This is a genomic window from Sphingobacterium sp. UBA2610, from assembly GCF_002339225.1.
Lineage (GTDB): Bacteria > Bacteroidota > Bacteroidia > Sphingobacteriales > Sphingobacteriaceae > Sphingobacterium > Sphingobacterium multivorum.
The window spans coordinates 587408-702750 of the sequence record NZ_DDKA01000023.1; the positions used below are offsets into that span (position 1 = coordinate 587408).

The window sequence follows — 115343 nt, forward strand, 5'->3', positions numbered from 1 at the left end:
TTTCCGGGGCGCTGTATTTATTGAAGCATTCCTATCACTTCATCTGTATTCCCAATTGGAATAAAACTTTTATGACTTCGCATACACGAACAGCAATGAAAGCAAACTGAAGGTTCTTTCTAACCAATAAGATCGGACACTGTCAGAAAAACAGGCGTTAGGCCTACCTTATAGGATCATTATCCTATTGAAAAGATCAATACTGATTCCAGGCAGGCGGGTCTACGCCAAGTAGATGTTTGACAAAATAGTCCCTTCTTTTTCGTTCACCATAATCTCCCCCAGAGGAATGTCCCATCCCGGGAACCATAATAAAATCATGGTTCTTACGTGCTTTGATTAAGGCATCAACCAATTGGAAAGTGGATGAAGGATCCACATTATCATCCAATTCACCTACAATCAATAAAAGATTTCCTTCCAGTTTAGCGGCATTTTCAATATTGGAGCTCGCTGCATATTCAGGTCCTACAGGCCAACCCATCCATTGCTCGTTCCACCATATTTTATCCATTCGATTATCGTGACAGCCACAGGAGGAAACGCCAACTTTGTAAAACTCCGGATGGAATAACAGCGCGCCCGTCGAGCTTTGACCGCCAGCCGACGTACCATAGATCCCTACCCTACCGATATCCATGTATTTGTATTGTTTTGAAGCAGCCTGCATCCAGGCTATCCGATCGGGAAAACCCGCATCTTTCAGATTTTTCCAACAGATATCATGAAAAGCCTTTGAACGATTTGACGTCCCCATTCCATCGATCTGCACCACGATAAAGCCCAATTCTGCTAATTCATACATCCCGCTCGGGTTGCTGTAGAATGATTTGGGCACGAAAGAGCTATGCGGGCCCGCGTAAATATATTCGATGACAGGATAACTTTTCGCTGGATCAAAATTGGTCGGTCGAATAATAATACCCCAGATATCCGTTGCACCATCACGTCCCTTGGCTTTAAAGACTTCCGGAGCACGCCAGCCTACCGTTTCTAATTGACTACTGTTTGTTTTCTCCAGTTCCATCATAAGACGACCAGTGTTGTCGCGCAATACTGAAATTGGCGGCTGATCGACTCGGGAATATGTATCCACAAATTGGGAATAGTCTTTATTGAAAAAAGCTTGATGATTTGCATTTTCTTCTGTCAGCAGTTTTAAGCCCTTTCCATCTAAACCGATTGAATAATAATGGATCAAATAGGGATCTTCCACAGCATTCATGCCACTACCCTCAAAAATGACGGTTCGTTTATCAGCGTCGACATGTACAACTTTCCGGACAACCCAATTTCCTTTCGTTATTTGATTTTTCACTTTTCCGGTAGATCCATCATAAAGATACAGGTGGTTCCATCCATCGCGTTCAGAAGCCCACACAATTTCCTTTCCATCGGCTAGATCCTCCCGATATTTCTTACCGCTATAATCGATAAAGGTCTTATTTTGTTCTCGGATCAAATAACTGGACATACCGCTATTGGCATCCATTTGCATGACGCCATAGACTTGATGCCCGCGTTTGTTATACTCAAAAGTAAATGCCCTACTGTCATCTCGCCAGGATAAATCCGAAACATAAAATTGATTCGGTATAAGCTCTGCATCAAATACCCACAGTTTATCTTTTTCGAGATCATATAAAACGGGTAGTTTTTGCGCTAATTCATCACCAGGTTTGACATAATCGCGTGTCTGAATCTTTGGCTGCAATTGATCTTTAGGGGAAGATTCGATCAGCGTCAGTTGTCTGATCTCTATTTTTTGTGTTTTTACTGTAGCCAATTTCCGGCTATCCGGTGCCCATTGAATATCATTACTATAATAGTTTGCTGTATTGCCATCAAACGTAATTTGTCGCGCCTGATTTAAATTACCCTTCTTTGCTAGGAAGACATTGTTGTTTCGGATAAAAGCAACATGTATTTTATCTGGAGATTCAACTTCCCTATACGTATTTCCTTGTTCACGTTGTCCCCAATATCGCGGATTACGATCTCTATTTCCACTTGCAGCGCCCTGGCTCAATTGCGCGGAACGGCGGTTCCAAATCCAAAAGTATCCCGCGATATCGAGCGAAACCTGATCCTGGTCCATCAATTTTATCTGATCATTGGAAATAACACGATTTTCGACTTTTCGTCCCAGCTTTTCATCCACCAAGGAAAATACCTTCGTCAGATCAAACAGCTGTTCTTTTGTTTTTGCCTGGGGATTGACCAAAATGTACTCTTTTCCCTGCGCCGTATTTCGATCATACCAAAACAGATCCCCCCGATCATTCCAATAAAACTGACCCGGCAGATTTTCGATTTTGTTGGTCAATTGTTTTTTTAAGTTTTGTGCACGTGTATAATCTACCAAAGTTCCTTGACCAAACAGAAACTGCGCAGACAACAACAAAACCACTGTACTAAGAAGCTTCATACTTTCTTCGCTTAGGATTAATTAAATAATAGATAGGGATACCCAAGAGTGCAATGATAATTCCTGGCCAGGTATAATTTGGCTTAAAAATAACCATCAAGCCGATAAAGGCAAGCCCCATGAGAATATAAAGAATGGGGAGAAAAGGATATCCAAATGCTTTATAGGGTCTGTTCAAATCCGGACGCGTGATACGGAGGCGAATAATACCGGCAATTGCGAGGACATAAAATATAACCACCACACAGGTAATCATATCCAATAAGTCACCATATTTTCCGCTTAAACACCATATTGACGCAGCGACACATTGTATCCAGAGTGCCCAAGCTGGTACCGCATGTGCATTTAGCTTTCCCGCCCTTTTAAAAAACAAACCATCTTTGGCCATGGAGTAATATACCCTCGCTCCTGCTAGGATAATTCCATTATTGCAACCGAAGGTACTAATCATGATCATAATCGCTATAATAGTGATTCCAAAGGGGCCAAAAACCTCTTGAGCGACACTCATCGCTACCCGATCTTTTGGCGCATTGACCATAGCCTCCAGAGGCAATATACCGGTATACATTAAATTGGTTAAGAGATAAATGACGGTGACCAGCAAAGTCCCCAATGCCAGACTCAATCCGATATTGCGTTGCGGATTCTTAATTTCGCCCGCTACAGCTGAGGATGAGTGCCAAGAATCGCTACTGAAGAGGGCTCCGACCATAGCCGCAGAAAAAGCACCCATTGCTGAAAACCCATCATAAGATGTGTAGGTTCCATCCACATTTAAGCGGCGCATGGACCAAAGCGAAATATTGTCCCAGTTCAAAGCCCAAACTTCATGTTTCAAAGCCAGGAAGCCAAAGAGCAACAAAAGCAACAGGCTCCCAATTTTGATCAATGTAATGGATGTCTGCACACGCTTTCCGCTATTTACACCCCTTGAATTAATGTAGGTTAATACCATAATGACCGCAATGGCCAGCACCTGTGCTGCCGAGACGCGGTAATCTGACCATTCAAGCAGATAGACATCTTCGTCCATAAAGGGGAAAAGGTAGGCAGTGAATTTAGCAAACGCAACGCCGACGGCGGCGATTGTCGCGGTTTGTATCACAGCAAAAAATGTCCAGCCAAATACAAAACTCAATACGGGACCATAAGCCTCCCGAAGATAAATATATTGGCCACCGGCCTTGGGAAACATCGCGCTGAGTTCACCATAACTCAATGCTGCTGTTAAAGTCATAAATCCACAGATTAGCCAGACAACCATCATCCAACCCGCAGAACCGGTATTGCGTGCGATATCTGCAGAAACGATGAAAATTCCAGAACCAATCATACTTCCAACAACAAGCATCGTTGCATCGAGCAATCCCAGCGACTTTTGAAAAGTTTGTTTTGACTCACTCATAAACACCTAGTTGTTAAAATGATAGAATTTCCAATTTGTCTCATGGTCTGGTTTTAATTGCTCGCCTTTGATAATCGCTCTTAGCATTTCCATGGGCAGGTAATTTTCTTTAATCACACGATCATGAAAATCAGCAAATGACATTTTACCCTGATCAACCACCTCCTCTTTGATCCGCATCAGTTGTAATCCGCCGACCAGATAAGCCAACTGGTATAAGGGATCATATGAACCTTCAAAAGACCTCTTTACTTCACCATGGGCATTAGCAGACTCAAATCCCACCCTGTTTACCAAGTAATCTATGCATTGCTGCGGCGTCCATTCACCCAAATGAAATTTAATACTAAAGGTTATTCGCGCACAGCGGTGCATACGCCAAAATAACATTCCTATACGCTCTTCGGGAGTTTTGGCAAATCCTTTACTATACAATAATAATTCCCAATAAAGTGTCCATCCTTCTGTCCAAAAGGGTGTATTAAACGCTTCCTCGCGATAAGGCTTGTAGCGCCTATTCATAAAATATTGCAAATGATGACCGGGGACCAATTCATGCTGCACAGTACCGCGGGAGAAATAAGGATTATTACCACGCATACTCATCAATTTTGCCTGTTGATCCATCGTGTTGGTTGGATATGATATACTAATTTCCCGACCACCCGTAAAAAAAGGGTTGACACGCTGACGTTCTGGGGTCATCATGATCATTCCCCAAGTTTCATCTGCCAGTTCAGGAATATCCATGAGTTTATTTTTTTGAATAAACTGCTGTGCATCGTTATACAATTTCAGGATGAGTTCCGGCTGTTTCCCAATGGGAACGTAGGAGTTTTTAACCTGCTCCTGTGCTGCCCGCCAGTCGTCTCCAAACCCCATTTCACGACTCGCTTTCAATAACTCTGCTTCACACCATTTAAACTCTTGATCAGCCAATTTTAGCAGATCGGCAGCTGTATAACTGATCATTTCAGCTTTGAGTCTTCGGTTTATTTCTTTTTCGCCAATCGGCACACCCGCAATCTGGCTACCATCATCAAAAACTTTCCGGTCGCTTTTTGCGGCTAATTTCTCCTTATAATCCGACAATTTACTTTTCACCTGTTGAAATATGACGGGTACCCACCAGGTAAATTCAGGGTCGTATCCATTATAGAAATCGAAGGTGCTTGTTATCCTTAAATCCAAAGAATTTAATAGGCCAACCAAAAAGTTCACATCTGCATCAGGAATATTGGTCTTTTCTTGCAAAGCGGTTATCGATCGATCGATTTCATCGACAACCCGCGTCAGCTCTTTCGCGACATCTTCTCCCGCCAAACGTTTTCCTCGACGACGTTCCTTTTCGAGTTTAAATATTCGTTGTGCAAAAGGTAAATACAGGGATAACCTGTTGTAATTCGACTCATGTTCTTTCAGTGCAAGGAGATCACTTTTTAGTTTGCGCTTCAGTAAGATAAAATCCACCTGCCCAGATGTTTCAAGTTCTTCATAGGGAAATTTGTCCAATTTGTTCAAATATTCGTTATCCAAACGTTGAAGACGAGCCAGCTGTTCGGGCGATGCTGCAGCCTGTTGATTGCCCCAGCCTTTGGGCATCGGACCATAGAAATAGTTGATTGCCTCAACATCGTGCCCGTATTGCACGATATAAGGTTCTAAAGGAGTTGTATGGTCGTATAATTTCATCTTTTGTGCATGTGTGGATACCGGGAATAGAAAGAGTAGTCCATAAAACAATGTTTTGGGGGCTTTAAAAGAAAAAGAACGATTCATAATTTAGGTGTTGGTTTATATCATAATTTTATCAGTCGAAACGATCCGGCCTAAAACCAGCGATTTCAGACTCTATTTTCTGTCCTGCCAATAAATCTGCAACAACTTTCCCATAAGCTGGGCCCAGGCTCAAGCCCATCATCCCACCGCCACCGGCAACAATAGCATTATCAAATTTTTTCAAGCGTCCCAGATAAGGCAATCCATCAGGTGAGCAGGGTCTGTAACCGTACCATATTTTTTCGCTTGGGTAATCGACCTTCAATTCTGGATAATATTTAGGAATAGATTCTACAATTCCACGGACGCGGTTTTCATAAATCCGGTCATTTGCAGGTCCCAATTCCATCGTACCACTGAATCTGATCTGGCCATTCATGGGGGTTACAGCAACACGAGCTTCCAGTAATAATGCCGCATGATTCAAGGTCTGCTCGCCCTGGGGCTGATACATAAAAGAATATCCTTTTCCAGGCATAAGCGGTGTATTTAAATGCAACTTTGAAGTCAGCTGCGGCAAATAAGCACCGCCAGTCAAGACAAAAGCGTCTGCCTGAAAACTTCCTTTATTGCTGATTGCCTCTTTAATCTTATTTCCGGCCGTCATAAATTTATGGACTTCAGTTTCTTCGAAAAAAGCAACACCTGCGGCTTTCAGGTATTGAATCAATTGCTGCATTAACTTGGGTGGATATAGTTTTCCATCGCAGCGATAAAGTATAGCACCCAATACATCTAGCTTCAGATTAGGTTCCAGTTCTTGAACGGTATTTCCTTCGAGGATATCGACATCGAGTCCGAGGTCCTGTGCACGATGCGCCAGCTCAATCTCCTCATGTTGCATTTCTTTCGATTTATACATCATCAGGATACCATTCTGCTTCAGTTCAAAATCAAAATTATCTTCTTGGGCCAGTTCGTCATACAAGCGGCTGCTATAGAGATTCAGGTCACGTATGGCGGAAGCATGTTGCTCCACATGCGTGCGGTTGGCATGTTTTAGGAATTTCAGACCCCAATTGATCAACCGCGGATTGAGCGAAGGCCGTACATAAAAGGGGCTTTTACTATTGAACATCCACTTTATTCCTTGCGCGACTATCCCGGGGGCTGCCAAGGGCGTAAAATGACTGGGGACGATCATGCCTGCATTGCCATAAGAACAATTATTGTCCAAAGTATTTTTTTCCAGGATTTTCACATCCCAACCATCTCTCACCAGGTAATAGGCCGAAGCAAGACCAGCAATTCCAGCACCTATTACAACAACTGTACCTCTATTATTTTCTTTCACGTTGCTCTTTTCTTATTAATGTATTAAATCACCTGAAAACCGCCAAAATAAGGATCTTCATCATCCAAAAAAATGGTATTATATCCTGTTATCCGTGCCCAGCCTTCGATGGACGGCACAATAGCAGGCTTACCATCCACGGTTGTTTCCGCTTCAATTTTGCCGGTAAATTGTGAACCAATATAACTTTCATGTATAAATTCCGTTCCTTTTTTAAGCTTCCCTTTCGCGTACCACTGTGCCATACGCGCCGAAGTACCTGTACCACAAGGAGAACGATCCAAGGCATTATCGCCAACCAGTACGGCGTTGCGTCCGGACGAGTTGGGAAGCGTTGGATTACCTGTCCATTGGATATGTGTCAACCCATGAATATTCGCATCTTCGGGATGAACAAAAGCATATTTTTCGTTGAGCAGTTGACGAATTATTTTCCCATAATGGATCAATTGGCTCGCAGAATAAGAACTGATATCGTCAAAATTAGCCTGGGGATCAATAATACCATAGAAATTGCCACCGTAGGCAACATCTACGCTGATAATTCCTAAATCTGGACAGTCTACCGTTAGCCCTTCAGCATATAAAAAAGACTTGACGTTAGTAAGCTTTACGCTTTTCACCTTAGGACCCTCTTGAACATAATCGATATGTACAAGTCCTGCCGGAGTTTCCAACCTTAATTTTCCGGGAATTTTAGGTTGAACGAGCCCCTCCTCGATGGCAATCGTTACGGTACCGATCGTTCCGTGTCCGCACATAGGCAGACAACCACTGGTCTCAATATAAAGAACGCCGATATCGTTTTGCGGATCAAATGGTGGATAAAGCATACTTCCACTCATCATGTCATGTCCCCTTGGTTCAAACATCAATCCTTTGCGAATCCAGTCGTACTCACGTATAAAATGCAATCTGCGCTCCATCATGGAATTACCCGCTAGCAATGGGGTTCCCCCTGCAACCAATCGTACGGGACAACCACAGGTATGCGAATCAATACAAAAAAAAGTCTTCTTCATTTCTGAGTCCTTGTTGTTTATATGGTCATTTATCTATATTATGCTTTCGTCCATTGTTGATTGACCAGACGATCAATTTGTAATGGGTTTCCGTCTTGTAGCTCTTTAGGTAAAAACTCATTCGGCCAATTCTGGAAGCTAAAAGGTCGGACGAACCGTTTTACCGCATCTGGCCCTACTGAAGTAAAACGAGCATCTGTGGTTGCTGGATAAGGTCCGCCATGCTGCATGGCATACTGAACCTCTACGCCTGTTGGCATACCTTGGAACAGCAGTCTTCCGCATTTGTCCTGAGCCATTGCAAAAAGAGCCGGGCATTCATGTATGTCCTGCGCCGTGGCAGCGAAAGTCAGGGTAATCTGCCCATCAAGCTGTTGCATGACAAGATTCATCTCATTTTGGTCGTTACAGGATACAATCAGCCCAAAAGGTCCAAAAACCTCTTCCAGCAAGTTGGGATTGTTTAATACCTGACTGGCTTCAGTTTCGACAAGTACAGCCCGGGCAAAATCATGTGGTGTATTACCTTCGCCTTCCCCCAATACGCTGATCCCTTCCGATTGAACCATTTCGCCTTTTAGGCGATTGTAGCTATCCAGAATACCCGCATGTAACATTTTCCCTGTAGCAGCAGATTTTAGTTCGCTCTTTAGGGCCAGTTTGAGCCGATCGAACGGTTCGCCCGCCAAGCCTACCAATACACCCGGATTAGTACAAAACTGCCCTACACCGAGGAGTAATGATCCAATATACTGCTTTGCAAATGCTTCCAGATGATTAGCGAGGTAGTCTTGCAAAATAAAAACCGGATTTACGCTTCCCATTTCAGCAAATACCGGAATAGGTTCAGGTCTCGACTGCCCTAAATCAAACAAGGCTTTTCCGCCACGAAATGAACCTGTGAATGCCACAGCCTTTACCTGTTTATGGCTAACCAACTGTTGCCCAACAGCAAATGAATCTGACAGCACATGATTAAAAACACCAGTCGGAACGCCCTGTTTTGAAACCGCACGATCAATGGCGTCAGCCATTAATTGGGAGGTTTTAAGATGCGCAGGATGAGCCTTTACGATGACTGAACAGCCGGCACCAATGGCACTTGCAGTATCTCCGCCAGCAGTTGAAAAGGCGAAAGGAAAATTACTCGCGCCAAAGACGACCACTGGACCAAGTCCTTTATTATATTTCCTTAAATCAAATTGGCCATTTGGATCCCGATCTATCCGAGCTTCACTGTATAAACCAGTACGAACGGCATCGGCATATCGACGCCATTGATTGACTGTTCTCGCCTTTTCACCCTGCAGTCTTCCCAAAGGTAGTGCCGTTTCCAGATGAGCCGTTTCAATCAATATTTCGCCCAATTCCTCAATTTCAGCGGCAATGGCATACATCAATTCCGCTCGTTCGATGACATCCGTTTGTTGAAGAAACTGAAATCCAGCCTCCGCCTGTTTTACGACGTAATCAATCTCATTTTCGTTTCTATCCATTCCTTTTGTTTTTATGGTAACTAGTATCTTCAAAAATCAATAAAAACCTTCCCTATATTTTCATTCCTTGCGGTTACTCAATATAATAAGAAGGTCCTTTTCGCGTATTTTTACTTGGTTCTAAAAAGAAAATTTCCTGAACTCTCATCCAGAGAGTTCAGAAGCATTCCTATAATTGTGGTCTCGTTGCGATTGAATCTGCAATAATTTTTTTCACACGTTGTTCTTCCTCACCGATCAACGGTAATCTCGGCGCGCGTGTATAAGGTGTTGAAATTCCTTCAGCTGTAGCGGCCAATTTAATGTATTGGACCAATTTAGGATGAATATCCAATTCCAACAAAGGCATAAACCAACGGTATATTTCTACCGCTTTTTTATATTCACCAGCTTTCACAAGATCATACATAACCACTGTTTCTCTTGGGAATGCGTCCACCAATCCAGCGACTAACCCATCAGCCCCTAACATTAAAGACTCGAGCCCCAAGGTATCTACACCGGCCATAATCTTTAATCGATCACCAAAACGATTTTTCAAACGCGTGATATTGGTTAAATCTCGTGTAGATTCTTTCACTGCCTGGATATTTGGTTCCAACAATAGTTCTTCAAACATATCCAACGATACATAAGTACTATAGTCAACTGGGTTATTATAGATTAAAATTGGCAGTTTGGTACTTTGTGCAACAGCACGAAAATAAGCGACAGCTTCTCTATCATCGGCTCTATAGCGCATTGGTGGCAATAACATCAAACCATCGGCTCCCAATTCCTCACTGGTCTGCGCCACTTTGATCGCAGCAGCAGTTGTATTTTCTGCAATATTTAGCAATACGGGTACACGACCACCAACAAGTTTCAACGCATAGGTCAATAAATCATACTTTTCTTCTGTAGTCAAAACACTTGCTTCCCCCAATGATCCAGCGATAATCAAACCGTGAACACCTCCATCCAATTGTGCTTCAATGTTTTTACCAAACATATCAAAATCCAAATTTCCATTTTCATCAAATGGTGATAACATTGCAGGATATATTCCTTCCCATTTAAATTGTGCCATAGCGTATTATTTTAATATTTCTTTATCACAAATCTATCTGGAATAGTACGTTCAGTCTTCTTATGAATTAATCAACACTGACCTAATATTGACCTTTTCTCGTAAATACAACTCACGAGGATTCAAAAGAATGTTTTTTCTAATTTTAAATACAGCTTTATAAATTATCTCGGCAAAACTTCAACGAAGTGCTTTTTATGTTGAGGCTTAATTTAAGGAACTTAAATGTAAATTCAACATTTATAACAAGATTTACACAAAATAGCATGTAAACGATATATCGCTATTCGCTTCAACTTTGGATCGCTATTACGAAACGTACAGCTGCATGTTAAAAATAACAAAGGTTGCACTGTCGGATAGGCAACCTTTGTATCGTATATAATAATTAAAAATGGGTAACTAATCGCGGTTCTCCTTCTTATAAGCGAAGTAAAAAACAATAGGTAGTACTGAAAACGAGAGAATCATACAAATAATCAATCCACCAACAATCATAATCGCCAGGGGTTTTTGAATTTCAGACCCCATACCGTTTGAAAGTGCAGCTGGCAATAAGCCCATCGCCCCCATTAATGCAATCATTAAGATGGGTCTGATCCGGCTTTTGACAGCTTCATAAATAGCAGGTTTCAAGCGCATTTTATTCAACAGATTTTCTTTCATAATCCCGATTAAGACAATACCATCAATCGTGGCTACGCCAAAGAGAATAATAAATCCGATACCGGCCGAAATTCCAAATGTCGTTCCAGTAATCCACAAGGAAATGAATCCACCAATAAAAGCAAAGGCGAGGGTCAGTGAAGAAATCAGCGTATCTTTGACATTACCAAAATTGGCATACAGCAAGAGTAAGATCAAAATCAACGAAATTGGCACAACATTCATCAGTTGTTTTGTTGCCCGTTCCTTGCTTTCGAATTCACCAGCCCAGACGACCTTATAGGATTTGGACAGTTTCACATCTCTTTCTATCTGTTTTTTCGCATCGGCAATTGTGCTTCCCAAATCTCGACCTTCAATATTGAAGCCAACACCAATATAGCGGGAATTCCCTTCTCTGTAAATAAATGCCGGCCCGGTATGATAATCTATTGTTGCGATCTCCCGTAGGGGTACTTTCTGATCATTCATCGTCGGAATAATGATATTTCCGATCTTCTCGGGGTTGTCGCGGTATGATTTTTGGAAGCGCAGGCGAACATCAAAGATCCGCTCATTTTCGTAGAAATGTGTCACAGATTGCCCCCCGATAGTCATTTCGATCACGGACTGCACATCTTTGGTTGAAACGCCATATTTAGCCATTTTTGAATCATGCAGTTGAATGCGGAGTTCTGGCAAACCTATATTTTTAAAAACATTGACATCCGTAATGCCATTGACCTTTTTTAGTGACTCTGCAAACTTATTGGCCTTATTCTCTAAATCTTGTAAGTTTTCACCAAAGATTTTGATAACTAGTGGACTTTTTACCCCGGCCACATACTCCTCCACATTATCCTGAATCGGCTGGCTAAAGCCAAAGTTGATTCCAGGAAAAGTCTGCAGGCTATCCCGCATCTGACTGATCAATTTCTCTTTGGAAAGTTTACGTTTCCACTCCCCCTCGGGCTTCAATTCAATATTAAATTCAATATTAAAAAAGCCTGTTGGATCCGTGCCATCATTGGGACGGCCTGTCTGTGTCATTATAAAGTCGATCTCGTCAAACTGCTTCATCAGTTTTGTTTTCATTGTTTTGGTCAGCTTCACCGATTCTTCCAGGTTGACACTATTGGGTAAGGTTGCGCGAACATAGATTGCACCCTCATTCAATTTTGGAAGAAACTCGGAACCATAATGGCTAAACCGGAACATACAGACGAACAAGACAACCATAAAAATAGACAATGTCCATTTTGGATGGTCAAAAGCCTTTTTAAAACCTTTAAAAATGGCATTACGGCTGACTTTAGTGATCTTATTTTCATCTTCTTTGATGTTCTTTTTTAATAAGTATTTACACATCGCAGGCACATAGGTCAAACTCAGGATCAAGGACCCCAACAAGGCGTAACCGAGCGTAAAGGCTAATGGTGAGAACATTTTTCCTTCCACCTTTTGAAAAGAGAAAATAGGAGTCAGTGCGACAATTAAAATCAATAGTGCAAAAAAGATATACCCTGCAACAGAACCTGCACTTTTTTTTATGATCCCTAGCTTGGAGATTTTATTAAAGCGTTCCGTCCCAAGCCGATGGGCCTCTTTTTCCAAAGAGACAAAAACAGTCTCGACGATTACCAATGTTCCTTCGAGCAAGAGTCCAAAGTCCAACGCCCCCATTGAAATCAGATTGGCCGGCAAACCTTGTATTTTCAATAATATAATCGCAAAGAGGAAAGCCAGTGGAATGACCGAGGCAACAATAAAGGTTGTCTTCCAGTTGTTCAAAAAGATAAAGACAATAATCGAAACCAGAATAACCCCTTCTATCAGGTTTTTGGAAACCGTATGCACGGTATTATTCACCAGTTTAGTACGATCTATAACGGGTTCGATCTTGACATTTTCGGGTAAAATACGTTGGTTTAGCTCTTCGATTTTTGCCTTTAGCCTTGTGACGACAGCCGAAGGATTTTCTCCCCGCAGCATAATGACTATTCCCTGTACAAGATCATCTTCCTGATTGAGTCCCACTTGGCCAAGTCGTGGCTTTGCGCCCAGTTCTATTTCGGCTACATGTTTGACTAGAATCGGTGTATTGCCGACCACCTTGATCAAAATATTACCAATATCGTCGATCTTATCCAATAAACCTACCCCACGAACGACATAGGCTTGATTTCCTTTCTGGATCACATCCCCACCGACGTTGATATTCGAACGCGATACGGCTTCATATACGTCCAGTGGCGACAAGTTATAATTCGCCAGCTCTGTTGGGTTGATCTTTATTTCATAGATCTTTTCCTCCCCCCCAAAACTCACGACGTCCGCCACACCTGGCACCCCCACAAGTTCCCTTTCGATCACCCAATCTTGAATGGCAGAAACTTCTTTAATCGGAAGATTGCTCTTCACCACATAGCGAAAAATTTCTCCGGTAGCACCCGAAGGTGGTTCGATGGAGCTTTCCGCGCCGTCCGGCAAATCGATGGAACGCATCTTATTACCCGCATACTGCTGGGCATAAAAGTCCTCTACACCATCCTCAAATTGGATCGTTACAACGGATAAGCCAAACAAGGAGATCGAACGAACATCCGTTTTCTTTGGGATGGTATTCATCTCTTTGGTTACCGGTAATGTGACGAACTTCTCGATTTCTTCAGCACTACGTCCCGGCCATTGTGTGATAATCCTGACCCGTGTATTGGTGACGTCGGGGAAAGCTTCAATCGGTGTATGCAGGTAGGCGTATATCCCGCCGAATAATAATGCCAACGTAAAAAATAGGACGACCAAGGAGTGTTTCAATGAAAACGAAACAATATTTTGTACAACTTTCTTCATCCTATCTATTTATCAATTCATCAAATACAATCAGCTCATTTTCTGTCAGCACCTGATCTCCCTCGGCTATTCCTGTTTTGACAAAAGCATAGGTTTCATTCTCAGCAACAATATCCACAGGCTTTACGGACAGATCACAGTCATTTTTGTACAGCACCACGAAATTCTGGTTATTATGCAGAATGATGGCATCTTTGGGAATAGCCAGCATCTGCTGTTCTTGTCCTGAAACAGCTTTTTCCACCAATACATCCACACTCATGCCCGGCTTTAACCTCAGGTCTTTGTTCAACAACTTTACACGCGCCTTGACGACACGTTCTTCAGGATCGAAGAAATTGGCTACCTGATCAATATAGCCATCAAAAGATTCCCCTTTATAGGCTAACGTGGTGATTTTGACAGGCGCACCATTTTTCACAAAAGGTAAATTATTTGCATAAATATTGACCGAAACCCATACTTCATTTAGTTTACTTACCGAGAGTAACTCGGCATCATCACCAACTGTCATACCGGGGCTCACCTTTTTATCGACTATATAACCCGCTTTGGGTGCACGAATGTAAAATAGACCATTTTCTGATGATCCATTGAGCAGGTTCATATTGGCCTTTACATGACGTATTCCGATTTGTGTGGCTTTCAATTCGCTTTCCATCTCTTCTAGTTCCCGTTGGGAAGCCAAACCATCTTTCAGTAGACTGCGAAGACTTGCCAATTTACTCTCCACCAAGCGCTTGCTATTCTCCAGCTCACGCAGCTCCTTTCCTAAATCATTAACCGAGGTCCCTTTAAGCGATACAAGAATCTGTCCCTTCTCCACATAATCACCCATCTTGACGGAGACAGACTGCACGATACCGGGTATCGGGCTCTTTAGTGCAGCAAGCTCATCCTGATCGTATTGAATGACCCCATTTAAAGCGATCTGTTCAAATACCGCCCGCTTCTGAATCGAATCAATTTTAATTTGGTTTTTGAAATCTGCGCTAAGGCAAAAACCTTTAGTTGGCGGCGTAACCTGCTCTTCATTTTTCGTTGATTGACAGCTCCACAATAAACATATGGACAGGAGTGTCAGTGGCATTAAAAAGTTCCCTTTCATTAGACAATGTCCTTTCCGATTAAATACGTCAATTCTTCCTTATACTGAAGGTATTTTGCCCTGCGCTCCAATATTGATTCTTTGTTTTCCATGTAATTATTGATAAAGTCTATAAATTCAACGATGGTCAACCGTCGTTCTTGAAAATTGCGGATATAGCGTTCAAGCGCGACATCCAGTTTACGATCAAAGCCTGTATCCATCGTTTTCAAGCTCGATTCGAGATTGCTCAAACGCGCCGAAAGGAACTCGATCTCTCGTTCAATATCGATACGAAATTGTGCGATTTCAACTTTGTTTTTCTCAAGTTCCAGTTGAGCAACTTTGATATTGCCCTGGTTTCGATTAAATAAAGGAAGATCCATAGCAACACCCAGGCCTATAAAATCGCGCATGATATTTCCGCCCCGGTCATAATTCATTGATACTTTGAGATCTGGTGTACGTTCTGCTTTTTCGATTTCCAACTGCGCATTACTTTTCTTCCAGGTATTGTGGATGATTTTATAGTCGCTACGGTTTTCCAGGGCCATCATTTTCCATTCCTGTTTCGTCCCCAGGAGAAAAAGTGGCATACCTATCGTATCCGAAATGTAAAGTGCAGTCCCCTTATCTCCTAGATAGCTCGCAACTGTATTCATTTTTGCAATTTTTTCCTGCTGGATTTCGTTGAGTTTATTCCCAAATGCAATCGACTCACTTTCAATCCTGAGATAGTCCATTTCACTCACATTGCCTTCTTTCCATTGATTTTGAAAGGACTTCGCTAGGGTCTGAAAAATATCGACCTGACTACTGTATAATTGTTCTTTTTCCTGTAAGATCTGTAGTTCGAGGCATTGGCTCCGGAGATCATATTTCAAATTCCGCAATAATTCTTCAAATTGAAGCCGGGCATTCTCTTTTTCCAAAAGCTGCAATTGCACCCTTTTTTTCCGTTTCCCGGCCATTTCGATCGTCTGTTCCAGCTCAACAGCCAGCTGCTGATATTTACCATAATGACCGATCAGCGCAGGAAAGGATTCGCTGCTGGAATTTTTCCAAAGATTGACCTCTGAGATTGAGATCGTTGGATTGGGCCAGAGCTTTGCCTGAAGTACTGCTGCATCAGCCTGTTGTATATGAAAACGTTGTGCCATTAAGCTCAGGTTATGCGCAAGGAACACCTGTTCAATCTCCGATTTTCGTAAACGGCTTTCAACCGCTTCCTGTGAAAATAGTTTGCTACTCAGGCCAAGAAGTAAAAATAATGTAATACGTAGCTTTCTCACTTAATTTTGAATTTCCACAAAACTAACGGACAGAGATTACAGGCAACTTTAGGTTAAATTAAAGTTTAATTAGAAGAGATTAGAAAAGGATTAGAATTTAGGGAATAGCAGTGATACGGTAGTTCCCAGATGGTTCGAGCGAATATCAAAGTCTACGCCCTGATCCTTAAAAACGATTTGCGCAAATGAGAGGCCTATGCCGCTGCCCTTCACCTGACCGACATTTGACCCACGATAAAAAGTCTGTTTCACAGACTCCAGTTCGGCCTTTGGGATACCGATGCCGTGATCTATAATTTGTAAAGACAGTCTGCCATCTGCACTGGTCATTCGGATAAGCACTTCTTGCCCATTTGCATATTTCAGTGCGTTTTCGATTAAATTAGAGATCGAAAGGGAGACGAGCATCTTGTTGCCCCGAAAATTAAAGTATTGTGGTTCGTCGACCTCTATATCGACTTTCAAGGGTACGGCAAATGATCTCGAAAATTTAGGTACAAGGTCCCACACGATCTCATCGATACGAAAGGTTTCCAGGGAACGTTTCAGGGCCTGATCTTCGGTCAGTAATAGAAAATTACCAATAAGCTGATTCAGAAAATTCACATGCTCGGTAATGGTTTCGGCCAGTTCACGGTATTCTTCCTCCGTTCTAACTTTTGCGCCGAAGACCTCCATTGAGCCCAGGATACCCGCTAAAGGCGTTCGGAACTCGTGGGAAACATAACTTACAAAGTTCTTTCTGATAATCATATTTTCACTGATCCGACGTAGGAGTGCATTATAACTTTCAATCAGATCCTGGAGTTCATCCTTGGTTTTTATGGCGGTCAAGGGCTCCTGAATGGTACTTAAATCTTTATGCTGAATTTCTTGGATCACTTTACGAATGGGCAGATAAGCATACTTACTCAGCCAGACCGACAACAAGGCAATACTAATCAATGCAATGAGAAAAACAAAGACAAGCGTAATGAGTAAACGGTTCAACTGATGATCAAAATCTGCGCTGGACTCTTTGACAAACACAAAGAAATCGCCCTGATTATCGGGATAATACAAACCAAAATAAAAGCTATCGGCTGTTTTAAAATAAACCGTTTTGTCTGTTTTCAGCTGGTTCAGCAAATCTGTATTAATTTGATTATCAAACCGCATACCACCATAACTCACCTTCCCCGCTGCGTTATAAACGGCTACCATCGCGCGCTTGACCAGACTTTCATATTGATTTTTGGATTCCATGTGCTTTAGCGGGCTCTGTTCGTCCGCTTCAAGGTAATAAATACCGGCTATCTTCGCATTTTTTTCCAGCGAGCTTATCAGATGTCGTTCAGAAGAATTATAAAATATCCAGTAGATGACTAGCGTTGCAAGCCCAAAAATGATGGTGAATACCAAGGTAGAAAAGAGTGTGAGTCGAATCTTTAAATTCATGGTCAGTCCGTTGTGAGCATATAACCTACCCCTTTCACCGTTTTGATAATGGAGGTATCACTCCCCGCATCAATCTTACCTCTTAAATAAGAAACGTATACATCGACAACATTGGTATTATTATCAAAATCAATTCCCCAGACGGCCTGTAAGATCGCTGTTCTTGAAAGGGTTTTATTGCGATTTTCGATCAGATACTTCAACAGTTTAAATTCTTTAGGTGATAGATCGATATTTTTACCATTCTTATGGACTTCATACCGTTCAAGATCCACTTTTAAATCATGAATTTCTACGCAGCTATCCTTTGGTACGTTTTTATAATTGTCGCGGCGTACCAAGGCTTTGATACGGCTAACCAATTCCTTAAAGGAAAAGGGTTTGACAAGAAAATCATCAGCACCACTTTCCAAGGCCTCGACTTTATCTTCAACTTCTCCTAAGGCACTTAAAATCAATATTGGAATATGATTTTTTCGATATCGGATCATCTTCGTAAATTGTATACCATCTATTCCGGGCAACATAATATCAAGTACGACAATGTCCAATGAATCCGCATTGATCCATTCACGTGCCGCTTCCGCAGATTCAACCAAAATGACCTTGTGGCCCATCTCTTCTAGACCTTTAACAACAAAGCTGCTAATACGGCGATCGTCTTCTACTAAAAGTATCTGCATATACTCAGTTTATTTTTATGCGGGATTATAAAAATTACGAATTTCTCTTAGAATTCTACAAGTATACGAATTTACAAATTAATCGTTCGGGTGATCAAGAGCAGTGTCGAGGATAAAAATCTTTGTCTATAACGTTGACGAGTCCATTATGCGGAATTCTCGATTATTCAGGTAAAAAATATTACGTCCAGTATTATTTGTTTATATTTAACCTAACAATTCGGAAAGGAATTAAAATGAACACAGCATTGCTCTCCAATAGAAAAAGAAGTGAAGAGATTACGATTCAATATTTTAACTTTTTAGATCGTCATTTAGCGGAATTGGTTCGTGGAGACAGCATAGATATGATGGAGCTTCAGGATATCGCCAACATACTCTGTGTTTCACAAAAGCATCTTATCAAGATTATACAGGAAACTTCCGGAAATCACCCCTGCTATTTTTATGTACAAAAAATATTAGCTTGTATCAAAGACCTACTCATTAATAGCGATCTGACCATTGCGAAAATTGCACAGATGCTGACATACGACCCGTCCAACTTCACCAAATTTTTTAAAAAATATGAAGGCATGTCGCCATCACAATTTCGTCAATTGAAAAAAGCGAAAAGTTCACCATAAGAGGTTCCTTAACATTTGTGAGATTTGCTATAATCAAAATTTAAATTATTATGGCAAGAAATGATGTAAAAGGAAAAGTTGTCCTTATCGCTGGTGGTGCAAAAAACCTTGGCGGATTATTAAGTCGGGATTTTGCGGCTCAAGGGGCAAAGCTGGTGATCCATTACAATAGTGAAAATACCAAAGCAGACGCTGAACAAACTCTGGAAGCTGTCAAATCCGCGGGGGCAGAAGCAATATTAGTGCAGGCGGACCTGACAAAAATTGAGCATATCACGAAACTTTTTGATGTTGCAATTGAGCAGTTTGGTGGCGTAGATATCGCCATTAATACGGTCGGTAAAGTATTGAAAAAGCCAATTGTGGATACCACGGTCGAAGAATATGACAGCATGAGTGACATCAATTCAAAAGTTGCTTATTTCTTTATTCGGGAGGCGGGTAAAAAACTGAATGCAAATGGCAAAATCTGTACGATTGTTACCTCATTATTGGCGGCCTATACGGGATTATACTCTACTTATGAAGGACTGAAAGCTCCAGTAGAGCATTTTACGCGAGCTGCTTCAAAAGAATTTGGAGAACGGGGAATTTCGGTTACTGCTGTAGCCCCGGGGCCAATGGATACGCCATTTTTCTATGGACAGGAAAGCGAAGACGCTGTTGCTTACCATAAATCTGCTTCAGCATTAGGTGGGCTAACCGATATAAAAGACATTGCGCCTTTGGTGGAATTCTTGGTCACCGATGGTTGGTGGATAACGGGGCAGACCATTTTTGCCAATGGTGGTTATACAACACGGTAAAACAACAAAGAGAAAGCATCTTGAGAAAGATGCTTTCTTGATAAGCCTATTTCTTTGGATTGATTCGTATATCACAAAAGCTAAGCAACAATAAACAAGCCCTGATATTTATTAACTAGAGTTGCTCCAAAAAACGGAGATAGCGCGTCACGCCCTCTTCTTCCCATGCGGTAGATGACTCTTTTTCAATTCCATAAAAGACGAAAAGTTTTTGATAATCCGCTTTAACATAATCAAAAGTAATTTCAAAAGGACTTGTTAATTGATCCATGCTATATTTATACTTTCCTGTCTCCCTATACTCCTGCTCGTCTATCCCAGCAGAAATTGCTAATGCAATTTTCTTTCCTTCCAATTTGTAGCCACTGTTCTTACCATAAGCCCATCCATAAGTAAGCACTTCATCCAGCCATTGCTTGAAAAACGGCGGACAATTAAACCAATAAAAGGGAAATTGAAAGACAATTTTATCATATTTCTCTATCATCTGCTGCTCGGCCAAGACATCAATTTTACCATCAGCATAGACTTGGTGCAATTGATGGATGTCATACAACTCAGGTTGATTTTCCAAGGCCTTAACCCAACTTTTATTTACGACGGAAGCAGCAAAATTGGGGTGAATAACGACTATTAATGTTTTCATTTTATTATGTATCTATATATGCACAAGTCACCACATTTAGCCGATTCGTAGCGGCAGTTTTAATAAACGACAGGACTATGATTTAAAAATAGCGACATAATTCCTATTTTGGCTTATCTGTAACCCAATGTTAGGTACTATAAAAAATGTGCGTATGACTAAAATCAAGACGAGCTCCACTAACTTTTCAAATAAAAAGCAACTTGAGCATAATTGCCCCGAAGTTTTTGCCGCTAATGTGATTGGTGGTCAATGGGCTCTAGCCATATGCTGCTATCTCATCAATGGCGCGCTACGTTATTCTGAAATCAAAAAATGTTTACCGGGTATCACTGAACGTATGCTCACCTTACAATTGCGCAAGCTAGAAGATGATAACATTATTAAACGTACTGTATATGCAGAAGTCCCGGCACGTGTACTTTATGAGCTGACTGCACTGGGATATGAACTCAAACCAATTATTCGAGAACTAGGGAAATGGGGAGAGAAGTTACAACAGGTTCAAAAATCTTAGACTTTAGCTGACAGAACGAAAGGTTGTTTTTAGTTCATACATCGTGCTGTTACCAGTAATTGGCCGACATGACGCTGTGCATGCTCTGCAGCGTGGAACAACAAACCAATCAACGTAGTAGGGATCCGTTTTCTACCCAAGAAACGTAGTTCCGTCAAGGTGTCCGGATCAATTAACGCCAGTTTTTGCAAAGATTGCTGAATCTGCCGATGTAAGTTTTCTACAAGCGATATCACGCTTAAAGCACTATTTTCTAGACCTTCCTGACGGAGGTCGTCAAATTGTTTATCCGTTAAGGATTTATTTTCGGCATAAGTAAACATGCGATCGATTACTCCACGAATATGTTGCAGGTGAAAACCTATACTGGCGTTGCCACCCGGTTTTGTCCAAAGCTGCGCTGAGGATATTTGTGCGGTATACTTCAAAACATCTTCTTCAACTTGCAAAAGTGCATGCGCAACAGGTTGGAGAAGAGCGGGAACCCCTTCAATAGGTCCACGCATCCATACTTCTAAATTTTCCATGCTTTTAAAATAGCTAAAAGTCTACGCGGATGCTTTTTAAAATCCATAAAGCTACAGCGTTTAAAAAGAATGCAGATAGCAGTCCGTTTCGTCAAAAATACAGTTTACTCCTATAAAAATAGCTACTTCCTATAGCTTGTTTAAAGTCGATTCAATTATTTTTTAAAATAAATTTGCATAGTGTAGTAAATACACTTACATTTGTGTCATCATAATTTAGGTTTATAATTGGTTATTTAAGGTTTTCATTCTCCCCGTTTGAAAACCTTTTTTTATAAATGACTGCAAAAATATAATCTTCCATCATCCTTTATCATATCACCGAATCGAGAAAAAGTACGTCCATCTTCCCATTAAAAGCAGGATAGGTTATAAAGGCTTTTCATTTCAAACATAAAAAGGGCAATGTTCACATTGCCCTTTCTTTTAGATACCCATTTAATGGCCTTTACATCTTATAATATTGCTCCCAACCTCTTGCTGGTGGAGGTCCGGCTAAGAGTGCGTTGGCAAACTTATCATTGGTCACTTCTTTTGTCTGCGTATTCAATATCAACTTACTGTTTAAGCGTTGTGCAATTACACCCAAGCAAAATACTTGGCTCAGAGGACCTGCAATTTCAAAAGCCGAGCGGGTTTTTTCTTCGCCTTTACAACCTTTCAAGAAATTAGCAAAGTGGTTTGACGGTGATTTTGGCACTTCCGGTAACCGAGACTCCATTTCCTTGGCTTTCGTTGCTGGAATAATCTGCAAGGTACTGGCATGGGAGCCACCTTTAAATATCAAATCCTTGCTGTAGATAATTTTCCCAGGATTTAGTTTGGCGGGTTCCAATTTCCCTGTACTAGGTGCAGGAATATTGGGATCCAATCCAGATACACCATAGCCTTCGGGTATAGGTGGCAAATTATCCAGTCCATCATACCAATTGATATCGACTGCTGGCATCTTTTTCCTTTTTGGGAAATGAAATTTCAAGGTTGAAGACATAGGGAAAAAATAGGAATTATACCCGTCGAGCTTCACAGCAGACACTTCTGTAGGCAGCCCCAAATCTAAAAATTCATGTGCTGTATCCAATATATGTGCCCCCCAATCGCCCAGAGCCCCCATTCCAAAATCATACCAACAGCGCCATTGACCATTCACAAAATCCTTATTATAATTATGGCCAATAGTCTGCATTTGCCAAAGATCCCAATCTAATGTTTCGGGGATCATTTCTGCGGCAGGAAAACCCTTTATATTTACATCCCAGCCATGCCATCTACGCGGCATATTCATGTGCGCATCGATGCGTGTCACATCCTTAATAATGCCGGCATCCTTCCAGGCTTTAAACTGAAAGTAATTTGCTTCGGAGTGCCCTTGATTTCCCATTTGCGTAGCAAGCTTAGGGTTTTTCCGAGCTTTATTTGCCATTAGTTCGACTTCAAGGAATGTTCTCGCCATTGGTTTTTCCACGTAGACATGTTTACCTAAATCCAGTGCAAGCATCGTTATGGCAAAATGCGAAAAATCAGGAGTTCCGACACTTACAGCATCAATCTGATTTCCCATTTTGTCAAACATTACCCTGAAATCCTTAAACTTCGGTGCATCGGGAAACAAACCCAAAATTTCCTGCGTATGTTTCGCACCAAGATCGACATCACATAGCGCAACAATATTACAGAGTCCTGTTTTATAGAGTTCTTTAATGATGTCGGCAGCCCTGTTTCCCAAGCCTACACAGGCTAAGTTGACACGTTCATTTGGTTTGGCCAAATTGACATTCCCCAATACACTTTTGGACAGCATAACCGCTCCTGCAGCGATAACGGACTGTTTAACAAAGCTTCTGCGCGATAAATAATGATTCATAAGAGATAGGCTTAATTCGGTGTATTAATTTTTATGCTGCGAAATGAAACACGATCACCATGGTCCTGGAGAAGAATAAAACCTTCCTTCGCTTCGCCAAAGTTTTCCCAATCTTTGTATTTACTGATCTGAACTAAATCTTTAAACGCTTTGGATCCCCGCTCATAAGACAACATCTTAATGCCATTTAAATAGTGTTCAACTTTGTTATCTGCTGTGACCACAACTCGACCTCTATTCCACTCGCCGATCGGTCTACGCGCGCGATCATCACGATTGGATGTAATGAGATCGTAAAGCGATGCCAAGGTACGATTTCCGTCACGTCCCAACTTCGCGTCAGGATGTAAAGCATCATCCAGCACTTGATATTCCAAACCAATAGCCGATCCTTTTGATTTTTCTTTTAAAGTCACAAAATACTTAACACCACTATTGGCTCCCGGACTAAGCTTAAATTCAAATGAAAGATCAAACACCGCGTATTTATCTTTTGTGACGATATCGCCACCATTGGTCGATTCACCACCGTCAGATTTTAGCACAGTCATTTGGCCATCCTTAACTTCCCAACCGCGTTCCGGAAATTTATCGCCATGTATACTCCGCCAGCCCTTATTGGTTTTACCGTCGAACAAAAGCTTAACACCTTTCTTCTTTTCAGCGTCAGCCAAGTCGTTTGGCTTCAAGTTCACGATATAAAGATCTTTTGGAAAACCTTTTGATTTGAGGTCGGTTGTTTTTATTTTAATATTCTTAAAGTACACTTTCTTTCCATCCAGTTTAGGTGGAATACCATGCACCTGCAACCCGATAAAGCCAGATCTATCGATCGTATCAACGACATAAGCAACAGGAATATCGTTGATCCAAGTGCGCAGCTCATCACCAATGGCTTCAATTCGAATATGATTGAATTCCTCTACTTTATAGGCTTTTTTAGCATTTTCATTTAAATCGAGTGGATAAATCCATCCACGACGCGCCTCATCATAGATTCCACCTGTCCAAGCACGGGCAGAGGGGTCTATTTCTACTTGCCTTCCATATACACGTCCGCGTCCATCATTAGCCTTTGGATCAAGATGGCTCCGTGTCTGAATACCTGAGTTTGTTTCATTGCCTTCAAGTTTAACATCCAGCTCCAATATGAAATCACCATATTCTTTTTCAGTGATCAAAAAAGAATTGGGTGTACCTTTTGTCATTCGACCTACGATAGCATCGCCCTCTATAGAATAAGGTGCTTTTCCGCCGACAGACTTCCAGCCATTTAGCGTTTTTCCATCAAAAAGGTTCGTCCAACCTTTCTCATTACTCTTATCTGTCTGGGCATACGACATAACAGCATTGCCGACCATAGCAGCCATCAAAACAGATTTAAATAGTGTATTTCTTTTCATTGTAAAATTTAATCTTGAGTCTATTGACCCGGTTTATTTATTCATCATTGGTTTGTAACTTACAACGTGTGTCTGGCCAATTTATTGAAAATTATCAATCCACAGCTTCTCCACATTCAAGCCTGATACATATCATTTACTAAGCAGTCATTAATCATTTGACTCAGCGAAACAATAATATCAATTAATATAAGTGAAATGAATCAAATGATCTGATTTATTTACGAAAACGTTTGAAAACACTTGTTACTTACCTTCAACCAATAGCGGCGTTTTATTTTTCTCTGCACCTGGGTAACCTATATTTTGATTGATAACACCTTTAATATTGGTATTAATCGCATTAGCGGGCACAGGCCATAATATATGGTGCACACTAATTTTATATTCGGCCCACTTATGTTTTACCCCTTTATTATAGAAATTACTTTTAGCAACCACTCTATCGTACCAGAAATTAACTCCAGTTTGTTTAATGTTCGCATTCGTTCCGCCTGGGCCGCTAATCTGTTTTAAATCATAGACACGACCACCAAAAATTTCGCATGGTTTTCGGGTCTTTGCATAGGTATAGGCAATCCTTACGAGCTCAATATGTCTGTTTTCTTCGTAATACAACTCACGTGCGCGCTCATCTAATAGCTCACCGATATTGATTTCATCTGCTGTTAGCTGTGATGCACCGGCGCGTTGACGGACTTCGTTAATGGCAATGGCAGCCTGACCAAGATCATTTTTCCAATAGTAACTTTCGGCCAACAATAAATAGACTTCTGCAGAACGGTAAATATACCACGGGGTCTCCCCGCCTTCCCATTGTGTCTGCAATGGATCCGGCACAAATAATTTGTAATGCGGCCAAGAGAACCATAGCCGAATGGAATCCTCCACACTCATTCCCACCGGTTTAACCAGATTTTTTCCATACCAGGGATTGCCCGTCTTTTTTAAGTTGGGCTCATTGTACTTCAAATCTTCCATCTTTCGCCAACTATCCCGGTTAAAGATCCCCCGCAAGTCATTATCCTCTTTGCCAGGCCTCCAAATCTGATTTGTAAAATACCAGGTTGGACGCAATCGTCCTATACCACGACCATAGTTCTTATTTAAGTCCAATGAAAGATCAGTTTCATCCGCTGCCAATGATAATCCTGCCCCCGTTTTCCCGTCTGGTGTTTTTATACCGCCGTTGTTCCAAAAAGGAACGCCATTACGCATTGTTCTGATACGATCAGAGCCATCAACTCCAGGATAAGAAACTACATACATTAAACCTTCGGTATTGGCACCATCTAATTTTGCTTCAACACTATGAAGGTCAAACATCAGATTGGTATTTGGTCTACTTTTATTCACCGTAAATCTACTTTTCATAAGTGGATGAATAGCAACAATTTCTTTGCCGATGGCGATTGCCCGATCAAAATCTGCCAAAGCCATACAGACCTTCATCAACAATACACCGCAGGCAGATTTGGAGGTACGTCCACGGTCTACTCTTTCGGGCACCCATTGATAGGCAAATTCCAGGTCTTTTCGCAATTTCTCGAGAATACTCCAACGATCGTAGCTATAGAAATCATATTTCGGTTCATTTATTTCTTTATCAATGAAGGGCACATCACCAAACTGATGCACTAATTTGAAATAACGGTAGGCACGTTGAAAATAAGCTGCTCCTAAAATCGCGTTTTTTTCATTTTCGTCTTTAAAAGTTCCGGCATCTATTCTTGAAATAATAAGATTGGCATATTTTATTCCCTTAAATCCTTCGTACCAATACCACCCCACTTTAGTTCTATCGTTGTGATTGAGATCTGCATCGGGGAGCAGTGCAATATCCATATCCATTTGTGGACCAGCTTTATCTGTTGTCCCCTCTACGGATACTTCAGATTGGATAATCTCGGTCAGAATGGGCGCAGCATCGCCAAAAAACTCATGCCGCATATTTCTTTCACAGGCCGTTAAAGCGGAGTACATCCCTTGCGCATCGGCTAGCGCAACATCTGGTTCATAGAAAGACAGGGGTTTCGGTTTAAGCCAATCCTTACTGCACGAAAATGTAAAAACAGCCATTGAACCAATACATAAACTATATAGTATATTTTTTTTGAATTTCATGATCTAGTGATTAAAGGGTAAAGTTTAAACTTAAATTATATGTGCGGGGGGCTGGGTCGCCAACATCTGCCAATGCATCGCTTTTCCAGCTTCTTTCGGGGTCTCCAAATTTAAAATCTTTTGTCAAGTATGCTACATTTCTAATCGAAGCTGAAATACGAAGCTGCTGAATTCTTAACGATTGCAAGATAAATTTTGGCAGACTGTAAGAAAGCACCATGTTGTCCAAACGCATAAAGGACATGTTGACGTAGTTTGTACCATTATTTTTTGATCCTATACGCGCGTAATCGTTGATCGGATTTTCTGGCGTCCAACGCTGTAGTGCATAGTCGGTACTCCGATCTGCAAAATTACTGTTGTTTGCAGCCTGATTAAAGTCTCCATAATGCCCCCAATTGGAATAAATTAAAAATGAAAAACTCAGCTCTTTATAACGCAATTCATTTCGAAACGACCACCTAAAACGCGGTGTTGTATACCCCTGAAATACACGGTCGGCATCCGTTAAGACCCCATCTCCATTTTGATCTACATATTTAAAATCGCCAGGTTGGTTACCATATTTTGCAGCCATTTCCTCTTCCCCTAGTTGCCAGATTCCATTTCGTTGGTAGGCCCATATCCGGTCGGGATCCTGTCCAATAAACCATCTATTTTTAACATCGTCCGCTTCCTTTTGGCCGACGACATTTCCTTCACTATCTTTTACATCCACCATATCGCCATACAACTTCACAATTTTTCTCCGATTCAACATAAAGATCGCCGTCGCATTCCAACTAAAATCGCCCCTATTCATGATGTTACTATTTAAGGTAATATCAAAACCTTTATTGGAGAGCTCACCAAGATTGGCAGCAACACTGCTAAATCCGATAATTTCTGGCAATGCGCGATCTACCAATAAATCCTGGGTTGTTGCCGTATAAAAATCCAGTGCACCACTGAGACGGCCATGGAAGACTGAAAAGTCCAAACCGGCATTATACGAACTTTTACTCTCCCATTTCAAGCCCAAATTGGCCATTCTATTTACGTATAACTGAGACGAAAGATAGAGGTTTCCACTCGCATCCATATAGAGATGTAATCCAGAGGTCATGTCGGAAAGCGCTTCGTAAAGCTCAATATCACGATTACCATTTCTTCCCCAAGAAAGTCGCAGCTTACCATAATCCAACCAAGATTTGGTATTTTTCATAAAACCTTCCGCTGTAAAATCCCAGGCAAAAGCCAGGGCTGGAAAGGTTGCCCTTGGATTTTGAGCGCCAAAGGCTGAATATCCGTCGCGTCGTACAGAAGCAGTCAGCATATAGCGATCTTTAAACGAATAAAACAAGCGAGCCATTAAGGCATCTCCGGTTTGATATTTGTCTTCGCTTTCGTTCAATGGAATTGTACCGGCCTGTAATCGATGCCAGCCCAGAATATCAGAAGGTACAAACTGAGAAGCTGTGGCCTTGGTTCGCCAAAACTGCCCTTTCTCTGCATTTTGAAGCAATGTTACTTCAAAATTATGTACATCAAAACGCCGCTTCCAACGCAATACATTATCTAACTGCCAATTGTATGTTTTTTCAAATGAGCGTTCGCTACTTCCACCTTTTGCCTTCCACTCGGGATTTTTTGAAGAATCGTGGTTATAATACTCGTGCCAGATAAATGAAGGGGTAAAATTGGATTGCAATTCTATCCCAAATGGCAAAGTAATCACACCGTACAAACTGGAATTCAATGTATTATAATTATTTTTTCGATCTCTAAATTGATTGTCAAAGAATGGGTTTACGGGAGTGACATCGCCTGTCGGCAGTCTTTGATAAATACTAGAAGGATCATCAAGATTATTAGATCCGAAGGGAGAAATCACTGCTGATTGTTTCCAATCGGATTTTAGAAAGCCCTCATTTCGAACGGCGAAATTTGTATTCGCCCCGACTTTTAGATAGGATGTAATTCTAGTTTCGAGATTTAGTCGTGTTCTGAAATTTTTAAACCGACTTCCAACCACTACTCCCTCCCGATCAACATGGTTTAAGGAAAAATAGTAGTTAGTGTTCTCATTACTATTCGATACAGCAACAGCATAATCCTGCTGGATCCCCTTTTGAAAAACCAAATCCTGCCAATCCGTAATCTTATTGTTCATGTAATTTTCAATCTCCGGCGTCTTAAGCTCTAATCGAGAAAGCCAAGACCTGATCAACTGATCCTCTGTTACATTTGTAACGGGGGGCTTTTGATCGTAATTATACCAGTCCAATTGATTGGTTCCATTGAGCAATCTTGGGTCCACGAACATTTCGGGGTGAGCTTTAAGATAGTCGGCTGTCCGACGACCTACTTCAAAGTCATAGCGATATTTCAAAAACTCACCAGCATTCATCACTGCAGGCATACCTGCACTTTCCACCATACCAAAATTTCCATTGAAAGTAATGGACGGTTTTCCTTTTTTACCTCTTTTTGTCGTAATTAAGATAACGCCGTTGGCAGCTTTTGCACCGTATACAGCAGTTGCACTGGCATCTTTTAAAATATCTATTGACTGAATATCATTGGGATTAATATCAGCAAATGTTCCGTCAAAAATAACACCATCCACAACATTTAAGGGGCTACTACCAGCTTTCAATGTTCCCTTTCCCCTTACCTGTAAGCTTGCATCCCCCTTTGCCGAATTTCCCTGTCCAATCACCAATCCCGCTGCATTTCCCCGCAGGAGATCCTGAACTGACCTGGGCGCCTCCTTCTCAAGCTTTTCGGTCTGAACAGAAACGATTGCGCCGGTCACATCTTTCCTCTTGGCGGTTCCGTAGCCAATAACGACAACTTCATCTAGATTCTCTGTAGATTCAGAAAGGGTGATCTCTATTTCCTTACCCACTTCTACCTCAAGTTCTTTGGACAAGTACCCTGTATGGGTAAAACTTAAAGTAACCTTAGCAGAATTATGCTGCAATTTTACACTAAAGCGACCGTAGCTATCTGTTACAGTACCTGTTGAAGTTCCCTTCACCAAAACGGTGACTTTTTCCAAAAAACGCCCATCATTAGTTTTGACGACGCCCGTTAATTCTTTTCCAGTTCCTTGTGAATGAACGGTTCCTGTCGACAGCAATAGCATACACAAAAAAGAAAAACTAACGAAAATTAAATGATTAAATTTTCTCATAGATTAAGATTTATTGGTTATTAATAAATAAAACTATAAAAAGGCTAACAACAAGACCTTTTAGTCGTTCATATCAATTGGTTATTATTTAATCAACACAAAACAATAGTATTAATTAATAAAATACAATCAAACCTTTTTAATTCATTTATTTACGAAAACGTTTGAATGCCTATAAAAATCAAATCACGGCATCCCAACAAAATAAAGAGGATAGTTCAGCCCTCTGGCTAAAAAACAATATATAGCAAACAAAAAGCCCTTCATAGGCTTTAAAACAAATAAAATTTAAAAATAAATTGAGACAAAAGAGCATAGTTTTGATAAAAAATGACATCTTTTTAAACTATAATTTCACTATATTTTAAATTAAAACAAATTTAAAATAAATTAAATTTAACGAAATAAATAATACAAACTTTACTAAATACAAAACCGACATGACCTAGAATTTTTTTTATGGTCAGGGAAACAAAAGTCACATACATTATTTACGTCAGGTCAAATGAAAGGATCGAAGTTTGGGACAAAACCATATCGTTGATGAGTTAGCCAAAACAGGTCTCCATCATTGGGCATTAGAAGTAATCAGATTAATCTCCAATTCTACATGCCCGCCCTTCTCATTAGCTTACTTTTAACATTGCCCCACCTAGGCCGTATAATCTAGGTAACTTCACAGTGAAAACAACTAAAAAAGTTAGCTTCAACATAGGCTCACGTTATTTGTAGGAGGAACTTGATGATACGATGGTCATAAAAAGGGCTCAACGACAGGGTCGTGTACGCAATTCGTATTATTTTAGAAAAGTAAATAAAAACAATCAGTAAAAAATTTGGAGAATACGAAAATTATATACAACTTTAAAGCACAAACACCTGCTCTAAACAGGCTACAAGTTAACAAAGGAAATTTTTTATTTTAAAACGAGGATTTTATCTTAGAATCGCTCATAGATAAAAGTCTAAATTAGTTTTTTTGCAGAAAAACTTACTTTTACTTAATGTACAAACAGTAGCATACAAAATATGACAACCAACCCCATTAAGGTATATACAGTAGTTTCAAAAGAAGTAAAAGAAGATCCAGATTTATTCACCAATCTGGAAGGTGTCTTCTCAACATATGAAAAAGCACAGGAATATATTGATCACTTCTTTGGTAATGCTAAATATGGTTATCGATCTATTGTTACGACCTATTTAGACCCCTTTCAGGAAGAAATCCAAAATAATGATTCTTATTATAGCATATCATCTCAATTAATAGGGCCGCATTTAGAAGTTGAGATCTGTAAAACTTCTTTTGCTGTTGTCCTCTCCGAAGTTGAACAATTGCGTATCGATCCGGCCACCTCAGAGAAACCCTTGGAATTAAACCTGCACTGTTTTGCTGCTTCTGAGGAAAAGGCAATGGAAAAATTCGAAAAATTAGCACAAGACTATGCAAAAGAACACAAGCTTCAATTTCAAATTAGCCCTTTTCGCATTGCAGATTCGGACCAATGCTATTAGCCTTCAATTGCAATGAAATTATAGCAAGAGATTCAGGGAAGTATTTTTTTACGGATTTCACTTAAATATTCTGGCGTAAATCCCAGATACGAAGCAATCAGGTATTGCGGAACACGTTGTACAAACTGCGGATATTTACGGAGCATATCATGGTAGAATTCTTCTTTAGATTTAGAGAATAGATATTTAACCCGCATTTGCGCAGCAGCATAAGCCCTTTGGTAGACAAATCGAAAATAACGCTCCATGATCGGAAATGCAGCTACCAATTTTTCTTGATTTTCTTGACTGATATAAACTAAATCTGAGGTCTCTACGGCCTGAATGTAAAATGACGTAACAAGCTTATGTTCGAAAGCCATATTGTCCGTAATCCACCAATTTTCTATGGCAAATTCAGTCGTTTGTTCGACTCCCTTTTCATTAACAAAGAATTTACGGAGAATACCTTTCAATACAAAAAAATGGTATCTACACACTTGGCCCTCCTCCAGTATATTTTCTTTTTTCGCGACCGTTTTGGTCTTAAAGTAATGCAATATTTCTTCTAATTCGACCGGATCGATAGCGACAAATTTCTTTATATGTTCTTTCAGTTTTTCCAACAGTCTGTCAATTTTTTGTACAGACAAAGCTACTCATTCATTTTATCATAAAAAATACATGCGGCACCATTTCAAATAAGCTCGAAGAGCAAGGCTGGGAAAATAAATTCAAGTAATGGATGTCATCGATATCAAAGAAAAGGACCTCATGTCCATGTTAACACCAAAATTGAAGGAATGACAGCACATTGTGACTAGTGTTCCTAAAAAGGATTCTAACAGAAAATCAGCCCGCCATTAAAATAGGCGGGCTGATTCGCATTTATGGTATCCAATACGGTTTATCAGAAAACAACCTTACTATACTAACGTAAAATTCGAACTTTTCGTACTTTATTTACTTAATCCGTAAAACCAATCTACAAAGCCGCAATCTCCTGCTAAAAAGCGCCATCTATTCCGTAATGTAGTGAACCTCATGCGCCTCTGTCAACTGCGGAACTTCCAAATTATGAAGCATTTTATCCAATACAACATCTGGCAGTGGATATTCCCGATCGTTATTCTGCGTGCGCCAAATCTTGTAGGGTTTTTCAACGTACAACAATTTCACGTAGGCTTGATAGCTGACAAAAAGATCGATCAATTGTTTTCGCATCTGGGAAGTTATATTAGTGGCATTCCAGATAAAATCCTGTCCGCAGCGTAAGTATTTTTTTGCCTGCTCTTTTGCTTCCTGTACAACCCATCCGTTTCTCTTTTTATCGGTCGGATCAATGCGATACTTGCGTCTGATGTCGTCCAGACTAATAACGGGGAGGTCGGTATTCATTGCTAAAATCTGATAATCTTTGCCCATTCCCGGCAAACCTGAAAGTACAGTCACCGTGGATTTGAATATATCAAAAGGCACATAACCAACATAACTATCGTTTCCATTAAAATATGTAAATCGTGCATTTTCAGACAAAAAAGAACGCGTGGCATCCCAGCAGCCAATCTCTTTACTATACAGTTCGAACATATCCAATGCATAGAGCAAATTATCCAAATCGCCACAATACCTTCCTTTAGCATCAGCTTCGGCCAACAACTTAAGTTGACTCATTTTGACACATAGTGACGCTTCCAAGGCGCTCTTCATCGGATCGGCTTTTTCCATCAACCATAATGGCAACCCATGATAGCGTACCAATGCGATAATTTCCTCCCGTAATGCAAAAGGGGTCTCCACATCACGAAATAAAATCTCCCGTGTGGTCTGTGCTCCTTTTTTGGCATGATTTGGTGAACTGATACGACCATCGGCAGCGACAACTGTCGTCGATCTCTTCTCGACATCATGCAATAAAGCGGAAGCCCAGAGGAGCTCCTGCTTTTGTTCATCCAGATTCCGATATTCAGGCAATGCTTCCAGCTGCTGTAATACCATTTGGGTATGAATCGCGACATTCCCTTCGGCATGATGTAAAGGATCCTGTTGTACCTGTTCCATATCCCTGACCCAAGAAAATTGTTTCGCTAAAGCCGACCAATCCTTATTTGTTGCTATTGTCCATTCCATGAATAATCCCTCCTTTCCCAAATCATTTTTGCTCTTCGCCATGATTTTGTCCAATGTTCGTCGGTCTGCACATGTCCTTTTCTAACGTATTTAAAAACATTGTGCTGAAATTCGCTGACGGCATATGCATCAGCATTCCTGCAGACTAACCCCTCCATCGTACATGCTTCTTCAGTTTTAGGATCAACCGATCCAAATATAGAAGACTGCATGGCCAAATTTTCGACTAAACGCCGAAGTTCTAACTCAGTCAAATCCTTTACCATGTCGAGTTTTAAAACAGGTACAGTAGGCAAATCAAATAAACTGGCATAAAAAGTAACTTCTTCCCATGAAAGCCACTGATCTTTAATTCGAGCAGCAAAAACATAATAATAGTGCTCAAGTTGCATATACTCGATCGAATGCACAGCATAAAGATTTTCACCAAAAAACTCCAAATCACCCAGATCGTTTTTTAATCTGGACCAATGCTCCCGAAGCTGGGCCGTCCATGGCGACGTGGTTGGAGCTGCATGAGATCGTGCAAATACTCCACGCCGTGAAAGGCAATTATTCTCGCCATCTAATTTTTCTGTAAATAACAGTTGATGGAAAGATTGCATATCCTTCCAATAATATTGATTAAAACGATCGTCGCTGCTTGTCCCTGGCGAAAATGGGAAATGATAGGTACGACCATATTTTGTTGATTCCATTTTTAAAATTTAAATCCATACTAAAAAATTGAAGACATAGGCATTGGGTAAACAAATCGGGTAAATCCTGTTGTTTACTTTCTTCCTAAATATCGACAATGCATTACATGACTTTAAATTTTAAAAATTGACAACACAAATGATCTGTTGCTACAAAAGTATACAATTTATTTTAAAAACATAAATACGCTCCCTTTGATTTTTGGACAACACACCGCCTTCCCTACTTTCTAATCAGCCTTGATTAGTCAAAAAACGCGTCAATTAATATAATTTCAATTCAGTGTATGTCGTTCCAATGGGAATAACCCTGTCTGCTACCCAAATTTGGGTTTTGTCGAACTTCATCATTTTACTTCGTGCGACGATAAATGCTCTGTGACAACGAACAAATTCGCCCTTCGGGAGCAGTTCCAGCAGCTCGCTAATGGTAATTCTAGAACTAACGCATTTATTATCGTTCAAATGTATTTGGGTGTAATTGCCTGATGCTTCAATATACAGGATACGGTCGAATTCAACTTTAACATGTTCATAACCATCTTTGACGAACAGATAGTCTTTGTTATGCTGTAGCTTTTTTGCCCGAAGGCTATACAATTCGCTCGCCTTGTTGCAGGCTTTCAAAAACCAGCTCATAGAAAATGGTTTAAGCAAGTAATCGATGGCGTCGAGCTCGAAACTCAATAGCGCATGCTCAGAATAAGCCGTCGTAAAAATCACCATTGGCGAAGTATTCAAACTGCGCAGAAACTCTATTCCTGAAATATCTGGCATTTTTATATCTAAAAAGATAAGGTCCACCTGCTCCTTCTGGAGATAATCAATCGCCATAAACGCATCCGTAAATGTACTTTTTAATTCAATAAAAGGGACTTTAGCTATATGGTGTTCAATAACCTGCAGTGCCACAGGTTCATCATCTATCGCGATGGCTATCATAACAATTATTGATTTAAAATCTGATCTATTTGGTCATACAGTTGTTTTCCATTACTTGGTCGAAGAGCCTTTTCCACAACTAATTTTCCTGTTTTATCAAATATAAAATATTGCGGATAATATTCGGCTTTGTCTTTTGCATTTAGCAGTAATTCCTTCCAAAAGGGCTCAATCTGTTTCCTATTTTTACGTAAATGGATTCCGGTTAAATTGTTGACGCGTATAAAGTCTTTCCAGTCCTGATCGCGATGGTCTTCATCCATATCCAAATAAACGAAGGCAATATCTTTATCCATGTATCTTTTCTTCAGTTCAGGTGTATACTTCAATTCAAACTTGCAGGGACCACACCAGGTTCCCCAAACATCCAAATAGACCACTTTTCCTTTCAATTCAGCAATCAGGTCGTCGATCGATGAGATAGGTTGATCATCTTCAATCAACCGAATGTGTTTGTTGTGTTTATTCGCCACCAAAAGAGCGTCAAGATCGGCAATATAGCTTTCAACAAGCGGCGTATGCTTATCTTTTGGAAATATCTTCCAATGTGCTCCTGCCAATGCTTTTAAATGCGTTAAGTCCTTGTCATGATATAGATTGACCAATTGTTGAAAATTGTATTTTTCTACGATAGGCTTGGAGAAATTATTTAAAGCACCGATAAACCGCCAATAATCTTTACTATAGATAGTCATTAATCTATTTGCACTGTCTAAGCTTATCCCGAAATAAGGGATTGGTTCACTAGACGGAATTTTCTCGGCCCGAATCTTAACAAATGCTTTCGTTTCCAAATAACGCAGGTAATTGTCAAGGAAAGAATAAAAAGAAGGGCCTCCAAAGTCGTCCTGTAAATTAATAAGTGCTTTTCCAAACAGCTCTAGAACCAAACTATCTGCGGTAGACTTTGGCAATTCAGCGACACGGGCAAAATCGTTCAGATGGTTCATTCGTTGCGCGTAAAACTCAGTACGTATATAGTTTTTTAGTGAGGAAGACAATGGACTAGTTTGGATCACTTTATTGATTTGATTGCAATCCGCTAAACAGGGAATTAACACTTGCTGTCTCAACTGAGCCAAAGAGCATTGAGCAAGATTATTTACGTTCGGGGCCTTCATAAAAAAAGGCACTTCATCGTGTTTTATTTGCTGTATAATTTTGTTTTCTGTCAAAGCACTACCGTCTGTAAATACGATCGTAGTGTCGGTTAAATTCAGGATAAGATCTTTACCGGGGCTTAATAACAAGGTTTGAAATACACTGCTGTAATTTAGAGTCGCGGATTTTCGAGCTGTTATTGGCAGTGCGACCTCAAATGTGCCATCGCTGGCAACGGTTATCCGTTGCGAATTTTCTTTATAAAAACCAAAAACAAGAGGAATATTAATTTCCAAGGCCTTGTTTGGATCATAATTCCAAATCTTACCGCTCAATTTAAATTGAGCATGACTGCTTAGACAATACAAGGTCATAAGCAAAAAAACAAGTATTTTTTTCATTGCTGTTAATTAAGGAACCAATAAATCAGGTGAATAATTGATTAAAAGATAATGGAACTAGTTAGATTTAAATAACACTAGCCATCTTTAAATATGTAAAGTTAAATGGATAAAAAATTCATTGGCATTTTCACGTATCATCAGTTCATGTCGATCTCGATATAGCAATGAAAGACGTTGGCGTACATTCTCCAAACCGACACCACTTTTTAGTTTTTCGGGATCACGATCACTTTTCGGATTAATGCTATTACTCACATCGAAAAACAAAACCTGGTCTCGCACTTGCAAAGATATTTTAATATAAGACGATTTCTGAAGGCTTATACCATGCTTAAATGCGTTCTCAACGAAAGGGATCAGCAACATAGGGGTAATTTGATAATTTTCAAACTGCTCTTCTATTTCCGTTATAATGGTAATTTTGTCTGACATCGAAGTCCGCAGGGTCTGTAAAGCGATGTAATTATTCAGGTATTCTATTTCACGCGTCAACGAGATTTTATCTTGCGTATTTTCATGGAGCATAAACCGCATCATATCGCCCAATCGCTGAATTCCCTCCCCTGTCCGTTCGGCTTTTTCCTGTAATGCCGTGCCATACAATGTGTTTAAGGCATTAAATAAAAAGTGTGGGTTTATTTGGGATTTCAGAAAAGTCAGATTTGCGTCCGACTGACCGAGCTCCGTACGTAAGGAGGCAATTTCGTTGTGACGCATTAGACGTTTTTTAAAGAGAAACCAGGAAAGCGGAACGCTAACCAATAATTGCGTGGGTAAATGAAACATGGCAACGATAAAGATCACTTCACCGTTCTGGTTAAAGAAGAATAGGGCCAATATGCTTAATGGTATAACTAAAACCAAACTCACCGCAGCGATAATCCAAAAGAAGTCGCGGAATTTCTTTTGTTTTTCATGTAATTTTGGCAACAAATAGTATAAGGAATAGATTACGATACCAACCGCAGACAACACGACCAAAGTCCATAACACCGAAAGTTGGTAATGCGAGTGAGATATGATCAAAAAAAACAATCCGATAAACCAAAAGCCAATTCCAAAGGCCAAATCCATTTTTAGCTGCTTTTGTATAGCCGGGTTTTCAACCCTGTTTTTAAGCAGATAGCTGATCAAAAATTGCATGCAGGTGTATAGAGAAATTACGATTGTCCATAGAACTGCTTGTGTTAAGGACTTAAAAAACATGCTATTATAGCCTCTTTGAATACTATCAAAATCCATAAGCTCATAGGTATGGCTATAAGTCCGGCATACACCTAAAATCAGTCCAGATATCAAGATCAGAGCAGCTAGTAATGAATAATTCAACAGCTCCCGTTTTCTGTTGATGAGCGCAGGAATAAGGGCAAAATTTAATGTGAGAAACATCAAATATAGAAGCAGATAATAGCTAAACTTGGGTACAAAAAAATTAAAAAAATAGGAGTAGTTTATTTTCTGACCAATGAAATAGTGATGCATACCACTATCATCCCGATTGTTTGTATCAACAAGCAAAGCATAAACAACAGCGACAAATACGACAGTTGCCATCCAGAACTCTATTTTTCTTACGTCTTTCAATTTCATGTTATTGGTTTTGATAAGACAATATTAACTGAAATGAAAACATAACACAGAAAAATGTGACGAATACCACCAAAAATGTGATGAATCAAATGTTTCTTCATCTTATAGCTGGGATTCTATTGTTGTTCTTATAAAATAGCATTTGATTTTACTATCTTTAAGCTGAAAAGTATCAAACCAGCTTTATTAACTTTATTCAAAAAAAGACTACATAATTAATCCACTGTTTCAAACATTCACGTCCGATTTTTGCGGCAACTGTTACGGCAAATAGCGAAGATTGCATATAGGCATTGGGCTGTCGAATGGTCATAAATACAGGTTTTAAAAAATAATTGATCAAATAGTTAACTATATCGTATTAAAAAGGTTTACTAGTTTAGAAGAAGCTCAGGAATGTCATCAGCTACTTTCGGATAGAGGTGTAAAAACGCGGTTGGCTGATAATCTACCCCCTGTGGATATTACATTTTCTGGAAATACGGTAGGACACCAATATGAGATTCAAATAGACCCCGCCAATTTCGCAAATGCAGAATCTATTTTAGAAGAGCAGGAAATGCAATCTCTCCCACTGGTTGGAGATGACCACTACCTGTATCAATTTTCAGACGAAGAGCTCTTCGAAATCCTGCAAAAACCCGATGAATGGAACAAATTGGACTATGCGCTTGCCAGAGAAATTTTATTAAAAAGAGGGAAAGATATTGATCAGGAAAAGCTTGATCTTTTGAAGCAGGAGCGGCTCATGCAGCTACGGGAACCGGAACCACAACAGAAGTATTGGATTATTTTTGGCTATATTTCAGCCCTTCTAGGTGGTCTTTTAGGAATTGCAATCGGGTATATGTTGTTTAGTTCCAAAAAGAGCCTACCGAATGGCGAACGGATATTTTCCTATTCTGATCATGACAGAAAACATGGGACAAATATATTCTATATCGGATTATTTGTATTCACAATATCCGTTCTCATCAGAATTCTCTGGGGCTAATAGTATAATATTAAATCCTTTTATTCTTTTAGCAAAATAGATCGGTTGAGCTTTGTCATTGTGGTCATTCTGTATCCTATCACGATCCAATTAGCGTTAACAGTAGTAAATTTTTAATACTAAAAAAAAATACCGATATTTAAGATGATATCTTTATTCTTGAATTGTTTTTTGTAAACCTACAGACAAATTAGCTTTATGAATAGTTTAAAGACCACAGCCACTCATTTCCGTTATAAGAAGCATCCGGGAGATCTATTTAGAAATACGTCGGTTCAATTATTACCTCATCCCTATAAAAATCAAGAAGACTTTTGGGTATGGTTTCACCCCTTCTACCACCGTAGTGAAGACATTTCAGATTTAGGCGACCTATACAAACAGCTTCACGATACGCCCTGCCAAGAAACGAGAGTAGCATCAAAAAATGAGCTTTGTTACCCTGCGGTCTCAAAAGAACGTCTCTTTGAGGAAATAAAATCATTGGAGCAAAAGATCTATCAGGATTGCTTTGAAAACTTTTATTTGCTGATTATTGAAGGCCACATCGAGCTGTTAGAAAGCCATCAAATTGAAAGTAAAGAATCTAGCTCTTAATATCTATTCTTTAAACCGTTATGCATTATTTGACTTGTGCGATTATAAGGGAGGACGATAAGGTACTCATCTGTCAGCGTCCGGCATCGGTGACGCATGCCTTAAAGTGGGAATTTCCTGGTCGCATTACCGAGTCCCACAAACCAATGAAAGCAAATTTGTCGCTCAAAATCAGGGAAGAGCTTAATATAGATATTCTTGTCGGAAGGCCGTTAAAGATGACGCAACAAGACTATACAAGTCCAGCACCTTGTCTCTATCCTGTTCTCTGCACCTTTTGTTCTGGCGAAGTTGCCTTTCAAAAATATGTTCAAGCATTATGGGTTTCCCCCGCAGAACTATTGCATTTTGACTGGACAGATACCGATCGACCAATTGTAGAAGAGTATACCAGATACCTTGAAGATTCAAATCCTCCATCTCGCATAAGGGGAGCTTTTTTAGAAATCCTGATTGGACTTATCGGCTTTACACTGGTCCATAAATTCTTCAATCTATATATAGCCTTATTGATAACATTGATCTTAATCACTGTTACCGGAATTTATACCTATTACACCCGAAAAAATATAAAGAAAAGAATCCCATAAAACTTCCTTACATTTATAAAACTAAGTAACCCATAATTTCATTTTAGCCATATTGAAGATTTAATCAAATGAAGGATTTCCCACAATTAGTCACAGAACGACTTATTCTCAACGCCATTGACACGACTGATATTCCACAGATTGTAAACTATCTGCAAGACAAGGTTTATTCGGACTTTACCTCAAATATTCCCTACCCATACCGAAAAGAAGATGCTGAATATTGGCTTAAATTAGCCGAAGAAGCGTTTGCCAATCGTAAAGGATTCACTTTTGCTATTCGAAATAAAGATAAAAAGCTGATCGGAGCTATTGGTCTGCACGATGAAGGCTCGGATAAGGCCGAGTTGGGATACTGGATTGCTATTCCTTACTGGAATAATGGTTATGTCACGGAAGCTGCAAAAGCAATCATTGAGTTTGGTTTTAAAGAACTAAACTTCAATAAAATCTTTGCGACCTACTTCCCACATAATCCAGCCTCTGGAAAAGTCATGGAAAAAATAGGCATGAAAAAAGAAGCCCTGTTAAAACAACATTTAAAGAAAGATGGCCGGTATTACGATATTCCATTATACTCTATTTTTAAAACGGATCTAGCTTTTTAATAAAAATCAATCATTTAATCCGCTAAAAAAATGAAAAACAAAATTGGATATATTGCCGTCGTTTTTTTATTTCTCACTGGACAAACCACCTATGGTCAAGAAACAAATCGGGAAAAAGCTTCTTCAAAAGGAAAGGAAGCCATCCAACTCATGGACGATGGAAAGGTGGATGAGAGTATCCTATTATTGAAAGAAGCTCAAAATCTCGATCCGCATAGTATCACGTACCCCTATGAGCTCGGCTACGCCTATTATTTAAAAAAAGACTATAAAAAGACGATTAAGTACTTAGAAAGTATTAAGAGTGAGAAGATTACCAATGACAGAGTATATCAATTATTGGGAAATGCATACGATATGCTTGGCGAAAGTGATAAAGCTGTAGGTACTTACGAAAGTGGATTAAAAATATTTCCCAAATCAGGTCATCTTTATTTGGAAATGGGAGCCATCCAACGTGTCAAAGGAAATTTAGAAGATGCATTAGGTTATTATGAAAAGGGCATAGAGGTGGATCCGGAATTTTCTTCAAATTATTATTGGGCATCAAAGATATTTTGTATTTCCGATGAAAAGGTTTGGGGAATGATTTACGGTGAGATCTTTATGAACTTAGAACGAAACACCAAAAGAACAGCTGAAATAAGCGAGCTTCTTTATGATCAATACAAAACGCAGATAAAATTGAAAAGTGACACAGCGCTTTCCGTTAGCTTTAGTAAAAACGCATTTGTCAATGCAAAAACAGCAGATTCCAGTCAAATAAAACTGCCTTTTGGTGTAGGAGTTTATGAAACAACACTCGCGATGTCAATACTCGGTTCAAAATCTATAGATATCAATACACTAGACCCTATAAGAACTAACTTCATAAACAACTACTTTAGCAGTAAACACAACAAAATATTTCCAAATGTCCTCTTCAGTTATCAGAAAAAGATCATCGATCTAGGTTACGGCGAGTCATACAATCATTGGATATTAATGAAAGGCGACGAAGATGCTTTCGAAAAATGGCTAGAAAACAATGAAGAGAAATGGACACTTTTTTCAAATTGGTTTTTGAAGAATCCCTTAAAAATAGACAGCACAAACAATTTTTTTCGCAAACAATATGATTAAATATTCAGTATAATAGATAGCCACATCGATATAGCGATCTATTCAAAAAAATGAAAATTTATTTTCGTGAAATTGACTAAATTTAAGCAACCGATAATCATAAAGGATAAAACATGAAAATATTTGCATTCGCTGGGAGTAATTCTTCCACATCAATTAACAAACAATTGGTCAAATTTGTACTTAAAAGCTTCGAGGGGCACGAGATTAATTTGATCGACCTGAATGACTATAACATGCCTGTCTTTTCTGTTGACCTAGAAAAGAATGGCTTCCCACAGGAAGCGCAGCTTTTTCTGGATCATATTGCCTCCAGTGACATAATCATTTGCTCCCTGGCAGAGAATAATCGTTCCTATAGCGTTGCATTTAAAAATGTATTCGACTGGGCATCTAGAATAAATGTTAAAGTTTTCCAAGATAAACCCATGTTGCTTATGACAACTTCACCCGGAGGTTACGGTGGTGGAAATGTAATGGCCGAAGCGCATAAATTCTTTCCGCAGTTTGGCGCTATCATTAAAGAAACATTCTCGCTTCCCAAATTTTACGAAAATTTTGATCAGGATAATGGCGTAATCAGTCCAGAACACCTCAATAGTCTGAGGGAAAAAATAGCGGGCTTTAAGGAACAGATTTCTTCCTAACGTCAAAATCCAGTGTCATTTTTCTGGGCTTTGTATTGATTACTTCGATGCAGTGAACCTGCTGGAAAAGCTTTTTAAGGTTATTTTGCAGGGCCAAGCTACATACTGGCTTGGCCTTTCTTTGCTTATTCTTACCCTTTTGCTTACTGTTTCTCTAGTATTTTGTTACTTCTTTAGCAAAGGAATACCAAAGAAACAGCAAAGAAATACCAAAGAAACAGCAAAGAAATACCAAAGAAACAGCAAAGGAATACCAAAGAAACAGCAAAGGAATACCAAAGAAACAGCGAAGAAATACCAAAGAAGAAGCGAGTCAATCCCCTAGCTGTCCCAAAGAAATAGTAACGGAATAGCAGAGAAATAGCGAAAAAGCTGCAAGCCCTTACCTTAGCACCCCAAAGAGCGGCGCTATAATAGAAAACGGTCCCCTAACGATAGCAGCTGTTAAAGGTTCATAATTAAGGAGGGGTGATTTACCCCTCCTTAAAATTTATTTAAGGAGCTCTTCGAGTTTCTCTATTAACTTTACTCCTTTTAAGTTGATTCCAACAATCTTACCTTCGGGAGAGATGAGGTAATTTTGCGGGATAGCCTGAATACCGTACAATTGAGCCGCTTGATTTTGCCAACCATTCAGATCAGACACCTGAGGCCAGGTTAACCCATCTTGTTCAATCGCTTTCATCCAGTTATCTTTCTTCCCGGGTTTATCGAGTGAAACACCCAGTATCTCAAATTTTGATCCTTTAAATTTTTGATAGGCTTTCACCAGATTAGGGTTCTCTGCACGACAGGGACCGCACCATGACGCCCAAAAATCCAAAAGCACGTATTTACCTTTAAAATCCGAAAGTTTTAACGCTTTACCTTCAGGAGTTTCCTGTTCAAAATCTAAAGCTGGCTGTCCAATTCCTAGTTTTTTTGCGAGTTGAATATCTGCATTCAATTTTTTTCCGATAGCTGTTTGCCTTAATCTCGATGACAAATTGAAAAACAAAGGTTCGGTGGTAACTACATTATCATCGTAGCTGGCAACTTCCTGCAAGGCCAACAAACTGAAGTAATTGTCTGGATTATTGACGATAAAATTTCGCTGCGCCTTCTTACGTTCTGTTTCGATCTTGTCTATTTCTTGCGCAATTTGGTTGAGCGCATTCTCGTCACGATTTTTTTACTGATACAAATCAGCTCTTTTAGACTGCTGAACCATAAGCTTTTTCTCATAGGAGTTTAAATAATCTTGATACTGCTTATAGGCTACCTGCAGTTTACCGCCTTTCACCAAGGAAGACTCGAAAGGACGTTGAACAGTGATTTGCGTATTGGGTTCCATAGGGTCTACGTAAAATGTAAGACGCTCCATCGGGCCACCTTTGCGGTTCCAGAAGGAAGCTCCATCTTTGGAATAAAATAACATGACTTGCGTTGGTTCCATAATTTCCCCCTTATAGATCACATCATTGGATCCAAAATTAATAGAGTCAATTGTCAATTTTCTGTCCACGATGTAGCGAACAAATGCTTTAGATTTTGCGGGAAATTGTTTTCCCTTTATTGTTAATTGAAAACGCTGACCTTGAGCCGATACTGTCCCAAGACAACTTAAAACCAAGAATATGGATGTAGCTATTTTTTTCATATTGACTATTACAGTGCTTTAGCACGTGCCACAAGAGCATCGGCCAGTTTAATAATTTTTGAAGTTTCCAGTTCCGCCAATCCACGCGCAGCTTCTGCAGCTTGAACAGCTTCTTTCTTTTTTTTCAATGCGATACAAATATCGGCCAATGTTCCTTGATTGGAATAACTTGAGGGATTCAATTCGACTGCCTGTTTGGCCAGCACATAGCATTGTTTTAGGATAACTGGATTTGCAATATTTCCTTTTGCATTGGCATTGCGGCGGGCAATAAAGCTCAATCTCTCGTCCTCATTTTTGAGCAGGCCTTTTCTTAAGACATTCGTGAGGGTAACAAACTCCTTATGGGTACCATGTGCAGCGGTCCATTCTACTTTATACAGTGCAGCTTCTATTTTTTGTTCTTGATCTTTTAGGCCTTCAAAATAGGCTAGGCCAGCATTAAACTCATCTACTTTATGATCTCTAATATAGCCATACATGGCATAACGTAGCAGCTGTGCCTCTTTTTTCGCAAAATCCGCCGGCACTGCTATGCTTTTAAAATAAGATTTGTTCGACTCAAAAAATTTTCCGTAACGATCATCCAGGCTTTGTGCCATCATTTTTATGGTCTCCCATCCGTTTGGGCTCCTCAAAAATTTATCGGTAGCCACGCTGTCCAATGCCTTTTTCGCTGCATTTGCTGCTTGACTATCGGTTTGCTCCATCACTTTAATATAGCGGATTAGAAAATTAGACTCCCGCATACCCAAATCGTACGATTTACGCAAGTTGGGGATTTGAAAATTGGGATCATTAGCTTGCTCTGCCTGTTTCAGGAACAAATCAGCTTCCATGCGAGACTGGGTTCTATAGATCAATGTCCCCTGCCCATCTAAAAATAAATACGTGGGAAAACTTCTGATTTGGTATAATTTAGCAATGTCTACACCCTCTCCTATCTCGCAGTCAAATTTAGTATTGATAAACCTGCTATTAAAATAACGAGCGACTTCAGGTTGTGAAAACACATTTCCTTCCATCCATTTACAGGGAGCGCACCAGGAGGTAAATCCATCCAGGAAAATCAGTTTATTTTCTTGCTTGGCCAATTCCTTTGCCTGGCCAAAAGTGATCTTCTGAAACTGTATATGTTCTTGTGCGAGCAATAGCATCGACTGTGTAAAAGCCAGTGCTGTCAATAGTATCTTTTTCATATTTTTTTATTAAGAACCTAATCAATTTCCATGTTGATAGAAATTGATTAGGAATGAGTGGTCTACATCTAATTTTTTAGCGTTCGTATTGGGGAATTCCCGGATTCAACGAAAGTACCTTTGGGGGAACCGGAAGTATCATCCGGGCATCCGTGGATTCCATTTCGAAAACTTTCCCTGCCAATGGATGTTGGATTGACTTCTTAAAATTGTCTGCTATAGCGAGTCGTTTCAAATCAATCAGCCTATCGGATGCCATAAAGGGCATTTCACGACGTCTTTCGTCAAGTACCGTCTGTAAAACAATTTTTGGATCCGTTGAGGTTAACGCTTTATTATTCTCTATTCGGCTATTTCTTAATGTATTCAAGAAGCTTAGTGCCTCCGCCGTATTACCCGTCCGAACAGCTGCTTCCGCAGCAATCAAAAACAATTCAGGCGTATTAAATCCTGTGCTAAATTCGACGTAGGGAGCAAAAAGAACCCGTCCTGGAAATTTTACAATAGTAGCACCTAAAGAAGCCTGATCGCGACAGAAAAATAATTCATAACGTTTGTCGGTTGCACCTGCTGGCAAATCTTTGGCGTATGTTTCTATCAGCTCTTTAGAGGCATAAAATTCGGCATTGGGGCTACCTAGGGAACTTGTTCCCAATCGAGACCATACAGCCTCCATATTCGTTCTGGAATCGGGAAATTGAACCGAATTATCTGTTTTAAGACAAACTCGTCCCCAAGTCGTCTTGTCTTTATTGGTATATAAACTATAATCAATGAGCGTTTTATTCACAGCAAGTGCTTGTTTTGCATTCTCAAGGGCCTCTTTGTATTTTCCCTGATAGAGATAAACCCGACTTAGAAAAGAGAAACCGACGGAACGTACTGCTTGAAATCTATTTGACTGCACTGTACTCAAATTTGGCAACGCGTCATTAAGATCGCTAACTACCTGATCATAGATCGCCTGAACAGATACACGTTCGTATTTTTGATTGATATCCTCTTTCAGCACCAAAGGTACCCCTAGATCTTTTGTTGCACTTGCAGGATTATAATGAGCGGCATAGATATTCACTAGACTAAGGTATTCAAATGCACGACCGACCTTAGCCTCAGCCCAAACCCTTTTCTTTTCGGCTTCCGATCCCTCTGTTGCTGCCAATACATTGTTAATAACAACATTGTAAGTGAATATGTGGCTATAAGCCGATTCCCAGTATGGATCATACTGGCCATCTTCAAATATCGCACCGTGAGCAAAGCTATAGAGTTGTTTTTTTACATAGTCATAATAGTCATAGCTTGCTGCCGATTGTACATCCTGAGGATCTCCGGACTGTAAATTATCTACTAAATAGTTCGGATAAACAGCGGAAGCCCTTACTAAAGATTGATCGTTTAGAAGCAATTTGTAATCATTCAGATTCTCTGGAATTGTAAAACCTTTTGGTTTAATATCCAAGTATTTGTTACAGCTATTCAATGTCAATAAACCGAATAGCAATCCTATATATATTTTTCTCATGATATTTTCTTATTAAAATCCTACAGATACACCTAAATTGTAAATTATTGGTGCTTGTATCCCTCTACTTGGACTCGTTACCGTACTATACCCAGCCCAAACCTCGGGATCAAGATTATCCTTGTTAGCGACCCAACGCCATGCATTCAATACCTGTCCTGTTAGACGCACATAAGAAAGTTTTGTCGGTGCAATCCATTGTGCAGGAAGGTTGTAGGATAATGAAATATCGCGCAATTTAATATAGTCAGCCTTCTGAACAAATTTATGTGCAGCATTGAAAATATCGGAAATATTGCCTGAAGCAGCAGAAACAAATGCGGGAGCAATATCAGGGTTACTTTCATCACCTGGGTTCTTCCAATAGTTCAACCATAATTTGTCGAAGTTATTATTGTAGTTAAGCTCCGCGTATTTACTCAAGAACTCTGGATGAACTCCCCGCATCACATGGCCACCATTGAAAATAAACATAAAGGAAAGCGTCAAATCTTTATACTTAAATCCATTTCTGAAAGAAACAGTGTAGGGAGGTACTGTCGTACCTTCATAGATTAAATCATCGACAGTCAATTTTTGCGTGGTCTCGACCAGACTACCATCAGCCTTTCGTGCCAAAGGTCGTCCCTTATCATTTAATCCCGCATAATCTATGCTATATAAACTACCCATTGGGATTCCAACCCGATTTTGGGGAGCATAATAGTAATAGTATGGGGTATTCTGTTCAACATATAGATTGGTAATCTTATTTTTGTTGTAACTAAAATTCACTGTGCTGTTCCAGCTGAAGTTTTCACGTTGAATCATCTTACCATTCAGCCCCAACTCGATCCCGCTATTCTGCATATCAGCATAATTAAGCAACACCATATCCCATCCCAAAGTTGGATCCAACGGCGTATTCCCCAATAAATCAGAAGTTTTCTTATTGTAGATATCAAGAGTAGCTGTAAGTCTATCTTTAAATAGTGAGAAATCAAAACCAACATTGAATACTTTTGTTCGCTCCCATCGCAACAATGGATTAGGCGGAGAATCAATGTAGGCTTGCATTTCACCGTTAAAGTAGTTCAGATTGTTATTCACCCTCGAAATCAAATATGGTCCATTATCCTTTGGGACATTTCCATTTACACCATAAGTCGCACGTACCGACCAACGATCTAATGGTTCCCAATCAATTCTTGGCAGATGATATAAAGCGCCTATGGACCAAAGAGGTTTGTATTGATTTTTGATATTTGTTCCAAACAAATTAGATTGATCCATCCGGATGCTTCCACTCAAAGTCAACTTACGATCATAGGTATAAGATCCATTGGCATAGAAGGAAACAAATCTATCGACTAGATCCTTAAATCCAGTCTCTTTTTTCGAAATAGTATAGCTATTAAAAAGCGCCTGTGTGTTTTGGATCTGAATACCAAAAAGCTCTTCATTAATTCCTTTGTAGACTAGGCTATTTTCATCGTAACCATACTTGTAAATATTCGTATATCGGTTATTGATCTGTCTACGTTCAGCACCGGCGATTGCGACAATTTCATGTTTTCCCTGAATATTATTTTGATAATTAAATTGGCCACGTAAGGTATAGCTATTGACATCATTACGTTGTTCAGCAAATTGTCCCCCTTGCGGAATATTGCGTTTGATTGCCCCGTCCTTTCCGATTTGGGTAGCGTCATTCACCATACCTACAACCGATTGGGCATTTTTCCTATTCAATGTGCCATTATACCCTTCGGTCCGTTCACTTTGATAGGACATATCGAAGTCCAGTCCTTTGATAATCTTAAAATTTGCAGCAAAATTTAAGTTAAGGTATTTATTATAGAACTTTTCGTGAATCGCGGCAACATGATTTAAAGGAATATAGGTCTCATCTTCCAGTCCCAGCGCATTCAAGCGATCAATCTCAAACTGAGATTTTGAACTATACCATTGCGCTGGAGAACCATCCTCATTTTCAAGCAGATAATAGGATGCTTTGCCTCCCATATAGTTATCGTAGAAATTGAAGCCAATATCACCCTCTCTATTTTGGTTTTTCCCCAATACATTTGCGCGTAAACTAAACCAGTCGGTAAACTTAAAATTATTTTTCAGACTAAATCCCAGCTCCTTGTTTGTCGCCCGTCCCTTATTGTAATCTCCCGGCTGCGTATAATTGAGGGAATAATGGTATGTATAACGATCGGATCCTCCCGAAATAGCGAGATTATGCTGCTGATCGAATCGGGTCGTATTCAGAAATTTATCCATTTGACTAAAGCGATCACGATTTCGATATACATCCAGCCGCTTTTCCATCTCTTCTTCCGAAATTACTCCACCTTTGCGATCGTACAAAATTCGATAAACGTCGTTCATCGCTTTTCTCGGGTCAATAACTGCATAATCTCCCGAACGGTAATTAAACATTTCCTTTTGAAAGTTGACCAGTTCAGCGCTACTCATCTGATTGAGGTAGCTACGGCTTGGAAGTCCTCTAAAAGAAAGCGTATTGCTATAATCAATCTTTGTTTTGCCTGCGGAGCCTATTTTTGTCGCAATAACAATAACACCGTTAGAGGAACGAACGCCATAAATGGAGGCTGCCGAAGCATCTTTCAAAACGGTTATGGAAGCAATATCATTGGGATTAATAGCTGTTAAGTCACCTTCAAAAGGCATACCGTCAACAACGATTAGCGGAGCAGCCTGTGCGTTGATGGTGGAGCGTCCACGAACCTCGATACCCAGGTTATTTTTCGAATTCTGTGGACTTGAAGTATTTCGCACCAAATTTAGCCCGGGCAACAATCCATCGATCCGGTCCAATAAATTAGGTTGAAGCCGTCCTTCCATGTCTTTGGCTGTCACCTGAGCAATTGAGCCTGCTACTCTTTCTTTGCTTATTTTTTGGTATCCTGTATTGACTGTAATGTTCACTTCCTGCAATTGCTCATCCAAGGCTCTTAAGGTAATCGTACCCAAATCGGACTTAGCTGCAATCGTAAGTGGAGCAAATCCGACCATGGTAATGTCCAAAAAGCTATTTAAACTAACGCCATTAATTTCAAAATGACCATGCTGATCTGTAACGGTTCCTTTTGGAACACCTTTTACACGAACCGTTGCACCTTGAAGTGGTCTGTTGTTATAATCGACAATAAAACCTTTTACCGTCATTAACTGATTAGTGATCGATCGTTGAGTCTGTTGAGATTTTTCGTGTACGACAATAATCTTCCCCTTGATCTCAAAATCGAGATCCAAATCGTCCAATAACTTCCCAAGAGCATTTCCCAACGATTCTTTTTTAACGGTTAAGTTAACCTTTGTATCTGGATCAATAGTTGTGGCCGCCCATACATAAGAATAGCCAGTCTGCTTATTGATCTCTGAAAAAACCTTTCTCAACGACACTGATTTCTCCTGTATCGATACGTCCTGTCCATACGTTTTAGCTCCAACATGAAGCAGACAACAAGACATTAGTATGGTTTTGTAAGCGATATGCGCATAATGTTTCCCCTCCATTGCGGCCTACCCCAAATATCTGGGCGATCGCTGTTTTTCATTTGTTGCGTTTGATCGTATAGGGCACGACCAAGTTGTGCATAATTTTTATAGTTTTGTTTTAGGTTAAGAATTAAAATTCTGTTACAGTTAGAATTACTTGATCTGAAGCCCTAAATGTTGCAAGCGTTTAGGGTTTCGTCTTTTCATTTAGGTTGTTTTGTCTACATAAATGGTCTTTCCTTTAAATTTAAACTTAATTTTCCCGGTACTCTCCAGTACGTTGATGATATCTTTCAGACTGCTGTTACGAGACAACATCGCTTCAAATTTTTCCGATTTTATTTGGTTATCGAGATAGACGACATCTACATTATACCAAGACGCTAACTCATCCATAATACCCCCTAAAGTCTCCGAATTGAACACGAAATATCCGTCTTTCAATGCATTGCGCGCGTCAAGATCAATTATTCGTCGTTCAATTTGACCGAGTTTGATATACGATTCTTCCCCTGGCAACAGTATAATCTGCCTGTCGCCCTGTCGAACCCTAACTTTACCTTCGTATAATGTCGTTTTAAAGTCTTCTATATTCTTGGTTGATTTCACATAAAAATGTGTCCCCAATACGGAGATATTGATCTTCCCTGCTTGTACCACGAAAGGTTTCAGTTTTGGAACCTCACCTTCCCATGGTAAATATTTTTTGGCAACTTCAAAATAAGCCTCCCCCACCAAACGAACCTCCCGCATACTATCTACTTCATAATAATCCAACTGCGTTTTGGCATTCATCCATACTTTGGTTCCATCAGGTAATAGCATGGTCATTTTCCCACCCTTGGGTGTCGCAGCGAATAAATTATTCACTCGTGCCGCTTTATTTTTAACGGGTGATACAAACGATAATAAAGTATCTCCTGGAGCCATCGAAATTGAATTTCCATTTCCTAGACGTACTACCCCTGTCATTTGAGCGGGTTGAATATCTTTATCCGGAGTCTCCTGATAGACCGTATCCGAAAGATTATGTATAAAAAACAACACGAGTAATCCAATCAACGCCGCGGCGATACCATAGGACAACATACGTTTATAAAAAGGTTAAGTGTATGAGGTATTGAGGTAATCTTGTTCAAAGAGGGCAAATGATTCCTCCCAATCATAACGGGCTATCCCGTCTAAATCCGCTTGCATTTGATCTTTGTTGTCAATCAGATCACATAGCCCCTTATTTGCATCAGTTTCGGACCGCCATAAGTCCAACTTTAATTTTTCGTCATCGCGCAATCCTTCCAGCTTGGATTTGCTCAGTAAATAAATGATATGTTGGGGTATTTGCTCCATATTGCTCTATATACTTAAAACAATATTTTGATTTCGTTTCTCTAAAGAGGTGGTAGACATTTTCACAAAAACCTATGTATCAGAAGTATAAATTTTCTAATAATAGAGTAAAAGCAAAAGTAGGCAAAAAAACCGGTCAGGCTTGAGTCTTAATCTCAAAAGTTCAATTCCCCTTTTCTTTTGATTGTAAATCGTACTAGTGGTTAGTCCTAAGGAGATCGCTGCTTCCTGTGGGCTTAAATCTTCAACAATCAACTTACGCATCACTTGCTTACATTGCTCAGGCAGGGTATCAATGGCATCATGGATCGTTCGAAGCGTCTCCAAATAGATCATTTGATGGCTGATCGGTAAATCGACCAGATCGACCTGTGACGTATAAAAATTGGTTTTTTGTTGAATTCTATTTTCTTGTTGGATCCTGTTTAAAGCGGCGTTTCTACAACTTGTGTAGAGAAAACCTCGGATTGATTCAACATGATCAAAATCTATCCGGCGCTCCCAAAGCTTTAAGAATACATCCTGCACGATTTCTTCGATGGTACCTTTATCAAGATTCATCTTTTCTAAAAAATAGCACATTGGACTATAGAAAGTTTTGTACAGAAACTGTAAACCATCCCTTCTGCCCTCCCGAAAAGATTTTAAAAAATCTTGCTTGCTAAATTCTTGGTTTACCTTGTTTTTCACAATTCAATATTACTTAAATTTTAAATAAATATGAAAATTTCATTTATTGTGATCAACAGTCCCGCGCTGGCAAGCAATAGAAAACGGACAGGCCAAACCGGTTGACACAATACTATTCCATTCGGCAGCGATAGCGTAAAAGCGAAGCAAGATCGATGTATTTAGATTATAATTTCTACACGATCAATTCTGGTGATACAGACTCTTCATAGTAGGCTTCATTCCATTTTGCCAATTGGCACATAATAGGTATTAAAGCCTTGCCCTTTTCTGTCAAAGAGTACTCTACGCGTGGTGGGAGCTCCTTGTACTCTTCTCTCAAAATAACGCCATCCTCTTCCAATTCTTTTAATGAACTGGTCAAAACCTTTCGAGAAATATGTTCGATGAGCGCATCCAATTGACCAAATCGGGCTTTTCGATCGCGCAAAGTATAGATAATCACAGGCTTCCACCGGGTACCTAAAATTGCCATGGAACGCTGCATGGCACAGGAACAACTTTTAAATTCAGTCCTTTTCATTTGAATATATTCAAAATAGTTACGCGAAGGTAACTAGTTTATACTAATAATAGTTACAAATATATACTATTTAAAATATATTTGTGAAGATTCACGATTTAAAACGAGAAAAATGAGCATACAAACACTTTTTAATCCATTTGAGTACAAAAATCTAACACTCAAAAACCGCTTTGTAATGGCACCAATGACGAGAGCATTTTCGACGGATGGAATTCCCGACAGCGCTGTAGCGGGATATTACGAGCGTCGTGCCGCGGGAGATGTCGGTTTAATTTTGACGGAAGGTACCGTTATCGAACGACCTTCATCAAAGAATTTAAAGGATATCCCAAACTTTTACGGTGACCAAGCACTGGCCGGCTGGAAAAATATCGTGGATGCAGTGCACGAAAAAGGCGGAAAAATAGCCCCTCAACTATGGCATGTTGGTTATACTCCTATGCAATGGACTCCGCCCGCTGCGTTTGAAAGCCCAGATACAATGACATTAGCGGATATAGAGGCCACGATACAAGCTTACGCTGACGCTGCTAAATCTGCAAAAGACCTCGGTTTTGATGCTTTTGAAATCCATGGCGCCCATGGCTATCTGATCGACCAATTTTTCTGGGAAGGAATGAACCACAGAACAGACGAATTTGGTGGAAAAACAATTAAGGAGCGCTCTAAATTTGCGGTTGAGGTAGTCAAAGCAATGCGAAAAGCGGTTGGACCTGATTTTGTAATCATTCTACGTCTATCACAATGGAAGCAGCAAGACTACACAGCCAAGCTTGCTCCCACCCCCGCAGCGATGGAAGACTGGATCCTACCATTGACAGATGCCGGTGTCGACATTTTTCATGGAAGCCAACGTCGTTATTGGGAGCCGGAATTTGAAGGTAGCGACTTAAATTTCGCTGGATGGCTCAAAAAAATTTCAGGACAACCCACAATCACGGTTGGATCCGTAGGTCTTGACAAAGATTTTGGCGATGTATTTACAAATTCGGAGTTCAAGTCCTCTCCCGCTTCACTGGATGAACTGGTTCGTCGTTACGAACGTGGCGATTTTGACCTTGTAGCTGTAGGCAGGGCGATCTTGCAAGATCCGAATTGGGTGAAAAAAGTGCAAGCCGAAAAATACAACGAATTATCGACTTTTGAAGCGAAGAGTTTGGCGAGCTTATCTTAGTAAGCTCGAGCGATTAGGTGGATTAAAATTACGTTATTTAATATTTACGTTATTTAATATTTACGTTATTCAATAGTATAAACAGGGGCAAAAATTCACTTTCGAAGCAATTTTTGCCCTGTTTTGTAACGATAATTCAGTACCTTGTCTCCGCAAATGGATACAGACACTTGATTAAATGAAAATCACCGCAACCAAAATATATGTCATCAGCGGATTGGGTGTAGATCAACGTGTATTCAGCAAAATAGACTTTGGCTCGCTTGATCTAACCTATCTAGATTGGATTACACCAAGCCCCAATGAACCACTGTCTATTTATGCAAAAAGAATATCGACTAAAATTACTGCAAAGAACCCCATCCTCGTTGGGCTTTCCTTTGGAGGAATGCTTGCAATAGAAATTGCCAAGATTATCGAAACAAAACAAATTATCCTGCTTGCTTCAGCCAAAGGACGGCATGAATTACCCAAACTGTATCGCTTAGCAGGCAGACTCAAAATCAACAAACTGGTTCCTAGTCCGTTACTAAAGTTCCATTGTTTTCTATCAGATTACTTTTTTGGCATACGTAACAAAGAAGATTCCCGCTTGCTAAAACAGATTTTATACGATACAGACCCCATCTTTATGAACTGGGCAATACATCAAATTCTGCAATGGAAAAACAATTCGGTTCCGGACAATTTAATTCATATACATGGTAGTAGAGATCATATTATCCCCATCAAAAATGTAAAGCCCAACTTTATCATTAGGGGTGCGGGACATTTTATGACAGTCACCCATGCCCAGGAGGTTGAAAAGCTCTTGCAAGAAATCTGCTTGTAAATCACCTCCTTTTAATCACCGAGACCAATCCCAACTTTTCTAGTCGCTCAGAAAATTAAATCCAAGCGGATTCGTATCGACATGAAACACACGATATGCTGAGCAGTGTAAAAAAGTATTATTTGAAGAAAAGGACAAACAATAATTGAGAATAGAAGGTTCTTCTATGAGAGCGCGGTCTCTTTACGTAACTAAAAAATCGCTGTTTATTGCTTAATGGGACCAGTCCAAAGTAATATAGTAAGGTTAAATTATAACAAGAATATGCGAACACGGCTCATATTAAGTTTTTTATTCTGTCACATCTTTTTTCTCACTATGCTGGCACAAGTTAATGATACTACAGCCCCGAAATTGGAGGTCGCAGCAGCTTTAGGCCCGTACCGTCCGATCGGTGTTAGCGCTAGCTCCAACAATCGATTATTTGTTTCCTTCCCAAAACAAGCTAAAAATTATCAGTATGCACTTACTGAAATCATCAATGGAAAACCTGTTCCTTATCCAAATGAAGAATGGAATTTAGAAGGAAAAGAGAATTCCCACTTTGTAAATGTTCAGGATATATTTGTCGATACCGAGGACAATCTCTGGGTATTGGATTCTAAACCATCTGCTGCTGGATCAATTTTTGGCAAAGATGAAAAATCAAATCAAGGCCAGTTTAAATTATTAAAAATCAATACAAATACAAATCAAATTGAACATATTTATCGTTTCGACGACCTTGATAAAACCAAATCAGGTCTAAATGATATGCGTATTGATCACAAGCGAAATTTAGCCTATCTCTCCGATCCCGGCCAAGCGGCCATCATTATTTTAGACCTTAAAACTGGACTGACTAGAAAGGCTTTAACTGGAAGCCGTTTTACGCTGGCTGATCCTGATGTATTATTAAGCTATAATGGTATTGAAATGCGTAGTGAAAATGGAAAGCCTTTTTCTTCCAACGTGAATGGCATAGCATTGAGTCACGACTTTAAATATTTATATTTCAAAGCCATCAATCAGACCCATTTGTACTGTATTGCAACAGAATTTTTAGCCGACGCAGGGCTGACGGATCAAGAATTGGAGGCAAAAGTGGAAGACAAAGGAGAAGTCGGAATCACGCATGGCTTACTAGCAGACATTGATGGAAATATTTATCTCACATCGTCAATAGATTATAGTATTAAATATTTAAATCCTGAGGGAAATGTGAATACCCTGGTAAGGGACTCCCGAATACTATGGCCCGATTCTATGGGTATCAGCGGAGATGGATACCTCTATTTCTCTTGTGCACAGCTCTTTAAAGACCCGCAATGGAATAAGGGAGCTGATAAGGTAGAGTTGCCATATTATGTCTTTAAGGTCAAATTACCGAAATTTTGAAAAAAATGTTACAACAAGTGAAATTCTTAAGCATAAAACTCGCGCTGACACATCTACTTTTCACCTAGCTATTATTCTATGCGCAGCCTTCACAAAATTCCCTTCGAATAGTTCCCCTTTATATTTGTCCATCTTTTCTACCCACAAGAAAAGGAACTGAAATTCAGATTCATAAAAACAATAAAATCGAAGTAAAAGCACAAATCACTAAGACATGCCTCCAACTATAAAAAAACAACAGCCTGTTAGATGAAGTATAAAATTTTTAGCAAAAACTTTTTTATACTAATATTTTTAGTATATTTGAATATCAGTTTTAGACAATGCTTTTATGGAACACAGCGCAGCATATGACAATAAGGATTTACACGTAGGTGACATCGTTCGCTTTCATACCCCCCATCCCGATGAGGATCCAAATACGATTTTCATTGTACTATGGTCATACTACGATCCGGCTGGAAAATCATCACGGGCTGAAGTGGTTAAATTTGACCAACGTTCCAAACAAACACCTGTCATTCAGAAGTGGTTTATACGAGATTTAGAAAGAGTCCCCGAAGTAAGTCCAGAATTGCTGAAACAAATTGAGTTATTTATGAAAAGTAAACTTGGCAATGCTATTATCAGTAAGCTAGTCATCTAACAAATTTTAGATCTTCAAATTCGACGTAAAATATGGAAAATAAATTCAAAGAGAAGCGAGGGATGGTGTCAGGTCCGATCTGGTCTGACTGGCGAGAACAACTCCGGGAAAGTGAATTAATCGGCTTACATCAGAGACTCGAGAATCTAGAAAGAGAAATACTCCTTGATTGGCTACAATGGCATGATCCAAAAGGAAACTATACCGATCGTAAATGTATTGAAAATGGCGTGCAGCAGCTTTCCAAATTAAAGGCTGTCGCGTATATCCATAAAGAAATCCTGCGCATCCACATGAAAAGAAGATACAATGCCTTTTCGAATACACACGCACAACTCATCTTTAACAACTAAAATTTCAGATTATGGAGTCTTTTATTAAACAGATCATAGCGCATCAGCTTCCAAAAATTCTAGCTATGGAGTCGCATCGCACAGATTGGCGTTATCAGCTCATGAACTTAAAAGATAAGACACTATTCGATAGATTAATGCTGATGAAAAGACAAGAATTACTTGCTTGGCTACAATGGCACGATAATGCTGGGACTTACGCTGATCACGACTGCATCCGGAGAGGTATTCCCTTATTTACGAAAACTCAAGCATTGACCAATGCTTATCAGCGGATTATGCGTGAACATGAAGGCTGGGACGGCTATATGGGAAATGAATATATCCGTGGCAGTGTACTTTAAAAAAAGACACCTTTTAAGCAGGAAATATTTTGTTCGCAGTGATATACGAGGCTAATGTCTTTAGATTAGGAAGTGCCGCTCCTATTGTATTATTAAAATAAGTATAGACTTCTTTTCCCGCTGCAATCCATTCGTTAATATAGGTACTGTATTCCAACAATAGGCTGTCCGAATAGCTTCCCTTATAGTCACCATTTGGGCCATGAAAGCGCATATAGATTATCTTTGCATCCGCATATTGAAGACGCATACCTTGCATATCCTTATCATGAATAACCAGATGCATTTCATAGGATTTTAAAAGTTCGAAAGTTTCTTCTCTATACCAGGAAAGGTCCCTAAATTCTACACATACCTGCCATTTTTCACTTCTCTTATCCTGGGCAATACAATCCAGCAGTTCAACAAGCATTCCAATAGAAGCAAATTTAAAAGATGGTGGTAATTGTATGAGCAAGCACCCTTTCTTTTGGCCGATAGCGTCAATAACAGATAGAAATCTAGCGACATCCTGTGGATCAAACTTAAGTTCTTTTTGATGCGTAATTCCCTTCCATAGTTTAAAGGTGAAACGAAAATCATCGGTCGTCTCTTCGGACCATCTTCTGACTGTTTCTTCTCTGGGAATTTTATAAAAAGAACTGTTTACTTCCAATGAGTTAAATAGTAAACTGTATACAGCCAATCGACTTTTATCCTGTAACTCCTCAGGATAATAACTTTTATTCTTGTAAGGTAAAAGGATACCGCTCGTTCCAGTAAAATATGATTTTTCCATACCCTTATAACAATCGAGCAGCATGCAATGGTTCATTTTTTCTTTCATAGACGAATTATCCTTTGTATTGGTCTGCAATTGAATTGCATATAAAAAACAATTTATCTAAGTTTGAGAAACAAGTAGTACAGCAACAGCTATTTTTAAGCAACTTGTTTTCTAGTTTATTAGTGGATAATTAATCAAGCACATTATATCAATGCAAAAAAAATCGTACCTCATTTGTTTCATTATTGGCGCCATTTTGGGCAGTTGTACCGGAAATAAAAGCAACAATACCAATACAACTTTAAGTTCCCAGTCCGAACATGCTGATGAAAATCCGACATTTACCTTTGACAATATTAAACAGCACTATACGCGGGGTGAGGATCTGATATTAAAGATGTATAGCAAAAACACATCCAAAATAGACTCTGTTATTTACGCTATAAACGATAAAAAGATTGGCCAGGTCGTCGGAAATGAGCCCTTCAATTATTCATTAAAACAGGAGAAATTTGGTAAGCAAATTATTAAAGCTGTCGTATTTAGTAATGGAAAGCGAGAAGAAAATTCGGTCAACATCGATCTATTCGCCTCTAACCCTCCGCTTTTGCTAAGTTATAGCATTGTGAATATTTATCCACATGATGCCAAAGCTTTCACACAAGGACTGGAGTTTTACGGTGATAATTTGATCGAAAGTACTGGGAATGGGGTTGGTCCAAGTGGAAATAAGGGGAAATCGAGTATCCGTATTGTTAATCCTAAAACGGGTCAGCCCATCAAAAAAAATGAATTGGATGATTCAATTTTTGGCGAAGGTGCTACCGTCCTAAATGGAAAATTATATCAATTAACCTATAAAAACAATCTAGCCTACCTCTACGATATAAACAGTCTTTCTGTTATTAAGACACTTCCTTACTTTCAGCCAATGGAAGGTTGGGGCTTAACTTCTGACGGTAAAAACTTATTCATGTCGAATGGTTCTGATTATATCTATACACTTAATCCAAATGATTTCTCAAAAGTGGATTATATCCGTGCAGCAACGAACACGGCCATCGTGGATCAAATCAATGAAATGGAATGGGTAAAAGGGAAAATCTATGCAAATTTCTTTATGGAGGATGTCATTGGACGAATAGACCCTAAAACAGGTACAGTGGAGGCTTTAGTCGATCTATCCAAATTACGTGAGCATGTAACACAGCATGTGGATTTAGATGTATTAAATGGTATCGCTTACAATAAAAGATCAAACACCTTCTTTGTTACCGGTAAAAACTGGGATAAAATGTTCGAGATAAAGCTAACAGAATAGCTTTATCTCCATCAAAAAAAACAACATGCTGTTCCGGAAAGAACCAAATCGCACTATTTTTGACTTTATGGTAATTCTTTCATTTTGTTAAAGCCCTCAGTTACCATCGGTATAATTTGTGGTGCAAATAACTGTGGTATAATCGTCCTTGTCCCCGTATCCTTATTGGCAATCCATTGCGCATATTTATTTGCTAAAAATTCCAATCGCTGTGCTGAAGATAATCCCGGTAAGGTATAATAGATACTTTTTTCGCCTTCTTTACCTTCCATCTGCACATACCGCCCTTTAGTTACTTTCAGGTGACTGCGGTGTTCAAAATCACGTAGGAAAAGCTCATCCTTGTCTGCATTATCCCATTTCGGGTCACGCGGGCAACAAACCGATCCGTAACTGTCTCTTCGATAAATTGTAAGCATGCCTTTAGCTGAAATTGGTTTAACAAAATCTAATCTAGGGTTATCAAGACCAGAAAGCCGGAGACTGTCGACTTTAACCATACCGTCCTCTCTTTTTATGGAATAATAAAAATTGGTTGTCGCAGGTTCTATACACATCCCATTTTTCGAAGCTTCTTCGGCGACTTCACCATAAAACTTCCAATCGGGAACAATCAGTACAAAATGTTGAAGATCGGGATAGAATTCATTGGATTTTTTTAGTAACTCCACTGGAATTTTAGTACTCAAAAAGAAAACGTAAGTGGAATCCGGAACGATCTGCAAAGGAAGATCTACTAAATAATTGCCATCTTTCTGCGTTACAAAATCATTGTCGATCATTACAACCCGACCATAGTATTCACGATACCAATCGGGTTTCACAGTATCAGCTAATGAATACGGGGGTATTGACTGATGCGCTGCTATTTTGCTCTTACAGGACAATGCCATCATAGGTAAAATGATAAGCAAATACCACATATTTTTTCGTATTAACATGGTTATAAAATTAAAATATATTTCAACTACTTTCCTGTTTGACTATCTACTTTTATTCCAGCTTGATTCATGAAGGCTATTTGATGTCCTAAACACGACTCAGCTAAGGCTTCAATTTTCTCTTTTTCATCAGTAATCTCCCGCAACAGACTTTTCCGAGTCCCTTTTTTCTGTTCATCAATATATTTAATTAATAAAATACCATATCCATCAACGATCTCTGTCATGTAACCAACTGAAGCGATGTGAAAACTTTCGGCAGTTTTACTGTATTTCAGTTGAGAGGCTTCGCATTTTAATCCTTTGATGTAACTACTCAAAGCGCGTGCCTCATTCAATTTCATGTGATAGGAATAGTCTGATTTATCGACATCATATTCCCCTTCTAGCAATTTTCCATAGCTCTCATCCATTTTTTCTCGACAGCTATGAAAGAGCTTAGCCATTTTCTCATTGTACCCCAAATCCAAATTACCCCTACAGGAACACATGGTAAATAGCATAAAGATTAAAGCTAGCATTCTCATTTCTTAATTTTTTTTACAAATAACAGTTTTTTAAACCAGCCTATCCGTCTCGTTTAATATTCGTGGTCGTTGTTTTAAGATTCGTTATTTTCCGTACAACCTGCTCGCTAAAAAGCAATACGCTTATCCTTACTTTGCACAAACTATTTATTTCTTTGAGAGATGAAAAGCCTACTCTTCTAAACAGGGAATCCATAAAAATCACCTTATACTGCATTATTGTAAAAAAGGTCCTTCGAAACCTACTATATTAGCCATTTAATTAATCATTTTTTAAAAAATCAGAAAAAAAAGCTATATTTATTTAAGAATCACACATCATTTAAGGCAAAATTCTTTGTTTCTTAAAAAAAATTACGGAACTTAGAGACTATAAACCACCGAAATATGAATAACAGACCTTTAAACGGAATGACTGACGAAGAGCTTCAAACCAACAAAAAAAATGCGCTGGTAATTACATGGATGCTCACCACCATGCTCTTTATTCTATTAGGCATGGGGATCTATACTTCAATTAACAAAGGATTCAGCGCACTAATGGCGATTCCCTTCGCCTTATCTCCTATTGTTATTCTCAATTTTAAAAGAATAAAAGAAATCAATGAAGAACTCAAAATAAGAGGAGCTCAATAAACCCATCATGAAACACCTCGCATTATTCATATTCTTTCTTTTCATCTCGGATATTGTATTTGGCCAAGAGATAAGTAAATCAACGACACAGACGATCACCCAATCGGGTATTGGGCTGGGTTCTGTCATTGCCGTTGTCACCTCATGGGATCGCAACAAATCCATACTATGGGCTTTAATTCATGGGATACTCGGTTGGTTATACGTCATCTATTATGCATTCACCCGCAACGAGTAACGATTTTTAACTATAATTCTCACCAGAAGAGCCAAGCCGATCATTAGCAGAATGTCTTTTCTTACATAACACAGCGATCAATTCCTTTTCTATATCTCATCCGCAATCAAACACATGAGTTCCTCACCTATTTCCAATACAGATTTGTCGTTGAAGAAGTCAACGAATCCAGCATTACCTTAATTTCTGAATTAGTAGACCTGACTTTTAATATTGTCCAAGGAGGTGCCTCTGTAGGCTTTATGGAAGATCTAACAGTTGAGCAGGCAAAAAGATTTTGGACTGAAGTACTGAACAAGGTCAAGCAGCAAAAAACAATATTGATTATTGCAAAAGATGCTTCTACGCATCGAATCGCAGGAACCGTTCAACTCCAAATCGACCTCCCCTCAAATCAAATACATCGTGCAGATGTAGCCAAAATGTTAGTCCATACTGACTTTCGAAGAATGGGCATTGCACAAAATTTACTTCAACACATTGAAAATATAGCTATTGATCTAAATAAGACACTATTGGTACTAGATACTGTAACCGATAGCCCGGCTTATATTATGTATCAAAAATGTGGCTGGACGAAAGTCGGCGATATCCCAAATTATGCGCTCTTCCCGAATGGAACATTGTGTAGCACGACATATTTCTACAAAAACTTAATTCTGCCAATAAAATAAAAGCCCCCAAATCGATTAATATTCATTTGGAGGCTTCTCTTAATTATTTGGGAGCTTCACATATGAATCTCCATATACTTATAGATCCTATTTATTTTTGTACCATATCGGTCCCGGTTTTTCGCCCATTTCTAACACCAATGTCGCTCCGGACATAATTTGTTCGTGTGTGATATAACTTGTTTCAAGAGGCTTACCATCAATCGTAATGGCTTGGATATAAATATTGGCTTTACTGACATGGTTAGCTTTCACGGTAAATTTCTTTCCATTGGACAACTTCAATTCAGCTTTTTCAAATAAAGGTGTACCGATTTCGTATTTTCCACTTATGGGATCTACAGGATAAAATCCCAATGCGCTGAATACATACCAAGCCGACATCTGCCCGCAGTCATCATTTCCACTTAATCCCGAAGGTGTATTCAAGTAAAGTTTGTTCATTACCTCGGCTGCATATTGCTGCGTTTTCCAAGGCTGTCCAACCGCATTAAATAAATAGAGTGCATGATGGCTCGGCTCGTTACCATGTGCATACTGCCCAATCATTCCTGTACTAAAAATTGGCAGCTTGCTGGTGTCGGAAGGATGAAATGTAAACATGCTATCTAGCTTCTGTCCAAAGCGCTCTTGCCCACCAACAAGTTTAATCAATCCAGGAATATCATGTTGTACAGACCAAAAATATTGCCATGCATTACTTTCACAGATATGTGCACTATATTCCTCCGCATCAAACGGGGTAATAAATTTACCATGGCTATCTCGAGGTTGCATAAATGAAGTAGCCGGATTATACACATTTTTATAATTTTGAGCTCTCGCAAAAAACGCTCCTGCAATATCTTTCCTTTCCATCTTATCGGCCATCATTGCGATACAATGATCGTCATAGGCATATTCAAGTGTTCGTGATAAGGACCAGTTTTCGGCATTGTATTCATCTTTTACGTCATAGGGCACATAGCCTAATTTTTTATAAAGACCTATACCCCGGTAATTATCAATATTAGCTGTGGCAACACAGGCTTCTAACGCTTTTATTGCATCAAAATCACCAATTCCTTTTAAATATGCATCTACAATGACAGGAATGGCATGATTGCCAATCATCATATCCGTTTCACTCCCATAAATATTCCATACCGGTAGTCGGCCATGCTGTTCATAAAAGGCAATGAAGGACTTAATCATATCATTTACTCGACTAGGGTCTATATAGGTAAATAATGGATGCGAAGCTCTATAGGTGTCCCAAAGTGAGAACGTGCTATAATTGGTCCAACCTTCAGCCTGATGTACCTTCCGGTCCGCCCCCATGTAAGCACCATCAACATCACTGAAAATTGTCGGTGCCAACATCGAATGGTATAGTGCTGTATAGAATTTAACCTGTTCCTCTTTGTCTTTGGTCTCGATTGCTACCCGCCCCAATTCATGGTTCCAATTTTGTTCGGCCTCTTTTAAATAATAATCAAAATCATCATTTGGAACTTCTGCTTTTAAGTTCTTTGAAGCGCCTTCCATACTTACTCCCGAAAGGGCCGTACTTAAAGTCACTTGTTCTCCAGCTGCTGTCTTGAAATCAAAACGTGCTTTGAATGCTGTACCAATACGTTTTGCACTTTTTGCCGTTGTATCAGCACTGGATAATATTGCTGAACTATCGATATGAACGGCCATAAAAGGCTTAGAAAACCGAGTTTCAAAATAAACGCGTTGGCCTCTTGCCCAGCCCTCCGAAAAACGGTAACCACGGATAGTAACAGAATCAACCACTTCGATGTGTGAATCTGTTGTAGCATCCCAATTCATTGCTTTCTTTAAGTCTAAAAATACTGCAGACTCGGCTTTTGGAAACGTATAACGTTGAATACCGCAGCGTGCCGTTGCTGTCAGCTCTACATTTATATCGTAATCAGTAAGTTTTACCTGATAGTATCCGGCGTGAGCCTTTTCGTCTTTATGCGAAAATTTGGAATGTATACCTAAGGGAGCCGGGGCTTCATGATAAGGTAAGGTAACCGGCATATAAGATATGTCGTACAAGTCGCCGGCTCCGGTTCCACTTAAATGTGTATGGCTAAAACCAGCAATCGTACTGTCAGGATAAAAGTATCCGGAAATACGGTCCCAGCCAGGCAGTCCATTATCTGGGCTAAGCTGTACCATTCCAAAAGGTGACTGTGCTCCAGGATATGTATTCCCCATAAAATCCGTTCCGATAAAAGGATTTACATACCCAGCATAAGAAGTCTCATCGGAGTTTTTTAGTGAAGCGCAACCCATTAAGGACAAAAGGCCTGCACAGACCGCGTAATTAATATATTTCATCGTGTAGATCAGTTTTTCAATTTAGTTTGCCTAATTATCTATTTCCAGTAACGATTAGAATATCCTTGCTATTGACCAAAGTCTGATGGTTGATTTTAAATCCATTGAATGGTTTTCCATCGATAAAGATCTTTTTTATATAATCTCCGGCACCCTCTTTTTGACGTCTTATTGTCACTTTGTCGCCATTTGGATAATATTTTTTATCGAGTTGAATGGTCACTTTGTCGAAAACAGGTGTTACAACAGTATAATCTGGTCTACCTGGACAAAAAGGATAGATGCCGATCATGTTCATTAAAGCCCATGTGGACATTGTTCCCGTATCGTCATTTCCCGGTATACCCCCAGGGCTATTCGTAAAATGTTTTTCTAAAATTTCCTTAACCAGCTTTTGGGTACGCCATTCTTCTCCTTTGATTTCCGAAAACACATGTGGATACAGCATATCTGGTTCGTTGGTAACATCAAAATACCCTTTATCAAACGTTGCCTGCAGTCTATCCACAAATTTTTGCTTTCCGCCCATCAACTTCACCAAACCAGGTATATCAAATGGTATGGCAAAGCTATAGTTCCAAGCGTTACCTTCATGGAAACCATGATTTGGTTCAAAATTGGCGCCCATCAATGGGCTAAATGGACTTAAAAACTCGCCGTTAGGAAGAATAGGCCTGAAAGTCCCATACTCCGAAGAATAATAGTGTTTATACCCCTGTGCTCGCTTAGCAAAAAGCTGAGCATCTTTAGTTTTCCCCAATGAGGCGGCCAGTTGGGCTAGGTTCCAATCGGCAACATAATATTCAATGGCATGAGATACCGAATTATCGAATGAATCGCGCAGTGGAACATACCCATACTTCACATAGTCCGCATTGTCTGGTCTAATTTTATTTGTCGAATCCGTAGTCGTAGCCGATTTCAGAAACGCTTTGTAAGCTGTATTAACGTCAAAATCCCGAATGCCTTTCATCCATGCATCAACGATCACTGGAACTGCCGGATCGCCATCCATGGTATAGCTTTCTCGACTATACAACTCCCATTTGGGCATCCAACCGCTTTCCTTATAAATATCGATCATGGAACGTATCATACCCACCTGCTTATCAGGATAAACCAGTGACATTAGAGGCTGAACATTTCGGTACGTATCCCATAGCGAAAACACGGTGTAACGATTGTGATCTGCAACGAGCGTCTTCCGGGTTTCCATTGCCGGATATTCTCCATTTACATCCTGCAAGATATTTGGATGAATCATAGCATGATATAATGCCGTATAGAACACTGTTTTTTGGTCCTCTGTACCACCTTCGACCTGTATCTTTGACAATGCATTATTCCAAAGTGAAGCTGCGTGCTTTTGCGTTTTTTCAAAGCTAAAGTCTGCTTGCTCAGCGTCTAGATTTTTACGCGCATTTTCAACACTCACAAATGATACGGCCAGCTGTACTTCTAAGCTTTCATTTTCTTTGACGTCAAAACTAAAATACGCACCAAGATCATCGCCTGAAAGCTGATCGGTATAGTCCGTAAAAATTTTATATTTTCCGGCATCTTTATTCCAATCGTTTTCCCATTTTTCTCCGGCACGCTGGAATTTCCAATATCCTCTTTTTGACGGTTTTTTATTGACACGCATAACAAAGAAGATGGGATAAACAGCCTGATTGTTCGTGTAACAGAAAGAGCCCAACAATTTAGATCCTTCTATTTCGGTGTCACTTACATAACGAACTGTTGCTCCCGTTTCATTTGTTAACCCTTCGCCTAGATTAAGTAGGATATTTGCCTGTCCTTTTGGAAAAGTAAATTTCGACACACCTACACGGGTTGTCGCTGAAACTTCTGTCTTGATACCGTATTTCTTTAATATATTGCTATAATATCCCGGATGGGCAACCTCTTGTGTATAGGTACTCCCATATTGATGATAATCAACCTCCAATTTCCCCGAAGTTGGCATCAACAACAGACTTCCCATATCTGGACATCCTACCCCACTTAAATTAACATGAGAAAAACCTGTAAAATAACTATTGCTATGTTCATAGGGAGTAGACCACCATCTTGCATCCTTATCAAATGCATTAAGTGATGATCCCATTACATTAAACGGAGAAACATTCATCAAGCCGTTGGGAACCTGAGCACCCGGATTAGTTGTTCCATAATTACTGGTACCAATAAACGGGTTGACATAGTCTGTAGGAAGCTTTTGGGCAGAAACGTTCTCCCAAAGAAATAATCCTAAAAGTAAAAAACGAATAGATTTGATCATATAATCTTGATAGACGACATTGTTAATTGCTTTCATTCAAGCAAACACCATAGGCCGCGCATTTTAGCGTGTACCTACAATACTACAGATAATCGCAAAGATTTACAAATCGTACTTGTCGTTATATCGATGATTTTACGTTTGTTAATAGGATTTAGCAAAACTATACATATTAAGCAAAGAGATTTATGATGGTCAATAACAACAAAAGCCTGAAGTGGGGAACTTCAGGCTTTTACTAACTAACCAATTATTAACCTAAATTATGAAACTACTGATATAACGTCATCAAAAACGAGTTTCTTATGTTAGGCCGAATGGTTTAACCAAATTTTAACAAATCGTTGTTATCATTCAATGCGCTTCAGGTTTGGTCCAGCAATAAATATATTTTATTGATACAGTCCCCATTGCTTATTCGGTGTAGCGCCCATTTCTAAAACAAGCTCACCTCCTTTCAGAAGTTCCGAAGCATCAAAATAAAACGTATTAAGCGGTTTTCCATTTAATGTAGCACGTTGTATATACATATTTTTCTTATTTGCATTTTTCGCTATGATAATAAATTGTTCACCTCTACCGTATTTACCGCCCAATTTAATCTTCACTTCCTCAAAGAGAGGGCTTCCAATTTCATAAATTGGCTTGACTCTTGTCCCGCCATCTATCTGAAATAAACCAATAGCATTCATAATATACCAAGCACTCATTTGCCCTTGGTCTTCATCTCCCAAATAAGCATTTGAAACCCCTTGGCCATAATAGCGTTCACCTATGGAGCGACTCCATTTTTGCGTCAACCAAGGCTTATTCAACCAATTAAAAATATAGGCAAAATGCATCGATTGCTGATTTCCCTGAACAACAGGATAATCCCAATATTGATCATTGGGACCATTGTAGCGCCATTTCTCACTTTCCGGAAATCCCCATTCCAATCGTTTTAAAAACACATCCTGTCCGATCATTTTAGCTAACCCAGGAATATCCTGTGGCACAAAAAAGGTCAGTTGCCATGCATTTCCTTCTACATAATGATGGTTAGCTCCCGATTTAAAAGGATCAAAATCTTTATACCATTCTCCTTTTGAATCCTTCATCCGGGCATAGCCACTACTGACATCTATCGCGTTTCTCCACCATTTTCCGCGATCATTGAAATAGTTGTACTCCTGCTCCTTTCCTAACGATTTTGCGAACTGCCCAACTGTCCAGTCGTCAAAACTATATTCCATTGAATTGGAAAACCGGCCCAAATCATAAGGAACGTACTTATATTTTAAATAGACATCCAAATCACGATTACCTGCAAAACCACCTTCAAATTTCAATGGACTTGTTGTCTGCATTTTTTTAACAGCTTCAAATGCCTTTTCAGTATCGTAGTCTCTAATCCCCATCTGGTATGCCCCAACAATTAACGGTATTTCATGTTCTGCAACCATGACGGGAATATACTCCATTCCAGCCGGTCCTTTCGCCAACCAGCCATTTGCGTCATACATCGCAAGTTGCGATCTGACCCATTTATTGGACCATTCCGGCGTAACCAAGTTCCAAAACTGATTTAAATTCCAAAAGGTATTCCAGAAAGCATCACAGCCTAAAGCGAGATCCCCTTTATGGGCTAAAGTTCGTATCACTTCATCCGAAGATCTCCATTGACCATTCACATCACTAAATGTGTTTCGGCTTGCCAAAGTGCGATACATATTTGTATAGAATTTCTCTTTTTCAAAATAGTCTGAAGACTTTATCGCCAATCTACTTAAAAGTTCATCCCAAACTTTATGTTGGTTTTCCACGACCCGATCAATCGACCATCCGAATGGCTCCGACAGTTCCGTTTTTAGATTCTCCTCCGCATTGGCTAAGCTCACATAAGAAATCCCTGTGCGCAGTTGTACAGCCTTATCTTTATGCACATCAAATTCCACGTACATTCCCGCAAATTGAGCGCTATCAGCAACCAAATCAGCCCGTTCAGTCAACCGATCGTTATGCCATGTGCCATAGTTTATGATAGGTTTGTCAAACTCCATCACAAAGTATACGACATAATCCTGTTTTGCATCCGTGGACCAAACGTTTTCAGATAATTGATTACTATATCCTACGACCTTATAGTCAGAAACCTTTTTTAGCGAGAAGACTTTAATTTTATAATCATATTCTCCGTTAACCTTAAGATCAATCATAATACGTCCTGTGTCCGACTTATGGTAGGTATATTGTTGAAAACTGGAACGTGTACCAGCCGTCAATTTCACATCGATATCGTGATCAAGCAGATGAACAGCATAATATCCCAATGGTGCCTTTTCACTGGTTTTATCTATCGCTGATCGATATCCTGAATTTTTACTGTACTGATCTCCGACCCGAGTCTTCAATTGACCTGCTGTCGGAAATGTACCCAATCCAGCCATTGTCCATTCATGGATATGGCTAAAAGTACCAATAGATTCGATAGAAGGTTCATAACCTGCCTGCCAGCCAATATTTTGGTTATCTGGACTTATCTTTACCATGCCAAAAGGCATCCATGGTCCCGGGGCTATCATCCATCTGGAATGTGCTGCCCCCATCATCGTGTTCACATAATCTGAAACTCCACCTAGTCTTTTTGGGCCCCGCTTGATTGTTGAAGACTGTATTAATTGCCCATTACTATAAATTTCATACTTACTCCATATATCCTTAGCGACATAAGGCATTGGTATTTCCAATTTCGCTGCACCTTTTTCAAGTGTTTTCTCATAAATTTTCTTTCCATCTAAGACTACTTTCAATTGTTCATCATCTTTCAATTTCAAGAGATCAACCAGCATATTTTGGACGGGTTTCCCTGCATTTAAGATCTCAAATTCAGCTTGCTGTACATTTTTAACAATTACAGAACGATTGGCTATTAGCTTTACTTGCTGTGGCCCCAGCAGTTTAAAGGAATCAAATTCTACCCATCCTCCCTTTATGACAGTCATTGTAATCTGATTTCCGCCTTTCTTAATGAGATCAGCTGGTAATGGTATATTTATCGTAGAATTTCCAGATTTTAAAGGATTCTCTAACGGCTCACCATTTCCTGCTCCCCCCTCCACCTCAAAATTATAGGGCTTGCCATTGATTACGATCTGTAGTGTAGGTTTATTTTTAGGGTCACTATTGGCCAATTTAACCTGAAGTGTACACTGACCATTTTTTATACTATTGTTTAACACATAGTATAAATTCAAAAAATGTGTTCTCAGACCAGAGGTTCCTCCAGTCCCGCCCCATTCATTGGCCGGACCGGGCAATACATAGGGTAAATCCCTTGTTAAAGAAGATTGGCCGATAATAAACGCATTGTCTTCATAACCGAAATCATGTTCCAAAAATTTCTTATATCCATTCGGGGACAAGGCAAATTCGCTGCTTGAACCGTCTGAATTTCCCAATTGCCATATTGTGTGCTCCTGGCCAACAACAGACTGAGCACACATGAACAACAGACCGGCGACAAAAGAAAGTGAGAAACGTAATTTCATAAGTATCAGATTTTATAATTTTTAATTACATCAGTTGCTTTCCTCATAAACTGCACAAAACAATTCACAAAACACATTACATTGTACATACATTAATAACTTACAAAAACGTTTAAAAGCAAAACTTTATGCACAATATTACTACAAAAAAAACAAATATCAAATGAAAAACAGCAAAATGTATATACATATAAAAAGAAAGAAACAAAATGAATTTATTGACACAAGTTAGCGAAAATGAAAGGTTTTGATTCTTAGAGAGGAAAGTTATATCAATTTGTAGTTTGCGCAATATCCACCGCATTTTCCAGTTTTCGGGGAAAAATTGCCTTTACTTAGAAAAGTGTTTCTACAGATTATTTATGATAAAAAAACTTAATAGAAGTTTTCTCATTGCAATATTTGCCTAGAGTCCATTATTTTAGGATTAAAACTTTGTCAAAACTCAAGTAAAGCAATAATTACTATTGGCTATTTGGATCTAATAAGTTATATTTATACAATTATTTGCTTTGAAACCTTAAAGATAAGAGTATTATCTTTTGTATTATCATTATAAACGATATTCTACCCATTTGTGTAGAAACTTATTTCATTGCTGGATAGAGATGCAATGTTTGAACAAGTTCAACTATAAACGTTGACAATGATTACGAGGTAAGGATAGGAAGGTAAAAAAAGTCTATTATTAGCGTATAAATTGAGATTACGTCCTTATTTTTGTAACTTGCACGCCAGGACAACATCGATTTTACGTGGTATTCAAAAGCGATTGCGGATCATCTTTGTATTTTACACTATGAAAATTAAGATTGAAGATTTTTTCAAGCCGGTACAAGTTAAAGACGACTTTAGCAAAGATGATTATGAGATTGTCGAAGCCTTTATAAATTTTGCCAAGTCCTTAAGCAGATTAACCTATCAGAGTATATATTTAATTGACTATTCAAAGAAAAGCTTTCTATTTGTGTCTGATAATCCAATCTTTCTGTGTGGAAGCACGCCTGGGGAAGTCATGCGAGAAGGGTATTATCACTATGTTAATAATGTACCTGAGAGTGATTTACATTTATTAAAAAAGATCAATGACGTTGGTTTTGACTTTTTTGGAAATTTAGATGCCGAAGATCGCTTAAAATACTCCATATCTTATGATTTTCATTTAAAACAACCGGGAAATAAGCCACTGTTAGTAAACCATAAACTAAAACCTCTGCTCCTGGATAAATTTTCTAACCCCTGGATCGCCCTATGCTTAGTTTCCATGTCCTCACATGCTAACTCAGGAAACATTAGATTTAAATCTGATGAGGACGGAAAACAGTTTGAATATGACTTGGATAAAGATATTTGGGTAGAAACTCCGCGAATTAAATTGAAACCCCGTGAAAAGGACATTCTTCTTTTTTCCGCACAGGGTCTTACTATGGATCAAATAGCAGATCGACTTTATGTATCGATTGATACGGTAAAATTTCATAAAAAACAGATATTTTCAAAACTGAAAGTCAAAAGTATTACAGAGGCTACAGCATTAGCCATTGAACTATCTCTTTTTTAATCTTATTCATTATTTTTTGAACATAATAGCATTAGTTTTGACATCTCAACAAATTTTTGAATATCGGCATGATTTCCTATACTAAACTGGGAATATTTATTTTTTTCAATAAAAGTCTCCAGCCATTCCGATTTAATATAGATCGGTAATGTCTCAGAATAGAGGTAGATGATTGGATCACCAAGTTGAAAAGATTCTATCTCCAATTTTCGAAGCGTATTGACCACTTTTCGATCACATTCAGCTATAACCAATCCACTACCAAGGCTGTACGGACCATAGAATGCGTCAAAAAGCATCTTTTTCAGAATATTAATGCGATTACCTATTATCTTTCCAGAAATTACGAAACGTCCAATGTGCCAAAAATTCTTTACATCTGGAATTAACAAACTTTCTGTCTCGATATCAAATAATTTTTGAATCGGCAAACTCGTTTCCTTATCCCAAAATGTAATTCTAATGGATGCCTGAATACAGTTATCAAGCTTACTTCGAAGCACATAATAAATGGAACGATCAAAAAAAATCTGATCCTCTCCTATCAATGACTCAAAGTCAAACGCATATTCCTCTTCGGAATAACTATCCAGTTTGTAATGCTGCTGAGTCGTTACTAAATAAAAATGAATAAGTTCAGGAAGTTCGTTTTTATTAAGCTTGGTAAAATAATGGTTTTCAGGCGTCCAGTTCATGCAAATGTTATTCGATATGCAATTATAAAAATAAAGACTTTTCGTTTAAATTCCCACAGAGACAAATTTACTACACAAAAGTGTAATGAAACGGATGTTTTTTTCAACTATATTAAGTTCAACCAATCATTGATAAATAATAGGAATCTGGAAAGAATTTTACAGGTTTAGATGTCGCTAAATTAAATACAATATGACTAACCATACCCGATAATAAATACAAACCTAATGATAATTGCGGAGGAGAAGACGTCAGCGCGATTTTACCATATTCTGCCAAAAATTCCTCAAACCATTTCGTTTCCATTCCTTTTGTTTTTAAACTGTCAACAATAAATTTACCGACATTTAATTCAAATGTCTTGTGGGCCTTTTCCAATGAATGAAGATTAAGGCCTTCAGGAGGAAGAACCGTTAAAAATCCTGCCCAGCCCAAATTATAAGGATGTACTACCGGTATATTTCGTTTTGCCATATACTGGTCAAAGACAAAAGGAATATCAGAAGAAAAATCCAACGCATTAATGGCAACCTTATGATTAATATCGATATTATATAAATTATCTTGGTTAATAAATTCAGAAAACACTGTTATTTTGGCTTGCGGGTTAATTGAATGCAAACGTTCCTGCAAAGCAAATACTTTCTTAATACCAATATCCTTGTTTGTATAATTTTGTCTGTTTAAATTTGTCAATTCGACAACATCTCCATCGGCAATTGTCAAATTTTCGAAACCCATACGCAATAAGCACTCGGCAATGTAACTTCCTATTCCACAACCTCCTATTAACACCGGAAAGTCTTTGATATGTTGTTGATCCTCTTCTTTAATATGTATGTTATTTCGAATATACCTCAAATCCATATATAATCTCTCAATAATTTTGTATCACATAAAGATAGAATTATAATTTATATTATTATTAAAGAAATTGCTAAGTAAATTTCATAGTTGCGTAGTACAAATTAGCGGCGATTTTGCTTAATTTAGCCACCTATCTTTTGTTTTTATTTTGATTCAAAATGAATACCTTTAATAAAATCAACGTGTAAAAATGGATAATACAAGAATATATCGCATGTCATTTGCTGGTGTATACCCGCTTTATATACAAAAAGCCGAAAGAAAAGGACGTACAAAAGAAGAGGTTGACGAAATCATTTTCTGGCTTACCGGCTATAGTCCCATATCGCTACAGCAAGTAGTTGAAAATAAAACTGACTTTGAACATTTCTTTAAACAAGCACCAAGTTTAAACCCGAATGTTTCGAAGATCACGGGTGTAATCTGTGGCTATCGCATTGAAGATATTGAAGATCCGCTGGTTCAGAAAGTTCGCTATCTCGATAAATTAATTGATGAACTGGCCAAAGGGAAACCCATGGAAAAAATTTTGAGAAAGTAAACTCTGCTACGATTCGTAAATAGCGCGTACTTACTATTCCAATGCATAGATGGCACCATCTGCGGAGCTAAAATAAAGCCGATTTTCATCGATCCATATTGTTGAAAAGATACTTCCCATCTGCAGGTAGTCTGCAAACAGTCTTGTAATATCATCCTCATATTTTTGTTGCAGATCGGCTCGCAGCACATTTTCATCATTTATAAACAATTGCCTATTCTTTTTACTTGACTCCGTTTGAAAAATAGGCACAACCCCTCCGTTTTTTATATCCAATCTATAAATTACACCATCCAGCGTTCCAAAAAAGGCCTCATTACTTACGATAGTGGCACTGCTAAATGTATTTAAAGGCACTTTAGGTTCAACTATTTTCACGCCGTCCATTCTATTTAAAACAAGTATACTATAGGAATCCGACATGGTTACGACAAGCTTATCGTCAAAAATACTAGGAACACTCGTCCAGCTCCCTGGTTGATGATATACCCAAAAGCCACTTCCATTCGCGGCATTAAGCGCATATACATTAAAGTCACGAGCACCAAAATAGACTGTACTGTCGGCGACTGCTGCATGGAACTGAATCTCGCCTTTTGGAAAATAACGTTCACCAACCGTTTTAAACTTCCAATGTAGGGTACCATCTTTTTTCAAACAATAAAAATAACCATCAAAACTACCAATGAAAACACGTTCTTGTGTCAGCGTTGGGGCTGCATGCACAATGCCCCCAGTCAGGAATTTCCAAACAAGTTTTCCCGATTTAGCATCTACGGCATAGACATGATGATCCCCAGATCCAAAATAAACTACACCATCTGCAACCGCAGGAGATGAGAGGAAATAGTCCCATATATCATAACTCTTTTCACCATCGGTTGAAAACTGCCATAATTTTCGACCTGTTTGGGCATCCAGGGCATACAAGTAGCCATCAGTGCTTAAAAAATACACTTTTCCGCCATCAAGAGCAACCGTCGACCGAATTTCGCCGGTAGTTTTATACTTCCAAAGTATATTACCGCTCGTTTTATTCAATGCGTAAAGATTACTGTCGCAAGACCCGACAAAAACGATATCCTTCCAAACGACGGGCGAAGAAAACAGCCTTCCCTCTGTTTTGAATTTCCATTTCAACGCGGGATTTAACCTAATATTGGATTGTGCTGTATAATTTTGGCGATCTAGGTCTCTAGCCAGATGCTGCGCCCGTAATTGACAAAAACATCCCACTGCAATAAATAGGATAATAATTGGGCGCCAATCATATTTTAGTCCAAACATCGCTGTACTTCTATTCAGGTTATATTATTGATAGATAAGGTATTTTTCCCTAGTTTTTCTATAATTACTTAGGCCCGGCTCCCAGCTTTTTCGGATTTCTTCTTCCGAAACACCGGCTTCAATTTGCTTCCGAAATAAACCTACGCCGACGAGCTTTTCGATACTGCCAATCTGTTTCGAAAATGATTGATCAAAAAACTTATCTTTTTCCGGAGAATTCCGATAAAGCGCTATCATCCAGGATAGGTTTATTTTTTTGCTATCGACAAGCTGCTGCAGATCATATTTACGCAGGTCTATTCCATAACATTCTTCATTCATAAAGAGAGGCGATTCACTCATCCCTTTTTTACTGACGGGGACAAATGAGAAATCATATGTACCCTTATAGATTGGGCTACCGATCACAACAAAGGGATAATCGGTGCCTCTACCATGATTTACTTTTACACCTTCAAAAAGACAGGTACTTGGATATATGAGTATGCTTTGTTCCGTATTTAAATTGGGCGAAGGATTGACTGGCAGCTTATAAAGCATACTATGATCATAATCTGCTACAGGAATAATCTTCAATTTACACTTCTTTTTAGTATTCATCCAACCTTCTCCGTTGATCATCTGGGCAAATTCAGCAGTAGTCATCCCATGCGCAATAGGAACAGGGAATTGCCCAATACCCGACTTATATTCTTCCTCCAAAATAGGACCGTCAATTAGATAAGCATTGGGATTGGGCCTATCTAAGATCAAGAGCTCCTTATCATTTTCGGCGCAAGCTTCCATAATATCCCGAAGGGTATTAATGTTGGTATAAAACCTCACCCCCATATCCTGCACATCATAAATAAACAGATCGATATCTTTTAGATCCTTCGCTGTTGGCTTTTTCTTATTCCCGTATAAAGAGACAATAGGAATTTTAGTTGTCGGATCGACTTCATCCCCCACTTCAGTTCCATTACTTGCATTCCCTCGAAATCCATGCTCAGGCCCAAAGATTCTCACAATCTGAACCCCGCGCGCAAGCAGACTATCAACAAGGTGCCGCCCTTTAATAACCGTAGATGGATTGCCCAATATCGCAATGCGTTTATTCATTAAATAAGGAAGGTAACGCTCGGTTTGTTCTGCTCCAGTTTGTATACGATCATTACAATAATTCAACGAGATCTGTGCAGTTGCATTTCTGAATAGGAATAGAATCAAGATAGAAATAAGCACTGGTTTCATATTCATTTGGTTTATACTATTAAAATATAGCCCCTGAGCATCAAGCTATTTATCCGATTGCAAAAACTAAACTAAGGATAAAGCTTTATTTTAGCAAATCATTTGTTAAAATTGATAAACAAGTTTTATCCAGCTACCTTTGGAATATTATTGGGAGCGTGATTTGCACATGAAACAATAGATGACATTCAGAAGCTGTGGCATACTAAATTTTATACTAATAATTGATAATGGAAAAGCAGGTAAATGCGGGCGAATTTGTAGATCGTTTTATGACAGGTAGTTTGGAGCACCTTCGCTACCAGCAATCGCCGATCAAGATATTTCAGCTCAGTGAAATCGCCCCTTACATTAAATTCCCTACTCCGCCTATTTTCTTGGGCTATAACCTCCTCGTCCATATAACTGAAGGTTATTTTAAACATCAGATCGGTGCCAAAGAATATGTCGTTCAGGCTCCAGCAATTCTTATCAGCAATTATGGTAATATTTCAACAATAAAGTCTGTCGATAAATCTTCGAAAGGGCATTGCGTCTTGATCAACGACAATGCGATGACGTCCATATTCAGGGAACAGGAGATTTTGAATATCTTTAACATCTCGCCCTTACTTAACTTAACTGCACAAGATAGTAGTGATCTTCAGGAGCTTTTTAGATTACTTTATAATGAACTACTTTCGGAATTCCCTTATCGAGAACTGTTTGAAAATTTGTTAAAATCGGCAATTTTAAAAATCATCAAACTTTCGTCCTCCAATCAAGCCCTCAATCGTCGGCAGGAAATTGCAATGATGTTCAAACAGCTTGTGCACAAAAACTTCAAAAAGCAAAAAAATATTTCATTCTACGCCGACAAACTTGCAGTATCTACAAACTACCTTAATCGCTGTGTATTTTCAGTATTTAAAAAATCTTCCAAAGAACTTATTCTAGAAGTACTGATTATGCACAGTCAATTTCTGCTGTTTGAATCCACTAAAAGCATTGCAGATATCTGTTATGAATTGGATTTTTCTGACCCGTCTTACTTCTCACGACTTTTCAAAAAAATAGTTGGCGTCTCTCCTACTTCTTATCGAAACAGAGCAACTTAAATTTTCAACATGCACGATTTGTCCTATCTTTTATACTGAAGTACACAAGAAAATCAAATTGATTGCAGTTATTTTTGTGTAAGTCATTGAAGCAAAAGAGAATTTCAGTTCGGTAGCACTCTTTATTCTCGATGTTTCAATTTACATTGTTCCATCATTTAATTACATATTTAAAGATGCTTAAGGTTTCAGAAGACAACAATATAACCCAGGATTTCGATTTGTTTATTGCAGATTTTAAAACTAGGCTGTCAAGCTTATTTAATAAGGAATACGATTACAACTCGCTCAGTTTAACGCGTGGGCTTCCGCCTGAGTTTTTAAAAGAGATCATGAAAATGCAACCATTGTCGGTTGCTATCCCCGAACATCACGGTGGTCGTGGTCTTCATGTAAAAGAATGTTTGGGTGTACTGGCGGCAGCTTCTTATGAATCACTATCGTTATCGCTAATCTTCGGGATTAATATTGCACTATTTTTGGAACCTTTTGCCAAATACGGCAACACCTTACTTCAAGAGAGGGTATTCCATCAATTTTTGGAAAATCAGGCAATGGGAGGACTAATGATTACCGAACAGGCTTACGGCAGTGACGCACTCAATATGCGAACATCTTACGAACAAAGGGACGATAAGTACTATATAAAAGGTGAAAAACACTGGCAAGGTCTTACTGGAGCTGCAGACTTTTGGCTCGTGACGGCACGCAAGAAAAATGAAAATGGAGAACTGGTGCGGGATATAGATTTCTTTGTCACAGAGAACGCCGTCGAAGAACAAAAGATTGTTGTAACAAAGAAATACAATAGCCTCGGTCTCTATGCAATTCCTTATGGTGTCAACAACATTGATATCAATGTTCCCGCGGATCATAAACTAAATCCGGAAAGTACAGGAATTAAATTGATGTTAGATACCCTCCACCGCAGCAGATTACAGTTCCCAGGAATGGGCATGGGTTTTATAAAACGAATGTTGGATGAGGCCATGACACATTGTTCCGAACGCCGTGTAGTAGGTATTAGTTTAACTGAATTAGACGCTGTTAAATTTCAGTTGTCGCGCATACAGGCTGCATTTACCTTGTGTTCTGCAATGTGTTCATACAGTGTCTCGATCAGCTCTATCCATAATGACCTTTCAGCCTATGGTGTAGATGCCAATAGTGTGAAAGCATTTGTGACAGACTTAATGCATGAAGCCGCGCAAATATGTGTGCAATTATCCGGTGCAAATGGCTACAGGTTAGACCATGTTGCCGGTCGTGGCCTCATAGACAGTAGACCTTTTCAAATCTTTGAGGGATCAAATGAAATGCTATATTCTCAAGTTGCTGAAGCGATCGGTAAACTTATGCGCAAAACCAAAGAAAGCAACTTATTATCTTTCTTAAAAAAATATAGCTCAACTGAATTTGCAGCACCATTTTTCTCATCAATCTTGAATTTTGACTTTCCGCTACAGCCGAAACAACGTGAACTGGTTACACTTGGAAAGGTAATCGCCCGCGTCATTTGTTTTCAGTATGTTTTAGAAATTAACAATGCCGGGTTCAATGATAAGATGACTGAAATAACACGTCAACACGTAAGTATGGATATTTATATGTTGGTAGGCCAATTATCAAATAACAATAATGCCGAACCACTTATGAACTATGACGAGAACACGGATTGGATGAAGTTCACTTCTTAATCAGGAGAGATTACAGGAATCAAACTAGTCAGTAAATTTCAATAAACGCAAGAGGCCACTTCCTATGAAGTGGCCTCCTGCGTTATATTGCTGAAATATCCCATTCCCAAACACTATGATAGTGCCCTATCGACTCGGTATAGGCAATAAATTCTCGGTAAAACGGATGTGAACCTATTGTAGCACTATCTCCAATAACAACCAATTTCTTCTTAGCCCTAGTCATTGCCACATTCATCCGGCGGACATCAGACAAAAAACCAATCTGCTGTTCAGCGTTACTTCTGGTCAAACTGATATAAATAACATCCTTCTCTTGTCCCTGAAAACTGTCTATTGTCTGTATTTTAATCAAGTCATTAAAAGGTCGCAGCTCGTCTTCCCCTTCCAATACTTCCTTCAGGAAAGTAGCCTGTTTCCGATAAGGTGCAATCACCCCGATGCTCAGGCTTTCATTTAGGGTCGAGGAAGCTTTCCAAGCCCCAATATGGTCGTTTAGATGAGCTTTAATAAAATGAGCTTCGCCCATATTGAAGATTGCGCCGTCACTTTCCGTTTCTTCAAATCCCGCTCCTGCTGTATCAATAAATAACACCGGTTCAGTATCCACTGCTAAGCTCCACTGTGCCACGGTACTATCTGCTCTTAACGAACCATTATATAAGGCTACAGATGGGTAATGCATAATTTGTTCATTCATGCGATACTGCACATCTAGCAAAGAAACTAATTGTGGATTACGGTCTACCAATTTTTCAAATAATGTATGACTCAGGCCATGGTTAGATCCCTTACTCGATTTTACTGTTGGAGGTAATTGATTATGATCACCGGCCAAAATAAGCCGATGTGCCTTTAATATCGGTATCCAGCAAGCAGGCTCTAATGCTTGTGCGGCCTCATCAATAATGACTGTTTCATAGCTACGATTGCGGATAACCTCATGATTTGATCCAACCAAAGTTGCAGTGATTACCTGCGATTTATCCAAAACATCTGCACTGATAAAATCTTGAATTTTATCGACATCTTTTCTGATTCGATGGGCCTCATCAAACAATGCTTTTCTTTGCTCCCGCTCAGCCTTTCCAAAATTACGTTTATATTTTTGAGCCATCTCTGTATACGTCCGCACTTGTTTTTGAAGTGTTTTAATATCCTTATTTGCGGGATGTCGATCAATCTTTGCATCGAGTGTCAATTCTTGAAGATGTTCCGAAACCTTAACAGGATTACCTATTCTTGTTACTGTAATGCCAGCAGCGTCTAAACGTTCGGTTAGCAGATCAACGGCCGTATTGCTCGGGGCAACAACCAATACTTGCTTGTTGTATTGTTTTAGGAGTGCCTGCACGGCCTGAACCAATGTTGTTGTTTTCCCTGTCCCCGGCGGCCCATGCAAAAGAGCCACGGTACTTGCTTCCAATAGCTGTTGGATCGCTTTATTTTGCCCCATATTTAAGCTGGGATGCTCAAAGAATTCTCCAATAGAAGCAATCGGAATGACCTCTTCACCGATTAATCTTCTCACTAAACTACCCTGCTTTGCATCACGGCTCAATTCCTTTCCTTTCTCCAATGCATTAAACATCTCCCGATAGGAATACTCATCAAATAACAAATCAACACCAAGCTTCCCTCTTCTGCTCCATTCTGGAAGTTCATCGACACGAAATGAAATTCGCATCCCATCCCTATTGATCGAAGATATGATGCCCTCTATTCGATCTCGGTCGGGATCGTGATTTGAAAACAGACAAACTGGCATACCAAAGCGAAACTTATGTTCGACCTCATAATGATTTGTTCGGTTTAAGTTAACGGACAAATAGTCTCCTCTTCCAAGCTCCATATCCGTTATCTGAATCGGAAACCAGGTGACACCTTGCATTCTTCGTTCATTCAAACTACTTTTCAACAACAAATTTTCATGTTGTAATTTATCAAATTGCTGCTCTTCTTGTAATAAAGTAATAAGCTCGTCGAAATAATTCATCGTGTCATATATATATTGCTCAGGCACAAAATAACTGTTTTTTCACGTATTTGGACCATTTGGTTTTTAATTTCATCTCATCCTTTGCCAAATTTTGTAAAGCAAATCGATATCCTTCTAAGGAAGCAATGGATGTAGCCGTAAATTCATTTTTTTTTGTTATAATTGAAAAACAGAGCGTTTTCCAATCGAAACATCCATAAATCAACAATTAGATGAGCGAAATATTCTTACACGACAGCGAACAGCAATGGACAGACTTGGGCGAAGGTGTGATGCGAAAAATACTTGTTTTTAATGATGAACTCATGCTCATGAAAGTTCGTTTTAAAAAAGGGGCCATCGGTGCACTTCATCAACACCCCCATACACAGATTTCTTATGTTAGTGCTGGAACATTCAGATACCATATTGACGGTGTTGATCGCATCCTAACTGCAGGAGACTCTTGTATCATCTATTCGCAATTGGTTCATGGATGTGAATGTCTCGAGGAGGGTGAACTGATCGATTCATTCACTCCTTATCGCGAAGACTTTGTTCAGTATACGTAAAAATGCATTGATAAGGTCTTGAAAAAATAATAATCATTTTGTTCTAACGTTAATGCAATAACATTCAAAAATATGATCTCACTTCTTTCTCCTCATATGCGCGCAACATTTGCTGGTGTATGCCTGAGCATTGGTTTACTCGGTCTTTCCCCATCTCTACAAGCGCAAGAAAAACCTCTTTTAATAGAGAAGATAAATTCGCAACTATACCTCTATACCACCTTTAATAATTTTGAAGGCACCAAATATGCTGCTAATGCGGTCTATTTAATAACAAAAAAAGGCGTTATTCTATTTGATACACCATGGGATTCCACACAATATCAACCCTTATTGGACAGTATCAAACAGAAACATAATTTACCCGTCATTGCGGTGTACGCAACACACTGGCACGAAGACCGTGCGGGTGGTTTTGCGTATTACAACCGTATTGGAATTCCAACCTACGCAACGAAAATGACGAACGACCTACTAAAGGCAAATCACAAAGCCCAGGCCACTCATCTTGTTTCCACCAATAAAACCTACAGCGTCGGCGGACAATCTTTTGTTCTGAACTTTTTTGGTGCCGGACACTCCATGGACAATGTTGTTGTCTGGTTTCCTGAATATAAGATTCTAGACGGTGGTTGTTTTATAAAAAGCTCCGAAGCCCAAGATCTAGGATTTACGGCAGATGGGGATATAAAATCCTGGAAGCCATCCCTAGCGAGGTTATTGGCAAAATATCCCGAAATTAATATGGTTATTCCTGGACATGATGCCTGGAAAGATAAAGGTCAGATAAAGCGAACCGAAGCTCTGCTTACTGAAGGACACTAATACATTTCTTTTATCCCCAAGGATGCCGGTAAACTCTCTTGTTTTTCAATAGGATAAAAATATCTGTAAGGAACCAAATAGATAAAACCATTGATTATAATGCATTTAGGTCGTCAAAAAAGAAGCAACTAGATAACAGACCTACAAAAAACAGTAGAAAAATAAAAAAGAGGCTTTGTTTATCCAAAAAAGTACTATCTTAGCGACACCAAATAAAGCAGGGGCATTAGCTCATTTGGCTAGAGCGCTTCGCTGGCAGTGAAGAGGTGATCAGTTCGAATCTGATATGCTCCACAAAAAAAGGGTACTTAAGTACCCTTTTCTTATTTTTAATCGACCAATTTTGACAGCAAATTCTTATTTATAAGAGTTTACAGATTTAGAAATTTTCCAGGTTCCGTTTTCTTTAACCAGTGTGATCAGATCTGTTTTAGCAAAACCATCAAATTGCATCGTAACTTTCGCAATGGCATAATCAGGTAATTCTTCAACGATCTGTGTTGTTGTTCTGCAGTTCATCTTAATTCCTTTTTGTTTTTTCAAAAATTCAATCATCTCATGACGGCTATGTTTCAAATCTTGTTTACCACAAACCTTTTGATCAAAATCAGCTGTAAAAAGCTTGTCTAAATTAGCTACTTGACCTTCGGTCATTGCACCAACGTATTCATCGATGGCTAAATCAGCAGTAATTAAATTGCGTTCTTCTGGCTTAACTGAAGCCATCGAGCAAGTAGAGATTGCAATCATTGCCGCTGCTACAAATGTTTTTACTAAAGTTTTCATATCTTTTTCAATTTTATAATGTATTAGTATATTTTCTTATTTTGCTGTCGCTTACTCTATAAATTTGTTGCGTACTTTTTTTATTTATTTTCTGATTCAAAGTTAAGACAACTCATATATTGATTTCATTACATTTAGATTAACATTACATTAAAATCGGTAAATGCTATTTTTTTCTAGGCGAATGAAATTTCCAATCAATTCGCTGTATAGCCAAAACGTGACAGAATAAATAAATTATTGGTTTGAATATTGTTATTCTGTCTATTTCCTGCTAGATTGCATTCTTTCATGACACACTACGATAGCGTATATTTTTTTTATATTAAATGTTCTATGTTGATGGTTTTACTTGTACTTGGCGACACTGTATATGCACAACGTCCTGTCAATGAAATAGAAACCACCAAACATCTCGCCGATACAAGTAGACAACGGGACCTGATTGATATTGGAAAAGAAATATTAAATATCAAGCCCCCCCAAACAGTCGATAGTACAGGAAAGAAAATCTATTTTTCCTTTTTACCGTTTTCGACAAATGTTCCCGGAGGAGGACACGCCTTAATTACAAGTACCACAGCAGGATTTTATTTAGGAGATCGTTCCGATACCTATATGTCCAAGATGACATTTACCCCTTACACAAATTTTGGTAAACGATTTGGTCTGCCAATACGTTCTTACATCTGGTTAAAAGAGAATACATGGGTGATCGATGGCGATATCCGACTACTAAAATACCCGCACGAAACTTGGGGAATTGGCAAAGAGCATTATGGCGATCAGCAGATTAATTTAGACTACACCTACTTTCGTTTATACCAACACGCATTAAAAAGAATTCATGGGGGACTTTTTATGGGAATCGGTTATGATTTAGATTATAGAATGAATATTAAGTCTACGAGCAACACCAAGCTCGAAGACTACACGTCCTACCCTTATGGAACAGATTTAAAAGACAATACCATGTCTTCGGGAGTAAGCTTCAATTTAATTTACGATACACGGGCCAATTCGATCAATACTTGGTCGGGTAACTATGCCAATTTACAGTTCCGTATAAATCCGACATTTTTAGGTAGTGATCAGAATTGGAAATCGCTATTTCTTGAAGTTAGACGATACCATAGGCTCACCCAAGACCGAAACCGACAAAATATGATTGCCATAAGGAGTTTCTTCTGGACCGTATTTAATAGTAAAGCACCCTATCTCGATCTTCCTAATTTGGGATGGGATCCATACAATAGTTCGGGAAGAGGCTTTCCAGTCAGCCGTTTTCGTGGCAAATCACTTTATTACTTAGAAACGGAATATCGTCGTGATATCACTCAAAACGGCTTATTTGGATTCGTAGCATTTATGAATTTTACGACATTAAATGGACCAAAGAATTCCATGTTCGAGGACTGGAACGTCGGCACTGGTGCAGGTGCGCGAATTAAGTTTAATAAAAACTCGGGCACCAACATCGGCATCGACTATGGTATCAGTAAGAACCACCGCGGTGTTAGACTCACCTTGGGTGAGGTATTTTAATTACTAACTCAAATGATAGCGCTGATTTTTAAACTCCATTGAAGCATAATACTGATATTTCCTATTGTCCAAGGGATAATCCCAACAGCCCATACGGTGGTAGATTTCACCACCAAATCCTGTTTTGAAACGATAAAGCCCATATAAAGGATGTGAAGGATCTGCCTGTGGCGATACCCCAAAAAAATCATATTCTGTACAACCTTTTTCTTTCGCAAGCTGCATAGCACGCCATTGCAAAGCATAGGTCGCCATATAATTACGATTTTCGGAAGCAGAAGCTCCATATAGATAAGTCCCCCGATTTGCCGCAATCACCAAAAACATAGCGGCCAAAGGCTGGTTATCCACTTCAGCCACTAAAAGATAGACATCTGCGGGAGATAATGTATCACTTGCCCTTGCAGAAAGAACGATCTTAAAATAGCTTATATCATGTAAGAAAAAGTTATTTCGAAGAGCTGTCTGCCGATAAAGCTCATACCAAACCGCCAAACTTTCAAGCCCCAGCGAACGCACACGTACGCCTTTTCGTTCTGCTAAATTGATATTATACCGTGTCTTAGATTTCATATTTCCAAGCAAGATGTCCTCCCCTTTTCTAAGATCCATAAAAATCGTGTTTGAAGGAAGTATGTCCGTATTGGCTTTATGAAAGTTCCAGTTTTCTGTGTTAAAATTAAAGCGCATTTCCTGAATCCGTTTCTCCGGCACCCCTAGCCAGTTACCATGAAGATCGTAACAATCATCCTCTTTAGCCCAATGTGATTCCCAAGATAAATCATAGCGTATCATTATACAATTTGGTGGCAGATGGGAACGTAAACTTTCCGACAACTGTTCTAAAAAATAGCCCTGGTTTTCATCTGAAGGTTCAATCTCAGGTCCATAAGGTACATAGGCTATGCTATGTTCCTGATCTATGGCTTGTATAATAATTAATAGATCACCGATAAAATAGGTATCGTCGTCGACTCCGACATACAGATCGGATTGTTTGGATTTAAAATTAAATGCCTTCGATTGTATACCTTGCATTTTTTTTACTGCAGACCAATAAGCCGTTTGTTGAATAATACCTGTTTTATAAAGTCCACTGATTTCTTTGTCACTAATGTCTGCTATCATGTTAATTTACTATTGAATAGGGATGTTTTTTAAAGGATAGTCACAAAATAACTCCAATTTTAACACCCAAAAACGGCAAACATAGCCAAAATGTTTGGTTAAGCGCACATGCATTTGTCACTTTGTTGTTAATTTCAAGAAATAGAGAAAAACAGGCATTCAAAGTCGCTTTTTTACATTATTTAACGCTATAATATCCGCGTTTGAATTGTTATTTTGACCTAAAATTTAAGATATTTGTAGCTTAACAATTCAAATACGATGGACAATAAAGCGATCTCAAAAATTTTCAAATTATGTAGCCAATTGATGGAGCTTCACAACGAAAATCCTTTTCGAACAAAATCCATTGCAAGTGCATCTTTTAAGTTGGACAAGCTACCTTTCCGTATTGAAGAGGCCAGTCTTGAAGAATTGAGTGCACAACCTGGAATAGGAAAAAGCACTGCTGAAAAAGCCAAAGAAGTCGCTGCTACGGGAACTTTCAAAGAGCTTGAGGATCTTATTGAAAACACACCATCCGGTATTATTGAAATGTTAAATATTAAGGGCCTTGGCCCTAAAAAGATTCAAATTATCTGGAAAGAACTCGAGATTGAAAGTGTCGGCGAATTACTTTACGCCTGTAATGAAAACCGTCTCGTAGAAGCAAAAGGGTTTGGTCTTAAAACGCAGGAAGACATCAAAAAATCCATTGAGTTTTCTATTTCCAACAAAGGATGGTTTTTATATGCGAAAGTACTTCCACTGGCAGAAAAATTTTTCAACGAATTGAAATTGCATTTCCCTTCTTCGCTGCTGTCATTTACAGGAGATTTCAGAAGAAAATGCGAGGTTTTGAGTACCGTAGATCTTTTAATATCGGAAAGTATAGACAACGTCGAAAAATTCCTCGATGGATTTACTTTAGTGGAAAAAACAGAAAACTCCATAGAACTGACCGATGAATTGGGGTTTACTTTCAAAGTATTCAGTAGTAATATCAATGATTTTTATCGCGACCTGATTCTTAGTACCGGATCCACTGCACATCTCGATCTTCTATTTAATATTCTACCGGATCTACCTTCACTTTCCAGTGAAGAGGCCATTTACCGTAACTTGGGTTTAGATTATATTGAACCCGAATTACGAGAGGGCTTGAATGAAATAGTGCAGGCCCATACGCATACACTGCCAAAGCTGATTCAATACAAAGATCTCAGGGGAACACTCCACAATCACTCCACCTATAGTGACGGCGTACATAGCCTCGAGCAAATGGCAGTGCATTGTAAAGATGTCCTGGGGCTAGAATATTTGGGTATATGCGATCACTCGCGAACTGCAGTCTATGCCAACGGCCTTTCCATTGAGCGATTGGAACAACAATGGAATGAGATTGCTACCTTAAACGAAAAATTGGCTCCATTCAAGATTTTCAGGGGAATTGAATCTGATATTCTAGGTGACGGTTCATTAGACTATCCCGATGAGGTATTGGCTAAGTTTGACTTCGTTGTCGCCTCCGTACACTCCAATCTGAAAATGGACGAAGACAAAGCCACAACAAGACTAATCAAAGCGATCGAAAATCCGTATACAACAATCTTAGGCCATCCAACAGGAAGACTATTATTAAGTAGAGCCGGATATCCCTTAGATTTTAAACGGGTAATCGATGCTTGTGCGGCAAATGGCGTTGTCATTGAGATAAATGCAAATCCTTTACGATTAGATCTGGATTGGAGATGGCACCGTTATGCAGTAGAGAAAGGAGTTTTACTTTCCATCAATCCCGATGCCCATCGTACAGAGGGATTGCATGATATGCAATATGGTGTATTGGTGGCTCAAAAGGGTGGTCTGCAAGCAAGCAACTGTTTGAATGCATACGCGCTAGATGCCATAACGACCTATTTTAATAAGAAAAAACAAGGCTAGGGTATGTCGAGTAAAACAAATGCTGTTCGGCTGTTGGACACAGCAAAAATAACGTATGAACTCAGAGCATATGAGGTAGACGAACAGGACGTCAGTGCTGCGCATGTCGCCGAAACCCTAGGTTTATCACCCGAAACACTTTATAAAACCTTAGTCTTAAAAGGCAACAAAGATCCTTATATTGTCGCCGTAGTTCCCGGAAATGCACAGCTCGATCTAAAAAAAATAGCGAGGGCCTCTGGGAATAAAAACTGCGAAATGCTCCCGATGAAAGACCTTTTAACGGTGACCGGCTATATTCGTGGTGGCTGTTCACCTATTGGCATGAAAAAACAGTTCCCAACCTTTATTGAAGAGGCCGCACAATTGGAGACAGCGATTTCGGTAAGCGCAGGAAAAAGGGGGCTTCAGATTATTTTAGCCCCAACAGACTTGGCTACGATCACAGCTGCCCATTGGTCCGATCTGATCGATATGTGAATTACCCTTTACGCCCATATAATAAAATGCGCTTGAAAGAATAGATCGCTGGAAATTTAGTAAAATGTTTTTTGATGCGTGTTTTAAATTCAGTTACAAACATAGGCTTCTTATCTTCCTCCAATTGTTCCATGTAAGGAATCAAAGCAGACCCAGCGATAAAATTGTAAAGCATGTCTGCATCAGCAGCAATGAGCGGATATACACGAAGAGAAAGGTTTAATTGATCCAGGCCATTATCAAATAACAATTGCGCATAAGTATCAATATCCAATACCGAAGAAGGCCTATTCCAGCCCCTTAAATAGGATCGATAGGGTTCTTCCGTCGCCAATTCGAATAAAATTTTATTTAGTATATTTTCGGGCTGATAAGGCATTTGTATCGCCAATTGCCCGCCAACATTAAGCTTAGAAATAATTTGAGGGAAAACAGCCTGATGATCTTCCAGCCATTGTAAAGCAGCATTACTGAATATAAGATCCCATGTTTTTGGCTCTGCAATGAAGTTCTCAACGGAACTTTGCCTAAATTTTAGACGTTCCGTTTCCAACTTATGACTTTTAGAAAGCATTTCCGCAGAAGAATCTACCCCAAGAAAGGTCGCTTGAGAAAATTGTTCGCTTAAGATAGCTGTCTGTTCACCTGTACCGCAACCTAAATCGACTGCATGCTCCATTTTATCGGCAGTAATTAGCTCAGATAAATCATAAAACGGTTTAAAACGGATATCTTTAAATTGATTGTATACAACTGGATTCCAAGGCATATATTTATTAATTAACACCCGTATCGGGCAATACTACATTTTCTATTTAAACAAGGTAAGAATTTCTGCGGGTTCAACTTTACCAAAATACGCCGTCAAATCAATTGATTTCAGTAAGCTATCAATTTCTCCTACTTCATGCTTTTCACCAATCAATAAATTTTCAAGTTCATGAATTGATCGGGATGCAAAAAAATCACCGAAAATTTTAGCCCTTTCAATGTATCCTTTATGTACATCCAAATGCAACTCGATGAATCCTGCTGGGATCTTAATTGCTTTTTTAAAGTTATAATTTGGTGAAAAACCGAAGTTCCAATCCCATGTTTCATACTTCTCTTCGACCAATTTTTCTATATTTTCAATATCCGAAGCGGTAAACTCAATCATTTTGGCTGCTGGATTCTCACGTTTTATTTCTTCAATCAGCAATTCCTTAAAAACTCCAGTCGTAAAACCAGCAGGTAGATATTCAATTAAATTTGTGACACGTGCGCGATTCGATTTTACCGCCTTATCTACAAACTTCAATGGATTGACCTTTAAGGCATCGCTTAATACCTGCATCTGCGAATCAATCAATATCGTACCATGTTGAATCATCTTCCCATTTTTTGCAAGCTTGGCATTTCCACTAAACTTCTTCCCATCTACCAGGAGGTCATTTCTTCCTTCTAATTTTGCAGGGATATCCAATTTGTTCAAAATATGTACAATCGGCTGGGTAAAGGTCGAAAAATCCATAAAATCATGATTTCCCAATAAGGCATGAAAAGAAAAATTTAAGTTTCCAGCATCATGATAAACAGCACCACCGCCAGACATTCGTCGCACAACCTTAATCTGATGCTCGTTGACATAATCAAGATTGATTTCGGCCAAGGTATTCTGAAATTTACCAACGATAATTGAAGGGTCATTTACATAGAGTAAAAAAATATCCTCTTCCGGAAATTTACCCAATAAATACTCCTCTGAAGCGATGTTAAAATAGGCGTTGCGGGATGGAGAATCGATAATCAGCATATTTTTCTTTTTTCAAAAATAACAAGAATTTAATTCCTGTAATTCATTTCAAATTCATAATTACCGCAAATCATTAGCTTAGCACTCCTGCAGCGATTTCAACAACATCAATTTTCATCGATACAACTGTCATCAACCTCGTTTTCTGAAAGCAACCTTTTCCGCTAATTTTTCAATAATAAGCGCCGAAAAATCCTCTTTTACAATTTCTTCCGTCTGGCATAATGCTCCCGGACTAAATACATTGATTTCCATAATACGATCTCCTACCACATCCAAACCAACGAAATACATTCCGTCTTGAACTAATTTATTCCGGATCTTATCGACCATAAGCAATAACTCCGGTGAAATAATAGCTGCTTGGGTCTTTGCACCTTGATGCACATTGCTCCGAATCTCATCCCCTTGTTGCACGCGATGAACAGCAGCATATTTTCCATTGATCGAAATAGGCTCTCCATTTAGTAAAAAGAATCTGATATCACCGCGGGCAGCTTCCGGAAGATATTCCTGGCCAATTACATACCCATCTCGGGCAATAGCTTCTACCGTTTGCTTGAGGTTTTGCTGATTATCCTTATTGATTAAAAACACGTTTTTACCGCCGGACCCCTTCAAGGGTTTCAAAATAATAAGCTTATTCTGTTGTTCAAAAAATTCAATGACATCGGCATAGTTTCGGGTTACAATTGTTTTAGGTCGAATAGATTCATCAAATCCCTCGAGATACAACTTATTACTGGCCCGACTAAGGCTATCGGGATCATTGATAACCAATACACCTTTTTCTTTTAGGAGAGCGGCAAATTGTAGGGCTGAAGCGGCAGCCCAAGGTCGGCTAACCATATCGAGGACTGGATCAAATCGTAGCCAGACCACATCCATTTCTTCCAACATCATCTTCGTTTTTTCTGTTGCGCGCAATACTTCCATGAGGCTATTGGTTGAGGTAAGCATCTGATCAGGGAGTACTTTTCGCACATGGGCGGCAATATGGGCCGATTCATAGTAGAAATCGGCCAAGCCAATATAATAAATTTCATGTCCCATTTGATGGGCTTTCAATGCCAAAACAGTCGTCGTGAAACGAGCAGTTTCTTTATGGGTTTGGTTGATCACGAATGCTATCTTCATATAAAATATCTGATTATTGAATCATTTGAAATATTCCATTACTTTTTTTGAGCTGTAATAAGGCATCCTTGTATGGATCCATTAGATACCTTGGTGTCAGGAGCGGAGCCTTCAAGACGCCCTTTAACATGAGTTCTTCAACGATTGGTATATAATCTTCGCGGATTTTGCCCATCGTCAACAGGGATAGATCTCGCCCACTCTTGATATAATTAGTCAATTCGATTAAACCACTCAAGTATAATGCATCTTTGGTAAGCCCACCACTTCGATAGACCCGCATCGCCATTTGAAAAGCTGTTTCGGTCAAAAATTGGTACTTGTCTACCAATACTGAAAATGTATCAATAAATGAACTGCCCTGCTGCATATGATGGACAGCGATAACTCTGCCTGCCAGAATACGTAGTCTATTATTTGTCAGGCCCCCCACCAAATATTCAGCAAGTACAGCGAGGCCTTCCTGAAGTTTTTCATAACCGGGAACCCCTAATCTAAAGAGACTGAACGGCTGTTGCTTCCCATTATAGTAAGTAACAATATGTGTACCGACCTCATGTTGGATCAATGCCTTTACCCTATTCCTAGGCAAACTATACTGCTTACTTATATTGAGTACCCCTTGATTTACCATCACACCATAGATATCATCCCGTAGCCTCACTGTGGTACCAAAGCTTGGATCTTGATTTTTGAGATAATCCAATTCTTCCTGGGCGAGCTTAGCAAACTCTTCGGCATAGACAATATCCTCTTCTTTCGTTCTCACTTCTCGATCCGTTGTCGTAATGGTCAAAATTGCCTGAGCCTTTTCCAGCAATTTTTCATTGACAGTACCAAAAACCTGCATACTGCCCAACAAAAATCCTTCTTTTCCCCGCTCGCTCAACATGGTCATCATCTGATCAAGCTCCTTGCGTTTATCACGAAACAAATAAGCAATGGAAGGATCAAATAAATCTTCGATATGCAAGTTATAGAGGTTTCTCTTGATAATATCTGGATCAATAGGCATGGGCCTATATCGAAAAACAGGAGTTTTTCGGTAATTCCCTTTTTTAAATTGCTGCCAGGCATCGTAAGAATTTGTCGGTGTAACCAATAATAAAAAATCAAATCGTTGACTTTCCCGTGCTAATTTCTGATCAATCTCCCAAGCTAAAGGAAGCATCTTTTTAGGCTGGCTTATTTTAAATGCCGTAGGTTTAGATAAGGTGTGTATACGTATGAATTCAAAGAATGTTTTCGACAGACTCCTGGATATGGCTTCACGGAAATGACGCAGATCGATCGGTAAAATTTGCTGATCTACGCCTAAAAGGTATTTCGGTTTTATCTCTAGCCCCATGTAAAATATATTGGTGTTCAGATTATCCAACTGTACACTCGAAGGGGATAAACTTTGCGTTGCATTTGTTTTGGAATCTGTCAGTATCTCCACTTTGGAAATCGATTCTTCTGTTGTCAGTTGCTTACCTAGATACTGAGCGATAGCCTGTACATTTTTCCGCGCAATATGAATTTGGATATCTTCCTCCTGTGATGAATCTGCTGCCCAAGCTTCAATAATCAAACAAGCACCAAACTCTTCGACAAGTTGATTAAGGATTGGAGCGATCCATTCAGAAACATTCATCTGCGGATCTCTTACCCTAAAATAAGCTGGTTCTGATTTAACCAACTCTGCCAGCATAGGATCTTGACTAAAAAACTGTCTGTATAAAAACAGATAAGGAACAACTTGATTAAATACCAGTTTGTTTTTTGGCGGAATCTGTACGTGGAAAACCTCCTTATTTTTGATCATTTTTAAAATGCCAGCAAGTTGTTTCGCATTATCTTTCATAGGCAAAATAATTTTCCAGTGTTCCAATGCTGTGCAAGAGAAGTTGTTTATACTCCTGAAGCTTTTGCGGATATACTTCCCCAGTCCATTCGTCCATAAAGTCTTTCCGAAATTCGATAGAAAAAATACAGCCTTTATCACCAAACTTAGCATTCAAATACGCAGAAAGGAATCCGCCCTTAAACTTGACATTCTCACGTACGTCGTAAACTTGTCCATCTTTTCCAGTCTGTAGTGCTTCCAAAACCTGATCAGTCAGCGTTCGCCATTTTTTGTGATTATGTTGTGTCCCAATATTGATCTGCGGGTCGGCTGCATTGTTCAAACCGGTTTCAGCCCCACCGCGACGCATATTATAACTATGAATATCATACACGATAAAATAGCCATAACGATCAATCGTGCGCTGAATCGCTTGGTTTATTTCCTCATATATACCATCATAGGCTGCATACAGCCGATCTTTTAGTTCATTGGGTAGATCTGTTCGCCATACCCGCATCCCCCAAGATTGCTCGGGTGTAAGATAAATAGCATCTTCTCGTTTTCGATTAAGATCCAGTTGAAACCTGGAAGTTCCAGATACAAATCGATTACAGGGTAATTCGGCCAAAATAGCCGTATAAGGATCCTCCTCGCGTAATCGTTCCTCGTCTGAAATATTTATGTAGGGCATCAAATGCGCATCGACCTGATGGCCGTCATGAATGGCAAAAGCCCAAAATGGGCTATCGTAATTTTCAAATTGATAGCGATATGTTAAAGACATGTACCTTTTTTTAACCAGTTTACGACAAATAGACAGCATTGATTGCTGACCTTTTTGTTTAGATAAACGCTTATGAGCAACAAAAGGTTTGAAAATTAACTGGATTGTCTTGAGAATTAGGGGCTCCCTTCTTATCCGAAAAGAGGCTGTTAAAAATCGTTAAACAGCTAACGGTTTCAGTACATTGGCATCCTTCTTGAATATTATTTTGTAGTTTCATAAATTTAGGTTAATAATTTAGTTAGTTTATAAAAAACCTGTTAGTCCCCGCTAACAGGTTTTTTATTTACCCTAAAAAGAAAACAAAATAAATAGTAGTATATTTTATTGGAAATCAATAGCAAATAGTCAAAAAATGTTAAAAAGTAAAAAAAACTCCAATCAGTTGAAACATTTCTTGAACTTACTACGTTATATAGGTACTTTTCATAAATTTAGGTTAATAATTGGTTAGGAAAACTCCTGTTGCTCCCCGCTTCGGGAGTTTTTGTTTATCAGCACTTTAAGGAAAATAAAAAACAAAAAATTTCATCAAGAGGACCAATATTTGAAAACTACAGGATGAAATTTGTTTTTAGTCTACCCCCGTTTTGATCTTTCAACAAAACTTCAAAAAAAACAAATTTCAGACAGAAATTTTAATAACAAAAAAATGACAATATGTTCATGCTAAGAAAATAAGTTTTGGCATAGGTATTGCACTGTTTTAAGCATTCATAAATTTAGGTTAATAATTGGTTAGTTAAAACACTTGAAGTTCCCCGCTTCAAGTGTTTTTTTTATAGCGTTATAGCAAAAGCAAATTAGAATTTAGCCTCTTATAATTCGTTAATGGTTTCCACCAACTGTTTCAATGCAATTTCATATGCTCGCGATGATATATGTGTCTTTTTGGAGGAAACGGTCCTAATTTTCTTTAATGCTTCAAAAATCACACTGGAAACATCCGAAAAAATTGCGTCGTCACTAATTTCGATATTAGGTTGCATTAAATAAGCAAATACTCTCGCCATACCACAATTGGCAATAAAGTCAGGTATGACCGCAACATGCTGATCTGCGAACTCCATAACAGGCCCATAAAATATTTCTTGATCTGCAAATGGCACATTGGCACCTGAAGCGATCACCTCAAGCCCATGACTTATCATGTGTTGGATCTGATCTTTTGACACTAAGCGGGAGGCCGCAGCAGGCACAAAAATATCCGTTTCCAGGCTCCATATTTCTTTTTGTATCTGATCAAAGGGAATCAGATCCGGAGAACAAAGCTCATTGCCTTTGCGCTCTAAAAACAAACGGGTAATATCTTCCTCTCCAAATCCTTCCGGATTGATCAGTCCGCCGACTCGATCAATTATACCAACTATTTTTACACCAAGTTTAGACAGATAAAATGCCGCTGCGGCAGCAACATTACCCCAACCTTGAATTACCGCTCGCTTTCCAAAGCAATTTTCGCCAAAAAGTTCATAATAATGACGAATTGACTCTGACACGCCATATCCCGTGATCATATCTGCCACTTTGTACTTGCGCTTCAGATCCGGGCTGTAGGAGCTATCTTCCAATACTTTGGAAACCCCATAACGCAATTGTCCAATTTGATGAATACGATTGCTTTCATTCACCTTAAAGTGACCATTCAAAATGCCTTCTTGCGGATGCCATAGTCCATATTCTTCCGTCAACGGTATTACATCATGAATTTCATCAATATTCAAATCTCCACCTGTCCCATAATAGTTTTTCAATAGCGGTGTGACAACCTTAAACCAACGTTCTAAGACTTCATTTTTCCTTGGGTCAAGTGGGTCGAAATCAATTCCAGATTTCGCGCCTCCTATTGCAGGGCCCGATACCGTAAATTTGACCTCCATTGTTTTTGCCAAAGATTCTACCTCATGCCTATCCAATCCAGCCCGCATTCGGGTCCCCCCGCCAGCTGCACCTCCACGTAAGGAATTGATAACAATCCATCCCCTGGCATCAGTTTCACTATCTTTCCATTCGAAAACAATTTCCGGACTTTTGTGCTCAAAAGCCCGCAATAATTCCTTCATCCCTTCCATACTCCTATAAGTTCCCTCGGCGTTCCTGTTCACGTTCTATTGCTTCAAAAAGAGCCTTAAAATTTCCTGCTCCAAAACTTTGTGCCCCCTTACGTTGGATGATTTCATAAAATAAAGTTGGTCGATCCTCTACCGGTTTTGTAAAAATTTGCAGCAAATAACCTTCTTCATCACGATCAACTAGAATACCCAGTTCTTGGATGATCCGTATCTCTTCATCAATTTTTCCAACTCGTTCGGGCAACATATCGTAATATGCTTCGGGAGGAGCACCCAAAAATTCTACCCCCCTTGCTTTAAGTTCCCGCACGGTGGCCACAATATCTTTGGTTGCTAGAGCCGCATGCTGAACACCTTCACCCTCATAAAATTCAAGGTATTCTTCTATCTGCGATTTTTTCTTTCCTTCGGCAGGCTCATTAATTGGAAACTTAACAAAACCATTTCCATTGCTCATCACTTTACTCATCAAAGCCGAATATTCTGTATTAATTTGCTTATCATCAAAAGATAAAATATTGACAAACCCCATCACATCCTGATACCATTTTACGGTTTCATTCATCTTATTCCAACCAACATTACCTACACAATGATCAACATAAAGCAGTCCAGTCTCCGTTGGATTGTAATCGCTTTCCCATTTTTCATATCCCGGCATAAATGGACCAGAATAATTGCGGCGTTCAACAAACATGTGAACGGTTTCGCCATAGGTATAAATGCCTGCTGTCCAAACTTCTCCATTTTCATCCTTCAGAAGTTGTGGTTCCTGATAGACTTTCGCTCCTCTATTTGTTGTTTCTTCAAATGATTTTCGTGCATCATCGACCCAAAGAGCCAATATTTTGACACCATCACCATGTTTTTTAACATGCGCTGTTATAGGATGGTCAGATTTCAATGCCGTGGTAAGCACTAAACGTATTTTATTTTGTTTTAACACGTAGGATACACGGTCTCGAACACCTGTCTCCGGTCCGGCATACGCATCCGACTGGAATCCAAAAGCTGTTTTGTAATAATGTGCGGCCTGTTTGGCATTGCCAACATAAAATTCAATATAATCTGTGCCATTAATCGGTAGAAAATCTTGCGCTTGGGCAATTTTTTCTGCAAATGTATTTGCCATAATTTATATAAAGGTTATTCGTTTATTTTCCTAACTCATCCAAGATTTATAATAATCTGGATCTTCTATATCGAGTGCTTCTTGGGTCAACATCAGTGGTCGAAAAGGATCGATCATCACGGCCAACTCCTCGGTTTTCACTTGCCCAATGCTTTTTTCCACCGTCCCTGGATGAGGTCCATGTGGTATACCACCTGGATGTAACGTTATCTGTCCCCTTTCCACAGATTTTCGACTCATAAAATCGCCATCCACATAATATAGGACTTCATCTGAATCTACATTACTATGGTTATATGGTGCTGGAATCGAATGCGGATGGTAATCATACATACGAGGGCAAAAACTGCATAATACAAAATTGTCTGTTTCAAAGGTCTGGTGAACGGGTGGTGGCTGATGCAATTTGCCTGTTATCGGCATGAAATCATGAATCGAAAATGCCCATGGAAAATGATAGCCATCCCAACCAACAAAATCAAATGGATGGCTCCCATAAACATACGGATAAATCATACCCTGCTTCTTGATCTTCACTTCAAAGTCACCCAGTTCATCAAAAGTTTCCAAATTTTGAGGTACCCGAATGTCCCGCTCAAAAAAGGGCGCATGTTCCATCAATTGACCAAATTCATTGCGATAACGTTTGGGCGTACGTACAGGAGAAAATGATTCAACAATAAACAGCCGATTATCTTCCTGTTCAAATTCCATTTGATAAATCGTTCCTCGGGGGATTACCAAATAATCTCCATACTTGAAGGAGATACTCCCATATCCAGTCCTGAGTTTTCCCATCCCCTGATGGATGAAGACAATCTCATCTGCCTGGCTATTTTTATAAAAATAGTCATCCATCGACCGACGGGGAGCTGCTAAGGATATATGTAAGTCCTGATTAACCAACACAGGGGTCCTGCTTTCGAGGTAGTCATCTTTTGCCTGTACCTGAAATCCCTTTAGACTGGTATGTTTAAGATGTTTGTCGCGGGCAATCCGGGGAGACACATCATAAGGCTCGCTGATTTGTTTAACGAGTGTGGGTGGATGACAATGGTACACTAAGGAATAAAGACTGGAAAAACCATGTGTGGATACTAATTCCTCGGCATAAAGCGTGTTATCGGGCTTTCTAAAAACAGTATGTCGCTGCATTGGAATTTGCCCTTGTTTAACATAAAATGGCATAATTCTACGATTTAAACGGTTATAAAATTAAATGAATATCCAAATTGCCAATAGAACTATCGACAAGTAGTAAGAGAGAAGATTAGTATTGTGCAAAAACGATATCAGCTATGATTGCTTTATTAAAAGCAACATAGGGCATGGAGGACGCAAAGCGATGTACACCACGATTGATCATTTTTTATAGTTTATAATGCTTTAATAAAGGTAAGAATATTTTTCTGTTTTCAAGAGAAGAAATATTTTTTTCAAATCTTATACAATATATTTGTGTCGAATGCTAACAACATTGAATAACCAAATAGAACACTTCATATATGAGAATTGTCACTAGCACTAAAAATGGTCAACAAGAATTGGGCATTGTTATAGACGACCGCTTTTATAGTTGCTCAGCCATCGATCAAAACCTTCCCACAACGATGTCGGACTTCCTCAAAGGTGGCGAAGATACCATGAATCAGCTACAAATCCTTGAAACAGCTTTGCGCCGCGGCGCTATAAACAGGCCCTATCATCTACTAGATGACATCCAACTCATCGCACCCGTGCCGCAGCCAGCATCTTTTCGTGATGCTTACGCATTTCGACAGCATGTCGCAACCTCGAGAAGAAACCGCGGGCTGGATATGATCCCTGAATTTGATGAATTTCCTGTTTTCTATTTCTCCAACCATCAGTCCATACAAGGACCTGGCCCCGTTCGATGCATGCCCCTGCATTTAAATCAACTGGATTTTGAACTAGAAATTGCAATAGTCATCAATAAACCGGGAATAAATATTCCCGCTGCGCAGGCGGATGAGTATATTGCAGGCTATATGATCATGAATGATTTTAGTGCCAGAAAACTTCAAATGGATGAAATGAAATTGAGTTTGGGCCCTGCCAAGGGCAAAGATTTTGCAACAGCAATTGGACCTTACTTGGTGACAAAGGATGAATTGGAACCTTATAAGGTTCAACCTGCAGCAGGACATATTGGCGACTGTTATTCGCTCAATATGACTTGTAAAGTAAACGGCACGCAAGTCTCAGCGGGCAATTTTGCGAGCATGCACTGGACTTTTGCAGAAATTATTGAGCGGGTTTCCTATGGTGTACAACTTTACCCCGGTGATATAATCGGCTCTGGAACAGTCGGAACAGGTTGCTTTCTTGAGCTCAATGGTACCGCACGCATAGCGGATCCTAATCATAAAGACCAGTGGCTCAACCTTGGCGATGAGATTGAACTCGAAATCACGGCGCTCGGAAAACTTTCCAATTCTATTGTATTATACCATTCATAAATATACGGATATGACCTCTTCCTTTGAAACCATCACCTTTGAATCTGTTAAAGACAAAGCGATTATAGATAATTTAATTAAATACGCTGTTGCACCGCGGCCAATTTGTTTTGCAAGCACGATCGATAGCAATGGAAACATAAATTTAAGCCCCTTCAGCTATTTCAACCTGATGTCCCATCAGCCGCCCATCTGTGTTTTCTCTCCATTGCGAAGGATGCGTGATGGTAGTACCAAACATACATTGGATAATATCCAGGAGGTTAATGAAGTTGTCATCAATATCGTGAACTACGCTATGGTCCAGCAACAATCCCTTGCCAGCACCGAATATGCCAAGGAAATAAATGAATTTGATAAGTCGGGTTTTACGCCTATCCCCTCTATTCAGGTGGCACCACCGCGTGTAGCCGAATCGCCAGTCCAGCTGGAATGCCAGGTCAGAGAGGTTGTCGCATTAAGCAATGAGCCAGGAGCTGGCAATCTCGTTATCGCCGAGATCCTCTATATGCATGTTCATAAACACTTATTGGGCGAGAACAATACCATTCAACAAAAAGATTTGGATTTGGTAGCAAGGCTCGGTGGTGATTGGTATTGTCGTGTAACCGACGAGAACTTATTTATTGTCCCGAAGCCCCTCCGTAGCTTGGGAATTGGCATAGATCAACTTCCAGAAAAAATTAGATTTTCGAATGTATTAACCGGAAATCACCTGGGGTTGCTGGCTAATGTTGAAACACAACCAACAATAAAAGACCCACAGCAAGAAGATAAATACTTCAACTATCTGAAGCTAAATTTCGAAGATAGCCCATCAAAATTCACGCAAAAAGTTCATGAATACGCTGCCCAACTATTAGATGCGGGCAAACTTCATGAAGCGTGGCAAATTTTATTAAGGGGCTAGTATAATTAAGTTCCAGAAAATAGTACGTTCAAACTCTTAGACCGTCCTATTTTCTAGAACTCAATGCTAAAGGCCAATTAGTTTTCCTATTGCTCAGCTGATATTTTAGTGATTATTTAAAGCCTCCTCTTTAGCAACACGCAGTCCATCGCGAATCAGTTTTTTCAAATTTGGATATAGGGTAATAAATTCCAAGAGCCTCTGTTCGGCCTGAGTAGATAATTGCTCTTCATCATTAGCCCAGGCAATTTCAAATAATTCAACCAAACCTAACCAATGATCTGCATTTTCCGGCCCCAATTGACTGAAAATTTCCAGCCAGATCTTTTGATTAAATCCGTTGTCCCGCAAATTCCGTATCGCAGCATGACACTTCACTAGTTTAACATCTTCCGTTTCGGTAGGTACTGAAGATAGAGCCTGATCCAAATGCTCCTCAACCAAATCATAGGCATCTTTATCTGCAGCGCCCGCAAATACAGATACAATTTCTGCTCCGACAGCCATATCGTATGTTCCCCATTCAGGTTTAAAATACACCTCTTCCCCATTGCTACGGTATACCTCACATCCGGTAAATGAAATCAAAACAATCTTACCCAAATGACGTACAACTCCTTGAACAATTCCTGATACAATAATCCCAGAAGCAAAGTTTAACGAACACTGCCGCCCTTCCGCTATACCATATTGAATCAATGTTGTTTCATCAAAATCGGCTAAGTTACGATCGGCACCTAGCAAGTGTCCCACCGGAGAGCCAAACCCTTCACTATGATAATTTATACCATGGCCTTCAAGTTGTTTACCCGCTACAGCCAAAGCTGTAGGTCCTTGTGTTTGAATATAAGAGAGATTTTTATCCGCGTTGGCCAACTTAAAAACGCCCGACACCTGCAAACCGGAACTATATTCCACAGTGCAAACAGCTTTACAGTCTATTGCCTTGTCAAGGCTCTGTTTGCCCCCTACGCGAAAAGCCATGGTATCAGCAAATTTATCCAATACGAGCTTTAGGTGTTCAAAATCCGGTGTAACAAATAGCTGTGGTTGTGGTTTGGTAATATCATAAGGATATTCGATTGCATTTAAACCATACGCCAACTTAGGCACATCTTTCTGCATGCAGCTTGCGCTTTCTCCAATGGAAGACAGTAAACCAGCTCCATAAATTTTGGGGTTATGAAGATCTCCAATAAGTCCGTATTCCACAGTCCACCAATGCAACCTGCTCAACAATGCCATCTCCGAAGGCTCGCCCATATTATCTTGAATGATCTGCAAATTTTTCTCTGCTTCCGCCAACTCAGCCGCCGTTGTTGTAGCGTGTTCTTTTAAAATAGATAGGTGACGAATAGCTTCGTAGAGTTCAAAATCTTTGCCCGAAGAAAGTGCTTTCGTGCCAACCTCCCCAAAATACTGCAAGTAGGTCGCATAATCTGGCTCACCGATTATAGGTGCATGTCCCGAAGATTCGTGGATAATGTCTGGTGCCGGTGTATATTCGATATGTTCCAATTGACGTATGTCTGCAGCAATAACAAGTACGCGATGTGCCTGAAATTCCATAAAAGCAGCCGGCGGAATAAATCCATCCACTGTCACTGCCCCCCAGCCAATTAATTTTAGACTATCGTTCATGTCCTGTAGGTTCGGGATGGTCGCAATGGATAATCCCGCTTTCTTCAATCCAGGAATATAGGGGTAATAGGCTACATCTTTTAAAAAAGAATAATTCTGACGCATGACATAACGCCACAATGCTTGATCCAGCGCGGTGTAACGTTCATATCGTTGGGCTACTACATAGCGTTTCAAATGTTTGGGCAACCGCTCCAAAACAATATTATTATATGTTTCCATCTATAATTGGTATGAAAATAAAGTATGAGACTCCTATATGAAGGTAGAAATTATTTATGGTTTAAGAAAGAATCTTTACGTTAATTTACGGCTTTTAGCAAAATATTACAAAAGTATACCCTCACAAACCTTACTAAATAACTTTAAAATAAGTTCTTTTTCCTAATTTAATTTTAAAACACACATTCAAGTCAACCATTAGCTCCGCATTCAGCTGTTTTATCGTATCAATCTGCACCGCACCGCCCATAATCAATCTTCGCATAGCTGACTTTGTTCCCCCCTTTAGGAAATGACATAGATCGACCAGCTTAACTTGTTCACCAAACTGGTCGCGCAATAGTTGACCCGATACCTCCTCAAAGACCTTTTCTTCCAATTTCTTGCGCTGAAATTGCCTGACAAAATAATCAACAGCACTGGTCGCAAACTCGTCGCCATGGTATTGAGCAACTAGATTCTGTGCAATAAGTTTCTTAATTTCCATTGGATTTTCCCCCATTTCAATACGGGTTTTCATGGTAAGTTTGGTTTCCTGATTGAAATCAGTAGTCAAGTCAATATATTCCGGAATTAAAAGATCAGGAATAGACATGGTTTTACCAAACATTTCATTCGGTTCATCCAAAAGACCAATCGTGTTGTTTAATGATTTACTCATTTTTTCTTTTCCATCCAGCCCGCGCAATAACGGCATACACAGCACGATTTGCGGATCCTGTCCAAATGATTCCTGCAGCTGCCGGCCCATCGCGCAATTGAATAGCTGGTCCGTTCCCCCCATTTCGATATCGCTATTGACATGTACGGAGTCAAAGCCCTGCAATATCGGGTAAAGCAATTCATGCATGGCTATTGATTGGTTTTCGTTAAAACGCTTATTAAAATCATGTCGTTGCATCAACTGTGCAACAGTGACTTTCGATACCAGCTGGATAACAGCTGCAAAATTTAATTGATCCAACCAGTCTCCATTAAAAACAATTTTCGCTTTTGAAACATCAATAATTTTAGACAGTTGTGCAATGTAGGTTGCCGCATTGTGAGCGATCGCATCCTGGCGCAAAGGCTTACGGGCTTTATTTTTTCCTGTAGGATCGCCGATACGGGCTGTAAAACTACCAACGAGGATCACGATTTCGTGCCCCAGTTCCTGAAACTGCCGTAGTTTCTTTAACACAACAGCGTGCCCTAAATGAAGATCCGGAGCTGTTGGATCAAAACCAAGTTTTATAATCAGTGGTCGGTTCTTTTCTTCAGCCTCCTTCAACTTCGATGCAAGTCCCTCCTTCGGTAAAATAATCTCGATATTTTCTGCTAACTCTTTTAACATGGTGTGATATAAAATAAAAAAAGCCCGAACGTTATGTTCGGGCTTAGCTATAAATAATAATTGAATTTCTTAATTTAATAGGCATAGGGGTCCCGAACGATTATCGGGCGATAATAATTAAAGAAAAATGGAAGACGTAATATGTTGTTCATTTTCTTCATTGCTTGACAAAGGTAGCGCTATATTTTTTAAATTCAAAAATATTCGCATCCACACTTGCTTCGATATGCATTTTTAAATTATCCACCCGTATTTTTATCCATCAATTTTCCCGCTCCATTATAAACATACTTTTCTGTATTCCCTTTATCCTTTTTCTCCACGACCTTTTGCACTAACAATGAATTCTTAAAATACTCATGGTAAAAGCAGTTATTAACGCTATATTTCCGCTCAACAAGATTATTATTCTGATATAGATCCGTGTAATCAATTTTAGCTTTCCGATAGGTATGTTTTAGTAATTGACCATTGGCATCAAATGACTTTGATTCCTGTACCTGACCACCACAATTCAATTTGGCACTGTACATCAACGTATTGTCTAATCGATAGTCGGCTCTGGTATGGTCAAAATCATTTTCAACCGTGTAATAATTATCAAAAAAGACTTTTGTCACTTTTTTACCCCTATTGGCAGCTCGGTAGAATACCGTCTTTTCCTGACTGATTTTCCCATTCTTAAAATTACGCTGCACACTTGAACTATCCGTTATCATATATTGAAAGTCTGGCAAGGCAGCAGATCTCACATTCATTTGCTCCAGCACACCATGCCGTACGATAACATCACCGGTACGCCCATCTTTTTCAATTTTAAAATCACCGTCGACAATGCCATCCTGATTAATGGTAATAAATGCATTGGAAAGTCCCATAAATTGATTCTTCTGCAGAATATATTTACCCTGTTTCAATTTCGTCTCCTTACCTTTTTCTAGTATCCGGATGGTATCCTTTGGATATTCCGACAAATGCAATTGATAACGATCTTTGTCCAAGCGAACATACTCTTGCGCAACTCCCAACTGAACAGCTAAACACAAGCATAATAATAGGATAAAACGTGATTTCGACATAATGTAATAAAATTGTTGCAATCATAGTAATACAATTATTACACCAAAAATTAAAGTACAGTTGATTTTCCAAACAATTCCCCAATACGATAGATGCTGTAGTACCCTCATATTGCAGAACAGACAAGCTTAATCGTGAAATGAAAAAAGGGGAGTTATTTATCAATAACTCCCCTTTTTTCAAAACCAATTCGTACTGGTAACCATCGTATGAATAACATTCGAGAACTAAACAGACTCTAAATATTGTGCATAACAATACCCTTCTTCATTATCTTTGGTTCTGACCAACCACCATTGATCATTAGCCTTACTAATCAATGTGATGATTTCTCCTTTAGCAGCTTTTCCCACGATAGGCTGGTCTGTACCGGGACCTTTTCGAATGTTCAAATTGCTATTTTCTGTTATAACTTTCACCTGGCTTCCGGGCACTTCTGTAGCCACATCTACATTTAAGACCACATCTCCGGTTTGGAAATTAGGATCTATATTACCGTAGATTTCCCAGAGCTTATTTTTCACATCTGCTGTTGGTGCGGTACCACGAATTTGCAATACGCCATCCATTTCGGCATAGTTCAAGTCATTTACACCTGAAGATTGTGCCGTATCTAAAAGAACCTTATATTTTTCCTGCAATGACATAATTTCACTAGTTTATTTTTTGACAACAATACCACTTAAATCCACTTTTTTGGGATTTAAGTTATCCAAACCTTGTTTTAAAGTAATTATCTTAGCTTGCTCCAAAGTACCTGTAACTGCGATCACACCGTCCTTTACACTGGCCTGTACTGTAGGAAAATCCTTCATAAACGTATTCACTGCTGCGCCAAGTACCGCATCATTATTGGATACCTCAATAGGAGCTGGCGTTGAAGACACTGGTGCGCTAACGATAATATTGTTTTGAATAGACTTGACGTCTTTATCACCTGCTGTTTTAGCAATCGATTCCACTTGTTGCTTTTCTTCTTCGGAAGCAACTGTACCACTTAAGATAACTTTCCCTTTTTCAACTTCAACGTCGACTGTTTTACGCCCCGTGAGTGCATTTTCGATCTTTTCTTCCAACTTATCATCAGACAAACCTGATTTGCAGGCCGTGAAGGAAAGTACAACCGTAGTTGCCAATAGACAAAATGTTAATTTGCTCAATTTCATAAGACCAATTTTAATTTATTAATTCCAACAATAATCCTAACAAACTCCCTACACAATTGTTTGTTCATTTTTTTTTAAACTTAAATTCCCTTGCCGGATCGTAATTATATAATTAAATTTAGGAGCAGAGGTATTCATGATGGTTTCATTCGGATCATTTTCTCCGCTACGGTTATAAAAAACGCTTTGAGTAACAGATACGCACGTTGATTATTCAATCAAACAGCTATTAATTATGGGATTTTTGAACACTATTTTTGGTAAAAAAGAAAATAAAAAGGACAGTATAACGGAGTTTTGGGATTGGTTTAAAAAAAACGAACAGGCATTTTTTCAAATCGTCAAGGCTGGAGAACAAATTGATCAGCATTTTTTCAGCAAACTTTCGCCGAAGATCGATGCTCTCCGCAAGGAGCTGTATTTTTTAACGGGAATGTACGATGATAACACCGCAGAACTTGTAATCACCCCTGACGGTGTCATCAAAAACATTGCGTTCGTAGAACATCTGATCGCTTCTGCTCCAGCATTAGCGCATTGGAAATTTACCGCATTAAAACCCGCTATTGCGGATATGGAAAAATTCAAAATCACGATGTATGGCTTCACTTTTGACATCAAGGATATGTTCTTTTATCCCATTCAACATAGATACCATCCGGATGAAGTTGATATTGTTATTGTTCACCCCGATTATACGGAAGAGCATAAGGCCAATATTTCCCATGGTATAGAAATATTTCTCGACAATTACATTGGTGAATTGAACTCGATCATAGCCATAGACAACCTGAATGTAACCTCAAAAGAGCTTGCAACAGAAGAGCTGATTCCACTACTTAAATTAAAAGACTATTTGATCTGGAGGGAAAAGGAATTTGTGGAAAAATATACCGACGTTAGACACCTAACTGCAGATGATACATACACCGCTTTTGAGGGCACCCTGGAGAATGACTTACCCATCTTTGCCATCATAAATACGACCTTGTTGGACTGGGATGGAAAAGCTTCTCATCCTTGGATAGTTACATTAAAGATTAGCTATGACGGAACAGCAACCAATGGCATGCCCGATCAGGAGACTTACGATTTAATGGATAAATATGAAGAAGAGTTAATGAATAGTCTTCCAAATGATATTGGATTTCTTAATATCGGTAGAGAAACTGCCGATAGCCTAAGGGAAATTTACTTGGCTTGTACAGAATTCCGAAAAGCCTCACGAGCGATCGATCGATTAATCGAACAATACAGGGAAATTCTTCAAATTGATTATAGCATCTACAAAGATAAATACTGGAAAACCTTCGAACGATTTTATAAACAAATAGAATAAGTCTCCCGTACAACTGCCATAAGTTCTACTAAAAGTACTTGATGAATTATGCTTTATTTATATGAATAAAATCATTCTTTTGATTATTATCCTTGGCATTGGCCTTATCACATACAAAACCATTCAAAGGAACACGCTTTTGGCCGTTGTTGATAAGGAAGAAAATGCCCCTTCAGACTCCTTCCGCTATACGATGGCAATAAAGGAAGTAAAAAAACGCATCACAAACAACAAAAAGTACAATAGTGACATATCCTTTCTCTTGGATATGAGAAGACCCTCGGGAAGAAATCGTTTTTTTGTCGTCGATCTAACAACAGACCGGATTCTTGATCAGGGCCTGGTGGCCCATGGATCCGGTTCCGAAACCGGAAAAAAGAACCATTTGCAATTCAGCAACACGGATAACTCTCATGCGACGTCGCTAGGTAGCTATGCTATCGGCAGCTCGTATAATGGGAAATTTGGAAAAGCGTATAAATTATACGGCTTAGATAGCTCCAATAGCAATGCATATGCTAGAGACATCGTTCTACACAAATATGACCGCATGCCCTACGATGAACAAGTTGATCCAGTATGCCTCAGCGAAGGCTGCCCTATGGTAAACGTCGAATTCTACAAAAGACTACAGAACCTGATTGACTCCTCAAAGAAACAAATCGTCTTACATATTTATTATTGATCACCGGCTATCCTCTTTGATCAAATTCAATAAAACCTGATACGGACTTTGAGATACAATAAGAGCTTTCAACCAAGCAATAAATCCCATAATAAATAAATCTTTATTTTCTTTGTCCTCCGCCATAGTTTGAACAGCTGCCCGAAAGGATTTCCCTTGAATAACTGCTGGATTTAAAAGATATTTCTCTACCAATTTGGCAAAATCAATCACTCTGTTTTCCTTGACATTCAGCAAGTATTTTTTATACCTACCGACAAAGCTTTTTAATTTCAAGGTTGCCAAATCGATGTGATCGAATTGAATATGGATCAGAATTTCAAGCAGACTCTTCCGAATCGTCCACAACATGCCCATTTTCTTCTCGTACCAAGCATCTGTTCGAATCAACTGCCGAAGCTCAATCAATGCTGTTTTATCTTCAAATTGCGTTAAAAACATCACCAAACACAACTGTAGATCCGCAAGATCAACCTCACTTGATTTTGGTGAGGCTTGCTTAATCCCCGCCCTTAACACGGAAAGACCTTTTACTCCATCGCCAAGGTAATGGAAATTCAATGCCATCAACAAATGGCACCGCAGCTGAAACTGGACTCGAAAAACCGTATTTCCTTGAGATAAAACTTCATTCAAGCGTTCTAAATACCCGATGCTCTCGTTAAAGAATCCGTTCCTCAAATTAAAATTGGCCAGATAATACAAAATATGAAGATAGTAAAATAGCTGATGCGCCGATGGTTCATCGTACTTCATCAAAAAATTATCTGCTGTTTTTAAAAAAGAATGAACCAGTGTATAGTTTTGATGTATTGCGGCATACTCATTTGCAATATACAGAAGTTGATAGAGTGATTTAAATGATAAGAGATCATCCAAAGAAATACTGTATTTACTCAGTACACTCAAAATCAACTTATTGATATCAATTATTTTTGCTTTCAAATGAATATCCTGCAATGCTGAACGCAATAGCGCATAAGCAATCTGAAATTTTGCTTCTTGCTGCAGTTTTTGCTGATTTTCGGTAAAACGATCGATAAGCAATTCCAAATTGACATTCAAATCTAAATGTGCATATTGTAGTCTGATTTGCAAGATTTCGTTCAGCAAACTAAACTGCTCCAGAACAAGAGCCTTGTCCTCAGCCCGTTGAAGGCATTTGAATCCAATCTTAATGAACTGACTTTCCAATAGAAAACGGCCCACAACAAATAATCTCAACGCTTCGTGGGCTTCACTGTTGTCTCGTTCAAAAACCTTATTTGAAAGAAAAAACAAAAGACTATCATGAAGTCTTTTCCTCAATGCGTGATAAGCATCCCGGTTTTTAATGGGATCATATAACTTTTTTAGCTTATTTATATCATCAGTTTCTATAATATCAAGTAACTTGATATTTTTCACATCATTTCGCTTATTCTTTTGTTTCAAAAAGGTTTTAAAATCCCTAATATCATCTTTATTCAATAATAATAGGAGATCCGATATCGCGTCCGCCATAGCTAAAATTTAGAATTAAACAAATATATTAAACAAAATTATATCGTCAGTATTCTTATAAATTCAAGTTTTAAAATAATTAGTTCCTATCGATATTTGAATCATAAAACAACAACAAATTAAAACTAAAACAAGAAAATTATGGAACCGCTAAAAAACATGATTGAAGAAAAAAAGGCTGAAAGAAATTTAGACAAAAGAAACCCATTTAAACCAACAGGAGCATTTATCGGAGCCTCCTGGACTGCATTATTGGTTGGTACCGTTGGCTATTGTGTAGGTTTATGGAATGCAACAATGGCATTAAATGAAAAAGGGTATTATTTTACAATTTTACTATTTGCGCTATTTGCGGTTATCTCCGTTCAAAAAAGTGTAAGAGATAAAGCAGAAGGACTAGCTGTTACCGAATTGTACTATGGTTTAAGCTGGTTTGCAACAATTGCTGCGGTCGTGCTATTAACTGTAGGCCTATGGAACGCGGATCTGCTGTTAAGTGAAAAAGGATTCTATGCAATGTCCTTCTCATTGAGTATTTTTTCAGCTATCGCAGTACAAAAAAATACACGTGATGCAAAACTGATCGATGACAATGAAATAAAACTTTAGCGGGTGCCGATCCTGCAGCCTCTGCGTAGCAAGCTGCAGGATCTTTCAATCTCTCGTAAAGCAAAAAAGGAAGAGCTTCTCATGGAGCTCTTCCTTTTTTTAAGTGGATTGTTTAAGCGGTGCAATAGGAAGGTAAACGAAAAATGCACTTCCAGTACCAAAAACACTTTGCACATCAATCTCTCCCCCCATGCTTTCGATAAATTCCTTGCTTATGCTTAACCCCAAGCCTGTTCCTTCCTTTGTACCCCCCGGAACACGGAAATACCGATCAAAAATCTTCGCTAAATATTGTACCGGGATTCCTTGCCCCTGATCTTCAACACGCAAAAGCACCCTGGCGCCCATTCTTTTGACAGCAAGACAAATCGCCCCCCCTTCATCGGAATAACGAATTGCATTGGACAGTAGATTCGTCAATACCCATGCGGTCTTCTCGTTATCAATAAAAACCATCGGCAGTTCCTCTTCCAGTTCAACCTGTAGTCGAATTTTCTTTTGGTCAAGCATTGAACGATTGGCTAACAGGGCATAATCTATAATCGGTCCGATTGTCGCCGGATTCAGCTTCATCTGAATGGTACCACTCTCCACTTGTGCAATATCCAAAAGTTCTCCCGTAATTTTCAGAAGTCGCTCTGTATCATCAGCAATTCCTTCAAGCAAGTCTTTTTGTTCTTCATTCAACGCTCCAATCCGCTTATTCTCGAGCAATTGGATCCCCATGCGTATTGATGCGATTGGAGTCTTCAGTTCATGAGATACCGTTCCAATAAAATTTGTTTTTGCGACATCACGTTCCTTAAAACTTGTCACGTTCTTCAACAAAATAAATTGTCCAATAAACTGCGAACTCTCCTCTCCCGTTGGTACAACATTAATGTCGATAACCTCCAGTTCAAAGTAGTTATCTTTTCCATAGGCAAAGATCTGAACTAAATCCAGACGCTCAGATTTCTGATTTAAAGAGTCAATCTTATCGAGAAGCTTATTAAGTAAATCATTGGAAGATGCTATTTCCGCTAATTTTTGCCCTTCAAATTCTGCGTGTTTTAACCCCGAGAGCAAACAAGCGGGTTCATTTGCAAAAAGCACTCTTTTTTCCTCATCTATCCCTATAACGGCATCATGCATATTATCAATAAGCGCTTCAATTCTCTTTTTATGCTGCAAGATCTTACCCAATTTACTTTCTGTATATTCCTCGAGCTTTTGAGCCATTGTATTGAACGAATGCGCCACTTCTCCAAATTCATCCTTTCGCTTAAAGTGAAGTCTCCTTTTATAGTTCCCAGCAGCAATTTGTTTAATACTATCAGTTAATTGTACAATTGGGCCAGCAATGGCTAGAGGGAGGTTCACAAGCAATACAAATGCCATCATAAAACAAAGCGCACCTACAATGGAGATGGCCAAAATTGCTTTTTCAGCTGTTGCATTGGCAATATTATTTTTGTGTTCAATCGCCTGCATATTAAGATACATTAACTGAAATATATCTTTGTGCAGGTCAGCAGCAATTGTTGCATCTTTCACCTGTTTCTTTAAACTCAAAAAGTGTTGATCTATACGTCCGGTCACCGCCCGTTCTCCAGGCTCGGTTACATTGCGCTTCTGGAGTCTTAAATTATCTTCAAATAGCGCCATGCTCTTCCCATTCGTATGAAGGTCTTCCAAAGCCAGCAACATATTTCTGGAATAATGCAGCGTATTATAATTGTCGACTAAAATATTATTGGTATCTTTTTTTAATCGATAAACATAATACCCACTCACTATCGCAAGCAGCAAGATCATAGAAAATAAAAATCCTACCCCGAATGTCAGCTTTGCTTTAAGTTTCATTGGATTCGATATTCTTCAATTTTTCGATACAAAGTAGCGATGCCGATTTCTAACAATCGAGCTGCTTCAGCTTTATTTCCATTCGTATGTTTTAATACACGTTGTATATGCTGCCTCTCCATGTTGGACATTGCAAAGTTTGACAAGACGTTTGCCCCTTCCCTATACTCACGTTCACCAAAAGGAAGGCTCTCCACACCTAATACGCCACCCTCACTCAAAATCACACTGCGTTCAATCACATTTTTCAGTTCACGGATATTTCCCCGCCATAAGTTGCCTTCCAAAGCCTGCACAAACTCAGGGGTCATCTGCAACGGTTTCAAGTTGGATTTTAAAGCAAAGATATCAGCGTAGTATTGCGCCAATGTCGCTATATCTTCAATGCGCTCGCGCAATGGCGGTAATTCAATCGTGAAAACAGAAAGCCTATAAAATAGATCACTCCTGAAATGGTCTGATGCAATTTCGGTTTCGAGATTTCTGTTGGTTGCTGCTATGATGCGCACATCCACTTTCGTTGGTTTGGAGTCCCCAACTTTTAAAAACTCGCCAGTTTCCAAAACACGAAGAATTTTAGCTTGAAGTTCCAAAGCCATCTCCCCGACTTCATCCAGAAAAATAGTCCCCAAATGCGCTTCTTCAAACAAACCACGTTGATCCTTAGTCGCACCAGTGAAAGCACCGGATTTATGGCCAAACAACTCATTTTCCAGCAAATCTTTTGTAAATGCGGCACAATTAATCGCCACAAAACTACGATCTCTTCTTGAACTCGCCTGATGGATTGCCTGTGCAAAAACCTCCTTACCTGTGCCGGTCTCGCCCGTTAGCAAGACCGTTGTATTTGTAACAGCAACTTTTTGTGCCATGCCGATGGCCGCTTTTATTGCACTGGATTTCCCAATAATCTTATCAAAAGAAAGTCGGTCGCCTAATCGTTTTTCTAACTGCTCCACCCTTCTAGCTAATGCAACCTTTTCACAGGCTTTATAAAGCAACGGTATAATGCGATTATTGTCATCTCCTTTCGTAATGTATTCAAAAGCACCATTTTTTATCGCCCGAACGCCATCCGGAATATTCCCGTATGCCGTCAATAAGATAATCTCTACAATTGGATATCGCTCTTTAATTAATTTAGCCGTTTCAACTCCATTACCATCAGGTAGCTTCACATCACAAAGTACAACATCTACATCACTGACTTCAAGCTTTTTTAACCCCGATTTAATGTCAGCAGCCTCGATCACATCAAAACCTTCCAGGCTAATAATTTTGGCCAGCAATTTCCGAAGCTTCTCTTCGTCATCTATAAGGAGAACTCTATTCACAATATTCGTTTTTTCAAAAGTACAATTTGTCCCAAGCAAATAGTAGAAAAATAAACAATTTGACTATTCCTCAAAAAATTTCCCGACATCAAAATAAAAACGCTATATTTGTAGCGCTCAACATCGTTAAAACTGCATGTAAGATTAAAATTCTTTAGAACGAAATAAATACCATCCATTGACGATACCCGTACAAATGGTCTTTTCTAACATTTAAAGAATTTCAACATGCTTTCATTACAACAACTTTCCTATATACATCCAAATAAAGATTTATTGTTTGAGAACATAAATCTGCACATAAACGCGCAAGAGAAAATCGCACTGATCGGTCATAACGGCGTTGGAAAATCAACGGCACTACAACTGATTGCCAAAGAATTATCGCCGACCAGTGGGAGCATACATAATAGCGCTAGCACCTATTATGTCCCTCAGGTTGTTGGACAATTCGAGCATAAGACGGTGGCTGAAGCACTTAGAATCGATAAAAAATTGAATGCTCTTTATGCCATATTGGCCGGTGATGCGTCTGAGGAAAATTTCAATAGACTTCAAGATGACTGGGCTTTGGAAGAACGTTGCCAAGAGGCTTTCAAACAATGGGATCTGCCCAACATACAATTGGCTCAGCAAATGTCTTCCCTTAGTGGTGGACAAAAAACGAAAGTTTTATTGTCCGGAATCCAGATTCATCGATCCGAGCTTATTC

The 115343-nt window shown here is 39.2% G+C and carries 97 protein-coding genes and 1 tRNA gene (1 of these 98 cut by a window edge); 36 read left to right on the forward strand and 62 right to left on the reverse strand.

Going from position 1 to position 115343, the window contains the following annotated elements; all coding sequences use genetic code 11:
* Positions 1-196: 196 nt before the first annotated feature.
* The 12 genes from B4Z47_RS18310 to B4Z47_RS18365 form a co-directional block, all read right to left on the reverse strand.
* On the reverse strand, positions 197-2428 hold the full coding sequence (locus B4Z47_RS18310; protein WP_115047952.1) for a S9 family peptidase: 2232 nt from the start codon (positions 2426-2428) through the stop codon (positions 197-199).
* Positions 2415-3839 carry an APC family permease gene (locus B4Z47_RS18315; protein ID WP_115047950.1) on the reverse strand — a complete coding sequence of 475 codons (1425 nt, stop codon included), beginning with the start codon at positions 3837-3839 and terminating at the stop codon, positions 2415-2417. Before B4Z47_RS18315 ends, B4Z47_RS18310 begins: the two co-directional genes overlap by 14 nt.
* A 6-nt stretch (positions 3840-3845) precedes the next feature.
* Positions 3846-5618 carry a DUF885 family protein gene (locus B4Z47_RS18320; protein WP_201303502.1) on the reverse strand — a complete coding sequence of 591 codons (1773 nt, stop codon included), beginning with the start codon at positions 5616-5618 and terminating at the stop codon, positions 3846-3848.
* A gap of 31 nt (positions 5619-5649) precedes the next feature.
* Positions 5650-6912 (reverse strand): NAD(P)/FAD-dependent oxidoreductase, encoded by a 1263-nt coding sequence (locus B4Z47_RS18325; RefSeq protein WP_115047948.1) that lies wholly within the window; start codon positions 6910-6912, stop codon positions 5650-5652.
* A gap of 23 nt (positions 6913-6935) precedes the next feature.
* Positions 6936-7934 carry a 4-hydroxyproline epimerase gene (locus B4Z47_RS18330; protein ID WP_046675727.1) on the reverse strand — a complete coding sequence of 333 codons (999 nt, stop codon included), beginning with the start codon at positions 7932-7934 and terminating at the stop codon, positions 6936-6938.
* A gap of 38 nt (positions 7935-7972) precedes the next feature.
* Positions 7973-9430 (reverse strand): aldehyde dehydrogenase (NADP(+)), encoded by a 1458-nt coding sequence (locus B4Z47_RS18335; protein WP_112374152.1) that lies wholly within the window; start codon positions 9428-9430, stop codon positions 7973-7975.
* A 169-nt stretch (positions 9431-9599) separates the two neighbouring features.
* The gene (locus tag B4Z47_RS18340) at positions 9600-10499 is read right to left on the reverse strand and encodes a dihydrodipicolinate synthase family protein (RefSeq protein WP_070569465.1); all 900 of its coding nucleotides are present in this window, start codon (positions 10497-10499) and stop codon (positions 9600-9602) included.
* Between the two features lie 402 nt (positions 10500-10901).
* Positions 10902-13997 (reverse strand): efflux RND transporter permease subunit, encoded by a 3096-nt coding sequence (locus B4Z47_RS18345; protein WP_115047946.1) that lies wholly within the window; start codon positions 13995-13997, stop codon positions 10902-10904.
* A gap of 1 nt (position 13998) precedes the next feature.
* On the reverse strand, positions 13999-15105 hold the full coding sequence (locus tag B4Z47_RS18350; protein WP_115047944.1) for an efflux RND transporter periplasmic adaptor subunit: 1107 nt from the start codon (positions 15103-15105) through the stop codon (positions 13999-14001).
* Complete coding sequence (locus tag B4Z47_RS18355) at positions 15105-16376, reverse strand: TolC family protein (RefSeq protein ID WP_115047942.1); 1272 nt, start codon at positions 16374-16376, stop codon at positions 15105-15107. Before B4Z47_RS18355 ends, B4Z47_RS18350 begins: the two co-directional genes overlap by 1 nt.
* Positions 16377-16466: 90 nt before the next feature.
* Positions 16467-17813: a sensor histidine kinase gene (locus B4Z47_RS18360; protein ID WP_115047940.1), complete on the reverse strand. Its 1347-nt coding sequence runs from the start codon at positions 17811-17813 to the stop codon at positions 16467-16469.
* A 2-nt stretch (positions 17814-17815) separates the two neighbouring features.
* Positions 17816-18496, reverse strand: coding sequence for a response regulator transcription factor (locus B4Z47_RS18365; protein WP_046675722.1), 681 nt, complete (start codon positions 18494-18496; stop codon positions 17816-17818).
* A gap of 236 nt (positions 18497-18732) precedes the next feature.
* Here B4Z47_RS18365 and B4Z47_RS18370 point away from each other — a divergent pair, with 236 nt between their 5' ends.
* Entirely contained in the window at positions 18733-19122 is a 390-nt protein-coding gene (locus B4Z47_RS18370) for a helix-turn-helix domain-containing protein (protein ID WP_046675721.1), read from the forward strand.
* Positions 19123-19172: 50 nt separating this feature from the next.
* On the forward strand, positions 19173-19928 hold the full coding sequence (locus B4Z47_RS18375) for an SDR family oxidoreductase (RefSeq protein WP_070569450.1): 756 nt from the start codon (positions 19173-19175) through the stop codon (positions 19926-19928).
* 115 nt (positions 19929-20043) lie between these two features.
* Here the strand turns inward: B4Z47_RS18375 and B4Z47_RS18380 are convergent, their stop codons facing one another.
* Positions 20044-20574 (reverse strand): NAD(P)H-dependent oxidoreductase, encoded by a 531-nt coding sequence (locus B4Z47_RS18380; protein WP_115047939.1) that lies wholly within the window; start codon positions 20572-20574, stop codon positions 20044-20046.
* 154 nt (positions 20575-20728) lie between these two features.
* Between B4Z47_RS18380 and B4Z47_RS18385 the strand changes: the two genes are divergently transcribed.
* The gene (locus B4Z47_RS18385; RefSeq protein ID WP_046676349.1) at positions 20729-21091 is read left to right on the forward strand and encodes a winged helix-turn-helix transcriptional regulator; all 363 of its coding nucleotides are present in this window, start codon (positions 20729-20731) and stop codon (positions 21089-21091) included.
* A 29-nt stretch (positions 21092-21120) separates the two neighbouring features.
* On the opposite strand, the gene B4Z47_RS18390 is transcribed toward B4Z47_RS18385, so the two are convergent.
* The 5 genes from B4Z47_RS18390 to B4Z47_RS18410 all read right to left on the reverse strand — a co-directional run bounded on the left by B4Z47_RS18390 (position 21121) and on the right by B4Z47_RS18410 (position 30187).
* Positions 21121-21618, reverse strand: coding sequence for a DinB family protein (locus B4Z47_RS18390; RefSeq protein WP_115047937.1), 498 nt, complete (start codon positions 21616-21618; stop codon positions 21121-21123).
* Positions 21619-22066: 448 nt separating this feature from the next.
* On the reverse strand, positions 22067-23482 hold the full coding sequence (locus tag B4Z47_RS18395; RefSeq protein WP_115047935.1) for a Gfo/Idh/MocA family protein: 1416 nt from the start codon (positions 23480-23482) through the stop codon (positions 22067-22069).
* A gap of 11 nt (positions 23483-23493) precedes the next feature.
* Positions 23494-24885, reverse strand: coding sequence for a 3-keto-disaccharide hydrolase (locus tag B4Z47_RS18400; RefSeq protein ID WP_084823277.1), 1392 nt, complete (start codon positions 24883-24885; stop codon positions 23494-23496).
* 246 nt (positions 24886-25131) lie between these two features.
* Positions 25132-27009, reverse strand: a complete 1878-nt coding sequence (locus tag B4Z47_RS18405) for a RagB/SusD family nutrient uptake outer membrane protein (protein WP_286727712.1) — start codon at positions 27007-27009, stop codon at positions 25132-25134.
* A 10-nt stretch (positions 27010-27019) separates the two neighbouring features.
* Positions 27020-30187 carry a SusC/RagA family TonB-linked outer membrane protein gene (locus B4Z47_RS18410; RefSeq protein WP_286727713.1) on the reverse strand — a complete coding sequence of 1056 codons (3168 nt, stop codon included), beginning with the start codon at positions 30185-30187 and terminating at the stop codon, positions 27020-27022.
* Between the two features lie 1029 nt (positions 30188-31216).
* On the opposite strand from B4Z47_RS18410, the gene B4Z47_RS18415 reads away from it, so the two are divergent.
* Entirely contained in the window at positions 31217-31702 is a 486-nt protein-coding gene (locus tag B4Z47_RS18415) for a hypothetical protein (protein WP_070569433.1), read from the forward strand.
* Between the two features lie 32 nt (positions 31703-31734).
* Here the strand turns inward: B4Z47_RS18415 and B4Z47_RS18420 are convergent, their stop codons facing one another.
* The 6 genes from B4Z47_RS18420 to B4Z47_RS18445 all read right to left on the reverse strand — a co-directional run bounded on the left by B4Z47_RS18420 (position 31735) and on the right by B4Z47_RS18445 (position 38546).
* Complete coding sequence (locus B4Z47_RS18420) at positions 31735-32307, reverse strand: Crp/Fnr family transcriptional regulator (protein ID WP_236560159.1); 573 nt, start codon at positions 32305-32307, stop codon at positions 31735-31737.
* 394 nt (positions 32308-32701) lie between these two features.
* Positions 32702-33853 (reverse strand): AAA family ATPase, encoded by a 1152-nt coding sequence (locus tag B4Z47_RS18425; protein WP_236560158.1) that lies wholly within the window; start codon positions 33851-33853, stop codon positions 32702-32704.
* A complete protein-coding gene (locus B4Z47_RS18430; protein ID WP_115047927.1) occupies positions 33796-34509 on the reverse strand; it encodes an RNA ligase family protein in 714 nt (237 codons plus the stop codon). Before B4Z47_RS18430 ends, B4Z47_RS18425 begins: the two co-directional genes overlap by 58 nt.
* Positions 34510-34773: 264 nt before the next feature.
* Complete coding sequence (locus tag B4Z47_RS18435; protein ID WP_115047925.1) at positions 34774-35451, reverse strand: LytR/AlgR family response regulator transcription factor; 678 nt, start codon at positions 35449-35451, stop codon at positions 34774-34776.
* A 5-nt stretch (positions 35452-35456) separates the two neighbouring features.
* Positions 35457-36953 (reverse strand): TlpA family protein disulfide reductase, encoded by a 1497-nt coding sequence (locus B4Z47_RS18440; RefSeq protein ID WP_115047923.1) that lies wholly within the window; start codon positions 36951-36953, stop codon positions 35457-35459.
* A gap of 87 nt (positions 36954-37040) precedes the next feature.
* On the reverse strand, positions 37041-38546 hold the full coding sequence (locus tag B4Z47_RS18445; protein WP_115047921.1) for a sensor histidine kinase: 1506 nt from the start codon (positions 38544-38546) through the stop codon (positions 37041-37043).
* A 457-nt stretch (positions 38547-39003) separates the two neighbouring features.
* Here B4Z47_RS18445 and B4Z47_RS18450 point away from each other — a divergent pair, with 457 nt between their 5' ends.
* From B4Z47_RS18450 to B4Z47_RS18475, 6 genes are all read left to right on the forward strand, one after another.
* Entirely contained in the window at positions 39004-39540 is a 537-nt protein-coding gene (locus B4Z47_RS18450; protein WP_201303501.1) for a hypothetical protein, read from the forward strand.
* A gap of 198 nt (positions 39541-39738) precedes the next feature.
* The gene (locus tag B4Z47_RS18455; protein WP_115047917.1) at positions 39739-40137 is read left to right on the forward strand and encodes a hypothetical protein; all 399 of its coding nucleotides are present in this window, start codon (positions 39739-39741) and stop codon (positions 40135-40137) included.
* Positions 40138-40157: 20 nt separating this feature from the next.
* Entirely contained in the window at positions 40158-40727 is a 570-nt protein-coding gene (locus B4Z47_RS18460) for an NUDIX domain-containing protein (protein WP_115047914.1), read from the forward strand.
* Positions 40728-40795: 68 nt separating this feature from the next.
* On the forward strand, positions 40796-41335 hold the full coding sequence (locus B4Z47_RS18465) for a GNAT family N-acetyltransferase (protein WP_115047911.1): 540 nt from the start codon (positions 40796-40798) through the stop codon (positions 41333-41335).
* Between the two features lie 30 nt (positions 41336-41365).
* Positions 41366-42457 carry a tetratricopeptide repeat protein gene (locus B4Z47_RS18470; protein WP_115047910.1) on the forward strand — a complete coding sequence of 364 codons (1092 nt, stop codon included), beginning with the start codon at positions 41366-41368 and terminating at the stop codon, positions 42455-42457.
* Between the two features lie 113 nt (positions 42458-42570).
* Positions 42571-43104, forward strand: a complete 534-nt coding sequence (locus B4Z47_RS18475; protein WP_115047908.1) for an NADPH-dependent FMN reductase — start codon at positions 42571-42573, stop codon at positions 43102-43104.
* Positions 43105-43594: 490 nt separating this feature from the next.
* On the opposite strand, the gene B4Z47_RS18480 is transcribed toward B4Z47_RS18475, so the two are convergent.
* From B4Z47_RS18480 to B4Z47_RS18520, 9 genes are all read right to left on the reverse strand, one after another.
* On the reverse strand, positions 43595-44158 hold the full coding sequence (locus B4Z47_RS18480; RefSeq protein ID WP_286727714.1) for a peroxiredoxin family protein: 564 nt from the start codon (positions 44156-44158) through the stop codon (positions 43595-43597).
* A 117-nt stretch (positions 44159-44275) separates the two neighbouring features.
* Entirely contained in the window at positions 44276-44743 is a 468-nt protein-coding gene (locus B4Z47_RS18485; RefSeq protein WP_115047901.1) for a DUF4369 domain-containing protein, read from the reverse strand.
* An 8-nt stretch (positions 44744-44751) separates the two neighbouring features.
* Positions 44752-45942: a thioredoxin family protein gene (locus B4Z47_RS18490; RefSeq protein WP_070569393.1), complete on the reverse strand. Its 1191-nt coding sequence runs from the start codon at positions 45940-45942 to the stop codon at positions 44752-44754.
* Between the two features lie 76 nt (positions 45943-46018).
* Positions 46019-47467, reverse strand: coding sequence for a RagB/SusD family nutrient uptake outer membrane protein (locus B4Z47_RS18495; protein ID WP_070569390.1), 1449 nt, complete (start codon positions 47465-47467; stop codon positions 46019-46021).
* A gap of 12 nt (positions 47468-47479) precedes the next feature.
* Positions 47480-50950, reverse strand: a complete 3471-nt coding sequence (locus tag B4Z47_RS18500) for a SusC/RagA family TonB-linked outer membrane protein (protein WP_159332883.1) — start codon at positions 50948-50950, stop codon at positions 47480-47482.
* Between the two features lie 234 nt (positions 50951-51184).
* A complete protein-coding gene (locus B4Z47_RS18505; RefSeq protein ID WP_070569385.1) occupies positions 51185-52066 on the reverse strand; it encodes a FecR family protein in 882 nt (293 codons plus the stop codon).
* Positions 52067-52081: 15 nt separating this feature from the next.
* Positions 52082-52324, reverse strand: coding sequence for a hypothetical protein (locus B4Z47_RS18510; protein WP_115047897.1), 243 nt, complete (start codon positions 52322-52324; stop codon positions 52082-52084).
* A 96-nt stretch (positions 52325-52420) separates the two neighbouring features.
* The gene (locus tag B4Z47_RS18515) at positions 52421-53014 is read right to left on the reverse strand and encodes an RNA polymerase sigma factor (RefSeq protein ID WP_070569382.1); all 594 of its coding nucleotides are present in this window, start codon (positions 53012-53014) and stop codon (positions 52421-52423) included.
* A gap of 175 nt (positions 53015-53189) precedes the next feature.
* On the reverse strand, positions 53190-53537 hold the full coding sequence (locus B4Z47_RS18520; RefSeq protein WP_070569380.1) for a winged helix-turn-helix transcriptional regulator: 348 nt from the start codon (positions 53535-53537) through the stop codon (positions 53190-53192).
* A 112-nt stretch (positions 53538-53649) separates the two neighbouring features.
* On the opposite strand from B4Z47_RS18520, the gene B4Z47_RS18525 reads away from it, so the two are divergent.
* The 6 genes from B4Z47_RS18525 to B4Z47_RS18550 all read left to right on the forward strand — a co-directional run bounded on the left by B4Z47_RS18525 (position 53650) and on the right by B4Z47_RS18550 (position 58266).
* Complete coding sequence (locus B4Z47_RS18525) at positions 53650-54714, forward strand: NADH:flavin oxidoreductase (protein WP_070569377.1); 1065 nt, start codon at positions 53650-53652, stop codon at positions 54712-54714.
* A gap of 178 nt (positions 54715-54892) precedes the next feature.
* The gene (locus B4Z47_RS18530; protein WP_070569374.1) at positions 54893-55546 is read left to right on the forward strand and encodes an alpha/beta fold hydrolase; all 654 of its coding nucleotides are present in this window, start codon (positions 54893-54895) and stop codon (positions 55544-55546) included.
* 318 nt (positions 55547-55864) lie between these two features.
* Complete coding sequence (locus B4Z47_RS18535; protein WP_236560156.1) at positions 55865-56923, forward strand: SMP-30/gluconolactonase/LRE family protein; 1059 nt, start codon at positions 55865-55867, stop codon at positions 56921-56923.
* Between the two features lie 331 nt (positions 56924-57254).
* A complete protein-coding gene (locus B4Z47_RS18540) occupies positions 57255-57569 on the forward strand; it encodes a hypothetical protein (protein ID WP_070569368.1) in 315 nt (104 codons plus the stop codon).
* A 32-nt stretch (positions 57570-57601) separates the two neighbouring features.
* Entirely contained in the window at positions 57602-57922 is a 321-nt protein-coding gene (locus B4Z47_RS18545; protein ID WP_070569365.1) for a hypothetical protein, read from the forward strand.
* A gap of 11 nt (positions 57923-57933) precedes the next feature.
* Complete coding sequence (locus tag B4Z47_RS18550; protein ID WP_070569361.1) at positions 57934-58266, forward strand: hypothetical protein; 333 nt, start codon at positions 57934-57936, stop codon at positions 58264-58266.
* Positions 58267-58279: 13 nt separating this feature from the next.
* Here the strand turns inward: B4Z47_RS18550 and B4Z47_RS18555 are convergent, their stop codons facing one another.
* Positions 58280-59044, reverse strand: a complete 765-nt coding sequence (locus B4Z47_RS18555) for a DUF72 domain-containing protein (protein ID WP_070569952.1) — start codon at positions 59042-59044, stop codon at positions 58280-58282.
* 199 nt (positions 59045-59243) lie between these two features.
* On the opposite strand from B4Z47_RS18555, the gene B4Z47_RS18560 reads away from it, so the two are divergent.
* Positions 59244-60353: a glutaminyl-peptide cyclotransferase gene (locus B4Z47_RS18560; RefSeq protein WP_070569358.1), complete on the forward strand. Its 1110-nt coding sequence runs from the start codon at positions 59244-59246 to the stop codon at positions 60351-60353.
* Between the two features lie 65 nt (positions 60354-60418).
* Here the strand turns inward: B4Z47_RS18560 and B4Z47_RS18565 are convergent, their stop codons facing one another.
* Together B4Z47_RS18565 and B4Z47_RS18570 are read right to left on the reverse strand one after the other, a co-directional pair.
* Positions 60419-61294: a hypothetical protein gene (locus B4Z47_RS18565; RefSeq protein ID WP_139145081.1), complete on the reverse strand. Its 876-nt coding sequence runs from the start codon at positions 61292-61294 to the stop codon at positions 60419-60421.
* Positions 61295-61320: 26 nt separating this feature from the next.
* Positions 61321-61821, reverse strand: coding sequence for a hypothetical protein (locus B4Z47_RS18570; protein ID WP_070569355.1), 501 nt, complete (start codon positions 61819-61821; stop codon positions 61321-61323).
* Between the two features lie 387 nt (positions 61822-62208).
* Between B4Z47_RS18570 and B4Z47_RS18575 the strand changes: the two genes are divergently transcribed.
* The 3 genes from B4Z47_RS18575 to B4Z47_RS18585 all read left to right on the forward strand — a co-directional run bounded on the left by B4Z47_RS18575 (position 62209) and on the right by B4Z47_RS18585 (position 63369).
* Entirely contained in the window at positions 62209-62457 is a 249-nt protein-coding gene (locus B4Z47_RS18575) for a hypothetical protein (RefSeq protein WP_046675688.1), read from the forward strand.
* A 7-nt stretch (positions 62458-62464) separates the two neighbouring features.
* A complete protein-coding gene (locus B4Z47_RS18580; RefSeq protein ID WP_197084131.1) occupies positions 62465-62695 on the forward strand; it encodes a hypothetical protein in 231 nt (76 codons plus the stop codon).
* A 242-nt stretch (positions 62696-62937) separates the two neighbouring features.
* Positions 62938-63369 (forward strand): GNAT family N-acetyltransferase, encoded by a 432-nt coding sequence (locus B4Z47_RS18585; protein WP_286727715.1) that lies wholly within the window; start codon positions 62938-62940, stop codon positions 63367-63369.
* A gap of 87 nt (positions 63370-63456) precedes the next feature.
* On the opposite strand, the gene B4Z47_RS18590 is transcribed toward B4Z47_RS18585, so the two are convergent.
* From B4Z47_RS18590 to B4Z47_RS18600, 3 genes are all read right to left on the reverse strand, one after another.
* Positions 63457-65703, reverse strand: coding sequence for a GH92 family glycosyl hydrolase (locus B4Z47_RS18590; protein ID WP_115047893.1), 2247 nt, complete (start codon positions 65701-65703; stop codon positions 63457-63459).
* Between the two features lie 34 nt (positions 65704-65737).
* Positions 65738-68023: a GH92 family glycosyl hydrolase gene (locus B4Z47_RS18595; RefSeq protein WP_201303499.1), complete on the reverse strand. Its 2286-nt coding sequence runs from the start codon at positions 68021-68023 to the stop codon at positions 65738-65740.
* A gap of 356 nt (positions 68024-68379) precedes the next feature.
* Positions 68380-71517 carry a GH92 family glycosyl hydrolase gene (locus B4Z47_RS18600; RefSeq protein WP_115047891.1) on the reverse strand — a complete coding sequence of 1046 codons (3138 nt, stop codon included), beginning with the start codon at positions 71515-71517 and terminating at the stop codon, positions 68380-68382.
* 799 nt (positions 71518-72316) lie between these two features.
* Between B4Z47_RS18600 and B4Z47_RS18605 the strand changes: the two genes are divergently transcribed.
* Complete coding sequence (locus B4Z47_RS18605; protein ID WP_070569349.1) at positions 72317-73078, forward strand: response regulator transcription factor; 762 nt, start codon at positions 72317-72319, stop codon at positions 73076-73078.
* 2 nt (positions 73079-73080) lie between these two features.
* Here B4Z47_RS18605 and B4Z47_RS18610 read toward each other — a convergent pair whose 3' ends face one another.
* Together B4Z47_RS18610 and B4Z47_RS18615 are read right to left on the reverse strand one after the other, a co-directional pair.
* Positions 73081-73773: a hypothetical protein gene (locus B4Z47_RS18610; RefSeq protein ID WP_070569347.1), complete on the reverse strand. Its 693-nt coding sequence runs from the start codon at positions 73771-73773 to the stop codon at positions 73081-73083.
* 118 nt (positions 73774-73891) lie between these two features.
* Positions 73892-74641, reverse strand: coding sequence for a ThiF family adenylyltransferase (locus tag B4Z47_RS18615; RefSeq protein WP_070569344.1), 750 nt, complete (start codon positions 74639-74641; stop codon positions 73892-73894).
* A gap of 190 nt (positions 74642-74831) precedes the next feature.
* Here B4Z47_RS18615 and B4Z47_RS18620 point away from each other — a divergent pair, with 190 nt between their 5' ends.
* On the forward strand, positions 74832-75182 hold the full coding sequence (locus tag B4Z47_RS18620; protein WP_070569339.1) for a DUF2200 domain-containing protein: 351 nt from the start codon (positions 74832-74834) through the stop codon (positions 75180-75182).
* Positions 75183-75215: 33 nt separating this feature from the next.
* Here the strand turns inward: B4Z47_RS18620 and B4Z47_RS18625 are convergent, their stop codons facing one another.
* Positions 75216-76469 (reverse strand): PQQ-binding-like beta-propeller repeat protein, encoded by a 1254-nt coding sequence (locus B4Z47_RS18625; RefSeq protein ID WP_070569336.1) that lies wholly within the window; start codon positions 76467-76469, stop codon positions 75216-75218.
* A 24-nt stretch (positions 76470-76493) separates the two neighbouring features.
* The gene (locus B4Z47_RS18630) at positions 76494-77708 is read right to left on the reverse strand and encodes an exo-beta-N-acetylmuramidase NamZ family protein (protein ID WP_115047888.1); all 1215 of its coding nucleotides are present in this window, start codon (positions 77706-77708) and stop codon (positions 76494-76496) included.
* 224 nt (positions 77709-77932) lie between these two features.
* On the opposite strand from B4Z47_RS18630, the gene B4Z47_RS18635 reads away from it, so the two are divergent.
* Together B4Z47_RS18635 and B4Z47_RS18640 are read left to right on the forward strand one after the other, a co-directional pair.
* Positions 77933-78799 carry a helix-turn-helix domain-containing protein gene (locus B4Z47_RS18635; protein ID WP_172462352.1) on the forward strand — a complete coding sequence of 289 codons (867 nt, stop codon included), beginning with the start codon at positions 77933-77935 and terminating at the stop codon, positions 78797-78799.
* Positions 78800-78975: 176 nt separating this feature from the next.
* Entirely contained in the window at positions 78976-80496 is a 1521-nt protein-coding gene (locus tag B4Z47_RS18640; RefSeq protein WP_070569330.1) for an acyl-CoA dehydrogenase family protein, read from the forward strand.
* 82 nt (positions 80497-80578) lie between these two features.
* On the opposite strand, the gene B4Z47_RS18645 is transcribed toward B4Z47_RS18640, so the two are convergent.
* Positions 80579-82519 (reverse strand): AAA domain-containing protein, encoded by a 1941-nt coding sequence (locus B4Z47_RS18645; protein ID WP_286727716.1) that lies wholly within the window; start codon positions 82517-82519, stop codon positions 80579-80581.
* A gap of 188 nt (positions 82520-82707) precedes the next feature.
* On the opposite strand from B4Z47_RS18645, the gene B4Z47_RS18650 reads away from it, so the two are divergent.
* The 3 genes from B4Z47_RS18650 to B4Z47_RS18660 all read left to right on the forward strand — a co-directional run bounded on the left by B4Z47_RS18650 (position 82708) and on the right by B4Z47_RS18660 (position 84165).
* On the forward strand, positions 82708-83046 hold the full coding sequence (locus B4Z47_RS18650; protein WP_070569321.1) for a cupin domain-containing protein: 339 nt from the start codon (positions 82708-82710) through the stop codon (positions 83044-83046).
* A gap of 96 nt (positions 83047-83142) precedes the next feature.
* A complete protein-coding gene (gene bla, locus B4Z47_RS18655; RefSeq protein ID WP_070569933.1) occupies positions 83143-83871 on the forward strand; it encodes a BlaB/IND/MUS family subclass B1 metallo-beta-lactamase in 729 nt (242 codons plus the stop codon).
* Between the two features lie 220 nt (positions 83872-84091).
* Positions 84092-84165 (forward strand) — tRNA-Ala (locus tag B4Z47_RS18660).
* Positions 84166-84228: 63 nt separating this feature from the next.
* Here the strand turns inward: B4Z47_RS18660 and B4Z47_RS18665 are convergent.
* A complete protein-coding gene (locus B4Z47_RS18665; protein ID WP_083296087.1) occupies positions 84229-84657 on the reverse strand; it encodes a nuclear transport factor 2 family protein in 429 nt (142 codons plus the stop codon).
* A gap of 342 nt (positions 84658-84999) precedes the next feature.
* Here B4Z47_RS18665 and B4Z47_RS18670 point away from each other — a divergent pair, with 342 nt between their 5' ends.
* Positions 85000-86202, forward strand: a complete 1203-nt coding sequence (locus tag B4Z47_RS18670; protein ID WP_236560154.1) for a hypothetical protein — start codon at positions 85000-85002, stop codon at positions 86200-86202.
* 3 nt (positions 86203-86205) lie between these two features.
* Here the strand turns inward: B4Z47_RS18670 and B4Z47_RS18675 are convergent, their stop codons facing one another.
* A complete protein-coding gene (locus B4Z47_RS18675; RefSeq protein ID WP_286710309.1) occupies positions 86206-87330 on the reverse strand; it encodes a lipid II:glycine glycyltransferase FemX in 1125 nt (374 codons plus the stop codon).
* Between the two features lie 261 nt (positions 87331-87591).
* Between B4Z47_RS18675 and B4Z47_RS18680 the strand changes: the two genes are divergently transcribed.
* Positions 87592-89253 (forward strand): DNA polymerase/3'-5' exonuclease PolX, encoded by a 1662-nt coding sequence (locus tag B4Z47_RS18680; RefSeq protein WP_286727717.1) that lies wholly within the window; start codon positions 87592-87594, stop codon positions 89251-89253.
* 3 nt (positions 89254-89256) lie between these two features.
* Positions 89257-89733: a Cys-tRNA(Pro) deacylase gene (ybaK, locus tag B4Z47_RS18685; protein WP_286710308.1), complete on the forward strand. Its 477-nt coding sequence runs from the start codon at positions 89257-89259 to the stop codon at positions 89731-89733.
* A gap of 1 nt (position 89734) precedes the next feature.
* Here the strand turns inward: ybaK and B4Z47_RS18690 are convergent, their stop codons facing one another.
* The 8 genes from B4Z47_RS18690 to B4Z47_RS18725 form a co-directional block, all read right to left on the reverse strand.
* A complete protein-coding gene (locus tag B4Z47_RS18690) occupies positions 89735-90502 on the reverse strand; it encodes a methyltransferase domain-containing protein (RefSeq protein ID WP_115047878.1) in 768 nt (255 codons plus the stop codon).
* Between the two features lie 42 nt (positions 90503-90544).
* Positions 90545-91528, reverse strand: coding sequence for a lipoate--protein ligase (locus B4Z47_RS18695; RefSeq protein WP_115047876.1), 984 nt, complete (start codon positions 91526-91528; stop codon positions 90545-90547).
* A 132-nt stretch (positions 91529-91660) separates the two neighbouring features.
* Positions 91661-92665, reverse strand: a complete 1005-nt coding sequence (locus tag B4Z47_RS18700; protein ID WP_075991800.1) for a glutathione synthetase — start codon at positions 92663-92665, stop codon at positions 91661-91663.
* Positions 92666-92678: 13 nt separating this feature from the next.
* Complete coding sequence (locus B4Z47_RS18705) at positions 92679-94511, reverse strand: flavohemoglobin expression-modulating QEGLA motif protein (protein WP_070569297.1); 1833 nt, start codon at positions 94509-94511, stop codon at positions 92679-92681.
* The gene (locus B4Z47_RS18710) at positions 94501-95280 is read right to left on the reverse strand and encodes an N-formylglutamate amidohydrolase (protein WP_286710307.1); all 780 of its coding nucleotides are present in this window, start codon (positions 95278-95280) and stop codon (positions 94501-94503) included. The genes B4Z47_RS18705 and B4Z47_RS18710 overlap by 11 nt, the downstream gene beginning before the upstream one ends.
* Positions 95281-96098: 818 nt before the next feature.
* Positions 96099-97385: a Glu/Leu/Phe/Val dehydrogenase dimerization domain-containing protein gene (locus B4Z47_RS18715; protein ID WP_236560153.1), complete on the reverse strand. Its 1287-nt coding sequence runs from the start codon at positions 97383-97385 to the stop codon at positions 96099-96101.
* A complete protein-coding gene (hppD, locus tag B4Z47_RS18720) occupies positions 97357-98484 on the reverse strand; it encodes a 4-hydroxyphenylpyruvate dioxygenase (RefSeq protein ID WP_070569291.1) in 1128 nt (375 codons plus the stop codon). The genes B4Z47_RS18715 and hppD overlap by 29 nt, the downstream gene beginning before the upstream one ends.
* Before the next feature lie 30 nt (positions 98485-98514).
* Positions 98515-99672, reverse strand: coding sequence for a homogentisate 1,2-dioxygenase (locus B4Z47_RS18725; protein ID WP_070569289.1), 1158 nt, complete (start codon positions 99670-99672; stop codon positions 98515-98517).
* Between the two features lie 317 nt (positions 99673-99989).
* Here B4Z47_RS18725 and B4Z47_RS18730 point away from each other — a divergent pair, with 317 nt between their 5' ends.
* Both B4Z47_RS18730 and B4Z47_RS18735 read left to right on the forward strand, forming a co-directional pair.
* Positions 99990-100964, forward strand: a complete 975-nt coding sequence (locus tag B4Z47_RS18730) for a fumarylacetoacetate hydrolase family protein (RefSeq protein WP_286710306.1) — start codon at positions 99990-99992, stop codon at positions 100962-100964.
* A gap of 10 nt (positions 100965-100974) precedes the next feature.
* Positions 100975-101874, forward strand: coding sequence for a flavin reductase family protein (locus tag B4Z47_RS18735; protein WP_070569284.1), 900 nt, complete (start codon positions 100975-100977; stop codon positions 101872-101874).
* A gap of 105 nt (positions 101875-101979) precedes the next feature.
* Here B4Z47_RS18735 and B4Z47_RS18740 read toward each other — a convergent pair whose 3' ends face one another.
* From B4Z47_RS18740 to B4Z47_RS18760, 5 genes are all read right to left on the reverse strand, one after another.
* A complete protein-coding gene (locus B4Z47_RS18740; RefSeq protein ID WP_070569281.1) occupies positions 101980-103737 on the reverse strand; it encodes an aromatic amino acid hydroxylase in 1758 nt (585 codons plus the stop codon).
* A 133-nt stretch (positions 103738-103870) separates the two neighbouring features.
* On the reverse strand, positions 103871-105070 hold the full coding sequence (tyrS, locus tag B4Z47_RS18745) for a tyrosine--tRNA ligase (protein ID WP_286727718.1): 1200 nt from the start codon (positions 105068-105070) through the stop codon (positions 103871-103873).
* Positions 105071-105309: 239 nt separating this feature from the next.
* Positions 105310-106149: a hypothetical protein gene (locus B4Z47_RS18750; RefSeq protein ID WP_070569277.1), complete on the reverse strand. Its 840-nt coding sequence runs from the start codon at positions 106147-106149 to the stop codon at positions 105310-105312.
* 228 nt (positions 106150-106377) lie between these two features.
* Positions 106378-106797 (reverse strand): SH3 domain-containing protein, encoded by a 420-nt coding sequence (locus B4Z47_RS18755; protein ID WP_046675658.1) that lies wholly within the window; start codon positions 106795-106797, stop codon positions 106378-106380.
* Positions 106798-106809: 12 nt separating this feature from the next.
* Positions 106810-107316 carry a BON domain-containing protein gene (locus B4Z47_RS18760; protein WP_070569274.1) on the reverse strand — a complete coding sequence of 169 codons (507 nt, stop codon included), beginning with the start codon at positions 107314-107316 and terminating at the stop codon, positions 106810-106812.
* Positions 107317-107551: 235 nt separating this feature from the next.
* Here B4Z47_RS18760 and B4Z47_RS18765 point away from each other — a divergent pair, with 235 nt between their 5' ends.
* Positions 107552-108655 carry a DUF695 domain-containing protein gene (locus B4Z47_RS18765; protein WP_286710303.1) on the forward strand — a complete coding sequence of 368 codons (1104 nt, stop codon included), beginning with the start codon at positions 107552-107554 and terminating at the stop codon, positions 108653-108655.
* Positions 108656-108716: 61 nt separating this feature from the next.
* Positions 108717-109340 (forward strand): murein L,D-transpeptidase catalytic domain-containing protein, encoded by a 624-nt coding sequence (locus B4Z47_RS18770; protein ID WP_286727719.1) that lies wholly within the window; start codon positions 108717-108719, stop codon positions 109338-109340.
* On the opposite strand, the gene B4Z47_RS18775 is transcribed toward B4Z47_RS18770, so the two are convergent.
* Positions 109341-110843 carry a hypothetical protein gene (locus B4Z47_RS18775; protein WP_115047854.1) on the reverse strand — a complete coding sequence of 501 codons (1503 nt, stop codon included), beginning with the start codon at positions 110841-110843 and terminating at the stop codon, positions 109341-109343.
* Positions 110844-110984: 141 nt separating this feature from the next.
* On the opposite strand from B4Z47_RS18775, the gene yiaA reads away from it, so the two are divergent.
* Complete coding sequence (yiaA, locus tag B4Z47_RS18780; protein WP_046675653.1) at positions 110985-111452, forward strand: inner membrane protein YiaA; 468 nt, start codon at positions 110985-110987, stop codon at positions 111450-111452.
* A 99-nt stretch (positions 111453-111551) separates the two neighbouring features.
* Here yiaA and B4Z47_RS18785 read toward each other — a convergent pair whose 3' ends face one another.
* Positions 111552-113297 (reverse strand): sensor histidine kinase, encoded by a 1746-nt coding sequence (locus B4Z47_RS18785; protein ID WP_286727720.1) that lies wholly within the window; start codon positions 113295-113297, stop codon positions 111552-111554.
* Positions 113294-114631, reverse strand: a complete 1338-nt coding sequence (locus B4Z47_RS18790) for a sigma-54-dependent transcriptional regulator (protein ID WP_112374412.1) — start codon at positions 114629-114631, stop codon at positions 113294-113296. Before B4Z47_RS18790 ends, B4Z47_RS18785 begins: the two co-directional genes overlap by 4 nt.
* Positions 114632-114859: 228 nt before the next feature.
* Here B4Z47_RS18790 and B4Z47_RS18795 point away from each other — a divergent pair, with 228 nt between their 5' ends.
* Positions 114860-115343, forward strand: partial view of an ABC-F family ATP-binding cassette domain-containing protein gene (locus B4Z47_RS18795; protein WP_070569254.1) — the beginning only. The gene runs 1112 nt beyond the window's last position; the window shows 484 of its 1596 coding nt (coding positions 1-484); its start codon is at positions 114860-114862; the stop codon falls past the right edge of the window.

Coding starts and splice junctions, on each gene's coding strand:
- B4Z47_RS18650 (WP_070569321.1), top strand. CDS start 82,708: ATGAGCGAAATATTCTTACACGACAGCGAACAGCAATGGACAGACTTG.
- B4Z47_RS18410 (WP_286727713.1), bottom strand. CDS start 30,187: ATGAGAAAATTTAATCATTTAATTTTCGTTAGTTTTTCTTTTTTGTGT.
- B4Z47_RS18395 (WP_115047935.1), bottom strand. CDS start 23,482: ATGAATCATTATTTATCGCGCAGAAGCTTTGTTAAACAGTCCGTTATC.
- B4Z47_RS18625 (WP_070569336.1), bottom strand. CDS start 76,469: ATGTTTGGACTAAAATATGATTGGCGCCCAATTATTATCCTATTTATT.
- B4Z47_RS18575 (WP_046675688.1), top strand. CDS start 62,209: ATGAATAACAGACCTTTAAACGGAATGACTGACGAAGAGCTTCAAACC.
- B4Z47_RS18520 (WP_070569380.1), bottom strand. CDS start 53,537: ATGAAAAGGACTGAATTTAAAAGTTGTTCCTGTGCCATGCAGCGTTCC.
- B4Z47_RS18760 (WP_070569274.1), bottom strand. CDS start 107,316: ATGAAATTGAGCAAATTAACATTTTGTCTATTGGCAACTACGGTTGTA.
- B4Z47_RS18555 (WP_070569952.1), bottom strand. CDS start 59,044: ATGGAAAAATCATATTTTACTGGAACGAGCGGTATCCTTTTACCTTAC.
- B4Z47_RS18495 (WP_070569390.1), bottom strand. CDS start 47,467: ATGAGAAAAATATATATAGGATTGCTATTCGGTTTATTGACATTGAAT.
- B4Z47_RS18600 (WP_115047891.1), bottom strand. CDS start 71,517: ATGAAATTACGTTTCTCACTTTCTTTTGTCGCCGGTCTGTTGTTCATG.
- B4Z47_RS18500 (WP_159332883.1), bottom strand. CDS start 50,950: ATGTCTTGTTGTCTGCTTCATGTTGGAGCTAAAACGTATGGACAGGAC.
- B4Z47_RS18465 (WP_115047911.1), top strand. CDS start 40,796: ATGAAGGATTTCCCACAATTAGTCACAGAACGACTTATTCTCAACGCC.
- B4Z47_RS18710 (WP_286710307.1), bottom strand. CDS start 95,280: ATGTCTTTAACATATCGCTATCAATTTGAAAATTACGATAGCCCATTT.
- B4Z47_RS18490 (WP_070569393.1), bottom strand. CDS start 45,942: ATGAAAAAGATACTATTGACAGCACTGGCTTTTACACAGTCGATGCTA.
- B4Z47_RS18560 (WP_070569358.1), top strand. CDS start 59,244: ATGCAAAAAAAATCGTACCTCATTTGTTTCATTATTGGCGCCATTTTG.
- B4Z47_RS18370 (WP_046675721.1), top strand. CDS start 18,733: ATGAACACAGCATTGCTCTCCAATAGAAAAAGAAGTGAAGAGATTACG.
- B4Z47_RS18785 (WP_286727720.1), bottom strand. CDS start 113,297: ATGAAACTTAAAGCAAAGCTGACATTCGGGGTAGGATTTTTATTTTCT.
- B4Z47_RS18525 (WP_070569377.1), top strand. CDS start 53,650: ATGAGCATACAAACACTTTTTAATCCATTTGAGTACAAAAATCTAACA.
- B4Z47_RS18695 (WP_115047876.1), bottom strand. CDS start 91,528: ATGCTGATTATCGATTCTCCATCCCGCAACGCCTATTTTAACATCGCT.
- B4Z47_RS18630 (WP_115047888.1), bottom strand. CDS start 77,708: ATGAATATGAAACCAGTGCTTATTTCTATCTTGATTCTATTCCTATTC.
- B4Z47_RS18550 (WP_070569361.1), top strand. CDS start 57,934: ATGGAGTCTTTTATTAAACAGATCATAGCGCATCAGCTTCCAAAAATT.
- B4Z47_RS18635 (WP_172462352.1), top strand. CDS start 77,933: ATGGAAAAGCAGGTAAATGCGGGCGAATTTGTAGATCGTTTTATGACA.
- B4Z47_RS18385 (WP_046676349.1), top strand. CDS start 20,729: ATGACTAAAATCAAGACGAGCTCCACTAACTTTTCAAATAAAAAGCAA.
- ybaK (WP_286710308.1), top strand. CDS start 89,257: ATGTCGAGTAAAACAAATGCTGTTCGGCTGTTGGACACAGCAAAAATA.
- B4Z47_RS18460 (WP_115047914.1), top strand. CDS start 40,158: ATGCATTATTTGACTTGTGCGATTATAAGGGAGGACGATAAGGTACTC.
- B4Z47_RS18545 (WP_070569365.1), top strand. CDS start 57,602: ATGGAAAATAAATTCAAAGAGAAGCGAGGGATGGTGTCAGGTCCGATC.
- B4Z47_RS18335 (WP_112374152.1), bottom strand. CDS start 9,430: ATGGATAGAAACGAAAATGAGATTGATTACGTCGTAAAACAGGCGGAG.
- B4Z47_RS18530 (WP_070569374.1), top strand. CDS start 54,893: ATGAAAATCACCGCAACCAAAATATATGTCATCAGCGGATTGGGTGTA.
- bla (WP_070569933.1), top strand. CDS start 83,143: ATGCGCGCAACATTTGCTGGTGTATGCCTGAGCATTGGTTTACTCGGT.
- B4Z47_RS18615 (WP_070569344.1), bottom strand. CDS start 74,641: ATGGATTTGAGGTATATTCGAAATAACATACATATTAAAGAAGAGGAT.
- B4Z47_RS18365 (WP_046675722.1), bottom strand. CDS start 18,496: ATGCAGATACTTTTAGTAGAAGACGATCGCCGTATTAGCAGCTTTGTT.
- B4Z47_RS18455 (WP_115047917.1), top strand. CDS start 39,739: ATGAATAGTTTAAAGACCACAGCCACTCATTTCCGTTATAAGAAGCAT.
- B4Z47_RS18540 (WP_070569368.1), top strand. CDS start 57,255: ATGGAACACAGCGCAGCATATGACAATAAGGATTTACACGTAGGTGAC.
- B4Z47_RS18690 (WP_115047878.1), bottom strand. CDS start 90,502: ATGCCTTGGAATCCAGTTGTATACAATCAATTTAAAGATATCCGTTTT.
- B4Z47_RS18755 (WP_046675658.1), bottom strand. CDS start 106,797: ATGTCATTGCAGGAAAAATATAAGGTTCTTTTAGATACGGCACAATCT.
- B4Z47_RS18435 (WP_115047925.1), bottom strand. CDS start 35,451: ATGATAGCCATCGCGATAGATGATGAACCTGTGGCACTGCAGGTTATT.
- B4Z47_RS18510 (WP_115047897.1), bottom strand. CDS start 52,324: ATGGAGCAAATACCCCAACATATCATTTATTTACTGAGCAAATCCAAG.
- B4Z47_RS18580 (WP_197084131.1), top strand. CDS start 62,465: ATGAAACACCTCGCATTATTCATATTCTTTCTTTTCATCTCGGATATT.
- B4Z47_RS18585 (WP_286727715.1), top strand. CDS start 62,938: ATGGAAGATCTAACAGTTGAGCAGGCAAAAAGATTTTGGACTGAAGTA.
- hppD (WP_070569291.1), bottom strand. CDS start 98,484: ATGGCAAATACATTTGCAGAAAAAATTGCCCAAGCGCAAGATTTTCTA.
- B4Z47_RS18320 (WP_201303502.1), bottom strand. CDS start 5,618: ATGAATCGTTCTTTTTCTTTTAAAGCCCCCAAAACATTGTTTTATGGA.
- B4Z47_RS18375 (WP_070569450.1), top strand. CDS start 19,173: ATGGCAAGAAATGATGTAAAAGGAAAAGTTGTCCTTATCGCTGGTGGT.
- yiaA (WP_046675653.1), top strand. CDS start 110,985: ATGGAACCGCTAAAAAACATGATTGAAGAAAAAAAGGCTGAAAGAAAT.
- B4Z47_RS18680 (WP_286727717.1), top strand. CDS start 87,592: ATGGACAATAAAGCGATCTCAAAAATTTTCAAATTATGTAGCCAATTG.
- B4Z47_RS18390 (WP_115047937.1), bottom strand. CDS start 21,618: ATGGAAAATTTAGAAGTATGGATGCGTGGACCTATTGAAGGGGTTCCC.
- B4Z47_RS18405 (WP_286727712.1), bottom strand. CDS start 27,009: ATGAAATTCAAAAAAAATATACTATATAGTTTATGTATTGGTTCAATG.
- B4Z47_RS18310 (WP_115047952.1), bottom strand. CDS start 2,428: ATGAAGCTTCTTAGTACAGTGGTTTTGTTGTTGTCTGCGCAGTTTCTG.
- B4Z47_RS18430 (WP_115047927.1), bottom strand. CDS start 34,509: ATGGAATCAACAAAATATGGTCGTACCTATCATTTCCCATTTTCGCCA.
- tyrS (WP_286727718.1), bottom strand. CDS start 105,070: ATGTTAAAAGAGTTAGCAGAAAATATCGAGATTATTTTACCGAAGGAG.
- B4Z47_RS18505 (WP_070569385.1), bottom strand. CDS start 52,066: ATGTTGTCCTATGGTATCGCCGCGGCGTTGATTGGATTACTCGTGTTG.
- B4Z47_RS18360 (WP_115047940.1), bottom strand. CDS start 17,813: ATGAATTTAAAGATTCGACTCACACTCTTTTCTACCTTGGTATTCACC.
- B4Z47_RS18345 (WP_115047946.1), bottom strand. CDS start 13,997: ATGAAGAAAGTTGTACAAAATATTGTTTCGTTTTCATTGAAACACTCC.
- B4Z47_RS18595 (WP_201303499.1), bottom strand. CDS start 68,023: ATGAAAGCAATTAACAATGTCGTCTATCAAGATTATATGATCAAATCT.
- B4Z47_RS18750 (WP_070569277.1), bottom strand. CDS start 106,149: ATGTCGAAATCACGTTTTATCCTATTATTATGCTTGTGTTTAGCTGTT.
- B4Z47_RS18670 (WP_236560154.1), top strand. CDS start 85,000: ATGGTTTTACTTGTACTTGGCGACACTGTATATGCACAACGTCCTGTC.
- B4Z47_RS18350 (WP_115047944.1), bottom strand. CDS start 15,105: ATGAAAGGGAACTTTTTAATGCCACTGACACTCCTGTCCATATGTTTA.
- B4Z47_RS18475 (WP_115047908.1), top strand. CDS start 42,571: ATGAAAATATTTGCATTCGCTGGGAGTAATTCTTCCACATCAATTAAC.
- B4Z47_RS18735 (WP_070569284.1), top strand. CDS start 100,975: ATGACCTCTTCCTTTGAAACCATCACCTTTGAATCTGTTAAAGACAAA.
- B4Z47_RS18620 (WP_070569339.1), top strand. CDS start 74,832: ATGGATAATACAAGAATATATCGCATGTCATTTGCTGGTGTATACCCG.
- B4Z47_RS18400 (WP_084823277.1), bottom strand. CDS start 24,885: ATGAAAAGAAATACACTATTTAAATCTGTTTTGATGGCTGCTATGGTC.
- B4Z47_RS18700 (WP_075991800.1), bottom strand. CDS start 92,665: ATGAAGATAGCATTCGTGATCAACCAAACCCATAAAGAAACTGCTCGT.
- B4Z47_RS18590 (WP_115047893.1), bottom strand. CDS start 65,703: ATGAAATATATTAATTACGCGGTCTGTGCAGGCCTTTTGTCCTTAATG.
- B4Z47_RS18770 (WP_286727719.1), top strand. CDS start 108,717: ATGAATAAAATCATTCTTTTGATTATTATCCTTGGCATTGGCCTTATC.
- B4Z47_RS18315 (WP_115047950.1), bottom strand. CDS start 3,839: ATGAGTGAGTCAAAACAAACTTTTCAAAAGTCGCTGGGATTGCTCGAT.
- B4Z47_RS18765 (WP_286710303.1), top strand. CDS start 107,552: ATGGGATTTTTGAACACTATTTTTGGTAAAAAAGAAAATAAAAAGGAC.
- B4Z47_RS18535 (WP_236560156.1), top strand. CDS start 55,865: ATGCTGGCACAAGTTAATGATACTACAGCCCCGAAATTGGAGGTCGCA.
- B4Z47_RS18665 (WP_083296087.1), bottom strand. CDS start 84,657: ATGAAAACTTTAGTAAAAACATTTGTAGCAGCGGCAATGATTGCAATC.
- B4Z47_RS18565 (WP_139145081.1), bottom strand. CDS start 61,294: ATGTTAATACGAAAAAATATGTGGTATTTGCTTATCATTTTACCTATG.
- B4Z47_RS18485 (WP_115047901.1), bottom strand. CDS start 44,743: ATGAAAAAAATAGCTACATCCATATTCTTGGTTTTAAGTTGTCTTGGG.
- B4Z47_RS18740 (WP_070569281.1), bottom strand. CDS start 103,737: ATGGAAACATATAATAATATTGTTTTGGAGCGGTTGCCCAAACATTTG.
- B4Z47_RS18470 (WP_115047910.1), top strand. CDS start 41,366: ATGAAAAACAAAATTGGATATATTGCCGTCGTTTTTTTATTTCTCACT.
- B4Z47_RS18425 (WP_236560158.1), bottom strand. CDS start 33,853: ATGGCGAAGAGCAAAAATGATTTGGGAAAGGAGGGATTATTCATGGAA.
- B4Z47_RS18730 (WP_286710306.1), top strand. CDS start 99,990: ATGAGAATTGTCACTAGCACTAAAAATGGTCAACAAGAATTGGGCATT.
- B4Z47_RS18705 (WP_070569297.1), bottom strand. CDS start 94,511: ATGAAAGATAATGCGAAACAACTTGCTGGCATTTTAAAAATGATCAAA.
- B4Z47_RS18675 (WP_286710309.1), bottom strand. CDS start 87,330: ATGATAGCAGACATTAGTGACAAAGAAATCAGTGGACTTTATAAAACA.
- B4Z47_RS18610 (WP_070569347.1), bottom strand. CDS start 73,773: ATGAACTGGACGCCTGAAAACCATTATTTTACCAAGCTTAATAAAAAC.
- B4Z47_RS18330 (WP_046675727.1), bottom strand. CDS start 7,934: ATGAAGAAGACTTTTTTTTGTATTGATTCGCATACCTGTGGTTGTCCC.
- B4Z47_RS18340 (WP_070569465.1), bottom strand. CDS start 10,499: ATGGCACAATTTAAATGGGAAGGAATATATCCTGCAATGTTATCACCA.
- B4Z47_RS18640 (WP_070569330.1), top strand. CDS start 78,976: ATGCTTAAGGTTTCAGAAGACAACAATATAACCCAGGATTTCGATTTG.
- B4Z47_RS18445 (WP_115047921.1), bottom strand. CDS start 38,546: ATGAAATTGAAAGACGTAAGAAAAATAGAGTTCTGGATGGCAACTGTC.
- B4Z47_RS18415 (WP_070569433.1), top strand. CDS start 31,217: ATGACAACCAACCCCATTAAGGTATATACAGTAGTTTCAAAAGAAGTA.
- B4Z47_RS18605 (WP_070569349.1), top strand. CDS start 72,317: ATGAAAATTAAGATTGAAGATTTTTTCAAGCCGGTACAAGTTAAAGAC.
- B4Z47_RS18725 (WP_070569289.1), bottom strand. CDS start 99,672: ATGCCATTTTATGTTAAACAAGGGCAAATTCCAATGCAGCGACATACT.
- B4Z47_RS18570 (WP_070569355.1), bottom strand. CDS start 61,821: ATGAGAATGCTAGCTTTAATCTTTATGCTATTTACCATGTGTTCCTGT.
- B4Z47_RS18380 (WP_115047939.1), bottom strand. CDS start 20,574: ATGAAAACATTAATAGTCGTTATTCACCCCAATTTTGCTGCTTCCGTC.
- B4Z47_RS18775 (WP_115047854.1), bottom strand. CDS start 110,843: ATGGCGGACGCGATATCGGATCTCCTATTATTATTGAATAAAGATGAT.
- B4Z47_RS18440 (WP_115047923.1), bottom strand. CDS start 36,953: ATGAAAAAAATACTTGTTTTTTTGCTTATGACCTTGTATTGTCTAAGC.